Source organism: Shewanella xiamenensis (genome assembly GCF_014647135.1).
In the GTDB taxonomy this organism is placed as follows: Bacteria; Pseudomonadota; Gammaproteobacteria; order Enterobacterales; family Shewanellaceae; genus Shewanella; species Shewanella xiamenensis.
Map to the genome: position 1 here is coordinate 230686 of NZ_BMOP01000001.1, position 115343 is coordinate 346028.

Consider the following 115343-nt stretch of genomic DNA (forward strand, 5'->3'; position numbering starts at 1 on the left):
CTTCCGCATTGCCATACTGGTCAGCACTAGTTCCTTTATTTAACTCGACATTACCGAAAGTGAGAGGATTCACGTCCATATTTGTGCTGTAAGGGTAATTGCGGATGCCAGAATAGAAAGAGGCTACATAAGTAATTGCAGCATAAGGCTTTTGGAATAGCTCGTTACCTGGGATTAATGCATCGTCTGCTTCTGATATCACGAGCAATGCATGGAAGTCCCCCCAACCTTCGCCCATAGAACGGCCTTGTTGGTTGATTAAACCCGAAGAGTTACCCACTAAACGGTTACTGATGTAATGTCCCCATTCATGGGCAACAATAGCATTATCCCAAGAGCTGTCTTTAAACGGCTTTTTGTTGAACATGGTGACACTGACAGGTTTGGCTGCATCGAGCTGGGCATAAATCAACGCACCGTCATTTTTTGATAAGCCGATGCTTGGAATTTTTACCGTATCGTCGCTGCCGCCCATTGGCGCTGGCTCTGTGGTACCCGAGTTGTTAGCTATGAGTACGCCAATTGCTCCTGCAGTTTGGGCGAATTTAGCTTTCACGGTAAAGCCGCAAACACCACGGTCAATAATGGCTATTTTGCCTGCTAAATCTGCTGCATTTGTTGGTGTCGTACATCCATCATTCACAGGGGCTACACCATCAACAAGACGAACCACTTCACCACTGATTTCAAATTGACCTTGACCAAAGCTTGCGCGTTGTGTCGACGGGAGTAGACCAATCGCAGCATCAGAGGTTACGGTTACACCATAGTCTTCACCATTGACTGCATCTTTACTATCCCAAAGATACATTTGCATTCTCGGTGAGCGGCCATCAGCTGGAGTGCTCATGTTTGCATTGTTAAAGCCTGAGTTATCTTGAACTTCAGCTCTAATTGCATCTCCCTCTTCACCGCCACGCCCGTAGTTCTTCGCTTGAGCATTTCCTGAGGCTTCATCGAACCCATGATCATAAAATAAATCATGTAAATAGTTGTTCATATAGAACAGGTTAACAATAGATGCTTTGCGGTTGTTAACAGAGCTTTCGACTTGATTTGTATTATATTGATAGTCAAAAGTTTTATCGCTAGTGATTTCTGCTGTGAAGTCACCATTGGTAAAGCCATCTGGGGCTAGAGCGTCTACATAGGCAAAGACGTTATTACCCGATGTTGTGGTGGCATCTTCCGCTAACCATGGATCCATTGTACTGATGGGGCCAGTGGTGATAGTAACCATTGGAGCATCTAAATACTCAGTTGCGTCGACTTGGTCTTCACTCATAGCTGGAATAACATTGCCATGTGGACCATCCCAAGGCACACCTTGCTCATCAGCATATATACGATAATTAAACGCGGCTTCTTGTGCTGTCAGGTTATGTTTAAAAAGGACTTTATTATCTAAGTCGCTAATAACAAATGAATAAAATTCAGAGTCAACACTGTCGTTATCTGCGACCTCAATCTCCACGTAATGAGCAGGTACGAGCGAACCTTTCAATTCAAAAAATACGGGTTTAGAACGTGGTTCACCTTTAAGTATTTTCGAATTACCAGAAGCTGTTACGTTAAAAGATTGAAATTTACCTGACGTTGTCGATGCGCTGATATTGGCATCGGAAACACCCATTGCCTTTGAAGCCGCTTTCACCGCATTTAAAGGATCATTAAAAGTCGTTTTAATCCCTTTGAGCTCAGTTGTGTTAGCTGTACTTGAGGGTAATAAGCTTCCAGAAGTTGCCACGAGTTCAAAATTACTATCCATCAACACATTGAAATTACGGTTGAAAACCTCAACGCCTTGATATTCTTGCTGGTATTTAGCAATTTTTGCCCCACGGCCTGTATCGTGCAAGTTGGTTAGCACTGGTTTCAAACTAGCATTTTTGCTAGTTGATAGACCCGTTACTTGGTTCAGATAGTAATCGGCTGCAAAGGCAAGTTTATATTGTGAATCAAGGGCCCCCATATCGGGAGTTCTTTGATCTGATTTTGCCCATTGAAAAGTGGCTTCTCCAGTTTCTTGATCATATTGATCTTTCATACCACTGACTGAAGTTACGCTCTGGCTATGCTGATTTTTGGCTAAGTTATTACTGATTTGATGTATACGCAGAGTATTATTGTCTGCAACAGCAGCACTTGATAGTAGTGCCGCGGAGATAGCGATAGATAGTTTTGTCTTCACAACTTCATTCCTTGTCAATTAATGCTTGTAGTGCAAAATCAATCGCACTTGTAGCTAAATTGTTATAATTATGCTGCGCATTTTGTGGCTAGCAATGGAGTTGTAACACAAAAATATCGTACGGTTAACACTTTTGAAGTAAAAAAGACTTAAGTCATACTTTTGCAATATATCGTTCTGTTTGTTGAGCTTTATATTCGTGGGTTGATTAAGGCTTTACTGCCCGTGTAATCGGGTTTTGCAGGCTGATCAGGGTTTCAGTCGATTGAATTTCGTCGATTGATTGGATGCGGTTAATCAGCACATGTTGCAGGCCATCGATGGATTGGCACATGACTTTGACAAAAATGCTGTAGTTGCCAGTGGTATAGTAGGCTTCAACCACTTCTTCTAGGGCGTTTAGCTTGGCGATGGCGGCGGGGTAGTCGCCAGCACTTTTGAGATTAATTCCAATAAAACAGCAGACATCGTAACCCAGTGCCTTGGGATTGATGGTGATCTGGGCACCCGTGATAATCCCCGCTTGTTTCATTTTCTCGACACGCACATGAATGGTACCCGCACTCACGCCGAAACGTTTGGCAAGTTCGGCAAAAGGTGTGCGCGCGTCTTGCATTAAGGCTTCGAGGATATGGTTATCTAGCTGATCACGCTGAAATGCGGTTTCCATAAATAAACTCTCTATAACATAATGAATTGTCATAAAGTTACGTTTTTTTATAGGGAATGGCTACTGCTTTTGCGTTTTTTAATTGTTTTTAGTGATCATTGCTCACCTTCTGGTTCGCAAAAGGAGGCATTAGCGCTGAATGTCATAGGTTCACCCGTATATGGGTGTTTGATCGTAAGCTCTGCGGCGTGGAGTAATAATCGCGGTGCTAAGGATTTGGCCAGTGGATCGGCGTAAAAGCCATCGCCTAGGATAGGATGGCCGAGTGCCATCATATGTACTCTGAGTTGGTGTGAGCGCCCAGTAATCGGCTTGAGTTTAACCAGCGTCGAGCGCTTGGCGCGGCTTAACACTTCAAAATGGGTCAATGATGGCTTGCCAATGTCGTGGTCAACTTTCTGTTTTGGGCGATTGGGCCAGTCGCAGATCAGCGGATAATCTACGCTACCTGTATCGTTTTTGACATGGCCGGCGACTCTGGCGAGATAGGTTTTGCTGGTTTCTCTATCATGAAACTGGCGTTTTAATTCGCGTTCGGCGCTACGAATGAGCGCAACCACTATTACACCTGAGGTCGCCATATCAAGGCGATGGACGATTTGGCAATGCGGATGCTCAGCTTTTACTCGGGCGTACACACTGTCGTAATGGGCGGGATCGCGACCAGGCACTGATAACAACCCCGAAGGCTTGTTGACGACGATAATGTCTTTATCTTGGTAAAGCACATCGAGCCAGGGAGTTGTTGGTGGTTGGTAAATAAAATCAGTCATAATCGCGCCTATTCAATAATGCGCGGCAAAGATACTCCGCTCGGCTCTGGGGTGCAAGTTTGTTGTCTCTCCTCCTGAGTTCGCCTCGCTTTAATCCAGCGAAAAATGATTTGCAGATAGAGCTGGATTTGAGTTTTTGTTATACTCGTCACCTTTTTCGTTATTGTTCATTTTGAGCCTGTGAAGTATGAGCCAGCCAGAGATTTACACCCCTGAGACACTTTCTCACGTTAATAACCGTCTAGAGTTATTGGCGCCAGCAAAAAATGCCGATTATGGTATTGAAGCCATTCGCCATGGTGCCGATGCGGTTTATATCGGTGGTCCAGCATTTGGGGCGCGTGCGACGGCGGGTAACAGTGTGGAAGATATCGCTCGCCTATGTGCTTTTGCACACAAGTATCATGCTCAAGTGTTTGTCGCCCTCAATACGATTCTGATGGACGATGAGCTCGAAACCGCAGAAAAACTGATTTGGGATGTGTATAACGCGGGCGCCGATGCACTGATTGTGCAGGATATGGGGGTTTTACAGCTTAACCTGCCGCCGATTGCACTGCACGCCAGTACGCAAATGGACAACCGTAATCCCGAAAAAGTTGCCTTCTTAGAGCAAGTGGGATTCTCGCAGGTGGTACTGGCGCGCGAGCTGGGCTTAAGCCAAATCCGTGAGGTTGCGGCTCATACCAATATGCAGATTGAGTTCTTTATCCACGGCGCGCTGTGTGTGGCCTACAGTGGATTATGTAACTTAAGCCATGCCTTTAGTAATCGCAGTGCTAACCGCGGTGAATGTTCGCAAATGTGTCGTCTGCCGGGAAATCTAAAGACTCGCCAAGGGGATGTGTTAGCACAAAACGAACACTTACTCTCATTAAAAGATAATAACCAAACCGATAACCTCGAAGCCTTGATTGATGCCGGTGTTCGCTCCTTCAAAATTGAGGGGCGTTTAAAGGATTTAAGTTACGTTAAAAACGTGACCGCTCATTATCGCCAAAAACTCGATGCCATTATGGCGCGTCGCCCTGAGTTTGTGGCTTCATCCCATGGCCGTACTGAGCATACGTTTACCCCTGATCCCGAAAAAACCTTTAATCGTGGCAGCACCGACTATTTTGTCCATGAGCGTAGCCAAGGGATTAAAGATTTTCGCTCGCCCAAATATATTGGCCAAGATGTGGGTAAAGTGGTCGCTCTTGGTAAGGATTTTATTCAAGTCAGTTCAACCCACGAATTTAATAACGGTGATGGGTTAGCGTATTTTCCACCCAATTATGCGATGGCAAAGCAGTCCGACGACAAGTTGCAAGGTTTACGAGTAAACCGCGCCGAAGGCCATAAGCTGCATGTGTTACAAGTTCCACGGGATTTACGTGTTGGTATGACTTTATACCGTAACCATAATCAGGCATTTGAAGCCTTGTTAGCGAAAGAGTCGGCCAAGCGAATTATCGGTATAGATATGCGTTTAACCGATACAGCTAGGGGCGTAGCGCTGACTTTAACCGATATCTACGGCCTCAGTGCTACGGTTGAGTTGGAAGTTGAAAAGACTCCCGCCACCGACGCTGAAAAAACCTTGCAGACGATTCGTACACAATTATCGAAGCTTGGCAGTACCGATTTTACGGCGCGCCAGATTAGTATCGAAACTGCTCAGCCTTGGTTCCTGCCTGCTTCAACCCTTAACGGCCTGCGCCGTGATGCGGTAGCGGCATTAGAACTTGCCCGTGTAGAGGGCTACCAACGCCCAAAACCTTGGAAATATAACCAAGATGCTGTGTATCCATTCAAACACTTAAGTTACTTAGGTAACGTGGCAAACGAAAAGGCCAAAGATTTTTATCAGCGCCATGGCGTGATTGAAATTCAGGATACCTACGAGAAAAACGGCGTGACTGAAGACGTGCCTTTGATGGTGACTAAGCACTGCCTGAGATTTAACTTTAATCTTTGTCCTAAGGAAGTGCCGGGAATAAAGGCCGATCCTATGGTGCTCGAGATCGGTAACGATGTACTTAAGTTAGTATTTGATTGCCCTAAGTGCGAGATGCTTGTTGTCGGTGAAAACCGTCAGGTTCGCGGCCAAAAAGCGCTTTAATTAATGCCTTGATAGCAAGGGAGCATTGAGCATTCAATGCTCCCTTTTTTATTGTTTTTCAGCTGCTCAGCTTTCTCATTGTTGCCTATGGGTTACTGAAAGGATACTTTATTGAAAAATTTTAATAATAAAGGATGTCAGCATGGGACTATTAGATGGGTTGCTCGGAAATGCTTCTGAGGTGAATTTACAGGAGCTGGCCGAAGAGCTGCGCCCAATCATGGGGATTCAGGAAGAATTAAAGCTGGCCTATAAAGTGGTCCGTGATCTGTTTGTATTTACCAATAAGCGCTTGATCTTAATTGATAAGCAAGGGCTCACGGGCCAAAAGACCAGCTATCACTCCGTGCCCTATAAATCCATCACCCATTTTGAAGTGGAAACCACAGGCCATTTCGATATGGATGCCGAGCTAAGAATTTGGATTTCAGGTCGAAGTGAGCCACTGGTAAAAGAGCTTAAGCGCGGCACCGATGTGGTCGGGATCCAAAAGACTATCGCCACTTTCGCACTGTAGTCTTTTGATTTAATACTTTTATATCAAGATATTATAAGCAAGCAGATGTGCTTGCTTATATCCAATCAATTTAATACTCGGTAGTTTAGGTCGTTAGACTGTTCTATCGGTTTGCCGCTCATAGTGTAAGTTTCTGATAGTGTGATTCTACCTTGCTCATCATATTGATTATGGATGCCGACCCAAAATTGCTCTTCTCCTTGGAAGTGTAGGTTACCCTCCTCAGCGATTTGACTGTTGGGATGATAGCGCTTCATGGCGTAGAGTTGGCTATCTGGGTCAAATTTTAAATGATAAGAGAGGATAGGAGCGGGTTGTTTTGCTTGCTGCCAGGTTGCGGTGTCTGCTCCAGTTGAAGTCACTTCTGTAAGATTCAAGTGAGTTTCATCAGCACCTGCTTGAATTGTTGCAGTTTGTTCCTGTGTATCCTCTGCGTCATCAAAATAATGGCGGCTTTCATTGAGCTTACCATCGTCGCTGAGCCACGCTTCACGATACAGTTGCCCTTGAGGCGTAAATCGTTGCCAATGGCCGACATCAAGGTAATCACCATCGATATAGGTGATAAAACCCGTTTCGATGAGTTTGCCTTGTTCAGAAAAGGATTTTGAGCTGTATCGTTCTCCTTCTAGGCGAGTCAACAACCAACGAATTGTCCCATCTTGATAGTATTCTATCCGAGTATCAGGAGTGCCTTCTTGATAGTATTGCCTTTGATTATTCTCAAGATGATAGCCGCAGCGAGTATTTGAGTGGCTCTCAAAGGATTCAAGGATGCCCTGCTTGTTGTAGGCGCTACTTTGTTTGAGATAACCCTGTCCCTCTCGAACGACATATTCTGTAATAGTGCGGATGGTGCCATCTTCATAAAACCAGCGTGCTGTGCCATCACGATTGCCTTGGGTATGGGGCAAATACATTTGAATTTGTTGGTTTTCATAGTATTCAATAAAGGGCGCAATTGAGAGATTATGTCGATATTGACCTTCGGCAGATAGGACACCGCTTTCATAGTAACTGCGAAATAATCCTTCTCTTAAGCCCTTTTCAAGGTAGATTTCAAGGGCGAGTTGGCCATTTTCATGGTACCAAGTGGCAAGGCCCTGCTCATGGCCATTTTCAAAGGGAATGCACTGTTCTAACTGCCCATTGGGATACCATTGTTCACTGTTGCCATGGGCGATACCGTTACTAAAATTGAGCTGTTTTGCAAGCACGCCATTGGGGTGCCATTCTTGTCGCAGGCCTTCATTTACCCCCTGTGAATTGAGTTGTACTTGCCACGCGAGTTGGCCATCTTCATAGTAAGTCTCAATGCGTTTGCCTACCTGATTGAAGTGGACCTCTTGCTTAAGATTGCCATTGGGATGATACCAAAGCTCGTTAACAGGCTGACCCATATCATGGGTTAATTCGGCTTGCAGCTTGCCATCCTCATAGTACATATACTCAATTCCGTGGATGTGATTTGCCACCATTGGGCGCGTCAGCCATAGATTGCCAGATTCATAATAGCGTTTTAACTGATTGATATAATTGCCTTCGCTATCCTTTTCTGCGGTTTCCCTTATCTGGCCATTACTATGGTAGTAGGTGAGCAACATACCATCGAGCTGGCGTTCTTCGACTTGATTGATTTTTCCTTCATGGTCGTACCAAGTTTGGCGGCCAAGTTGTTGGTCATTAACGAAATGCCCCTCAAATTGCAGTACACCTAAGGCATTGAGCTGGCGCGTTATCCCGTTGCGCTCACCAAAGTAATTGCAATCTACCGCCTGAGTGATGTTAGGGGATAGGGTAATTATCCTCAGCAGCGAGCGCCCTTGCTCGGTATGAATTTGATGTAAAGTACGCTGCAATTTCCCTGTGAGGCTGGAGAAATCTTGCATATCGCCTTGAACGGTATGGGCTGAGTCGATAATAAAATGGCAAGTCACTAAATCTTGTTGGTTATAGAGTTCAACTTGCCATAGTGTTTGCTGGGCATTATTGGGATGAGGGAGCAGACTACAGGTTTTATCTTTGCCTAGATAAAAATATTGCCCAGGGCCATTGACCTCAATGCTGTCAAACTGAGTATCGTGAAAAGTACAGGACTCATGTTTATGTTCCCAGCCAAGGAGTTCAATGGTTTGCGGGTTATCAAAATAATATCGATTTATCGCTGCCTGAGTATCCACTCGATTGGCTTGCGCCGGAGTGGCCTGGATGGCAAGGCTAAAATAAGGCTTAAACGAGGAGGCTGCTTGAGTGGCTTGCGGCCGAGCTGCTTGAGATGGAATGTCTTGCTGGACGCCGCGTTTTTCTTTGGTATTAAACAACTTTGCTTTAAATGCGTTCAACAACGACATAGGTCAACATCTCCAAATCCATATGATACAACTGACTTATCTGGTAAATTTCTTAAGTCGAATAGGCCTATGATAACGGGTTATACTTTGGTTTCTCAATAGATTATCTTGCCCTTAAGTCGAGATCTGGATTCATGATGCTACAAAATTTTTATCAGTCACTCCCAAGTGATCTTTCACAAGAAGTGTTTGAAACCCTTGCCGGAAATGGCAATGTGATGATTGAGCGCATTATCTCCAAAGGCCATTCAACCCCTGAGGGTGATTGGTACGATCAAACACAATATGAATGGGTGATGTTGCTCAAAGGAGAGGCACAACTCGAATTTGAGCAAGGTAGATTGTTAACACTTAAACCAGGAGATTATCTCACCATCGCGCCCCATGAAAAACACCGCGTCGCTTCGACTGGTTTAGGGGGCGAAACCCTATGGCTAGCGGTATTTTATGATGCCTTGGTATGAGTCATGTTTTCTGTAGAGCGATAGCGCTGCTTAATTAATTGGGTTTAGATTAATACTTGATTCAACACTCGTTGCCAGTTGCCGCCCATAAAGCTGTCGCGGTCGGTCGATTTAAATCGGGCCTTGGCTAGGGCATCATCAATCCGACTCATGCGTTCGATATGGTTTAACTCAGGGATCACTACATGCCTTGGCTCGGCATCAAAGCCTAATACTTTTTTGGCCCTTAGGCTGTACCACCAATCCTGATATTCCTTAATGCCTTGGGCATTATCGTTATTCAGGGCTAACAGATTTTCTTGGCCTCTGAGCGGAAAATCGTTGGCGATGGCCACACAATCAACTCCACCGACCCGGGCCACATATTCTAATTGGCGGATATAGTCATTGATCGTTGGGACGGCCTTATTGGTGAGCCAAAAGCTCATCATAAAGACACCAAAAACACCGCCTGAATTAGCAATAGCACGGATCACTTCATCTGGGCTACAACGGGCATGTTTAACGAGCCCGCGCGCCGCGCCATGGCTTTGAACGATTGGCGCGCGGCTCAGTTTAGCCACATCTAACGCGGTCTGGGCGCTTGAGTGGCTGACATCGATTAATATATTGGCTTGGTTGAGTTTTGCGATAAGCGCTCGCCCATGATTCGTCAGCGGTTTATTGAGTCCGCCATTGGCATCGTTATCTAGCGCTCCGCCCGCAAAGGTATTGCCATAATGGTGAGTGAGTTGCAGTGCGCGTAGGCCTTGGCGATGAAACTCATCGACACGGGCCCATTGGTTGGCATCACTATCATCTTCAACACAGTCCGCACCTTGGATTTGAAAGAAAACTGCCGTGCGATTGCTCTCCCTCGCAAGCTGGATATCGCGTCCTGTTAAGCCTTGTAAGAGGATATCGGGATGCTCGCTCACCCGTTTTGCTGCTTGCTGGATGCTGTCCAGGCAGGCTTTATAGGTTCGCTTGTAGTTTAAGGTGCCGTCGGCTTGTTCAATGGTTTCAATGGCGGAGATATCACACAGAAAGGCATCGAGGCCTGAGGCGCGAACATCGGCTAAATCATCGGGCAAAAAGGATAAACCATCGATATATAAGCGCCGTGCACGTGGCGGGAGGGGCGCGGCAAGACTAGAGAAACTGGCAAAAGGGCTTAATGCACTGGCGGCGCTCAATCCAGTAACTGCACTGAGGCCTTTGAGCAGAGTTCGGCGACGGTGATTGATAGCCTTCATGGACGTGCACTCTCCTTTAGATTAAGCTCATTTGTACTTCTTTATACCCTGTTAAAGCATAGAAGTCTTTGATTAAATCCCTCTTTTGTCGATTTAACCCGCAGATTGATTTAGGGTTTTACCGCATCAATCATTGCCTTAGCTAAGGCATGTAAGCCGTTGGTTCGCGAGGGACTTAATTGGCCCTCTAGCCCTAATTGTTTGAAATAGGCGGAAGGGTCGAAGGCGAGTATCTCGTCGCTCTGTTTGCCGTGACAGGCACTCAACAGTAAACCGATTAACCCCTTCACTATGCGCGCATCACTATCGGCCAGAAAATAATGCTTACCGTCTTGCTCTAGATGGTACAGCCAGGCATCACTCTCGCAGCCCTTCACTTGAGCAGACTCAAGGCGAAATTCATCCGCTAAAGTGGGTAAGGTTTTACCTAGTAACATGATTTGGCGATATCTTTCCTGCCAGTTTGGTGCCTGCTCAAACCGTGCTAGTAATGTCGCTGCATCCTCAACCTGATAATCAAACTCGGTAGCAGTAGGCATGATTGGCAATGTCATGGGGAACTATCCTCTTTTTATCTGTTTTGCTGATGGCTTTAAGGATAAACCTTAGAGTAGCAATTCTTTAACTGAGGCCAAGGCGGCAATAAAGCGGTCGATATCGGTTTTATTGGTGTAGATACCAATTGAGGCGCGGCAACAGCCTTTAAGGTTAAGGGTTTGCATTAAGGGCATGGCGCAGTGATGGCCGCAGCGAACTGCAACGCCTTGTTGATCTAATAAAATGCCCACATCCTGATGATGTTCATCGGCAAGGTTAAAAGCGACGGTGCCAATATTATCGCGATGCGCGCCATACAGATGCACATCGCCAAGGGCGCGCAGTTGGTTTTGCAAATACTGAAGCAGTTCAGCTTCATGGGCTTTAACCTCTGACGTGAGGTGTTGTTGCAAAAAGCGGATAGCGGCGCCAAGGCCAATCACTGCACTGATCGGCGGTGTGCCAGCCTCTAAGCGATTAGGCAAGCTGCCAAATTCGGTGCCATCAAAACTAACGCGTTTGATCATTTCGCCGCCCGTAAGCAGCGGTGTAAGGGTATCGAGTATCTCGAAACGGCCATAAAGCACGCCAATGCCCGTCGGGCCGTACATCTTGTGGCCTGAAAACACATAAAAATCACAATCGATGGCGGCCATATCAACGCTTAAATGTGCCACGGCCTGCGCGCCATCGACTAAGGTGAGTGCCCCTTGGGCTTTTGCTTGGCGAACTAACTCCACCACCGGATTTACCGTACCTAAGGCGTTGGATACATGGCACAGGGCGACAACCTTGGGTTTCAGTTCCAGCAAGGCTTGGTAGGCATTTAGATCAAGTCGGCAATCTTGAGTCAGCGGAATAGGTTTAATGATAGCGCCAGTGCGTTTGGCCAATTCTTGCCACGGAACAATGTTGGCGTGGTGGGCGGCGCTGTCGATCAAAATCAGATCGCCTGATTTAAGTTGTGGCGTTAAGCCAAACGCGACTAAGTTGATGGACTCAGTAGTGCCGTGGGTGAAAATGATTTCTTCACGGCGCTTGGCATTGATAAATACCTGCAATTGATCGCGCACCTTCTCGTAACTTGAGGTGGCGCGCGACGATAACTGGTACGCTGCGCGGTGCACATTGGCATTGTCGTATTGGTAATACTGTGCCATTGCCTCTAACACACACTGCGGCTTTTGGCTGGTGGCCGCGGTATCGAGATAACACAGGGGATAATCGCCCAACATTTGCGAGAGGGTGGAAAATTGCGCGCGGATTTGGCTATTGAGATCAAACGCCTGCGTTAGTAATGTGCTTGTTTCAGGCACAACCTTCTCCGATACAAAATGGTCTGATGCAATGCTTTCTGGTGCAGTGCTCTGTGAGCCAATATCCTGCTGCGCAAGCTCTGCGTTGGGTAATGTGGTGTTGGTTGGGGCTGTGTGTGTCATCTACGGTCTTAACGCAATAAAAAAGGCTGTTGGATCTTCTGTTATCTCTCAGGTGAATGCAAGTTTTCGTCGGATCTGCATTCCCGTTATCGCAATATCCAGCAAGCGTTTACGCCATTTCATATAAACACCATTCCATATAAACACCATTCCATATAAACACCATCACCTGTTTTGCTTTATATGTCGGACAAGGGTTGGGGGTAGGGATTAAATTTTTTGTTTAACCCAAGCGTGCTCATTGCAACAAAGCTCAAAACTCCATCTATGCTATATAAAGACAAATAAGACATTGGCAGTTGGAGTGCATCCTTATGCTTGGCTTCTTAAGAGATTTACAGATCAGATATAAAATGGGCAGTTTAATCGGCATTATGCTGCTACTGATTCTGTTATTAGCAGGATTTAGCTTGCTTAAAATGAAGCGGGTTGCTGATGAAGTTCAAACAATTGCATTAGAAAACATACCATTAGTGAAATTATCGAATGAAGTTACTATCTTGCAGCTTGAGAGTTCGATTAGCCTTGAGAAGGCTTTCAGAGCCTCTGAGATACCCGTTTCAGCGCAGGAGCGATTAATTGACGGCTTTATTGGTGAAGTGATTCAACATAAAGAGCGGATTAATAATGAGTTGATGTCCACCCAAACCATGCTCAATGAGGCGCTAGCATATCCCCAATCTTCAGAGTTACGAGATAAAACACAACAGTTAACTCAAGAAATTACCAATATTATTCGAGTTTATCGAGATTACGATCTAAAGCTTGCCACCGTGGTCGCCGCAATCCAGCAACGCACTAATCCTGCGGCATTGGTGCAACAGGTGAATGAACTTGAACAAACCCAAGGTGAATTTAATACCCAGCTAAGCCAGTTTGCGTTGCGTTTAGAGCAAATGACACAAACAGCAGTCACTGTTACCGAGAACGAAGAGCAAGACGCCATTTACGGCTTGATAGTTATTTCTTCTATCGCTTTGATTTTAGGTTTAGTTATCGGAATCGCCTTTAGTCAGTACATAGTACGTTCGATTATGCGCCTGCGTAATGCAGCAGCCATGATGGAGTCGGGAAACTTTAGCCGAGAATTAACAGTAGAATCGAAAGATGAACTGGGCGAGCTGACTATTAGTATGAATCAAATGGCCCTAACCCTCAGTAAAACCGTTGGGCAAGTGATTGGTCGCAGTGAAGAAATCGCATCTATGGTTACAGAGCTTAATGCTGTAGCTGAAAATAACCGTAAAGCGATACTTAGTCAGCAGGAAGATACAGATCAAGTTGCCACCTCCATGACCCAAATGGCGGCGACAATTACTGAAGTTGCTAGCAGCGCCGAGAGTGCATCCTACTCCTCTGGACAAGCGGAAAGCCGAGTGAAAGAAAGCTGTGCCGTTGTTGACGCGAGTGAGAAAATTACTCAGCAATTAGTGGTTAGCGCCCAGCAGTCCAGTCAGCTTATTCAACAGTTACAGGCCAGTACAGGTAAAATTTTAAATTTTGTGTCTGTAGTTGATGCGATTGCAGGCCAGACCAATTTGTTAGCCTTAAATGCCTCGATTGAGGCGGCAAGAGCGGGTGAGCAAGGTCGAGGGTTTGCCGTGGTTGCCGATGAGGTTCGTGCATTGGCAACTCGTAGCCAAACGGCTACACAGGAAATCAGTGAACTTATTCAAACTTTAGTGCTTGATGCGAAATCAGCTGTGGATTCATTTGGTAAAAATGAATTACAAATCAAAGACTCATCTCTATTAGTCAATCAAATCAAACAAAACTTGTTTGAGATTTCGGATGCCTTAACCCAGTTATCGCAGGCTAATGCGCAAGTGGCTACCGCGAGTGAGGAGCAAGCTGTCACGGCTGAGGATATCAGTGAACGGATCAATACCATACGGGATTCAGGTGAGTCGGTGCTTAGCAGCGCTTTTGAAACGGCTAAAGCCAGTGAGTCACTCTCCCAACAGGCAAATTCATTACGTGAAGCGATGCTGCAATTTAAGGTGCGCACAGTCTAGGGATTTAGCACTATCGCTATCAATTTGTTTAGTAAAATAAAAATGCCCAACGCTTAGGCTCTGGGCATTTTTATTGTGCATTTTTGGATAACTGGCTGAAGCTTAACGGCGATTATTAGTTAACGCGACTATGACTTAACGCGATTAAGGCTTAACACGATTCGGGCGGTTATCTGCGCGATGTGAGTGCTGTTTCGGCTCATTCGAAGCCGGTTTTGTACTGTGTGGATGGCGGCCTTTGGGTTGCTCTTGGCGGCGTCCATCATTGTTTGATTTGTCGCTTCGTTCTGCATGGCTACGTTGCTGTGCACCTGAATGCGGTTTCGCTTTTGCATTGTTCCCCGCCGTTGCACTGTTAGTTGTGCCGCCATCGCGCTGAGGATGCTTACTCTTTGGTTTTGGCGAGCGTGCAACTGCTGCTTCGGTATTATGATGTTCATTGCTGTTGCGTGATGGCATGCTGTGCTTATCGTGGCTGCCATCTCGAACGCTTGATGTTTGAGACGCATCACGGCCAGAACCAGATCGTGGGGCAGGTTTTCCTGCACTGCGGTGTTTACGCTGGCTTGCCACGGCTTTTACTTTATGATTTTTACCTTGGGGAGTGAGCGTTGTTTCGGGCAGCGCATGCACTGGGCCAAAACCTGCAACTTCTTGGCGCTCGAGCACGCGGTTAATTAATCGCTCAATATCTTTAAGCAGTTTAATTTCTTCGCTGCTGACTAATGAAACGGCTTGGCCTGTGGCGCCAGCACGGCCGGTACGGCCAATGCGATGCACATAATCTTCAGGCACGTTAGGTAAATCAAAGTTAACAACTTGCGGTAACTGATCGATATCTAAACCGCGGGCGGCAATATCGGTCGCAACCAATACGCGAACTTCACCGCTCTTAAAGTCGGCGAGGGCCTTAGTGCGCGCACCTTGGCTTTTATTACCGTGGATCGCGGCAGCGCTAATGTCGGCTTGGATAAGGCTCTTCGCGAGTCGGTTTGCGCCATGTTTAGTACGCGAAAACACTAACACTTGCTGCCAGTTTTCCTGTTTGATGAGTTGGATCAGCAGGGCTGATTTTTGCGTTTTATCAACGGGGCAAATCCATTGCTTAACCGTCGTTGCGGCGGCATTGCGCGGCGTGACGGAAATCTCAACCGGATGATTGACTAACCCTTTTGCAAGCTCACGGATCTCATCGGAGAAGGTGGCTGAAAACATCAGGTTTTGTCGCTTATCGGGTAAGAGTGCAAGGATTTTTTTGATATCACGGATAAAGCCCATATCCAACATACGATCCGCTTCGTCGAGCACTAAGATCTCAAGTTGATTAAACTTCACTGCATTTTGTTGCACAAGATCTAATAGTCGCCCTGGTGTGGCAACTAACACATCAACACCATGACGTAATTTATTGATTTGCGGGTTGATAGGCACGCCACCAAAGACCACGGCTGAACGCAGTGGTAGATATTTACCATAGGTTTCAACACTTTCACCAACTTGTGCCGCCAGTTCCCTCGTAGGCGTTAAGACTAAGGCGCGAGTTTGTCCTGACTTGGCTTTTTGGCCTTTAGCGAGTAATTCCAGTAATGGCAGCGTAAAACCTGCGGTTTTTCCTGTTCCCGTTTGGGCCGCAGCCATGACGTCTTTGCCCGTTAGTACAGCTGGAATTGCTTGCACTTGGATGGGAGATGGCGTGTCATAGCCCTGTTCGGATACGGCTTTTTGGAGTGGTGCGGATAAACCTAAGGCGGAAAAACTCATTAATGGATCTCTTGTGGCAACATCGCATCGTTGCTTTGGTATAGCCTGAACGGCGGGCGTGCAGCTTACATTAACAGGGGCTTCAGTGCTACGACTGAAAGCATTTTGTTGTATAAAGGCATAAAAATCCTATTTCATTAGTGGCTAATTTATCGACCTATCAGTATCTTGTTCAGTATTTAGCGAAAGATCACGTTTATGTTAATTTGATTGCTTATAAGTAGTTCAACTTGAGGTAAAATTAACAAGATTCCTCAATAGGTTGCCAAAGTGTTGGCCAGACATATTCATAAACGGGATATGTAAAGATTCACGGGATGTTTTTCCGTTTGCAGGTTGAATTCTGCACCATTGCATTCTTAAGATAGTTCTGCTCAGGAATATTAACGCCTCATGGCGGGTGGATTATGACAGCAATACAGCATATTGAACGCCTTGCACGTGGGCGAAGTGAGCAGGCCGTGGCTGTGATTAAAAACGTGCAGCAGATGTCGAATATTCCCATGCAGGAGATGCAGTTAGCACTCAAGCAATTATTTCAGTGTGGCCGCGTTGCACTGCATTTCCATCCCGACAGAATCGACAGCCGAGGTCTAACAGTCGCCGAAGGGCTTCTACGTGATGGGCAATACCGTAGTCAGTTCGAGACCCATATTTCCAATGGGCAGTTATCGCCTGAGCTTGGAGGACCAAGGGATCATTGGGAAAATCAGCTGTTTGGCGATGTGTATAAAGGAACCAAATCCCGCCCTAAGTATGGCGCTTTAGATTTAGGCATGTGGCAGGATGGCCCCGCCCCGCGTTTTGGCAGTTGTTATCTGCTCACCCACTCACAATTGCTCACGCGTTCGACCTTTACTTACCTTGATTCTTACCGTAATCCTAAGGAGAAGGGGACATTATCTTGTTTTGATGATGTGTTAGCGGCACTGTTGACCGAGAGTTTTGAGCGCCACTATGCCTTGGGTAAAGCGGACTTTAAGCCTCTAAATGTGATCCATTATTTGGCGCATCAGCTTAATTCGTCATTGCTTGCCCGCTTTGAACGCCCGATGTCGACAAATCTTGATCATTATATCGAAGCGCAAATTCACGGTGACGTGTCACTCGATGAAGATATTGCCATGCTGGTGGCCGATCCGAGTTTTAAAGGGACTGAAATCGGGGCAACGTTAACTAAGTTGTGCGACCGTTACGATATTGAGCTGCAATACCATAATGGTTTTAGCCTGCATACGGCACAGATCCCTAGCGATTTCCGTGGACCCACTATGCCATCTCTGGCCGAACGTATTGCGATTGACGATAGCGTCGATGCCTATGCCATTGGGGTTGCTGCGCGGGATTTATACCATTCACCACAACACTGGCGAGATCGAGGTAATCGTGCTCAAGTAGCCCATGAACTCAAGCTACTTTGGCATGTGTTAGTCAAATACGGTGGTATTCAGCCTTAGCGCGGAAATAGGGTCACTAAATATGGTTACATGCGCACTATTGACGTTTTGATTGGGCCCAAAACGTCAACAAGCCTCAGTGATTAGCAACCTGTGTCAACCTTAGTATAGGTCGGAACACCTGTTGTCTCCCATTTATAGTCTATATAACAATTAGTTGCAGATACCTCTGCTTGAGTAGGGGTCGCCAGATTTAACTTTTGCTTTGGGGTTGCAATGACTTGATAGGTGCCGTTGGATGTATAAATACGGTAGGACCAATCATTCACGCTTAAGCCTGCGGCATTAAAAATTTCAGGTGGTGTTGTGTAGCCCGCACTAGGTGCTGTGCCAGTACTGCTTGCGGCCCAAGGTTGGTAATTCTCGCCCCGAATACCATCAAAAACCACACGATTAGTCGTACCTGTGTTGGCGATTTCTGATTTTGCCTTGAATAAGGTGACCGCAGACTTCATTGATGCCAATGCACCCGACAACTGACTTTTGTACGCATCAGACTGTAAATTAACAAATTTGGGGGCAGCCACTACAGCCAAAATGCCCAAAATAATAATCACAACAACAAGTTCTATTAACGTGAAACCGGAATGTTTGTTTGTCATTGCTATCTAACTCCTTGAAAATTATTCCTATCTTATCCAACAATTTCGCTAATGACCAGTTAGCTAATATTTTAGTCTTTATCCTCGTTAAATAGGGTTATCCGTAATCAACAAAGATTTTTAAGTTTGATGATATGTGAGAGTGCGAATACGTGGTTCTATATAAGTGTTTATAGGCGTGAAGTATTTATCTGTGTGAGCTAAATCTGAATTTATTGATCATCATCGCATTTTCGTGAATCTTTTAGCAAAAGATACGTCCAAGGTTTCATCTGTTGGGGATGCCTGCGATACTGCGTCCCTATCGAAGCTTTTCGCTTATTGCAAGTCCTTGGCATTGATTGGTAAGCGTTAGATCGATTTCTAGAATTTACTGCAGTGTTGGTTTTGTTGGAGCACCATGGATAAGTCGTTAGAAAAGTCCCTTCTTGTTTGGCTCAAGTCGCAAAAAAAGGCCTGTGGCTGGTTTCTTAAACTTTCGGTCTGGTGTGGAATATTAAGTGCTATTGCATTGATCGTGCAGGCTTATTTAATTGCTACTCTCCTCGATGGTGTGATTATTGGTAATGGATTGCTCGGATTAGGCGCCGATAGCGCTCAGACTGTTATCAGAGCGAGTGATTATCTGCCGCATTTTATGGCCTTGATTGGCTTAATGTTATTGCGAGCAATACTTGCCTATGGCCGCGAGCGTGCCAGTTTTGAAGCGGGTAAACGTTTACGCCAACAAATCCGCAGTGCGGTAATGGATAAATTAACTCGGCTCGGCCCTGCGTTTATTAAAGGTAAACCCGCAGGCAGTTGGGCGAGCATAGTGTTAGAGCAAGTTGAAGATTTACAAGACTTTTATGCCCGTTATTTACCGCAAATGACGCTTGCTGGCGTGATCCCCTTATTGATCCTCATCGCCGTGTTTCCCATCAACTGGGCGGCGGGGCTGATTTTGCTGTTAACCGCGCCCCTTATCCCGCTGTTTATGATCCTTGTCGGTATGGGGGCCGCTGATGCCAATCGTAAAAACTTCAATGCGTTAGCCAGATTAAGTGGCCACTTTATGGATAGATTAAAAGGGCTCGCGACCTTAAAGCTATTCAATCGAGGCGATGCTGAGCTGAAGGTGATTGAAAAGGCATCGGAGGAGTTTCGCAGCCGAACCATGTCGGTGTTGCGTATGGCCTTTTTAAGCTCGGCGGTACTGGAGTTTTTTGCCGCGGTGTCGATTGCTGTATTAGCGGTTTACTTTGGTTTTAGTTACTTAGGTCACCTCGATTTTGGCTACTATGGCGCGCACGCTCAAATTGGGCCTAATACCAATGAAGGTTTACCTTTTAGCCTGTTTGTCGGTTTGTTTATCCTTATTTTAGCGCCGGAGTTTTATCAGCCGTTAAGGGATATGGGCACTCACTACCATGCCAAAGCGCAGGCGATTGGTGCCGCGCAGGCTTTAATGACTCTGCTTGAGCATCCCGAGCCTCAGCCAACAGACTCAGTCGTTTGTGATACCAGACTTGAGAAGATTGAAAGCCTGATAGCTGAAGAACTTGAGGTCTTTAGCGTTGATGGCAGCCGCTTATTAGGGCCCATTAGTTTTGAATTGAAACAGGGGGAACATATAGCCTTAGTTGGCCCAAGTGGTGCAGGCAAAACCAGTTTACTCAACGCGCTATTAGGATTTTTACCCTATCAAGGCAAGTTACTGATTAATGGTGTTGAGCTCTCCAGCATTGATCTTGCCTATTGGCGGCGCCAATTAGCGTGGCTTGGACAAGAGCCACAGTTATTCCATGGCACAGTGCGGGAAAACGTAGCCCTAGCCAATCCTAATATTACAGACGAGCAGGTGTGGCACTTGCTAGAGCAAGCCAATATCCATGAATTTGTGCGCATGCAACCCCTTGGTTTAGCGACAGCTATCGGTGAACAATCATCAACCCTATCGGTCGGGCAGGCACAACGTATAGCTCTGGCGCGGGCGCTAGCACAGGCGTCGCAGGTGTTTATCCTTGATGAACCCTCCGCGAGTTTAGACAGTGTTAGCGAGCAACTATTAACGCTCACCTTGAACCGTGCGATGGCGGGCAAGATGTGCATTATGGTGACCCATCGATTAGATCAGCTCGATCGGATGCAGTCGATCTTAGTCTTAGATAAGGGATTGATTGTCCAGCGAGGCGACTTTGCGACTCTTTCTATGCAGGCGGGTTTATTCCAAACCATGTTGCATGAAAATACCGAGTCGGTAGCCGATATTGAGCTTGAATCGCCAATGCCTGATACTCGCGTCGATATTGCGTTAGGGACAACAGAGGGAGGTGCACAATGAGAATACTCCTTCCCTTCATTCGGTTGTTCTCCCATCAATGGTTAATGATGGTTATTGGGTTGGTGCTTACCCTTACCACTTTGATGGCGGGGATTGGCTTATTGTCGTTGTCGGGTTGGTTTTTATCGGCGACGGCGGTGGCGGGATTAACTATTATCGGCTCCCAATCCTTTAACTTTTTTACTCCCGCGGGGGGCGTGCGTTTCCTTTCTATCGCGCGAACGGCCAGTCGTTACGGTGAGCGCTTAGCAACCCATGAGGCGACCTTTAAATTATTAACCGAACTACGGGTGTGGGCGTGGCGAAAACTCTTCCCGCTTAGCGCTAAAAATCTACAAGGATTGCGCCGCGCCGATATGCTCAATCGTCTCGTGGCGGATATCGATACGCTCGACCATCTGTATTTACGATTGTTGACGCCGATGGCGGCTTCCTTGCTGATGACGGCGTTTTTATATCTATTCCTTGCATGGTTTGATGCCAAGCTAGCCTTAAGTTTATGCCTGTTTTTAGTGGTGATTTGGCTGCTGCTACCACTGTTGTTTTATCGTCTCGGGCATGCGCCTAGCCGCAATATGCTGGAGACTAAACGCCAATATCGGGTGCAGTTACTCGATATATTACAAGGCCAAGCGGAGTTGAGTTTATTTGGAGCAAACGCCAGATACAGACACAAGCTCGACGAGGCCGAGCAGGCGTTATTTGCTAGCCAAGGGGCGATGGCGAATATCACCGCCTTAAGCCAAGCCATGCTGATCCTGGCGACGGGCTCGGCACTCATCATGATGCTATTTTTAGCCGCCAATGGCGTGGGCGATGCCGTGCCTCCCGGCCCGATGTTTGCCTTGATGGTGTTTGCCACTATGGCCTGTGTGGAAATGATGATGCCGATTGCGGGCGCCTTCCAACATTTGTCCGGTTGTGTGCTGGCGGCGACACGTATTAACGAAATCACCGAGCAAGAAAGCGATATTCGTTTTAGTACAGATACAGATCTTAAGGCGACCTCTGGTGGATTGCTGATCCGCGATATCCAATTTAGTTATAGCGAAAGCCAGCACGTGCTTCAGGGCTTATCCCTCGAGATAAAGCCGGGCCAAAAGGTGGCGCTATTGGGCTCCACTGGCTGCGGTAAATCCAGTTTATTGTCCTTAATTACCCGAGAGTGGCAGGCGCAAAGCGGTCAGATTTACCTTGATGGTCATCAATTGAGTGACTATAGCGAGGGCGCATTAAGATCGGCGATGACAGTCGTGAGCCAGCGGATCTATCTGTATGCGGGCACGCTGCGGGAGAATCTTGCCATTGCCTTGCCTGTGCCAGAAGGGCAAAAGCGTACCGCCAATGACGAGCGTTTTATCCAAGTATTACAGCAGGTTGGTTTAGGTGAGTTACTCAAAGGCGACAAGCCATTAGATATGTGGATTGGTGAGGGCGGCCGGCAGTTATCGGGCGGCGAGCAGCGCCGCATCGGCGTGGCAAGGGCATTGCTGCGTGATGCGCCTTTGTTACTGTTAGATGAGCCAACCGAGGGTCTAGATAAGCGCACCGAGCGGGAAATCCTAAGCTTATTATTTGAATTTGCGAAAGATAAAACCTTGCTAATGATTAGCCACAGATTAACGGCGATGGCCAAGATGGACCAAATACACCTCCTCGCCGAGGGGCAAATTGTGGCATCGGGTAACCATGAGCAGTTACTGCAAACTTGTCCCGCCTATCAGGCGCTTTATCGTCGTTTAGCTTAAGCCCGATCGAAGCACGAGTAGACAAGAGCGGATAAAGAGTTAAGCATGCAGCAGGAGTAATGCCGTTAGATGAATAACCCAATGCAAGCAGACTTTGCACTAAAAGAATTGGCACCAAAAGAATTAGTACCAAAAGAATTAGCCCCGCAAATTAACGCCCATTTTAACGGTAAGTTTGAGGTGGAGCTTAAGTATCGGCTCGCAGACCGAGAGGCTTTTTGGGAACGTCTAAGTGCCAAATCCCCCGAGGTGATGCTCGAGGATAATCTTGAGCATGACTGCTATTTTGATTCGCCTATAGCCTCCTTAGCGGCTGAGCATAAAAGTCTGTGTATTCGCGAGATGCAGCCCTCCGGCATCATGCTGTGGATTGTGAAAGGGCCCGAGAAAGACCGCTGTGAGGCGGTCAATATTACGGATGCCAACAAGGCCAAAAGTATGCTGCGGACTTTAGGCTATCAATGTGTGCTTGAGATTAAAAAACGCCGCAGCGTGTATTTTCTCGGGGAATTTCATTTAACGCTTGATTGGCTCGAAGGTTTAGGAGACTTTGCCGAGCTTGCTATTATGACTAATGATGAAGCTAAGCTGCCAATCTATGAGGCGCAGCTCGTCGCTTTAGCAGCGGAACTTGGCCTGAATGAGTCGCAGCGGGAGTTTTTATCCTACAAGCAATTACAGCAGGCTTTACAACAATAATCGCTTTGCGTGGATACATCCCAAGTCCATTTGGGGATGAATCGATACAAGGCGCGGCGGCTTATCTTCCTAAGCGCTGCGAAAAGGCTAAGTAACGTTTGACCTCTTCTTCGGGGAATCGCAATTCTTCACCGTCTTTCACGCTGCTGAGCAAGTTTTCCCGCGCATAGCGTTTAATCGTCGCTGGGCTCTTATCCAGCAACTTGCACACTTCATCCACTGTTAACAGATTATCACTCATGGTTCACTCCCATTATTGATTGGTGATTAACCCAATGAGTATAGAACAAGAATTAGACTGCGCTTTACTGGCGCAGTCTCAGGCTAAATGACGACTACTTGGATTGACGCTGAGTTTCTCGCGCTTGGTATTCTGTTCCTAAATGTGCCTTCGCAGCGGTAATGGCCATAACTGCGCGGGATTTAAATTCGCGGCGATACAGGGTGACCACCACAAACAGGCTAGCCAAAATAAATAGGATAGGGTGCACGAACCAGCAGAGCACGGCCATCGAAAAGTAGTAAGCCCGCAGGCCATAGTTATAGGAATGGGCGGCTTGGTCTTGCACCGTTGCCATTTGTCTTGCGTACGCTTTAAGGTTGTCATTGGCGCCTTCGCTATCCATGGGGCCAGCGCCTATCATCACGTTCACAAAGCCATATTGACGCATCGACCAGGTAAATTGGAAAAACGCCATCACAAAAATGACTACTAATAACGCTAATTTAACTTGTACCAATGAATGATTTGGTGGCGTCGCATAGGGAATAGTGGCAATCACGGCCTCGAGGCGTTCAACCTGGGCAAATAAGGTTAATACCCCCGCGAGCACGAATAGCGTAGTCGAGGCAAAAAAGGCAATATTGCGTTCAAGGTTAGCTAATAACGCCGCATCGCCAACCCGCACGCCTCGAGTCATCAGCTCGAGCATCCAGTAAATTCGGTGCTTATGCAGGCCACGGGCAATACAGTCGGTATCCTTCGCTTTGCGTCGGGCAAAAGCGGTATAGCCAGCCCAAGAAACGATAAACCACGTTAATGCAGAAATATCTAATAGCGAGAATGTCATAGTTGCCTTGAGAAAGTGACTTTGAGAAAGTAAAAAATCGGTTGATTGAATGGCGATTATGAAGGTTTTTATCTCTTAGGTGCAATCCCCTCATATCGCTTTCAAATCTCGCCTATTCACAATTTGAAGCCGCTCACATTGGCTTTAAAACCGCTTGCTTAGTAAGACTCAGTTTTGAGGAAATTCTAGTGAGGTAAGTGAGTGAGAAAATGCGTTGGGGTCATACCTCGGAGCGGGGCGCTTGGGCATTAAGTGCCCTTAATGCTATTGCGTTAAATGGCAGCCTAACGGCCGAGGTGAATCAAAGTCGTGGGGCTTCACCCAACACCCGATAATCGTGCTGGTTTGCTTAGTATTTGAATTAGCAAGGTTATCGCTATGAGTATATGAGTAATTGCGGCCTTTCGGCCGAGGTAAATCAACGTCGTGGGGCTTCACCCACACCAGATAATAGTGTTGGTTTGCTTAGTGTTTGAATTAGTAAGGTTATCGCGGTTAGTGAGTAATAGCGGCCTTGCGGCCGAGGTGAATCAACGTCGTGGGGCTTCACCCCACACCCGACCAAGGAGGACTGCTCGTCCTATCCTCCTTGGATTCTCCAAGACGCCCCTAGCGAAGTTACATGCATTAGGTACTAGCCTTGGTCTTATGGATAAATTGCTATCGCTTCCGAAGGCAACGTCCCTGTACCTACGAAAGCTAGCCGGTCATCCATGACCGGACTCACGCAATTTATTCCAACGCCCTGCGGCAACTTCGCAGGGGAAGCTGAACTCCTGTCGCAACTGTGCGAGCTTTTATCCCCAAAGATCAGCGCCTGTCTTTGTTTAGAAATTTAACAATGGATAGCTTGCTAAAACCCCATTAAATCATCCCGATAAACCTTTTATTTTATGTCATCTATCGCACCAAAATAAAAGCGAGCCTCAGTCCTTTTACTTTTATATTCAGAGGCTGTTATCGTATCATCTGGAATAAAATTAACATCAAAATCCAATAGGACATCGAAAACTCTGATATTACCATAGGGGTTAATTATAGCCCCATCTCTAAAGAGTTGGTAAAGCAATAACCAGTAATTATCAATCAAGTAGTTATCTCGGGATTTAATAATTTCATTTGCAAAATCAATTATCAACTCCCTATTGCTAATCATTGTGTAAAGGATAGTCAAACCAACACAGTCCTTACTTTTAATAATTGCAGCAGTAGTATTTTCATTAGGTTTAATCCCTATTTTTTTCATTATATGTAGAGGCCAGCAGATCCCATCCGAACGGCGATGCTTACAGTTCTCGATTATTAAAGAATTTAAGTGACTTTCAATATCTCGTCTGTCCATACTTGATTTGGTGATTAAAACATCAAGATAAGGAATAAGTATGGGGTAATGCCACGACAGATTTAGAACAGATTTATATACTGTAGGAGGCGCCTGTTCATTCAAAAAATTAACTATTAACTGAATTGCGTACTTGAGCACACTACCATCTGGCGTTTGTTTGTTGATAATCATCGCATAATTTATGAAAGTAATCGCTTCGGATGCCGAAAGTGTAGGCTCGTCATTATGAGATTTATTCAATCGGCTAGGTAAATGTCCTAGCAATTCTATTATCCAAGAATCTTGATCTGGGACAGGTTGTTCTACAATTCTAGTTTTTTGAATGTTTAGTGAAAATTTATACTTAGCTAGTTCCCTACCCAGCAATAATAAAAATTCATGAGCTTGTTCATTCGTCTCACAGTAGCAACTATAATCATCAACATACCGATGCACGTTGTAACCTGCACGTCTTAGTTCTTCATCAACTTTACCGAGAATAATTTCTAGACTAATATTCGAGGTTGCAGAACCAATAGGTATACCTTGCGTTTCATTTCTTTTGCATTTCCTTTGATATGAATCTAAAAGATTGAACCATTTCCCTTTTTGGCGATTATTTTTGGCAAAATCAATTCCAACAAGTCCCCATGCAATGGCATGTGAGTAGACACTATTAAAGCAATTAGAAATATCGGCAGTTACATGAAATCGTTTACCAAAGCTTTCAGTCAACGCTCGGGTAGTCTTTTCGATGGGATCTTCATAGTTCATTACCATGATTCTACCATCTTCATGTAGTTCCGGTTTGATAATACTTGTTTCGCTAACAGTAAATGGCTCGATTTTATCCCAGTTATCATGCATATGCTTAGCTAACAGTGAATACGCTTTCGGGTGAATGAGTGACAGTTCACGAAATGCGTTGTTATACCTAGTCGCATTATATATAACCACATCATAACCACTACCCTCACGAGTGTCTGACTCACCCAAAGCTGCCAGAGCCTCACATACCTCTGGCGTAAACTGTCTAGTACTAAGGAGTGGTGGAAGTTCTCCTATAGTCGATTTCTGATCTGGAAAGTAGTTATGACAAGTAAGTGCTCGATAAAGATAGTACTTTTTAGATTCTTCATTTAATTGTGACAAACCAGTGCTTATTAACATAAAAGACCACAGTTTATAAAAATTCTACTTTCTCATATTATTACTCTAATTATCTATTTCTTAATGATAAAAATAGAACAGGCACATATCTTTGAGGATTAAAGGTCAACATAGAGATCACTGAAGTTCACCTTCCCCTGCGAAGTTGCTGAAGGGTGTTGAAGAAAATCGCGTGAGTGAGGCATGGATGCCTCGCTAGCTTTCGGGGTACAGGATGTACCATCGGAAGCGTTAGCGATTTTCGAATAAGCACGAAGCCACTCATCAATGCATGTAACTTCGCTAGGGACGCCGGGGGATTTCCAAAAGGGGAACAGGCGTTTTTCCCCTTTGGGTCGGGTGTGGGGTGAAGCCCCACGACTTTGATTTTGATTAACGTAAATAAAAAAAGCCAGACTCCGTCTGGCTTTTGTTCAACTCTCACAGGTGAGGGCTTATTCTTCGCTATCACCCAGTGACAACAGGGTCGCATTACCACCGATGGCGGTGATGTTGTTAGTGCGAGTTTTTTCAGTCACGAAACGAGTTAAGTAGTGTGGACCACCGGCTTTTGGACCTGTGCCCGACAGACCTTGACCGCCGAAAGGCTGTACGCCAACGACTGCGCCGATTTGGTTACGGTTGATGTACACGTTACCTACGTTAACCTTGTCAGCGACTTCGAGGGCATGGCCTTCGTTACGGCTGTGGATACCTAAGGTTAATCCAAAACCTGTGCTGTTGATTTCATCGATCACTTTGCCAAGATCCGCTGCTTTATAACGGATCACATGCAGGATTGGACCAAAGTGTTCTTTTTCAAGCACTTTGATTGAGTCGATTTCAACGGCAGTTGGCGCTACAAAGTGACCATTCTCAGTACCCGCTGGCAGTGGCATTTGCTTGATAAGCTTACCGACTTGCTTGATGTGGTCGATATGGGCGTCAAGGTTAGCCTTCGCGGTCGCATCGATAACTGGGCCTACGTCGGTTTTCACTGAACTTGGGTTGCCAATTACTAACTCATCCATCGCACCTTGCAGAACATCGATAACGCGGTCTGCAATATCTTCTTGTAGGAAGAGTACACGCAGTGCCGAGCAGCGTTGACCTGCGCTGGTGAAGGATGAAGACACCACATCGTTAACCACTTGTTCTGGCTGAGAAGTAGAGTCAACTACCATAGCGTTTTGACCACCGGTTTCGGCGATTAATGGAATGATTGCGCCTTCACGGTTTGCCAGTGTGCGGTTAATGAGTTTGGCTGTGCCCGTTGAACCGGTAAAGCATACGCCACCGATGCGCTCATCAGCCGTCAGTGCGTTACCAACGCTAGCGCCTGTACCTGGCAGATATTGCAGCACGTCCGTTGGAATACCCGCTTGATGTGCTAACTGCACTGCGCGGTAACCAATGATTGAAGTCTGCTCCGCAGGTTTAGCAACTACAGTGTTACCCGCTGCTAGGGCTGCTGATACTTGGCCCAAGAAGATCGCCAATGGGAAGTTCCATGGGCTGATACACACAAACACACCGCGACCTTGGAGGAAGAGTTCGTTTAACTCACCTGTTGGGCCTGGGAGCAGTTCAGGTTTTGACATCAGCTTCTTGGCTTGTACTGCGTAGTAACGGCAGAAGTCTACGGCTTCACGCACTTCGTCGATACCGTCTTGAATGCTCTTGCCCGCTTCACGGGTACAGAGGGCAATCAGTTCTTCGCGGTTTTCTTCTAACAGATCCGCCAGCTTTTGCAGGGCAGAGGCGCGCACTTCAACAGGCGTACGGGTCCAAGAGGCGAAAGCTGCATGAGCAGAAGACACGGCTTGTTCGATAGCCGCTTTGTCGGCAAAGGCCACTTGGCCCACGGTTTGAGTGGTATCGAATGGGCTAACCACGGTTTTGTGCTCACCAGTTAAGGTTTGACCATTAACCAGAGGGCCAGCTTGCCACTGCGTCGATTTGAATTTGTCTAAGGCCGCGAAGAATGGCTCTGCTTCTGAAATGATGTTCATATTGAGTCCCTTGGAATTTTTGCGATCGCTACCGAAGATGTCGGTAGGTAAAACGATTTTGTTGTTAGCCAGGGTTTTGTAGCCTGTCAGGGTTTTCAGTGGGTGAACCACTAAAGACTCGATAGGGGTTTTCGGATCGACCAGCTTGTGTACGAACGAGGTGTTCGCACCGTTTTCCAGCAGGCGACGCACTAGGTAGGGCAGCAGATCCTTATGGGCACCGATTGGGGCATAGATACGTACCGCTTTCGCGCCCGCTTCCGACAGAATAGTGTCGTACAGCTCTTGTCCCATACCGTGTAGACGTTGGAATTCGTGGTTACGATCGCCCGCCATATCGGAAATGGCCGCCACTGTTTGCGCGTTGTGGCTGGCAAATTGTGGGTAAATCGCGCCGCGGGTGGCGTCGGATAACAGGTAACGCGCACAGGCTAAGTAAGATACGTCGGTACCGGCTTTGCGGGTGTAGAGTGGGTAAGCAGCTTCGCCAGCTTGTTGTGCCCATTTCAGCTCGCTATCCCAGTAGGCGCCTTTCACTAAGCGAACGGGAATTTCGTCGCCTTGCTCTTTCGCTAGGCGGGTTAACCATACCAGCACTGGCAGGGCGCGCTTAGAGTAAGCTTGCACCACGATACCGAGTAATCCCCAGCCTTTAGTGGCGTCAGAATTAAACAGTTTTTGGAACAGTTTTAATGACAGTTCGAGACGGTCAACTTCTTCGGCGTCGATAGAAATACCGATATTTAACCCGCGCGCGAGTTTAATCAGGCGAATAACCGTGTCGTACAGCTCGGTCAATACACGGTCTTCGTTAGCGACTTCGTAACGTGGGTGCAATGCCGACAGCTTGATAGAAATCGTTGGGCGTGGTGATTCACTTTCGTTATAGCTTTGCGCGCCTAACTCGGTAATCGCATTGGCATAATCTGTAAAGTATTTTTCGGCATCTTTACGCGTCAGCGCGGCTTCACCCAGCATATCGTAGGAGTGGGTGTAACCTAATTTACGCTTGTCTTCGCTGTTCTTGAGCGCTTCTTTCATGGTGCGGCCGAGAACGAACTGCTTACCCATAATCTTCATCGCCGCCATCATGGCTTGACGGATCACGGGTTCACCTAAACGATTGACTAAACGGCCTAATAGGCTACTTGGGCTACCATCGATTTTTTTATCTAAGCTAACAATTTTACCCGTGAGCATTAGGCCCCAAGTGGAGGCATTAACGAGCACCGAATCGCTCTTGCTTAAGTGTTCATCCCATTTTGCGCCTGAGAGTTTATCTTCAATCAAGGCGTCGGCGGTGGCCGCATCGGGAATACGCAGCAGGGCTTCGGCTAAACACATCAGGATAATCCCTTCCTGTGTTTCTAAGCTGTATTGCTGCAGGAAGGCATCGATGCCAACCATTAAGCCTTTTTTCTCAAATTGACGAACTTTGTTTACCAGTTCGTGGGCACGACGAGTGACGCGCTCGATGGCTTCATCACTGGAGGGTACTAGTTTGATTAGCTCTGACAAGTATTGTTCTTCATCGACAATGTAGTTGTCGGTGACGGCTTTGAACAGTTCGTCGAGATTGGCAGAATCGTAGCGGCCTGCCAGCACTTCACTCGCTTTGAACATAGTAATCGCTTCCATCTTGGCCAGTTGTTTTCGGCTCTATTGTTGAAACAAAAATGGGGGGCGCGAAACGCATTTGATATTTTGTATACAATATGAAGCTTTGCGCGCGCAGATTATACAACCAAAATGTGACGGACAACACTATAGCGTGAAAGAATGTGAGGATTGTTTGATTGGCTTGTTAAGCGTTAGTTGTAACGCTTGATTGACAAAAAGCCAGTGTTTGAAAACACTGGCTTTAGCTTTGACTTTCAGATTATTTGCGTAAAAATTTACATCCAACGCTTCTTGTTGCGGCGTTGTGGTCTTGGTAGATATACCAAAATTACCCCAACCACTAAACCTGCGGCGGCAATCAGTCCGCCCTCACGCCATAGCGCAAATTGTGCCTCTTGGGCACTATGATCAACCGCTACTTTGAGGTTATCACGCTCTTGAGTGGTTTTGTTCAGCATAGCTTCGGCTTCGCTTAGCTTGGCTTTGAGTTCATCCACTTCATCGGAATGGTTATTCGTCGAACTTAAGACTTCTGCAAGCTTGGCTTTGGTTTCGTTTAACTCATTAGTGAGTGTTGAAACTTGCTCACGAAAACTAGGCGTTGAACTGATTAAGTTGGTTGGCACCCAACCTTCACGACCTTTATGGTCGATTATTTTTGAATAATCACCCTGAGTTTCGCCAAGTAACGTGACGGGTTGTCCCGCTTCAATCGAACCCAAAATACGATAATCAGTACCTGGGCCGTTGAGAATATAAAGAAACACGTTATCCGAGATATAGCGGGGTTGGCCTTCGGCCAGCAGGTTAGGGGAGAGTAACATCATTCCCACCAGAGTCAGCATTCTTAACACTTTTGTATTCTCATCAACGAAATAGTGACCACATGCTAGGGATTTGAGGCCTGCAATGCAAGAGGGAAGTCATAGACTTCCCTCAACTTTGCCGCATCCATGCTAGCAATTCCTCTGTGTTTAGTACATTTCTACGGCGAGCTTGCCATAGTCGTTATGTGCTTCTTAGTTAAAGATGCCTTTAATCATATAGAAGAAGATGATCGATAGACCTGCACCCGCAGGTAAAGTAACCACCCAAGACACAACAATGTTACGCACCACACCAATATTGATTGCCGCAATACCACGGGCCATACCCACACCTAATACCGCACCGACTAACGTTTGTGTGGTAGAGATAGGTAAACCAGTACCAGAAGCAATCACTACGGTAGAGGCTGCGGCTAATTCGGCAGCAAAACCGCGACTTGGGGTTAAGTGAGTAATATTTTTACCAATGGTTTGCATCACGCGCTGACCGAAAATCGCCAGACCCATAACGATACCCACAGCACCTAAAGGTAGGATCCACCATACTAACGGTGATTTAGATGCAATTTGGCCACCACTATTAACTACAGATACCACCGCAGCTAAAGGACCAATCGCATTTGCAACATCGTTTGAACCGTGGGCGAATGCCATACAACAAGCGGTTAAAACCATCAGGATCGCAAACACTTTTTCGACGTTAGCGTACATGGTTTTGTGGCTTGCTTTCTCATCCATTTTTAGACGAGAAATAAACACTTTACCTATGATACCAACGACCAATGCTATTACGCCCGCCAGGATATAAGCTTCGGCACCTTTTAAATGAATGCCAACGTGTGACAACCCTTTGAGGATCGTGACTAATGACATCATAAAGCCTGCGAACGCCATGTAGAAAGGTACATAACGTTTAGCATTAGCAAGTGGGTTATCGGTGTTGAAAATCAGTTTTTGAGTGCTTTGGAACAGAATGAACGCCATAAAGCCAGAGATTGCTGGTGTAATAACCCAAGAACCAACAATACCGCCTACTTTTTCCCAAGCGACAGACTCAGTGCCAACGCCTACAGCCGCAAAGCCGATAATCGCGCCTACAATTGAGTGAGTCGTTGATACTGGCCAGCCTAATGCCGATGCCACGACTAACCAAATCCCCGCAGCTAACAATGAGCCAATCATGCCGTATACCAGCAATTCAGGGGTTTGGGTAAAATAACTTGAATCAATAATACCGTTACGGATTGTACTGGTCACTTCGCCGCCGGCCAAAAAAGCACCTGCAAATTCGAAGATCATAGCGATAATAATCGCTTGTTTAATCGTAATGGCGTTAGAACCAACAGAGGTTCCCATCGCATTGGCCACATCGTTTGCACCAATGCCCCACGCCATTAGAAAACCAAACGCAGCCGCAATGGCAATAAGCCACGGCCCATTAGTGGCTAATACGTTAGCCACCTCCATACCTGCATCAACCATATTGATACCTTGATAACCTTATTTATTAAACGCGAGCAAGCATAAGCTCAAGACGCGAACCGACGCGTTCGGCCAGATCTGCAAGACCGCCGACCCATTCAATCGTTTTATAGAGGAACATCACATCGACAGGATTCAATTCTGATTCCAATGCGAATAATTGACGACGAAGTTGAATTTGTAAATCGTCAGTATCTTCTTCGATGATATCGAGTTCGTTGATCATTTTGGCCACTAAGTCAACTTCACGACCACGGAAACCTGCTTCGAGCAAATCTTCGAGTTCGTTAATGACTTCTTTTGCAAGACCAACTGCGTCGATACAACGTTGTAAGTATGCGATAAAGGGGACTTGCATGACCTGAGGGATAAGCAATTGACGGCCGATTACACGACCAGAGATATCTTTTGCTTTGTTAGCGATTTTGTCTTGTTGTGTCAGTAGTTCCAGTAGATCTGTACGCTCAACAGGCATAAACAAACCGCTTGGCAGAGTGAGGCGAATTTCACGTTTGAGTGAGTCCCCTTGCTTTTCCGCTAAACTAATTTGTTTACGTAGTTGAACTGCAGCATCCCAGTTACCTGTGATGGTGGCTTCGAAAAAGGGGACCAGTAACGATGCGCAATCGTAGACTTTGTCCATGTGCTCTTGAAGAGGCTTAATTGGCGATTTTGCAAACACGCCCAAAATAGAGTTTACTGGCATTGCCGTTTACCTATTTAGATTGTTCCATGATTGGAAAAAGCGGGCGCATGTTACCCTATGCGTCCGCGTATTGAAACTGTGTTTTTTGAGAAAAAATCACAGCTTTATTCTAACGGGTTATATACCAACTTCAAAACCAAATCCTACGGGATTTTTATGACACATTTGTGACATTATGAACTAAAAATGACGCGTGAATGAATATTTGATGACAAAATGAGCGGTGCAGTAATGAATGCTGAGATTGAATTAAAACTGTTTTTCCTACCTAAATTTCTAGAAACCCTGATAAATAAGCTAGATAGCTTAGAAAATGCTGCTCCGCAAGGCACACGTCGTTTAACCAACGGTTACTTTGACACACCCACATTGCAATTGCGTCAATGGGACATGGGATTGCGGGTTCGTGGCTATGATGGACACAAAGAACAAACCATCAAAACAGCAGGGCAAGTGATTGGAGGAATCCATTCACGCCCCGAATATAACGTCACCATTGAAGCCGACAGCCCAAATTTAAGCCTCTTTCCCGCTAATATCTGGCCCGCCAATGCCAATCTAACCGCTGTACAAACTGAGCTTGGTTGCGTGTTCCATACCGATTTTTATCGCCGAGCTTGGCATGTAACGGTGGGAAATAGCCTAGTGGAGGTCGCCTTAGACACTGGCGAAATTACCGCCAATAGCAAGCACGAGGCGCTCTGTGAACTGGAATTTGAGCTGTTAAGTGGAGATGCTAATGCACTATTAGTATTAGCAACAGAAGTGGCTGATACTGTTCCAGTGCGTTTAGGTAAAGCCAGTAAGGCGCAGCGGGGCTATCGACTCGCGGGGCAATCTAAGCCGTTAGCCTTAAGTGCGTTGGAGTTTTTGCCTCTGCCTGTGCCTGAAGATTTGAATCTACATCAACCCCATCAACAGGATTTAACGGCGACCTGCCAAGTGTTACTTGAAACGGCACTTGAACGTTGGCAGTTGCTTGAGGCGATGATAGCTGATGAACAAGATAACGAAGCTCAGATAGCTCTTTGGTGGCGGATGCGTGCTTGTATTCGTTTATTGCGGATGACTCTGAGCCAGTTTGGTCTCGCTAATGCTACTTTGATGCAGCAATTTAATCTTATTGAATCACAACTAATGTTTATTGAAGAGGCACAGGCCTTAGCAGCCTTGCTCGGTAGTCAAAAAGGCTTATTAACTCGGCACGACGCCCGTCAAGCTTTGATGCAACAACTACAGCTGCAATTTGAAGCCATGGATATCTCAGAGCGGTTAAATTTACTCTGGCAAAGAGTTGAATACGGTCAATTGCAGTTAGCGATTGTCGAGATCCTATTGGCTCTCAGCGCGGGGAATATCGAACTGCCCGCAGAGCTTGGATTATCCCACCATGCTGATCATGCTCAGGAAGCTTCATGGCAGGCGATTTTAGCTGCCATGCCTAGCGATAAGACAATGACCGCCGAGGATTATTTGCAGTGTGCCGCGTTACTGGATGAGAGTATTCAAATAGGGCAAGCGTATGGGCTTTTATATGAGGCAAAATCCCGTGATGCCTTTAGGGCGCCATGGCAGGATTTAGTGTTAGGGATTAGAACCTTAGCCTGTTATCGACAATTAACACTTGCGGCCAAATCACTTAGTGTCGATTTAACCGATTGGCTTGAGGACAAGCAGCAAAGCTTACTTTTTGCGATGGAGGCATCGAGACAAAACGCGATTGAGCAAACGACCTATTGGTAAACGGCCTGTTGGAATAGCCATATTAAACTAAGCTTAGGAAGGCAGTGCCTTCCTAATTTTTTTGGGCTTCTAATGCTTGTTTTAACTCAGCAATTTTGGCCAGCATCTGTGCCTGATTTTGCTCCATTTGCCGCTGGGTTTCTTCCATTCTAGCAAGCGCTAGTTCAAGTTCTGACTTGATTTCTGCCTTATGGGCATCTTGGCGCTCCTGTCGTTCGCTTTCATCTGGTGCAACAAACACAGAAGCCATATACCCCGAAATTACCCCGAAAAAACTCACACCACTAACGATCACTATGCCACCCACAATATGCCCCGCGGTGCTGACGGGATAAAAGTCGCCGTAACCTACGGTCGAAATGGTCACTAATGCCCACCAAATAGCCTGCTCGGCGGTTTGGATATTCGCGCCTTCAGTGCCGCTTTCGACAATCAAAATGATAATTGAAGCGAAGGTTAAAATGGTCACCATCGCCACCAGTAAACTGGCAAGGGTGGCTTGTTTACGTTGTTTTATCAATGGGATAAGGAAGGAGCGGCTCATACGGATTAAACGGATCACCCGCAGGATTTGGAAGACCCGTGCAATGCGTAGCGCCTCAATAGCAGGAATACTGGCGATGAAATCGATCCAATGATGGCGTAGGTAAAAGAGTTTATTCCGCGAGCGTAATAGGCCAGCAAAAAAGTTGACCATAAAAATCATGCAAATCGTGGTATCGATGAAAAAGAGTAATCGATAGGTTTCTGTATCGAGACGGCCAAAGGTCATCACTAGCACTATGATCACCGATAGCAGCGATAGCAGCATCATTGCAACTTCGATGGGTGAGGGATTACCAACGGCGCGGAGTGACCAAGAGGTTTTATCTGTCATGCCTAACATGATCCCTGTGTTTTAAGGCGAATGTTTAAGGTAAAAGAGTTTACGCTATGAGTAAATTAACTTTGTGATAAATCGCCCGAGTTAGTCCAGTCAGGCCATTTGACGCCGATTTTTGTGCAGGATTAACGCTGAAATTATTAGTCCTTTGCGACAAAGCGTACGAGATCTTCGAGTACTCTACGTTTAATTTCAAGCTGGGCATCAGCACTTAGGCCGTATTTTTCAGCAAGTTGCACATAATCGTCAGCGTTAAGTGACACGGTTAAACGGGGGCGAGTCGGCCGTTTTGAAACACTTAAGCCCAAAATCGTTCTGATCTGATCGGAAGGGCTAACGCCCGCATCGAGCGCCGCTTTACGAATAGAATATTGAAACTTTTCATCGAGGTCGAAAGCCACTTGAGTCGCCTTTGCAGCATCTTGGTTCTTCTGCCATTGCTCTGGAAGAGGGTGTTTCATTTTACTCATTGGGTTTTACCTGTTGCTATCAACCGTATATTGCGAGCCAATTCAATGGGGATTGTAATGGCTTAAGCGATAAAGTGCGAGTCACGCACTTTATCTTTTGCCAAATTTTACTGACCTGGCCAGTAGTCGCGAATGTCCGACAAGGGGCGGTATAAGGTCAGTACCACATCGGTATCGCCACCCTCATAGACTTCAACTTCGACTGCGCGGCTTTCGTCATCATCGAGCAGCAAATAATATTCGAAGGGTTCACCGCTGGCGCCATTGGCATCCTGCGGCGGTTTAAGTCCTCGATAATCTTCACGGTGAAAGTAGCCAAAGAGTGCAAAACTCACTTGGTGGTATTGCTTGCCCAACCATTGTTCGAGTTGTTCTGCTACATCTGGCGATAACTCTTGGGTGGTGAGCTCGGCGTGTCCAGGCTCATCGAACAGGGTGCTAAATTGCTCTAGGTCGAATATTTGCTCAACCTGGGAGCGGGTAATTTTAAGGGAAAAAGCAAGGTAAGTTTCATCGTCTTCTTCGATGCTTAAAAACAAGGTGTCACTTCCATGCCCTTTGAGTACCCATTCGGTTTGTTGTTTACGTTCAAATTCGTAGGTATTAACGGCTTCGACTTTGAGTTGTTGGCCGCGCAATTGTGGTGGCAGTGCAAAACTATTGTCGATGGAGATCATGTCACCGATCTTGAGCGCGGAGGGATGATTGAGTTCACGCGCTGGTGGCGCCTTTTTACCAAAAATACTGTTAAAAAATCCCATATTCGCTCCTAAGCTGTGCGCCAATGTTCTGAACTAACCCATGAGTTAGCTTAGACTTGGGTGAATGTTGGTATACCTAAAACAAAAAAGCCGAGCACAATAGGGGGTGATGGTCCCATCAGTGCTCGGCGTTTGGTCAATCTTAATTAGCTTTTACGTGCCTTGATACGTTCGAGCACAGCGTTAGCATTGGATTTTTGCTCACCAATGCCCGCTTCAGCTAACTTAGCCTGCAATGATTTATCACTGCCTTCTTCGGCTAAGGCTTCAGCGGCTTTTAATCTGTCATCAAACTGCTGCTGACGCGCTTTGATACGTTCTAAAGAGTCTTTTGCATTCAGTAGCTTAGAGTTGCTTGATGCAAAAGAGTCGGTAATGGTCGCCGTGGCTTTTTGCACGCTTTCGGTGGTTTTTACCATGCTTAACTGACGTTGATAATCAGACAGTTGACGCTCGGTTTTCTTCACCAAATCTTTTAAGCGTACCGCATGGGCGCTGAAGCTATCATTGGCGGTCTGCTGCTCAGATAGTTCTTGCTCCAATTGGGCAATTTTTTCCGCCACTTCAATCGCTAAGGCTTCATTGCCTTTGTCTAACGCTTGGGCGACATAGCCTTCGTGCTCAGCAATCGAACGCTTTAAGCGGTCAACTTCGCGGCTGGCTTGCATTTCTTTGGCCATGACATCGGTCAGTTCGCGCTTGGCGTTGGTTAAATGTTTCTCAGCGTCACGGATTTCCTGTTCGAAAATTCGGGTCGAGTTTGCGTCTACGATGCTTTGGCCAACTTCGGTGGCACCACCGCGAAACGCTGTTAAAATTTTATTCAGAATGCCCATGTTGTGGCTCCTTATTTCAGATAGTCGACCATTTCATCGATAACTTCTAAACAGTTATCGGATAATACTGCTAGCTCTTGCTCGATTTCGAGCATGCTAGATTGCAGAGACAGTGCACCGTAAACCACGTATTTGTCATCAATCTTGGCAAAGGCTGACAATGGCATTGGAATGTTCAATTCGAGCATGGTTTCAAACATTTCACTGCGACGTTCTTGGTTTACTTCATTTTCGCCCCACAGGTAACTGATGCAGAGAATTTGGTTATCCGTAACCGATACGAATACCGGGATTTCTTCACGGCCGACCACATTCACTTGCAACACTTCGACTTCACCATCAATTGGATAGCAATCGAATTGGAAGCCGGTTTGGCTGTTATTGCCAAGGCTGTTGAGGTGATTAGCAAGAGTATGGATATTCATATTTGTCCTTATTGACATATTATGTCTGTGTTCAAAGATAGCACTGAGACATAATATGTCAAGCACTATCTTCATCCGTTAAAAAAGATCCAGTCCTTGGGTTTCGGACCAAGCCTGTTGATGATAATGGTACAACTGTAATGACCCCAGTTCATTGGGCTTAATATTGGTCGCATCCTGATAAAAATTGGCAGGAAATTCAAATGCGCCTTTAACTAAACCTAAGGTTAGCCAGTCATCCACAATTGGCAGCTCTGTCAGCTGCGCTAAACGATGTTGAGCATCTTTGCCATTTAAGGTGGCAATACTCCAACCCCATTCGCCAAAACTAGGGACATTGTGGTGATATTGTTTTACATCAAATCCCGCTAATGCCAAGGTTTTTGCTACTGAAATAAAGGCTTTTTGCGCATGATAGGGTGACGTTGACTGTACTGTCAGAGCGCCATCACTGCTCATTAGTTCCTTAAGTTTTCGATAGAAATAATCCGAGTAAAGCTTATTCAGATCTGGATGGCTGGGATCGGGTAAATCCACAATAATCGCATCATATTTATCCCCTTTCGCAATCAGTTTATCTACTCCATTAAAAGCATCATCGTGGATGACCGTTACTCGAGGATCGTTAAACGCATTGCCATTGAGTGATAGCAGGGCTTGGCTTAAACGCGCAGGCATATCAGAATCGGGGGATTTAAACAGTTGCACCAATGCCGCATCAAGGTCGAGTAGGGTTACTTGTTCAGGTTCCCAGCGCAATACTTGTTTTAGGCCCAGCCCATCACCGCCGCCAATGATTAATACCTTGTTATGACGAGCGCTAGCAGCAAGGGTTGGATGAACTAAAAACGCATGGTAAATGTGTTCATCGCTACTCGAAAACTGTAAACGACCATTGATATACAAGGCATATACGGGGGGAAGACCATTGCCGCGTAGGCGCTCTGTAAAGGTCAGCTGTTGAAAACGTGTTGCCTTGGAATAGACCACCTTATCTTTATAAAGCAGATTGTTGAACTGTTGCTCCCAGCTTGGCCCTCGAATGGCGAGCAGCAACAATACGCCAGTGACGACTAAGTGGCCCACTAACAGTAATTTCGGTCTTTGGATCTTTGGCCAAAAGCGCCAGATAAATACAAACCCAGCTAACAAGTTAAAGCTGGCGGTGAGTGCTGCGGCGAGTTGTATATCGATGGCCAGCATAAAGCCGACCCAAATGGCTGCGCCAACTCCTGCGCCAATATAATCTGCGCCGTAAATTGTGCCCGCATTGTGGAGTAAGTGTTCATCTGAAAGGGATTGTCTTACCCTTGCGATCAGTGGGATTTCCATCCCGATCATCAAGCCGAGCAGCACGCCCCAGACATAAGGTAGATATTCGCTAAGCTTTTGTAGCGTGCCAATCATCCCACCTTCGGGCAGTTGATCCGGCGGCAAGCCCAAGGTGCTGGCGATGATCATCGGTAGCTGTTGGCCAAAACCTATCACGGCAGCGGTAATTAGAATTGCCAGCGAACCACAGAGCGCGACGGTGAGTTCGAGCACCACAAAGCCAGTGAATGCATCCTTAATTTTACGCGCGGCAAAGGCTCCAAGGCCCATGGAGACGATCATCAGACCGATCATGGTATAGATGGCGGCCTCAAGTGCGCCTAAAATCCGCCCTGCGTAGTGGGATAGCAGATATTCGTAGATAAGACCGCACCCAGCGAGCACGGCCATTATGCCCAGTAATAGGACATCGTCGAACCAGCCTAGGCGGCTAGGTTTAGCCGCCGAAGTGGTTAATTGTGACTCGTGCATTGGATTACGCCATTAGGGCCGTGAGGATAAGTGCGATTGCAATACTGATGGCCATTTCCACGGCTGCGATACCAATATTATGTTGTCTTTCGACTTCATCCGCTAAATTGATACGTGCTAAAACCAGCTTTTTAATGATAAACAGCAGCAGTGTCAGTACGACTAACATTATGATTGAAAACACCAACCAACCAATGATGTTAGTGACATAGGCCGTTGGATTGAAAAGAATAAAGTGACTCGCAGCATTAAAGCTGAGCGCCATAGCGATCATAAATCCGGCGTGGCGGATGGCTAAAGCGGTATGGCCTTGAGCGAGTGCCTGTTGCATTGATGAATCTTGGTTACGGCTTGCGAAACGTTTTTCACGTAAGCGGGTGAGAAGCACCAGCATGAGTTGTGAAATCGCAAAGGCGCTAAAGATGGCAATAAAAGTGTCGATTGTTAAATCTTCAGCCCATAACAGTACTGCGCGAATAATGATTGCGGTGGCGATAGCAACACTGGCATCCACAATGGCGACAGACACGTTACCTTTAACAATTTGCTGATTTTTATCGAGTTCATTTAACGCGATTTTATCGTGTAGAAAGCGCCCAAATTTAATCAGTATTAAACCAAATAAACCATAGGCACTCATGCCTATCGCTTCAGTTAAATAGGAGGGCGCTGCGGCACCAGTGATGGCGCCTGTGAGCACAATGCCTAACGCAGCAACTGCGCCAGCAGTGCTGATCCCAAAGGCAAAGTTATCGCGTTCAGCCAGTTCTTTACTGCTGTTGACGCTAACGCTCCATCCTTGTAAATAACGCATTAATGTCAATAGGATAACCGCAATCGTGAGGTCGATTGCGAGTATAGTGATTAGCTCTGGTGTGATACCGAAATCCTGAAATAGTGTCATGGGAGATCCTTTACGTTACTTGCCTCGGCGCACACTGCGGGTCGTGCGGTTGCTGGAATTACGGAAACTGCTGTCTTTAGAATAGTTTGAGCGGAATTTACTGCCAGATTGCGCGCCTGACTTATCTGCTGAGCTTGAACCCGCAGTATTTGCTTTGGGGGCGCTAGTGCTCTCGCGGGAGAGAGCGGTTGAGCCTGTACGTGATTTTGCATAGGGGCTATCGAAGCGCTTTCCTTGAGAATCGAAACGTTTTTTCGTTTCTGCAAAGACTCTAGCTTGAGCTTCTACCTGTTTTGGCGAGGTGTAGCGATATCGGCCAACGTCGTTGTAATAACTATATCCACGGTTACCTGACCAGCGGTCGTAATAGATTGGACGCTGAAAAATGTTGGAGAACATGGAATACATGCCGTACCAAGCCCAGAAAGACATACCACTAGAGTCAGTCTGCCAACTTCCATAAGCGGGGTTACCCACTAGTTGACTACCAGGGCCATAGTCCTCGGCATTATTGGCAAGGGCCGCCGCTTCACGGCTGATGGCATTGACACGGGCAAGCTTACCCTCTGACATATCTGCGATCACGTTCACCGGATCGGATAGCATGTCGTTATACAGGCTAGGATCGGCTGCTTGATAGAGATTCTCAACCTCGGCTAATTGTTGGTCGAGATCGGTAAAGTTGGCCGAATTTTTGGCATCAGCTAAGCGGCGTTTTAGCGAGGCATACATGGGCCCTTCGGCGGTTGCATCCTTGGCTAATTCATCTACTAATGGCGCCAAATCGGGCTTTTGCTGTTTTAGCAAGCTGCTATATTGCTTGAGCAGATTAGCATTACGCACCTGACCGTCATCAAGCATGGTATTGAGGGTTGTGAGACGCTGCTCTGTGAGTTGTTGATACTTCTCTATTTTCTCCGGCCGATCATCGCCACAACCCGTTAGCGATAAGGTCGCGGCCAAAATGAGCATCGACGTGAGAACACGCATTAGCATTCCTGCCATGTTTTCTCCAAAAGTGCTGAAATAAAACTCAAATATGGGCGGACAATAATAATCAACTTGCCCAATATGTTTGCCTCACAGGTTATAGTACCCTAAACAGCCAAGAAAGAGGGGTTGCTCTCTTGAGGGAACTTAAGTTTTGCCATTTATAGAAACACGCGTTAAGGCATAGCAACTTTGTTAAACCTGATGCGATTTCATTCTATATCATTTGTGACATAATATGTCGATGTTTAAATTTGTTAGGGATTATTATGGCCGTACAAAAAGACAGTAATAAGTCATTGTCTCCCCTCATCACTCAAGCCGCAGAGCGCCATTGGGCACGTCTCGCTGAAGTATGGTCAGAAGGACTGGCAAATTTAACGCCTGCGCAGCAGCAGGAACTAAAAAACGTTTTAGGATTAAGCGATTATATCGCGGCGCAGTTAACTCGTTCTCCTGAATGGATCAACACCCTGTTTGCCGATGATTTGCAGCAAGTCGAACGAAAATTGTTTGATGCTCAGTTACGCGAGTTATTAACCAGCGCCACTACCGAAGACATGGCAAAACGCCTATTGCGTCGATTCCGTAATTATCAAATGGTGCGGTTAGCATGGCGAGACTTTTTAGATTACGCCAGCTTAGAGGAGTCTTTGCTCGATCTTTCTGCGCTCGCAGAGGCGTTAGTTATTGGCGCAAGGGATTGGCTTTATAAAGAGATGTGCGCGCAATACGGGACACCAATGGATAAGGCGGGTAATTCCCAACCGCTGTTAATTTTGGGTATGGGAAAACTCGGTGGCCGAGAGCTGAACTTCTCTTCTGATATCGATCTGATTTTTACTTTCCCAGAACATGGTGAAACAGTTGGTGGTCGTCGTAGTCTTGATAATCAACAGTTTTTCATCCGAATGGGACAGAGGCTCGTTAATTTACTCGACCAAATTACTGTTGATGGTTTTGTATTCCGCGTCGATATGCGCCTGCGCCCTTATGGCGAGAGCGGGCCTTTAGTCGTGAGCTTTAGTGGTCTTGAGGATTATTACCAAGAGCAAGGGCGTGATTGGGAGCGCTATGCCATGGTTAAAGCCCGCTCGCTCGGGCCTTGGAATCATTTTTCCGACGAGCTACACAGTTTGTTGCGCCCCTTTGTTTATCGCCGTTATATCGATTTTTCGGCGATTGAATCCCTGCGCAAAATGAAACAACTTATCGCTCAAGAAGTCCGCCGTCGTCAGTTAACCGACAATATTAAGCTCGGTGCAGGAGGGATTCGTGAGGTGGAGTTCGTTGTACAAAGCTTCCAGTTGATCCGTGGTGGTCGTGAACCCTCGCTGCGCCAGCAAAGTCTGTTTGGCGCTATGGGCACCCTTTATAGCCTTGGGCAGTTTGAATATCTGGCGGTCGATGAGCTAAAACACAGTTATTTATTGCTGCGCCGTGTCGAGAATCTTTTGCAAGCGATTGATGATAAACAAACGCAAACCTTGCCGAATAATCCTCTCGATTGGGAGAGGCTTTGTTATGTGCTCGAGATAGCTAATGAAACGGATCTTCGTACCCATATCGAGGCGGCGATGGCGAAAATTCATCGTCACTTTAAGGCTACCGTTGGCGGCGAAGAAGGCGAAGAAAAAGCCGAGCATTGGACGGCGCAGTTGTGGAACGTGCAGCAGGATGATCACGCAATCAACTTGTTAGCCGAGCAGCAGATTGATGATGAAAAACTCTGGCCTTTACTGAGTCGTTGGCGTGAAACCGTGACGAAACGCTCGATTGGCCCGCGTGGACGTGAAACTCTTGATAAATTAATGCCAAGGTTGCTCGACGAGCTGCTTAATCAACCTAGCCCTTCAGCGGCTTTTGAGCCTGTGTCTAAAGTGCTTGAGCAAATTTTAACGCGTACTACCTACCTTGAGTTACTGTGCGAAAACCCCGGCGCCCGTCAGCAACTGGTGAGTCTGTGCTGCGCAAGTCCTTGGATTGCGGTGCAACTTGCAAAGTTTCCTATGCTGCTTGATGAGCTTATCGACCCAGCGCATCTATACGATACAACTTCGTTGGATGATTATCCGAGTGAGCTGCGCCAGTATTTGCTGCGGGTACCAGAGGATGATATGGAGCAGCAAATGGAGGCGCTGCGCCAGTTTAAGCTGTCGCAACAACTTAAAATTGCCGCTGCGGATGTCACCGGTGTATTGCCTGTGATGCAGGTGAGTGACCATTTGACTTTTTTGGCTGAAGCTATTATCGAACAAGTGGTGATGCAGGCATGGCAGCAGATAGCGGTGCGCCATGGCGTGCCGAGTTATCTAACGGAAAGCAGCGACACGGGCTTTGCGGTGATTGGTTACGGCAAGTTAGGGGGTATTGAGCTGGGTTATGGCTCAGATTTGGATTTGGTTTTTCTGTATGAAGCGCCGGAAAATATGAGCAATAGCCTAACCAATGGTAATAGACCGATTGAAGTCGGTCATTTTTACCTTAAACTTGCTCAACGTATTCTGCACTTATTTTCGACTCGAACCACCTCGGGTGAGCTGTATGAAGTTGATATGCGCCTGCGTCCTTCGGGGGCATCGGGTCTTATGGTGAGTGAGATCGCCCGCTTTAGTGAATATCAAACCCAAGAGGCGTGGACATGGGAACATCAAGCGTTAGTGCGTTCACGTTTTGTGTTTGGTGATAATAGCTTGGCTGTCAAGTTTAGCCAAATCCGCGCTTCAGTCTTAGAGCAGCCAAGGGACAAAGACGAGCTTAAAAAAGCGGTTCGTGAGATGCGGCAGAAGATGCGCGACCATTTGCTTAAGGTTGCCGAAGGTGAGTTTGATTTAAAACAGAGTCCTGGCGGGATTGCGGATATTGAGTTTATTGCACAATACTTAGTGCTCGCCAATGCCCATGAGTACCCTGAGTTGTCAATTTGGTCAGATAATGTGCGTATCTTCGGCGTGTTGGCTGAGCTTGAGCTCTTGCCACTGATGAGCGCTCAACATTTAACCCAAAGTTATTGCTGGTTAAGGGATGAAAATCATCGCCTAACCCTACAGCAAAAATCTGGGAAGTTGGCTTACGCCGATGTAGCTGCTCATGCGGAGCGAATACTTGCTATTTATCAGGCGATACTTGAGTAAGTTATACGTGAATTCAGTCGTTAGTCTACGCTTGATAGAGAGCCATTAGCGGAGCGAAGTATGCTATTACCTCCCATTCCCGAGAATGAGTTAGCGCGTTTAGCAACCTTGCGAGCGCTGAATATTTTAAATACTGATGCTGAAGAGCGTTTCGACCGTATCACACGGCTGGCAAAAAGAATTTTTTCTGTGCCTATTTGTCTGGTCAGTTTAGTTGACGAAGATCGTCAATGGTTTAAATCTTGCCAAGGATTAGACGTCACCGAAACCTCCAGAAATATTTCCTTTTGTGGCCATGCAATAAATCATCCCGGAGTGTTTTTTATAGAAGATGCCTCAAAAGATTCCCGCTTTGCCGATAATCCCTTAGTGGTTGATGCGCCTCATATTCGTTTCTATGCAGGCTATTCTTTAACGATTAATCATTATCGAGTTGGGACTCTGTGTTTGATTGGTAGCTGTGCACGGATCTTTAGCGATGAAGATATTGAAACATTAACCGATCTCGGCAAAATGGTAGAGGCGGAATTGCTCTCTCTGTCGCAAAATATTTCTGACAAGTTAACCACAATTTCAAATCGTCGTGGTTTTGAATTATTGGCGAATAAAGCATTGGCAAGTTGTCGTCGTCAACGTGAGCAAGCAGTGTTATTTTTCTTTGATTTAGATAGTTTTAAGGAAATCAACGATAACTTTGGGCATTTAATGGGCGATCGGTTGCTGTACGATTTTGCCCATATTTTGATTGCCGCATTTAGGGAATCTGATGTTGTTGCTCGGCTTGGCGGTGATGAGTTTGTGGTGCTGTTAAGTTTTGTGAAACCCGATGCCGTTGACGTTGCCATCAAACGCTTTCAATCATTACTTGACCAATATAATCAACAGCATCCACAACAGCCCACCTTAGCGAGTAGCATAGGTATCGCCCATTGGTCACCAGAATCTGATATCAATCTTGAGGTGTTGCTCGATGCAGCAGACAAGGCAATGTATCAAGATAAAGCTGATCATTACGCAAATAAACCTTAATCGTTGGATATAAAAAGGAGACTAGAGTCTCCCTTATGACAAATTGTTATCCGGTAATTTGCATTATCCAGTGTTGGTACAAGGGTAAACCGATTAACACGTTCACCGGAAACGTAATCCCGAGGGATGCTAACATAGCGAGTCCGATATTCGCTTCGGGAATGGCGGCTCGTATGGCGGCGGGAGCGGCAATATAAGAGGCACTGGCACTTAAACCTGCAAGCACTAAGATGCTTCCGGCCGGTAACTCGAGCCATAACCCCACTCCAATCCCGCACCATGCCAAGACAAAAGGTGTGACGGCGGCAAACACTAATAAGCGCCACTGCTGTAATGGGAGTGGTAAACAGACTTTCGCTGTGACTAATCCCATCTCCAGTAAAAACAAGGCCAGTAGCGTTTTAAAACCACCGAGTAATACAGGACTAATGGGTGCAAGCCCTGTCGGACCATAAAGCCAACCGATGACGACTCCACCCACTAGGAGTATTACGCCGCGGCTGGTCAAGGCCTCATGCAGTATGCTCGATTGCTGAGTATTAGGCGCTGTAGCTTCTCGCGGCTGTTTAGCGCTTAAATATCGGTGTAACCAGAGCATAACCACAATCGCTGGGAGTTCGAGTAACACCAAATATAAGGTGGTTTCCGGTCTTAATATCATCCCTGATTTTTCCACCATGGCGATAACAACGGCAAATGTGCCTGCGCTGACCGATCCATAATGGGCTGCGATACTAATGGCATCCGTGCGTCCGAGCCGAACTAAGCGCGTGAGCACAGGGTAAAGTACTAATGGGATGATCAAACCCAGTGCAACAACAGCAACGAGTTCAGTGATCACTAAGTGTTGAGTATGACCATGCAGTGCCATTCCGCCCTTTAACCCTAAGGTCAGCATTAACAAAATGGATAGGGTTTCGTAAATGGCGGGTGGCACTTTAAGGTCGGATTTGACTAAGCCTGCGAGCAAACCTAAGGCGAAAAATGCAATGACAATATCTGGCATAAGTATCTCATTAATAAAGGCATTAATATTTTAAGGCTATCATTTTATTTGAAAACCATTGAACGCTGGAGATTCTGAACCTAATTCGATATATTGAAAAATAAATTATTTGCTAATTAGGTATAGATAATTATCTATGGATAAATCTTCTCAAGGTCAATTAAAACTTCGGCATTTGAGTTTTCGGTTACTTGAGGTTTATGTGCAGGTGGTTCGATTGGGCAATATTTCGGCGGCGGCTCGCACCCTGCACCTTACTCAGCCCACAGTGTCACTGCAACTTAAAAAGTTAGCGGATATTTTGGGCGAACCTTTGCTGAACAGTATTGATGGCCGTATGTCGCCAACCTTAATAGGGCAAGAGCTTTACCGAGCCGCCTGCGACACATTGAGCCGCTTTGAAGATTTCGATGCCTTTATCCAGCAAGCCAGAGGTGGCAGCATTGGCCATATCAATATCGGTTTAGTGACTACGGCAAAATATGTGGTACCACGGATTTTAGGGGCGTTTTATCGGCAATTTCCGCAGGTCAAAGTGACCTTAAATATCGGTAACCGCGCGCATATTTTGGGACGATTTGAGCGCCAAGAAGATGATTTATATCTCTTCAGTCATCCACCCAGTGGTGAGCAAGTGTTATCGGCGAGGATCATTAAAAATCCGCTGCAGCTTATCGCGCCTAAGGATCATTGGGCGGTTGGCCGTCAACAAGTTCGCTTTAGTGAATTGAAGCAAGAGCGTTTTATTATCCGCGAGCCCGGCTCGGCAACTCGCCTGATGTTTGAATCTTGGTGTAGCGCTCAAGGGATCGCCTTGAGTGAAACGATGCAAATTGAGAGTAATGAAGCGATCCGCTTGAGCGTGGCATCAGGCTTAGGCTTATCGGTTATTTCAGCGCACACTTTGCAGGAAGGGCGTGAAAAACCCGCAATCTTGTCAGTGAACGGATTTCCGCTGGAGAGTAATTGGTATCTTGTTGGCCGTCGGGACAAGCGTTTGCCCTATGCCGCAATGCAGCTTGTGGCGTTTATGGCGACCCATCTTGCCGAGTGTATCGAACCAGAGTGGGTTGCGGCGGATATTCAACAGTTAAGTGCTATCTTTGCGCCTGAAAGTTTGTCTCGGTAAAGGTTTACGGCAGAGGTTGACCGCTGCCGCTTCTTTGGGCGTGTTGAGGGTTCAGGATTGTTTTGTGCTGTGGCTCATTTCTATTAGCCGACTATAGGTGCGTCGAAACTCAAAACTGAGGGCGCCGCCTTGATAGAGATCCATCAGTGGGACGTCGCAGCTTAAATATAAACTGACATCTTGATCGTATAACTCATCGATAAGGCTGATAAAACGCCGAGCAGGATCATCGTTGGCGGCGTAAGAGAGTTGCCGCTCTCCCGTAGTTGCCGCTTGGTTTGCACCAGTGCCATCCTCAGTGCCGCGGGCGCGGATCCAGCTTTTTACTTCGCCGCCCAGTTTGGGAACACCGCTCAGCATTACGATCTTAAATCGACTGGCAATTTCGATGTAATCGAGTTGTGAGCGCGGGCCATCACACAGGGCATAAAAGTCGAACCAAGCAGCGGAGGGGAGATGGCCTTCAGCTGTGGCGCGCACGACGGGGATATCACGCTGGCAGACTCGCAGAGTTCTTGTTTGAACAGTGTTTGCGCCTTGAGTGAGCGTGGTAAAAATACCATCAAAATCCAGTGTGCCAGTCAGCCCAATATTCTTTGAGATGGCGGCAATGGCCTCTGCCGACGGTTCGTGATTCAAGGCGTGCAACCTGTGGTCTTGCTCGCCATTCAGATGCAGCATTTGGGTATGGGCCAGGAGCTGGGCAATGTAGGGTAAAAATCTGTGCCTTGCGAGGCCATTTTCATATAAGCGTTCGATGGGAATGTTGGATGTGGCAACCAGCACGACTCCTTGGGCAAACAAGGTTTCAAACAAACCAGCGAGGATCATGGCATCGCCAATATCTGAGACAAAAAACTCATCGAAGCAGAGTACCTTACACTCCTTTGCTAAATTTTTTGCGATCAGTTTTAGGGGATCGCGCTGCCCTGCATGTTCCTTTAAGGCCTGGTGCACTCGCGCCATAAAGCGGTGAAAGTGCAATCTCAGTTTTCCTTGCTGTGGCAGGGCATCAAAGAACAAATCCATCAGAAAGGTTTTACCGCGCCCGACATCGCCCCATAGATATAATCCTTTGAGTGGCTGAGCGTCTGTTCTACCAATAATCTGCTGATACAACTTATCTAAGGCGAGTACTGCCTGCGCCTGCGCGGGATCTTCAATCAACTCGAACCCGATTTTAGCTTGATAAATGGCTAATGGTGTTTGGTTTTGGGTTGACGGTGACAACGGGTTGAAGGTCATGGAATTTGTCATAAATTGAGTCAATTTTAGGCGGTGCTAGGACCAATATGGGGTGGGATATCAGCCCAATCGTCTTCAGCCTAACATAGATTGTTGCAGGGCTAAAATCTTGTCTAAAACACAGCCTAGTTAAATATCAAAGGAATCCAATGCTTTATTATTGAGAACTTTTAACTTAACATCTTTTTCACAAAAATAATGATCTGGAACTAAACCTATGGGTAGCAAAGGCCATAGTGCCACATTTATCAGTGCCTCAACCGCAATTGAAGGTGAGATGCAACTGGCGGGCACGGCATTCGTTTCGGGGGCATTAACAGGTAAGATCCGCGGTGCTGGACTGATTAAAATCGAGTTTGGCGGTGAGATCACGGGTGAAGTGAGTTGTGATGAACTGAGAGTTTGCGGGGTTTTTCGTGGCAAAGTGCGTTGTAATAAGTTAGTGATTATGAGTTCTGGTGTCGTTGAAGGCGAAGTGTTGAGCCATCAATTAGAGATTTATGAGGGCGGACAATTTATCGGTCAGCGCCTAAAAAATACTGAATTGGATCATTTGCCCGATTTACTTCAGACCTTAGCGCCAGACGTTATTGTTTCCAATGCGAAAACCGCTCACGTTAACGCCTTATATGCCAGCGAGCCTAAAGATCATCGGCAGGGAGTACACAAATGGTTGTCCTATGGCGCTGCCGCAGTTGCGCTCATCGCGGTTGCTGGAATGATGGCACCAACACCGTTGACTTCATGGTTCACAACCCTTGGTCAAGCGGCTTCAACGTCAGTGAGTACTGAGCCGAGTCCGTCAGTGACAACTGAGTCTATGTTGTTATCGCCAGTAAAAGATGACTCTTTAGCGCCGAATGGCGTTATGGCCGCTACCGATAACGAGTCGCAAAATGCTGCATTGATAACCTCGGATAAGGTCGAGACCAGCAGTGCTGAACATCATCAAGCCCATACGAATATCGACTCAGGCGCTGCTATGTAAGATTGAGCACAAATGGCACAAAGCCATGCCCCTATGCTTAAACTCAGCACGGCGAGAGATGTTCCTACGGGCAAACTATAATCATATTATTCATTTACCTTCACCACCTCGAGTTTCCAGTCAGGCAGCTTAGCTGAGAGATCCGCCGAGATTTTAGCGACATCTCCCCGTAAAATGATTAGAGGTTCACCATAAAACGCTTGTTGTGCTAATTGCATCAACTGACTGGGCGATAGTGCCTGCAGTTTAAGGTTTATGGCTTGTATCGATTGTGGATCTAATCTAAGCACCTGTTGATGAATAAATTGGGTTTCGCTCAGGTTAGGATTATCTTGCGTTAACAAGGCTTCGCCAATCAGATAGGTTTTGAGGGCGGCTAATTCCCCTTCGCTTGCAGGCGTTGAAGCCAGCAGTTTCAAATGATCTAAGATCCCCACCACAAAGGCGCCCGTATGTTCTATTGCCGTGCTGCCATAAAACTTGATGCTAGTGGAGAGTGGTGCATTGGCGCACTGACCATAGATCCCGTAGGTCAAACCGCGCTTTTCTCGCAAATCGTAATAGAGTCGCCCGGAAAAACTGCGTCCTAAAAGTGCGGCTAAGCTGCGGCAAGCTAATGGCATATCCTGCGCTGACAAATGCTTATCGTCGAGGGCATACCCTATTCGCACTTGTGTTTGCACACTACCCGGTGCATCAATCAAATACAGCGTGCGGGATTGTGGTGGCTGTTGAGTGTTGATGAGGTGTGATGATGAGTGCGTATTTATGCGAGTTGGCCACTGGCTGAGGCTCTGCTTAATATCAAACTCGGTTTGCGCATGATTAGGTAAAAATAACTGCCAGTTTGCCTGAGCAAAGGTGTTCTGCTGTAGCCGCGACAGTTCGCTTAGGCTAAGTGAGTCAAACAAGGCCTGATTGTTGATGTTCTTGTTGTAGGGATGTGCAGTCCCTAGGAGTTTGTCCCGCCAGACTTTATCGATTTCGGCGCCACTAAAGGCATTTAAATGCTTATTAAGCTTCAATTGACGACGAATATTATCGATATCGATTGCCGCCGTTTCACTAAATGCATCGGGCTGCCAAAACTGTATCAGTAACTGGTAGAGATGATTAGCTGATGCGGGGCACGTTAAGCTGATATTAATGCTATGCAGCGTGACTCGAGTTTCGAAGGTTTCAAGGCAAGCATCGGCTTGGGTCAGCGCTAGGCTACGAGCTTTTTCCTGAAAGGCGACTTGTAAAATATCAGGATTATCAAAGGGTATAGTGGGGCTAATTGCTACTAGGCTCATTCTGTTACTAAGGTTTTGAGTCGCGCTAGTCGTACGCTGTAACTGGTAAGGTAGGGTGACGCCATTGGGGGTGACATCAATAAAAGGTTGCTCATTGGGAAGATAAATATTCCCGACTTGAGGTAGGTTGGGTTGGGTATCAAAGTTTGCCAAACTGGGCGCTTGAGTTGGGGTAAAGCTAAGCGGCGTCTGCTGACAGGCGCCAAGTATGACTGCAATAAGCCCAATACTCATGGTTTGCAGTGCGTTAGATAATCTTGATGTTGGCATTAAGCAGTTGTATCTGAATGTTTTCATCATAGCACTGCATCCTCTAAATCGTCGCTAATACCTGCGGGTAACCATTCGAGTAAGGTTTTTCCAAAGCGGATATACCAAGGCGGTAACAGATCAACCCTGACCATATTGGGAGTAAAGTATTGCAGGGCAACGCGCTGGATATCCGCTGTGGTTACTGCGTTAATCCTTTCCCATTGCGCCGTTAAGGGATGGGCTTGATCCTGTTTGTCGGTGGCTGATAGTAAGGTGGCTAGGGATTGAGTGTTGTCGAGCTGCCCCAAACGCTGATTTAACCAGGTTTGCTTGAGCTGACAAAGCGTTGCATCACTTATGCGAGTTTGTTGGGTTTGCTTAATTAACGCTAAGACCATGTCGGTTAGCGCATTAAGGGAGGTTTTTGCCCTTGGCACTAATACCAGATTGGTTATGCCATGATTTTCTAGCTCAAAGGGCAGTGAATAACTCAACATTTGTGCCGGATCGTGCAGGCTGATTTGTGCGAGGGCGCTGCGAGTATTTTGAAATAAATAGCCTTCTAGCAGGCGTATAGCGGCAGCATCGGGATGATTTTTACCTACCGTATGCCACGCAAGCAGTAAGCCGGGCCAAGGGCCACGTTCATCAATGAGCTCCGCATGCACGGGCTTAGGGTTAATTTTTAGCTCGTCAAATTTGGCAATCGGCTGATTAGGCGTGGGCCAAGCACTAAAGTGTTGTGCTATAAGCGACTTGACGTCGGAGGGAAGTGTGCCGACCAGAGATAGCTGCATCGCATCGGGACGATAATGGGCGCGATGAAAGGCGATTAACCGCTCGGGACTTGCCTGAGTAATATCCTCACGGCTACCGATAATACCGTGGTCATAGGGCGTATCTTTAACCTGTGCTAGCAGAAATTCCATCGCACTACGCACATAGGGTTGATTATCTATGGTCTGCGCCATCTCTTGGAGCACGGTTTCTTGCTGATTTTTCACTGTGGTTTCGGTCAAATTGGGGCGAATAAAACGATCGGCCTCGAGGAACAAGCCCAAGGCGAGGGCTTGGCTCGGCAGAGTGACATAGTAATTGGTGTAATCGAAGTGGGTGCTGGCATTAAAGCGGGCGCCTAAGGCGCTTAGCTGTTGTGCATAGGTGTCGCCGGGTGCCTGTTCACTGCCCTTGAATAACATATGCTCGAACAAATGCGCGTATCCCGTTTGCCCCTTAGTCTCGTTGCGCGCCCCCACAGTAAATTGGCTGGCAATGGTGAGGGTGTGTTTATCCTCAAGGGGCAATAAGTGTACGGTAAGGCCATTCGCGAGGGAGTAAGTTTCGATGCGTGATTCTAATTGATATAGCGTTGCAGCGCCTTCGATTTGACATTGTGCCTTGAGCGCTGGACTAAGCAGCATTACCAATATAGCAAGTCCAAGGCGGGTGTGTGTGTTCATTTGGCATCCCATCTCAATTTCCGATTGATGGCATAACGCAGTGGTGGTGTTGGCGCGTCAGACACTCGTCGGATTTCATCTAAATCAGTTGAATAGCATTCAGTTTTTGTAAAGAGCTGCTATGATGGCACAGTTCTTTTTCTGGCATAAGTACAAGATATGGTAAGCAGATCTCCGTTCGAATCCTTTCAGTGGAAAAGCGATATTTTTAACTGTGAAAGCACTGATATCGATAATTTTTATCTACAGCTTGAGCAGGAAATGTCCCGTTTGGGGATGGTTGAGAAAAAACTCGGTGACGTGGGTAAATACAGTGTCAGTCTGTATCAGTCACCTGCCGCGAAATCTGGCTTACCTTCGTTATTGATCAGCGCAGGATTTCACGGTGAAGAGTCAGCTGGTCCTTGGGGATTACTGCACTTTTTAAGTGAGGCATCAGTCGAATTATTCGAACGGGTAAACTTAAGTATTTTGCCCTTGGTGAATCCAACGGGGTTTAAACGCGGCCACCGATTTAACAAATTTGGTGAAAACCCTAACCGAGGCTTTGTATTTGAAAACGGTAAACCTAAGGCAAATGAGAGCACCTCAGTTGAAGGTAAATTACTGTTAGAACACGCACAATTACTGATTGCGGCGAGTCGTGATGGTATTTTAACCTGCCATGAAGACGTCTTAAGTCATGAAGCTTATGTTTATTCTTTTGAGCCAAGCCAAGTGCCAGGGCGTTTTAGTCTCGATTTACGCGATACGCTGGCAGGATATTTCCCCATCGCTGTTGATGGTGAGATTGATGGTTGCCCGGTTAAAGATGGCTTGATTTTCAATCATTTCGATACCTCGTTTGAGGCATGTTTAGTGCGTAGTGGCGCGCGTGTTGGCGCCTGTACCGAAACGCCTGCGTTACAAAACTTTGATCAACGGGTGTTAGCAAATAGCGCGGCAATGACCCACTTCTTAGCGCTATGCGCGCCTTTATGTGATTGATTACAAAGCTTGATTGCAACCAATATAAAAATACCCGCCGAGGCGGGTATTTTTATAGAGTAAGCAGCGTTAACTGCGTACTAGGGCGTGTTGACGTTTCAGGGTTATTTTTGCAGCAGTTTGGCTGGTTTTTATGCAAGGCAAAGTCCGTGCAGTGTAGTTATTCTACATAAACGGACGATAACGCGGCAGAAAAGCCAGCCAAATACTGCCCGAAGGGTTCGTTTGGCAAGCCCTTGCTCTTTGTCACTCGTCATTTGAGTAGAATAACTACACATCATTCCTCGTTTCGCGAGCACGAACTTGCCAGAACGAACAAAATTTAATCTCGAAACGTCAACACGCCCTAGCCATACAACTATTGATTAATAATTGTCGGTACGCCTGTGCGCTCGTCCAGTAGCTTTTTAATCACGCTGGAGTCGGTATCAGCTTTGGCAATAAACTTAGCGATGTCTTTTGGTAAAGCAATTGCCACAGGTTCGTTTGACTCAAACTCAGCAATAGTGCGTGATAGCGGCTGATGCACGGCTAAATAACGCTTTCCATCTGGCTCTTCGGTCGCTTTAATCGGTTGGTTAACAAATTGTACACGTGTTCCAACTGGCACGGTTTTGAACAGATGTTCAATGTCATCGTGACGTAAACGCACGCAGCCTTGGCTAACACGTAAACCAATACCGAAGCTTGCGTTGGTACCATGGATGGCATACAAGTTACCAATGTAGAGTGCATAGAGCCCCATTGGGTTATCTGGACCTGCTGGCCATACTGCTGGCAGAATTTCGCCCCTTGCCGCATATTCTTTACGAATGCGTGGCGTTGGTGTCCATGTCGGGTTAGCACGTTTACGTTGCACGCTGGTTACCCAGTTTTCTGGCGTGTCTTTACCAATTTGGCCAATACCGATAGGTAGAACTTCCACGGTATTTTTGCCTTTTGGATAGTAATACAGACGCATTTCAGCAACGTTGATTACTATGCCTTCACGTGGCGCATTGGGCAGAATTAATTGTTTAGGAATTAACAATTTACTGCCTGGCTTTGGAAGAAACGGATCAACACCAGGGTTTGCTTCCAGCAAGTTGCTTAGGCCGAGTTGGAACTGAGCGGCAATATCTTCGAGGGTATGTTTACCCTCTGGTACTGTGTAATACAGGTTCTCGCCAACTAACCGGCTCTTAGAAGACGGTAAAGGATATTCCGTTGCTAAAGCGGAGAGACTTGGAAAAACCAAAGTCAATAATAAAGCTGTGGTGCGAAGCATACTCATAAGCGGATACTACGATTCCTGTTAATAAAATAACCTGTTTTACGCGGCAGTTTCTTCCCAAAATCGGGCGGCAAATTGTAATACACAATGCACTGGCGCGCGAAGCTCGCATCCTTCCTTATTTTGGATATTATTTCAACTGAAATATGGTTCATAAAGCGTATTTATTGCTTATTTTAGCTTTAAACGTTTTGCGAGCCGATGCAGATTACCTGGGTCAACTCCTAATGTCCTTGCCGTGGCAGCCCAATTGCCAGTATGTGTGGTAAAGACTTGTTTGATGTAGTTGCGCTGAAATGTGTCGGTTGCTAGGGATAAGCTAACAAACTCTTGCTGGATTTGCGTTGCATTGCTCAACGGCGTAATTGCCAATGAACTCATTTTTGAGGTGTTAAGTGTAAAAGGCAAATCGAAATGTTGTGGCGCAATGGTGCAGCAGCCGTCCTGTGCGGTTACGCGTGCTAGAACCGTCGCCCTATGGATAGCGTGTTCTAGTTCGCGTACATTACCCGGCCAAGTATATTGATTGAGCAAGAGTAGGCTACTGTTGCTGAAGTTAAGTTGTTTCATCCCGAGTTTTTGCCTGTAGCGTTCAGCAAAGAATCCGCTCAGAAGTGTGATGTCCTGTTCGCGCTCCCGTAAGGGCGGAACCAGTATCGGAAATACACTTAACCTATGGTAAAGGTCTGCCCTAAAACGACCTGCAAGCACTTCTGTTTTAAGATCTTTATTGGTTGCGGCTATGATGCGGACATCGACTTTTAGGCTGCGATCATCACCTACCTTTTGTATGTCGCCATATTGTAATACTCGCAATAACTTAGCTTGGAGTGTGAGGGGCAGTTCGCCAATCTCGTCTAGAAAGAGTGTCCCTTTGTCGGCCATTTCAAATTTGCCACTGCGATGGCTAATTGCACCTGTAAACGCACCTTTGATATGACCAAAGAGTTCGCTTTCGGCAACCGATTCGGGGAGTGCTGCACAATTTAGATAGACCAATGGTTTACTGGATCTTGCAGATTTTTGATGTATCGCCTGGGCGACTAACTCCTTGCCTGTACCGGTCTCGCCCAAGATCAGCACATTCAGATCGCTATGGGCTACGACTTCAATCTCTCGGTTCAAACTTTGCATTAAGGGCGAATGGCCAATGATTTCGGCATTCTGGCTCAGGTTAGGGCTATTTTCTTGTGCATGGGTTGAATGGCTGTTTAGGGCCATACGTTCAAGTTTTTCAACCAGTAAAGCATTGCTTAAAGATGCTGCTGCAATGGCACTTAAACTGCGTAGCTCGGCATTGCTGAATTGATCAAATTGCAGAGGATTAAAAGCATCGATAGTTACGGCCCCGATAAGCTGTTCATCGGCAAATAACGGTAGTCCGATACAGGCATGCACTTTTAATGCGCCTGTTTGATTGGGGATTAAACCATCGTAAGGGTCTGCAAGTTCGCTGTCAGCTGGGAAGCGCACTATATCCCCCGCACGGGCAATAGCCTCAAGCCTTGGGTGCTCATTAAGGATAAAACGTCTGCCTAGTACGTCATCATTCAAACCATCGATGGCGAGTGGGGTAAAATACTGACCATGAAACGTGAGTAGCGCAGCGGCATCACAGTGTAAGTTTTCTCTAACGGTATTGAGCAGCCGTGAGAAGCGGTCTCTATGGGCTAAACCTGAGGTGATATCGAGGGCGATACGGGTAAGATCGGTTTGACTAAGGGCCATAAAAACTCCAGCAGCTAGATTACCCTGATTTATACCATTGATTGTTATATTGACACATGTAGTTTAAACACGACTAACAGCAAAATGCATACAGGAATGACTCACCGCAACGTAGCGCGTAATAGGTTAGGCAACCAAGGTGCCAGCAATGGCACCTTGGTATGGGACTAACCGTTATTTAGTCTCGTGTTAGTGGTCTGGTAGTAATTGCTCCCCTTGTAACTTTGCAGGTTTATTCAGGGCCTTTCTAATTAAGTCAAATAAGAAGGTGCCCATCAATAATCCGCCGATACTGAAGATGATATCCCCAAACATACGCATCCATACCAGTCTTTCAATCAGCGGACTATGAATGACCTCTGGCGAGCGGGCATACCAATAGCCGTGGTCGATGACTGCAAAAAACTGCGTAATCCCCACAGGTAATAGTGACATAAACACCATAGCCGCTAGGCCAATATTGAGGCTCCAGAAGGCGCCTTTGAGCATTTTGTCATTCCACTGCATATTGCCAGTTAGACCGCGCAGACAGAAAAGCATTAGCCCCATGCCGAGCATGCCATAAACCCCCATAAAGGCGGCGTGACCGTGGGTGGCAGTGGTATTTAAGCCTTGAATGTAATAGAGCGAGATTGGCGGGTTGATTAAGAAGCCCAGCATACCGGCACCGACCAAGTTCCAAAACGCGGTAGCCACAAAGAACATAATCGCCCAGTGATAACGCTGCATCCATGGACTGGCTTTACGCAAGCGGTAGGTTTCCATTGCTTCAAAACCTATGATGGCTAAAGGCACCACTTCTAAGGCCGAGAAAATTGCGCCCCAGGCGATAACCGAGGTTGGTGTGCCAGTAAAATAGAGGTGGTGTAAAGTGCCGATTAAACCACCGGTTAAGAAGATTACCGTTGTAAACAAGACCGCACCGTTGGCGCTACGGCCACGGATTAAGCCCAAACGTACCAGCATTAAGGCGATAACGGCAGTCGCAAAGGTTTCGAAGAAGCCCTCAACCCACAGATGTACTACCCACCAACGCCAGTATTCTGCAATCGCTAAGTTGGAGTGTTTGCCCATAAAGAGGCCGGCGCCATAGAACAAACCAATTGCGACGCAGGAGGCATAGAGTACCCAAATAACAGGGCGCATCTCGCCTTGAACTTTGAGGGCGGGTTTGATGGCGGCGGTGACGAGGGCGAGCCAAATCAGTAATCCAACGAGGAGTAAGATTTGCCATACTCGACCAAGATCTATGTATTCATATCCTTGATGACCAAAGAGAAAGTTCATATCGAGGTCAAAATACTGTTGCACCCCAATCCATTCGCCCGCCATTGAACCGAGCACAACCACCACTAAGGCTACCCAGAGTACGTTAACGCCTATTCGTTGATATTTGGGTTCATGGCCCGATAACGCAGGAGCAATATACAGCCCTGTACCTAACCAAGCCGTGGCGATCCAAAATACGGCTAATTGGGTGTGCCAAGTACGCGTTACTGAATAGGGGAGTATTTCCGCAATAGGTAAACCATAAAACTCTTGGCCTTCTACCGCATAGTGAGCGGTAATGCCTCCGAGTAAAATTTGCAGTAAAAAGAGGCCTATCGCCGTAATGAAGTATTTGCCGACGGCTTTTTGTGAAGCGGTTGGTTTAGTGAAAAACAGCGGGTCTTGTTCCGACGGCTTAGGCAGACTTTCGTGCTTACCGCTGGCATGGTGCCATAGCAATCCACCAATACCCGCTATCAGGGTCACGATACTGAGTATCGACCAGACAATATTATCCGAGGTGGGAGTATTGCCTAATTGAGGATCGAACGGCCAGTTATTGGTGTATGTATAGGGGGCATCGGGGCGTTCTGTGATGGCAGCCCAAGCACCCCAAAACAGGAACGCATTAAGTTGTTCTCGGCGTGTAACATCGGGCACTGTGCCCTCTTTCATGGCGTATTGTTCGCGTAGTGAACTGAGTTTAGGGTCATCACCAAACAATGATAAATAGTGTTGATTAACCGTGCGAATTGCTTCTACCCGTGTGGTCGATAGCCTAATAAGCTGAGTGCCATCGATCTGTTGTTCAACACTGTTATGGCGTAAATCATCCCTTAATGCTTGTTCAAGCCCCGCTTTTTCTTGGGAACCTAGTTGTTCGAAAGGCGTTTGATATTGTTGCTTGGCGCGCAGGTCGAGCCAAGCTTGGGCTTCTCTGTGTAACCAGTCTGCGGTCCAATCGGGGGCGACATAGGAGCCATGTCCCCAAATCGAACCGAGTTGATGGCCGCCCATTGAGCGCCATACTAATTGACCTTGTTCTATATCATGTTCACTAAAGATAACTTGGCCATTCACATCGACAAATGCACTGGGAATGGGTGGTTTTTCTCGAAAAATTTCACTGCCTACGCTCAGTAGTACAGTAAATGAGGCAATCAACACTAATAATAGTGCGATAGCGGTGAGTTTTTGTTTGCTCATAAATCCCCTTAATCCAACGTCATTTTGATACCTGTAATTTGCTATTGCGCAATATGTGCCAAGTATTTTTGTTATTGAAAATAAAGGAAAAAAATTAATTTAAATTCTTAGCAGTGTCTTTTTGATAGCAATAAAGGTTGTCACAATGACATTAGTTGTCTTTATGACAGTCATTGGTGGGCCAATGTTGATAACACAATGAACTATTCAATTTAATGTGCTCTTTCAAGGTATTGCGGCGATAAATATAGTTAGGTGTGTGTTTTTATCAATATGGTGTTTTTTTAGATGGTTACCGATATTTTTTTGATTAAAAATGGAAAGTTTGTGTCGGATTTATTTTTTAAAGAACTTGATAAATATAAGCTTTATTTTGTTTATGCTTATGGCTTGATGTTCAGGTTGTATTTGTCTTTTTATGTGTTTTTATCTGAAAATTAGCCTAAAGTTACTGTTGATGATTATTTTAGTGTAGATGATTGAAATTTAATATTTAAAACTCCAATAATCTGCATTTTTTATGCTAGTATAGAAACACTGAAATTTTTAATTGAGTCATTTTTAATCTAGGTGTTTTTGCTATCGTTTAGCTGAGCCAGCAGCATTTAAGGAGGCATGTGTGGATGCAGATTCCATCAATAGTTTTTTTCTGATCGGTGCCTTACTTACTGCCGTGAGTGTTTTGCTTAGTCCCATGTCATCCCGTCTTGGGATTCCTATCTTATTAATTTTCCTCGCCGTAGGTATTCTTGCTGGTGAAGATGGTCCCGGCGGTATTCTCTTCGATGATTATTCAACCGCTTATCTTGTCAGTAACTTAGCCTTAGCCATTATTTTGCTCGATGGCGGTATGCGCACTCGGGTCGCGAGCTTCAGGGTCGCACTGTGGCCTGCGTTATCCTTGGCAACCTTTGGGGTGGCGATCACCACCAGTATCACAGGCATTATGGCTGCGTGGCTATTTGACTTACATTGGCTACAAGGTTTGCTTGTGGGAGCGATTGTCGGCTCTACCGATGCGGCGGCGGTATTCTCACTGTTAAAGGGACGCAGCCTTAATGAGCGGGTTGGAGCAACGCTGGAAATCGAATCGGGTAGTAACGACCCTATGGCGGTATTTTTAACTGTCACCTTGATTGCCATTCTCGGCAATGTCGATGCCGAGCTCTCTGCAAGCTTTATGCTGATTAGCTTTATTAAACAATTTGGGCTGGGAATTTTATTAGGCTTGGGTGGTGGCTGGCTGCTATGGAAATTGGTGAACTTAAGTCAACTCGCTGAAGGTCTATATTCGATTCTCGTGCTCAGTGGCGGCCTTATTATTTACGCTGCATCGAACAAGCTAGGTGGCAGTGGCATTCTTTCGATTTACTTAGTTGGCCTATTCCTCGGTAATAAGCCAACTCGTGGACGTCATGCGATATTAAACGTATTGGATGGAATGACTTGGGTGAGTCAAATCGGCATGTTTCTCGTCTTGGGACTACTCCTAACCCCCTCGGATCTATTAGATATTTGGCTGCCGGGCTTAGCACTGGCCTTTGGGATGATCCTGTTTGCCAGACCTTTAGCGGTATGGCTAAGTTTGCTGCCCTTTAAGAGTTTTAGCAGCCGTGACCGCTGGTTTATCTCTTGGGTCGGGCTTCGTGGCGCCGTGCCGATTATTTTAGCGGTATTCCCAATGATGGCCGGGCTTCCTGGGGCTCAATTGTATTTTAACTTGGCCTTTTTTGTGGTGTTAGTCTCTCTGCTAGTCCAAGGGGCGTCACTCACTACGGCTGCACGCTTAGCAAAGGTAGAATTGCCCCCAAAGCCTTTGCCCGTTTCGCGTTCGGGGGTTGAAATTTACCCGAGCAGCGAATGGGAAGTGTTTGTCTATCGTTTGAGTGAAAGTAAGTGGTGTATTGGTGAACCGCTAAAACGCTTAGCAATGCCCGATGGTACTCGCATTGCGGCAGTATTTCGCAATAATAGGTTATTGCATCCTTCGGGCAGTACGTGCTTAGAGGCGGGTGATATTCTGTGCGTACTCGGGCAGGAAAAGAGCCTTGAAGCATTGAGTAACCTCTTTAGCCAAGCCCCTGAAACCAAGGAGGTTCCACGTTTCTTTGGTGACTTCTTTATCGATACCGAGGTTAAATTGGCGGATCTTGCACCTATCTATGGCTTAACATTAGACGATGAAACCGGCGGCATGACTGTAGCTGATTTAGTTGCTTTAGAGCTAGGTGCGCATCCAGTACTTGGGGACCAGTTTCAATGGCAATCACTCCATTGGGTCGTTGCGGGACTCTATGAAGGCAAAGTCACCAATGTGGGTATTCGCTTACCGGCGGAGGCTTAATCTGGTTTAAGTGTTGTGCTTAACTACCATGTTTAAGCGCTTAGAGCCCTACAAGATGCCTTAGGCAGAAAGATATAAACAAAATGCCAAGCGATTGCTTGGCATTTTGTATTCTCTTTTAAGCGATTATCTCGATGTGATTAAGCAAAAGCTTACTTATATAAGGACTTATCCGTTGGATCCGGGCGCGTCTTAAAGCGGCGATGGAGCCACATATATTGAGCACGATTTTTATCGATAATCTGTTCAATAATTTTGTTACCACGGATGGCATCGGCGACTTCGTCTTCACCTGGGAAATTATCTAATGGAGGCATGATTTCAATCCGGTAGCCTGTATCTCCTTCTGTGCGTTCAACAAAGAAGGGTAATACCTTGGCCTTACCTAACTTTGCCAGCGTGGTTGCGCCAGTAATAGTGGCGGCATCGGGCACGGCATAAAACGGAATAAACACAGCACTAGAGCGGCCAAAGTCTTGGTCAGCGGTATACCAAATCACATCGGGGTTACGTAAACAGCGTACCATTTGGCGTAGATCGCGTTTCGGCACTAAGGCTTTATTCGAACGTAATCGACCTTTCACTTGCAGGTATTCCATCACGGGATTGTTATGTGGGCGGTACACCCCAACACCGGGTTGGAATTGACCAAAAATACGTGCGCCCATTTCCAGTGGTAAGCAGTGCACTGCAAACAGAATCACCCCATGGCCAGCATTCAAGGTGTCTTGAACGTATTCTTTGCCGGTTATCTGCATATGTTGTTGGATTTTTTCATCGGACCACCACCAGGCATTGATGGTATCGAAAATCGCTTTACCCGTTTCTTCAAAGTTACGGGTGAGGAGCGCTTCTCGCTCGGCCTCTGGCATATCCGGGAAGCAGAGGGTTAAATTTCGGCGCGCGGTATGGGTTCTACTGGCCGCAAGTGCCTTGACTAATCGGCCCATGCCTTTGCCTAATTTCATCTGCCATGATAGAGGCAACACTTGGGTAATCCGCATCACTAACACCCCAAACCACATGGGCCAGTGTTTCGGATGATATAAAGATGATGAAAACTCAGCTTTCTCGACCACAAAAATACTCACTACTTTTGAAAATTACTGCTTATTCTAACTCATCTTTTGCTGAAAATTAGGTACAATCACGGTTTAATTTCTGCAACTGATAAGAGCGCTATGAAGGTTTCTCTGCCAGCATTTGAAAAAGCCAAAGTATTAGTCGTCGGTGATGTGATGTTAGATCGCTACTGGGTTGGGCCTACGGGACGTATTTCCCCCGAGGCGCCAGTGCCCGTGGTGAAAATTAATCAAGTCGAAGATAGACCGGGCGGCGCGGCAAACGTGGCGCTAAATATCGCGACCTTAGGTGGCCAAGTGCAATTGGCGGGCTTAGTCGGTGAGGATGATACGGCTAAGGCGTTAACGCTTGGCGTACAAGCACTTGGGGTTGAACCACAATGGTTGAAAATTACCGATAAACCGACCATTACCAAGCTTAGAGTTTTATCGCGCAATCAACAGCTTATTCGCCTCGACTTTGAAGAGTCCTTCGATAAGCAGGACAGTGCGCGCTTACTTAAGCAGTCTGAGGCTTTACTCGATTCGGTCGATGTGGTCGTGCTATCTGATTATGCGAAGGGTGCCATTGATAATCCTCGTGATTTTATCGCGCTCGCCCGTTCCAAAGGCGTAAAAGTACTGGTTGACCCTAAGGGTTCCGATTTTAGCCGTTATCATGGCGCCTCGCTCATCACACCGAATATGAGTGAATTTGAGACCGTGGTTGGCGCGGTAACCTCTGAAGCAGATCTACTCGAAAAGGCTCGCGGATTACTGAACAAGTACCAGTTCGACGCTATCTTAGTCACTCGCTCTGAAAAAGGTATGACCTTAGTGACGGCCAATGCCCCTGAATTACACATCCCAACAGTCGCCCGTGAGGTGTATGACGTAACGGGTGCTGGCGATACTGTGATTTCAGCTTTAGCGACGTCTCTAGCCGCGGGTGCTGAGTTACCGCAGGCCTGTGCGATTGCCAATACTGCCGCTGGCGTTGTGGTGGGTAAACTGGGTACTTCTACGGTTTCTCGTATTGAGTTGATTGAGGCCCTAGCACTGCATCACGGTGAGTCAGGTTTTGGGGTGGTGAGTGAAGATCAACTTGCTTACGCTCTAGAACAAGCTAAATTACGTGGTGAACGAGTGGTGATGACCAACGGTTGCTTCGATATTCTGCACGCGGGGCACGTCAGTTACCTCAAGCAAGCCAAAGCCTTAGGCGACAGATTGATCGTGGCAGTGAATGACGATGCCTCAGTCAAACGCTTAAAAGGCGAAGGTCGCCCAGTTAATCAAGTGGATAGACGTATGGCGGTGTTGGCAGGATTAGCCGCCGTCGATTGGGTGGTGCCTTTTAGTGAAGATACACCACAACGGATCATCGCCAGATTACTACCGGATCTTTTAGTGAAAGGTGGTGATTATAAGGTTGAAGATATTGCGGGTGGCGCCGAGGTCATTGCTGCGGGCGGCCAAGTGCAAGTGTTGGGATTTGAAGACGGTATCTCTACTACGGCAATTATCCAAAATATCATGGCAAAACAGTGAGTTTAATTGCACTGACTCTGATATCAAGCTTAACTTGGGTGCCTATTGCCGATAAGCAGGCGTTACTTTGTCCTTTAGCGCAATTGAGTCAGTGTCTGGCAACATTTCCACCTCAGGTTCGTGAACAGCTCCCACACAGCGAGGCTCAGTTTAAAACAGAGCTTGGGCTTCGCAGTGCCATGGTATTACCTGTTGAAGATAGTCATTTCTCCGGCCTAATACTCGTCAATGAGCAAGAAACACCAGAGATCCAACTGGCCAATATTGATGGTATTACCTACCAATTAGATCTAAAAGAACAAGCACAATTAACCCTTTGGCATGAACTAGGCCACCTTGAAAACTTGGCGTTGCAGGGGAGTTTATTACCTAAGGAATTAACACCTTATCAGCATGAATGGTTAGCGGATCTGTATCTCATCTGGTGTATTGCCAATGCTAAAGGCAATTTTGATTTAGCTTGGCAGCAGTATCATCGGCGCAACCTAGCGGCGCTTACAAGTTCGCAATATATGTCACACTGGACGACACCAATGATGATACAGGTGTTAAATAAATATCAGGTCACTCAAATCGTTCAATATACTCACTATCGTGATTTTGTAGCCGATTTTTATCCTCAAATGGTACAAATTGAACCGCAGGTTTTGCGTGAATATTCGAGTTTAATACAACGAACTTTTAGTGATACCGTGCTACAACCCCTGCCAGAATACCTGTTTTGGCGTAAATCCGATCTTGGGCGTTATTTAACGCCTACCCTAACATTGTTAATGGGGGAACAAAAAGCACACGACTGGTTAGTACAAAATTCAATGTTATAAATATGTAAATAAAAGCGATGAAATCCTCCGTTTAAAACTGAACCCTAGCTGAACAAAAGTGAAATACACTTGTTTCACGTTTTTAAACAGCAGTAATCCCTGAAAGGCTTTGGTAAGCTCTATCCCACAAAAAGAACAGTGGGAGACTTTATTATGGCTAAGCGCTCGCGAGTACAGACTGAGCAAACCATCAATCAGATTATGGATGAAGCGTTAAGACAAATTTTGACTATTGGCTTTGAGACTATGTCTTATACCACGTTATCTGAAGCAACGGGGATTAGCCGCACAGGTATTAGTCACCACTTTCCGCGGAAGAACGACTTTTTAATTCGCTTAGACAGCCGTATTGGCAATCTTTTTGTTGCTGCGCTCGACTTCTCTAGCCAAGAAGCGCTAGAAACCTCTTGGATGCAAGCGATGCAAGAAGAGCATTACCGCGCAGTGTTAAGATTATTCTTCAGCCTCTGCGGCGGCACCAATAATGAAATCACTCTGTTTAGAGCGGTAAGCACTGCACGTCAGCAAGCCATTGCAGAATTAGGATTGGTTGGCGATCGTACCATCAACCATTTACTCGGCCGTACAGCTGTGATGTTGTTATCTAATTTTGATATTGCTAAAGCAGCATAATCAAAAATGTATCGCCATCAAAAGGAGCCTTGTGGCTCCTTTTGGCTTTTAGGGGCGAGACTTTTAGCTTTTAAGGGATTAGTTGAGGAGCGAAGGGGAAGCCGTATCCGCTAGCTTTAGTTTTTGCTGGGTAAGGTAAACGCCAATCGCCATAAAGGTAAGGGCGGCAGCAATGAGTGCGCAGAGTGCATGATGGAATACCAAATGACTGATTAAAAAGGCCGGAATATCCTCTAGGCTATCGATCAGGAACAGTTTTACGATAAGGCCGAGATACAGCAGCAGATGTAATATCGCCCCACTGATAAAAAGCCGTCTAAACTTTTTGACCAGTAGGTCTGCAAGATTAATGTGGTAAAAACGGCAAAAAAGATAACCCCCAACGCCGATACCAATTGATATCCAACCCAGTCCTAATAACGACGTTTTGATTAATATTGCCGACAGCATAAATAATCCAAGCAGCATGATATCTCCTTTTACCTGAAGCGATAAACTGCGAAGAGACTAGCTGAGCAGGCTTAAAAGTATGTGAAGCCTAGCGCAATAAAACCCTCTAAAAAAGCAAAGGGAGCCAACGGCTCCCTTTGAGTTTTGTATCGAGTGATTCAGTGCTTAAACGGATTACAGCGCTTTTAAAATCGCTTCAACACTGGCCTTAGCATCGCCGAACAACATTTGGGTATTGTCTTTGAAGAACAGAGGGTTTTGTACACCCGCATAACCCGTATTCATTGAGCGCTTAAAACCAATCACGTTTTGCGCTTTCCACACTTCGAGCACTGGCATGCCCGCAATTGGGCTGCCCGGATCTTCCATCGCCGCAGGGTTGACTGTGTCGTTCGCGCCAATCACCAGCACGACATCGGTATCGCTAAAGTCTTCGTTGATTTCGTCCATTTCAAGCACGATATCGTAGGGAACTTTAGCTTCAGCCAACAGTACGTTCATATGGCCAGGTAAACGACCCGCTACCGGATGAATACCAAAGCGTACTTTTACGCCGCGGTCACGCAGTTTTTGGGTGATTTCAGCCACTGGATATTGCGCCTGTGCCACTGCCATACCATAGCCAGGGGTGATGATAACGGAAGAGGCATTTTTCAGCATATCCGCCACATCTTCGGCGTTGGTTTCGCGGTATTCGCCCATTTCTTCATCACCAGAGGAGGCCACACCATCGGTACCAAATCCACCTGCGATAACAGAGATAAACGAGCGGTTCATCGCCTTACACATGATGTAAGACAGAATCGCACCCGATGAACCCACGAGCGCACCTGTTACTATCAGCAGATCGTTTGACAGCATAAAGCCCGCCGCCGCTGCCGCCCAACCTGAGTAGGAGTTCAGCATTGAGACCACAACCGGCATATCTGCACCACCGATAGAAGCCACTAAGTGCCAGCCAAAGGCGAAGGCGATAAGTGTCATCAACAGTAGAGCTGGCATAGTGCCACCGGTTTGCACGAAGTACACTAACAGGCCAAGTGATACCAATACCGCAGCGAGGTTTAGCTTATGGCGATGTGGCAACATCAACGGTTTAGATGAAATTAATCCGCGTAATTTACCAAAAGCGACGATAGAACCGGTAAAGGTTACCGCGCCAATAAAGATCCCGAGGAAGACTTCCACTAAGTGAATGTTGAGCATAGCGCCAGTCATATGCGCGTTTTCAGCCGCTTTTGCCGCTTCGCTTAGCGCATTCTGCACGGCTGCGAGAGTGGAATTCATATCCCCGCCCACGGCCACAACCACTTGTGATACTTGTTCTGGATGTAAGTCGATAAAGCTGTTAAAGCCCACTAACACTGCGGCCATACCCACAAAACTGTGGAGCACCGCGACGAGTTCAGGCATTTCCGTCATTTCGACTTTAAGTGCTAAACGCACGCCGATAGCACCACCAATCACCATGGCGACAATAATCCACGCGACACCGCTGGTGTCTGGATTAAAAATGGTCGCCAGTAGGGCGATAGCCATACCTGTGATACCAAATAAATTGCCGTGTTTGGCCGTTTCTTGTTTCGACAATCCAGCGAGACTGAAGATAAAGAGCACGGCGGCAATGATGTAAGCTGCTGTTACCAGTCCTTGAGACACGTTATACCCCCTTAATCCTTACGGAACATCTTCAGCATGCGCTGAGTGACGGTAAAACCGCCGAAGATGTTAATACTGGCGATCAGCACGGCGATAAACGCCAACACAGTGACCAAGGTTGAACCTTGACCTATTTGCAGCAAGGCGCCGACCACGATAATGCCTGAAATTGCGTTAGTCACTGACATCAAAGGCGTATGCAGTGAGTGGGACACGTTCCACACCACGTAATAGCCCACCACGCAGGACAGAATAAATACCGTAAAGTGGGATAAAAACTCGGCTGGCGCGACGGAGGCCACTGCGGCAAACCCCGCAGCACCCAAGGCGGCGAGAATATACTTGAGTTTTGAAGGCGCTTTGGCTTGAGCAGATTTCACTTCCACCTTAGCGGTAGGTTTCGCAGGGGCAGCTGACACCGAAATAGGTGGTGGCGGGAAGGTGACTTCGCCTTCTTTCACGACTGTCATGTTGCGCATGACCACATCATCGAAGCTGATGCTGGCAATACCGTTTTTCTCTTTACACATTAACTTCATCAGGTTGACTAAGTTAGTGCCGTAAAGCTGAGACGATTGTGCAGGCAAGCGGCCTGGAAGATCGGTAAAGCCGATGACTTTTACACCATTCTCAGTGACAAAGAGTTCGCCAGGCTGGGTGTATTCACAGTTACCGCCCGCTTGTGCTGCCATATCGACAATCACAGAGCCGCTCTTCATGCTGTCGACCATGGCTTTGGTGATGAGCTTAGGTGCAGGACGGCCTGGGATCAGCGCAGTGGTAATGATGATATCGACTTCTTTGGCTTGCTCGGCAAATAGCGCCATTTCGGCAGCGATAAACTCGTCCGACATGGTTTTAGCGTAACCGTCCGATGAGCTGCCATCTTCATTGGTGAAGTCCAGCTTAAGGAACTGGCCACCCATGGATTCGATTTGTTCGGCCACTTCTAAACGCGTGTCGAAGGCGCGAACGATTGCCCCTAAAGAACCTGCGGTACCAATGGCTGCAAGGCCTGCCACACCGGCACCAATCACCAGCACTTTGGCCGGAGGGACTTTACCTGCGGCGGTAATTTGTCCGGTAAAGAAACGGCCAAAGTGGTGCGCGGCTTCAACTACGGCGCGATAACCGCCGATATTTGCCATAGAAGAGAGAGCATCGAGGGATTGGGCACGGGAAATACGTGGCACCATGTCCATCGCCATCACATTGATGTTGCGTTTAGACAGTTTCTCGACCAACTCAGCATTTTGAGCGGGCCAGATGAAGCTGATTAAGGTCGCGCCTTCTTTAATTTGCGCAATTTCAGCATCGGTCGGTGCATTGACTTTAAAAATCAGATCCGCTTGCCAAACCTCTGTCGTGATCTTCGCACCAGCTGCTTCAAAAGCGGCATCGTCAAAGCTAGACAGTAAGCCAGCATTGGCCTCAACAACAACTTCAAAGCCGAGCTTTTTAAGCTGTTCGACGGTGGCTGGAGTCGCGGCGACCCGAGTTTCACCGACGAGACTCTCTCTCGGTATTCCAATCTGCATGATTACTCCCTGATGGTTTATATAATCGTTCCGCCTGAGTGCTTCCCTTGAGCTAAACCTAGGTAGGGCTAGGCCGCGATAAGAATGAACTCGTCTATTCAATTGTGGCAGTTAGTTAGCGCATTCAAACTTGGTATAAAATTTGTTTTTTAAAACAAACTTCTTAGCGAGCAACAAAAGGTACTGTACTGCAGGCTCGTACCATTGTGGCAATACTTTGGTTTGACACAAGCGCATATTGCTCAAGCTAGTCGATTCTGCACTGGTCGTATCAAAAAGTTTTAACCAGTGCACACTTTTGTAGCTTAATTTTTGCACTTTGTATATTCCAAAATGGAATTAAAAATCAAATTTTATTCTTTTTTGCTTTTCCAAATCCACGTTAATCTGCTGGGTATTACACTGTCATAGGGCCGTCTCATGTTGTTAAAAGAACTTTCATCACTGGCTTCACCCCTGTCGCAACCGCAGGTCGACAAGCTGAAACAACTCACCGCGGAATTAAATGCCGTGCAACTTGCTTGGGTGAGTGGTTATTTAGCCGCAACGGCCAATGCGGGAGGGAATCAAGCCCAGCTAGTGCCAGTGTCTGATACACAGGCAGCGCAGACTGTAACCATTCTCTATGGCAGCCAAACCGGCAATGGTCGTGGCATTGCCAAAGCCTTGGCCGAAAAGGCTAAAGCACAGGGCTATAGCGTGAATTTAGCCTCCATGGGTGAATACAATGTGCGCCAGCTCAAGCAAGAAACTTTGTTATTGCTGGTGGTCAGTACTCATGGTGAAGGTGAAGCGCCGGATGATGCGATTGAATTACATAAGTTTTTAGCATCAAAACGCGCACCTCAATTAAACAACTTACATTACTCTGTGTTGGCGCTGGGTGATTCGAGCTATGAGTTCTTCTGCCAAACCGGTAAAGACTTTGATGCGCGGCTTTCGGCATTAGGCGCTAAAGCCTTATTGCCGTTGGTTGAGTGTGATGTGGACTATGAGGCTGCGGCCGGACAGTGGCACGCCGATGTGCTTACTGCGGTTAAGCCACTCATTCAAACCACGGCTAACGTGGTGGCACTGAATGAAATTAATTCAACTTCGGCTCAAGTTGCCAGCGAGGGCGAATTTACTAAGCAAAACCCTTACAGTGCCGAAGTGTTGGTGAGCCAAAAGATCACCGGACGCGATTCAGACAGAGATGTGCGCCACGTTGAAATTGATTTAGGTGAATCAGGCTTACGCTATGAAGTCGGTGATGCCCTTGGGGTGTGGTTTAGCAATAGCGAAACCTTAGTCGATGAGATTTTAGCGGGCTTAGGGTTAGCAGCCGATACCAAGGTGACTGTCACTAATGAGTCAATCAGCCTCAAGCAAGCCTTGATCGAGAAGAAAGAACTGACGCAGTTGTATCCTGGTTTAGTCAAAACTTGGGCCGAGTTGTCCGCAAGTCCTGAGCTGCTTGCTATTAGCGAAGATAAAGAGCAGGTTCGTCAGTTTATCTTACATCATCAGTTTGCTGACTTAGTGGCTAATTACAAGCTCAAGCCTGACGCTAATCTCGACGCTAACAAGTTAGTTGAGTTACTACGCCCATTAACGCCAAGACTCTACTCCATCGCCTCTAGCCAGAGTGAAGTCGATACCGAAGTGCATCTCACCGTGGCATTGGTGGAAGATGAACATCAGGGGCAAACGCGTTTTGGCGGTGCATCGCACTTCTTAGCCTCGGCGCAGGAAGGCGCCGAAGTAAAAGTGTATGTTGAACCGAATAAGCATTTCCGTTTACCTGAAGATCCACAAACGCCAGTCATCATGATTGGTCCTGGCACCGGGGTTGCACCGTTTCGCGCCTTTATGCAGGAGCGCGTGGCACAAGGCGCTGAGGGCGATAGCTGGTTATTCTTCGGCAACCCGCATTTCGAACAGGACTTCCTGTATCAAACCGAGTGGCAACAATATTTGAAAAACGGCGATTTAACCCGTATCGATGTGGCATTTTCGCGGGATCAAGCCCATAAGGTTTACGTACAGCACCGTATCAAAGAGCAGGGGCAAGCCCTGTGGCAATGGCTGCAAAACGGCGCGCATCTTTATATTTGTGGTGATGCCGAGCGAATGGCTAAAGACGTGCACCAAGCCTTGCTTGAGGTTGCGGTGGAGTTTGGCGGACTGTCGAGCGAGGCGGCGGAAGAATATTTCGAGACCCTGCGCAGTCATAAACGTTACCAAAAAGACGTGTACTAATTAATCGATCCCAAAGATAGAGAGCAGTATCCACTGAGATACTGCCGCCGACCGAATTTTAAGAGGCAGTTGCCATGAGTGAGCAAAAGTTAGCATTAAACGAATACCTAAAGACCGACAGTGATTATCTGCGTGGCACCATTAAAGAGGGGTTAGACTCCTCAGTGACAGGCAGTTTTAGCGATGGCGATCAGCAATTGATCAAATTCCACGGCTTCTATCAGCAGGATGACCGTGATTTGCGTAACGAGCGCAAAGAGCAAAAACTCGAACCTTTATATAGCTTTATGTTACGTGCCCGCGTGCCTGGCGGTGTGTGTACACCTAAGCAATGGTTAGGCGTAGATGAAATTGCTTCGACGCTCACCAGCTCTAACAGTATTCGTTTAACGACGCGTCAGACGTTCCAATACCACGGCATTCCAAAGCGTAACCTGAAGACCATTATCCAAGGCTTGGATCGTGAAGCTCTGGATTCTATCGCTGCCTGTGGTGACGTTAATCGTAACGTGATGTGTAACCCCAATCCGGTGGAATCTAAGCTGCATGCGCAGGCCTATGAAGTGGCGAAAAAGCTGTCTGATCACCTGCTGCCGCACACTCGTGCTTACGCCGAGATTTGGTTAGACGAAGAGAAATTACTGACTACAGAAGACGAAACCGTAGAACCTGTATACGGCAAAACCTACTTACCACGTAAGTTTAAAATGGCCGTGGCCGTACCGCCTGATAACGATGTTGATGTCTACACCAACGACTTAGGCTTTATTGCCGTGGCTGAAAATGGCGAATTAGTCGGTTTTAACCTGACCGCAGGTGGCGGAATGGGCTCGACCCACGGAGAGGTAGAAACCTTCCCACGCTTAGCCGATGACTTTGGTTTTATTAAAACCGAAGATGTGATGAAGTTTGCCGAAGCTGTGATGACAGTGCAGCGTGACTGGGGTAATCGTACCAACCGTAAGCGTTCACGCCTGAAATACACCATCGTCGACCATGGCTATGAGAAGTTTAAGGCTGAAGTGGAAGCCCGTGCCGGCGTTAAGTTTGAACCCAAGCGCGATGTGGTGATTGGCGATCGCGGCGATCGTTACGGATGGGTAGAAGGTGTCGATGGTAAGTGGCATTTAACCCTGTTTATCGAAAGCGGCCGTATCAAAGACTTGCCGGGTAAGAGCTTACAAACTGGTATGCGTGAAATCGCTAAGATCCACAAGGGTGATTTCCGTATGACCTCAAACCAGAATATGATTATCGCGGGTGTGGCGCCCGAGGATAAAGCGACTATCGAAGCGCTTGCCCGTAAACACGGTTTACTCGGCCAAGTGTTGACACAAACCCGTGGTCATTCGATTGCCTGTGTGGCCTTGCCAACTTGTCCATTGGCGATGGCGGAAGCTGAGCGTTATTTCCCTGAGTTTATTGATCATATTGATGCACTGCAGGCTAAAAATGGCATTAGCGATCAAGCCATTGTGGTGCGTATGACGGGCTGTCCAAACGGTTGTGCCCGCCCATTTGCCGCCGAAATCGGTCTTGTGGGTAAGGCGCCGGGGCGCTATAACCTGTATCTCGGGGCGAACTTCGAAGGCACTCGCCTGAATAAGATGTACAGAGAGAATATCCAAGAGGCTGAGATCCTTGCTGAATTGGATGCATTATTTGCCCGCTACGCGATTGAGCGAAATGCAGGCGAAACCTTTGGTAACTTCACCGTCCGCACGGGCGTAGTGAAGGCGGTTATCGATGCCGCTAAGGATTTCCATGGCTGATCTTGATTCTGGGGCAACGGGTTCCGGCTTGCCGAACGTGTTGCAGAGCGTGGTAAGTCACATTGAACTTAAAGCGTTGCTGACGGCGCCTAAAGATGTGCAGCAAGCGGAACTGGAACGCATTAATCGCTTCTTAGCTGGCTTGACGGCTCAAGAGCGAGTGCTCTGGGGCTTAGCCTATTTGCCGGGTAATCACGCGCTGTCATCCAGTTTTGGGATCCAAGCGGCGGTGATGTTGCATATGGTGAGTCAGGTGCAATCGGATATTCCGGTGATTTTAACGGATACTGGATACCTCTTTCCTGAGACATATCAGTTTATTGACCAGCTTACCGAGCGTTTATCCTTAAACCTTAAGGTTTACCAAGCGCCGATGACGGCGGCATGGCAGGAGGCGCGCTTTGGCCAATTGTGGGAGCAGGGCTTAGAGGGTCTTGAACGTTACAATCGACTGAATAAAGTGGAGCCGATGCAACGTGCTTTGGCGGAACTTGAAGTAGGCACTTGGTTTGCGGGACTTCGCCGGAGCCAGTCGAGCACTCGCGAAGAGTTACCGATATTGGCTATCCACGGTACTCGCTTTAAGCTGCTGCCGATTATCGAATGGTCGAACAAAGATGTGCATCTGTATTTGACTCAATTTGACTTGCCTTACCATCCTCTATGGGAGCAAGGTTATGTTTCTGTTGGGGATACCCATTCTACTAAACCCTTAGAATTAGGGATGTCTGAAGAAGAAACACGCTTTAATGGCTTGAAACGCGAATGCGGCTTACACTTCGAAATATAGCTATCTAATTGATTAAATAAGTAAATGCCATAACTTTGACTGTGGCATTTTTTATTTTACGCCCAGACCATTCATTTTGCTTAATTTTGAAGCGGTTTAACCGTTAATGTTTTTTGAGTGTCATTCTGGCGTCATTAAAATCAGATAAATTTGATTATCAGATGGTTAGCGATTGTGACTTTGTGATAGCTAAAAAATTGTACATTTTTACTCACAGGGTTATGCACATTAGAATGTTCTGAGCTATATTTCAAAGTTCCCGTAGATGGTTTTGAGGATGTTTACTGCGCAGATACAGATTAGTCGGTATTTTGCCAAGTTAAGTTGTTGAATATCGTTATTTATGGGCTTAGTTTGCTGTGTAACGATATAACGAGACGGAAAACAGTAGCACTTCCAAAGGACCTTGCTCGCCGCTGCGAGTATCCAGCAGTTTGATTGACTTGCTAGCGCTTGTTAATCAGTCATTTTCACCTCGGTCAGCTGTGGTCAAAGCTGCCGAGGTTGAGCCAAATTTGTGGCATCATTAATTTATCTTCCTCATTCAATTCAGCTCGGTTTTTTGCAGTTTATGACTTACTATCATCGGCTTACACTTTGCTATTCTACTGTAAGCAAAAAATCTCTTAGACTAACAGTTAGTTTGGATGGCGTGATTGATGAGGATAATTAAATGACCGCCCCTTTGTATGCCATGCGCGATCATGTCAATCGTCCCCAAGTTAATCATCCAACCCCTAAGCCTAAGATGCGCGGTGTTAAACGTGTATTCACTTGGTTAGCCAAATTGGTTTTGGGTTTATTTTTCACCTCTATTTTAAGTGTGGTACTACTCCGTTTTATCGATCCTCCGATGTGGAGTTGGCGAATAGAGCGGGCGTTGTTTCCGCCCGCACCGATTACTGAGGTTAGGCATCAATGGCGATCGCTTGAGCAAATCTCCCCTGAGCTGCAATTAGCCGTGATTGCCGCAGAAGATCAAAAGTTTGCTGGCCACAGTGGTTTTGATTTAGACGCGATTAGTTCGGCCATCGAATACAATCAAAAAGGTAAAAAGGTTCGTGGGGCCAGTACCTTAAGCCAGCAAGCGGCAAAAAACCTGTTTATGTGGTCGAGCCGTAGTTTTATCCGTAAGGGCATAGAGGCGTGGTTTACCCTGTTAATGGAACTGTTTTGGGATAAGGCGCGTATCCTTGAGGTATACCTGAATATTGTTGAATTTGGTCCGGGGATTTATGGTGCCGAAGCGGCAGCAAAGCATTATTTTGGCAAGAGTGCAGCTAAATTAACTCGTTATGAGGCGTCATTATTGGCTGCAGTTTTACCAAACCCTTGGCGTTATAAAGTCTCCCCCCCTTCTTCCTATGTTGAACAACGCTCCGCTTGGATCCGCAAGCAAATGCGTCAGTTAGGTGAGGTGACACTCAAAAAAGTCGGTGAGGCACAATAAATTTGCGATTGTGATTTTGTTATTAAATTGTAATTATGCATCTCTGATGAGTAGGATGAGTGTTAGACGTTCGAATGATCCAAGGAATAAACGATGTTTGAGTTTAATTTTGAGCGAGATATGGCTTCACTGCATCAAGAATATGCTAGAGATGCAAAAATCAATATTCAACAAGTCTGGCAGAATGAAACCGCAGCTGTCATTGCTAACACACTTGCTAGTGAAGTGAGTTTTGATAATGCAATGTTTGTCGACAATAAGCCAATGAGAGTGTCGGATCAACAAATACGCCAATTACCGATTGAAGCTCAAAAAGATTTACAGCAAAAAATATTACACAATGCTGCAAATGGGATTGGTTTTTTATATGGAAGTCATCTCGTAGGAGGCTTAGATGGAAAGCCTTCACCGGAATTACTTACATCGCTACATCGTTTTATTAACAGCCCTGACATGTTTAAATTTATTCAAACGATTACGGGTATTGAAGGTATTTGTTATGCCTCACTGCAGGCGAGTCGTTATATTCAAGGGAATTTCTTAACAAGACATAATGATGTTGTGGAAAGTGAGGGCCGTAAAGTTGCTTTTGTTTTTGGCTTTACTCCAGAATGGCATCCTGATTGGGGTGGGCTGCTGCAGTTTTATACTCCTAAAGGTGTGCTGACTGATACCTGGGTGCCAACCTTTAATAATTTGGCATTATTCGATGTCCACCATCCTCACTCTGTTTCATTTGTCGCGCCGTTTGCAAAACGACCACGCTTTTCTGTAACAGGATGGTTTCGAACGATTGCGCCCAGTAAATAGGAAGCTTCTGACACATGCCGCGATTAGCGTCAAAGACGTTTTAATGGTAGATTATCGCGGATTTTTGCATATTAATGAGTTCTTATTTGCTATTCGTTATTTCTTAGCTTATCCGTTCTCAAGATTAGTTATAATAAGCTTTTGATTTTGCAATGTTGATGTAATAAGGAATGACAATAGGTCAGTATTTAAATGCCGAAGGTAAGTGCTTTCGGTATTATTTTGTCACTTTGACGGTAATTAAATGGAGTTTTAGATGAAAAAGATTGTTATTGCTGCGGCAATTATTGCAGCGGGGGCGGGTGCTTATTGGTACACTCAACACGGAAGTAGCTCGAGTGCTTCAGCCAATCCTTTGCTAGATTATATTCCAGCCGATACCCCTGTGTTTACTGGCCAGTTAAAGCCGTTTCCACTGAAAAACTACCTGCAATCGATTTCTAGCAATTACCAGCAATATTCAACTGATTCCTTAGCTCAGTTAGGCGATTTGGATAGCCCAATGGCTAAGTTTTTTGTGAGTATTTACAAGCAATATATGGATGGAATGAAAGATCCTACCGCATTGCTTAAGACTTTCGGTTTACCGAATGAGATCAAGCCTTATTTTTATACCTTAGGCGTAGTGCCTGTTCTTAAAACAGATATTAATCAAATTGATGCATTCTGGGCTGTGCTGGATAAAGCCGAACAAGAAAGTGGTTATACCCACGAAAAGCGTACTTTAGCAGGGATTGACTACCGTGCTTATTCGTTTGCCGAAGAAGGCTCAACTGATAAAGCTGACCTATTATTTGCCCATAAAGATGGCATTTTAACGGTCACATTCTCGGCTTCCTCTATCGAGCCTGAAGTATTGGAAATGGCTTTAGGATTGAAGAAACCCGCCCAATCTTTAGCCGCATCTGGCATGTTGCAAGAGATCATTAAAACCCATGGTTTTATGGACGATAGCATCAGCTTTATCAACCATGTTGAGATTGTTAAAGCGATAACCTCTCAAGATGGCAATATGTTAGCTAAACAGCTCACCAAGTTCTTAGCAGAAGAAGGCCAAGGTGAAGATCCGTTAGCGCAAATCCGTACACCAGAATGTCGCACTGAGTTAACCGCGATTGCGGCTAACTGGCCGCGCACAGTGGGAGGTTTAACCGCATTCACGTCGACTGAAAAAGAAAGCCATATGGCGGCTTCTTTTGTGATTGAAAGCAAAAACCAAGCAATTTTAACGGCATTACAAAAAATGCGCGGCTTTATTCCAACCCATTTAGCGGATATTAACAGCACTATTTTCTCGATGGGCCTTGGGATTGATGTTAATGAAGTAGCGCCTTCGCTCACCGCGATTTGGGATGATCTGCAAAAGCCACAGTTGACCTGCGCGCCTCTAGCCGAGCTACAGGCTGAATTAAGCCAGCAAAGCCCTGCGATGTTGGGCATGTTTACCGGCATGGCTAATGGTGTTAAAGGCCTGAGTGTGTCATTACTCGACTATAAGATGAGTTCACAGGATCAAGAGCCTAAACTCGAAAGTTTAGATGCCTTAATCAGTTTAACCGCTGATAATCCTTCAATGTTATTCAACATGGTTAAGCCTTTTGCCCCTATGTTGGCTGAACTGCAAGTCGCGGATAATGGTGAACCCACTGATTTATCTCCACTATTAATGTTGCCGCCAGAACTTAATATCAAACCGATGTTGGCGATTAAGGGACAACACTTAGTGGTTTACTCTGGCGATAAAGGTTTAGCGTTAGCCAATAAACTGGCGAGCGAAAAACCATCAGCCAATGGCCTTTACAGCATGTCAGCCGACTACGGTAAGATGTTTACCCCAGTGCTGACGCTGTTAGAAATGACCGGTGAACCAGTGCCTGAAGAGCTGCAAGCATTGAAAGACTATAATATGCGCGTACAAATGAGCTTTGATGTGAATAAACAAGGTCTGGTTTTTGGCTCTGTGATGAACTCAAAGGCAAGCGATAAGAAATAAACTTATCACTCCACCGCATTTTAAAGCCAGCAAATTGCTGGCTTTTTACTAATGAGATTGGGCTAATTTGGTTTGTCGACCGTTAGTTGGATCTACGGCTTTGGGTTTGGCTGATTTAACTAAACTCACGAGTCCTTGCCATTCAATATCATTGTTTTGTGGTAACCAAATATCGGGCTCAGTGCCTTTTCCCGACAGCAACTCGCCTTTAGCATCATAGGTGAGAGAGCTACTAAATCGAATCTCTAAGTCACTATTTGGCAAGGTAAATTGATATTGTCTGGCAAAATCCCCAGAGGTTTTTTCGCCGATTAAATTCACTCTCGACCATGCTTTAGTCCGGTAGGCGATCCACTCGCATTCTTGCTTACACAAGGGACTGACAAGTAGTGCAAGACGATTATTGCCTTCGGTGAGGACTTCAGGTTTGGTGCGAACAAACCAAGGACTAAACCGGCTTTTATCGATAGTTGGTAGCCGCCGTGTCAACACGTTAAGTCGCGCAGGGCTGAGTTCAAGTTCATCAAGCGGTTTAAAATTCAACGGTTTTAAATAATCGTTTCTAAGTTCTGGCGAGCGTCGATAATGGGCAAATCCCATGATTTTTTCGACCGCTGAATGAGGTGATATGTCCATGGTGGGCATATCCTGATAACGCGAGAGCATGGTCAGTAACTTAGGACTAAATCCCTTCGCTTGCCTGAGATCGACAATCAGTAATGGTTGCTCCATACCTTTACGTAACTCTTCTTGTTGTATTTTATCGAGTTCAAAAGCATAGAGGTCATCTATTTTGAGTCGAGCCGTGGTTGGATTTATCTGTTCTAGTGAATAGTCAGGTTTTGAGACCGTAGTCGGCCCTAAGTCATCAAGTTGAGTGAGTAGGCGTTCAAAGCTTATCTCTGTGTCGTCTTCAATCGGTTTAACTATCGTTTTAGAAGGGGGAGGCAGAGCAATAGTGACCTGCGTTGTCTGCAAATCATCATTTATCAAACTAATAATCACATAAGGTTTGATGCTTAAGCCTAAGTCTTCCCGCAGTAGGTTGAGTCGTTTAAGCCAAATCAGCTGCATTTCTTGGCTATTTTTTGCAGGCTCTGACAGATAGGCTTGGCTGGCAGAAATCCACTTACTTAAGGGGATGCCATCAATATGGGTGATAAAAGGATACTCGGCACTAATAGGATTATTTTTATGGTCTAAGGCAAGCCATTGTTCGTTGACGGGTCTCAGTGTTAAGGGTAAGTCGGCGCTACTATTGTCAACTTTCGCAACTTGAGCACCAGGATCTTTTAAGGCGTTAAGCAGTTTTGTAAGCTCAGCTGCGAACCGTTCTGTAGGAACAAGATCTTGGTATTGCTCAGTCATCAGTCCAGCAAGTCGTTCGAGTTGGTTGTCATTGTGTTGTGGATCCAACGCATAAAATGCGGAGTGTTGTTCAATTTGATTGAGCAGAATATAGAGATCTTGGCGAATATCTTTTGTCGTTAACGTGGGTTGTTCTTTTTCAGGAATAGCAAAAAACGCGAGCCTGATAAGGCTCGCGCAAATAATCATGCTCAGCAAAGTTATTACCGTTCGATAGCTAAAACTCATATTCCTCCATGATGACCCTTACTGCTAAAAAGGTGTGCGACTATCGATGTAAATGCCGCTGTTGGCAATAAAAATCATCATTAAGCTCCCTTAGGTTGCTCGCACTTGAGCAATTTAGCAGCAGTTTGTTTGTGTCAGCATAGAATTATGGCTGTTTTTTGTGCTGTGTCACGTCCTAGAGAATATCGTTGAGTGATACACCGATCCCAATACGTTGATTATGATGGTTATAGTCGATCAGGCTTTCACCGTAGCCATTAAAGTATTGAGTATAAAGGCGTAAGTTACCTATGATGGGATAGCTCCAAGTGATCTCTGCTGAACCTCGGTCAATATCTTTAAAGTTAGTTTTAACGGTGAGAGTGAATCTATGCTCATCAATCCCATACACGCCAACAAATTCAGCATTGCCAATATACTCATCAATATTGGGATTATCATCGCCACGGGCTTGGTGGATGTCTGTTTTTTCATCCTCAGGAATGCGCCACCACACCTTAGTTGAAAACGCCAGTGGGCCAGCATCAAAGATCATCGTGCCATAGATGCGGTTCCAACTACGGGATAATAAACCTGCTTTACCATTAGATTGGTGGACAGCGCCCAATCCCCAAAACGAGTTTGTCACACCGCCAATTTTCCAATCATTATTGAATAGCATAAAGATTTCGGGTTCGTGGTTTGTTTCACGAAAGGGTGAAGATATTTCCTTATTGTATACCTGCCAATAGGATTGATTAGTATAGGCAAAAAATAGGTGACCATTATCACCAAAGACATTGTACCAAATTGGAAACTTAAAGCTTATCTGAAACTTAGCTTCCATCTCATCGAGTTCATAGTTTGTTCCGGCGGCCTCCCCTGCATAGGGTTTCATATTCGGATCAGGATTATAGGTCGCGGGTAAAATGTAATTGACTTTATGCGGCGTTATTACAAATGGACGCTCTGAAGTCGCTAGTTCATCCTTAACGCGATCTTTGATTAAAGATTCCTCTGCCTGTAACCCTGTACAAGTTAGCAGTCCGATTAATGCGATACCTTGATAAAATGGGGACATCGACTCTCCTTGATGTGTCTGTTTGCTTTATCTTTATTTACCGAGCTTAACATTAGTCTGTGGATCTTTTGTGAGAAATACTGTCACTTGTACTACTTAACTTGAGTGAAACTGCATCTCTTCTTATGCGTTAACGCGCTGACTGAGTAGATTTTTTAGCAATAACATAGTGCTGTTATGTGAGGTGATGCAAGTTTAGGTTGCATTCCTATTTGCCCTGTTATCATGTTTTATTTAGTTATTTCAAATAATTAACTTATTTTAGTCAGTATGGTGCTTTTGCCAACCTCGTTTATAGTTAACTGGCTTAATTCAAATTTGGTTGTTATTTCTTTTTGATATAACAATTAATGATTTTATATTTATTATGGAATATAACTGGCGCTATATTGCTACACATTGATCTCATATCGGGGAATGTGATGGAAATTTTATCTTTACCAGGCCAAAGCGCTAAGGGCAAAGTCTGGCTGGTTGGTGCGGGCCCCGGCGATGTAGAGTTATTAACCCTTAAAGCGTGGCGCATTCTAAAGTCTGCCGATGCGGTGTTATACGATGCGCTCGTTAGCCAAGATATCCTCGATTTGATCCCTAAAGATGCTGAAAAAATTGCCGTCGGTAAACGTGCAGGCAAGCATAGCGCGGCGCAAGATGAAATTAATCAGTTACTGGTGACGAAAGCCTATACCCGTAAAAACGTGGTACGCCTCAAGGGCGGCGATCCGTTTATTTTTGGTCGCGGTGGTGAAGAGTTACAAACCTTAGTCGAAGCGGGCGTCGAATTTGAAGTGGTTCCCGGGATTACCGCCGCCAGCGGCACTTCGGCCTATGCGGGCATTCCATTAACCCATAGGGATTACGCCCAAGGGGTAACGTTCATCACTGGCCATTGTCAGCTCGAAAGCCGTCCGATGGATTGGCAGGGTTATGCTAATCCCAACAATACCTTAGTTGTATATATGGGGATTTTAAACGCGGGCATTATCCGTCAAGGGTTAATCAACGCAGGTCGTAGCCCAGAGACACCAGTGGCCATCGTCTCGAAGGCGACCACTCAGTCGCAGCAACGTTTTATTGGGCAATTAGATTCACTCGAACAACTTGCTGCTGATCCGCAGTTGCAAATGCCCGCATTAATGATTATTGGCGAAGTGGTGGGGTTGTCCGAAACCTTAAATTGGTTTCAGCCCAAGGGCGAAGGCCAGCTGCCGCTTGACGCTTTAAATACGACCAAAGTTGCAGCAAAAATTTAGTTAAATCAGAACATTTTTTAGAAATAGTTAAGTTAAATCCAGCTGCCTGTCGCAGCCCATTTTAGGTAAACGGAGAAGAGTATGGCCGGGCGTGAATTAAGCCACTTACAACAACTGGAAGCCGAAAGCATTCAGATCATTCGGGAAGTCGCAGCCGAATTCGATAATCCAGTCATGTTGTATTCCATCGGAAAAGATTCTTCGGTGATGTTACACCTTGCGCGTAAAGCTTTTTATCCCGGCAAGATCCCATTCCCCTTGCTGCATGTGGATACGGGCTGGAAATTCAAAGAGATGATCGCCTTTCGTGATGCGCAGGCGAAAAAATTTGGCTTTGAATTATTAACTCATACTAACCCAGAAGGCGTTGCCCAAGGGATTAACCCCTTCGACCATGGTAGTGCAAAACACACTGACATCATGAAAACCCAAGGCTTAAAACAAGCCTTAAACCAATATGGTTTTGATGCCGCTTTTGGTGGTGCGCGTCGTGATGAGGAAAAATCCCGCGCGAAGGAGCGGGTGTATTCGTTCCGCGACCGTCACCATAGATGGGATCCTAAGAATCAGCGCCCTGAACTGTGGCGCACCTATAACGGCGCTGTGAACAAGGGCGAAAGTATTCGTGTCTTCCCATTATCGAATTGGACTGAACTCGATATTTGGCAATATATCTATCAAGAAAACATTGAGTTAGTGCCCCTGTATTTTGCGGCTGAGCGCCCTGTGGTTGAGCGTGGTGGTCAGTTGATTATGGCCGACGATGAGCGCATGAAGCTCGAAGAAGGTGAAACCATTAAGCATGAGGTGGTGCGTTTTAGAACCTTAGGTTGCTATCCATTGACGGCGGCAATGCATTCGCAGGCGGACAATCTCGAAAAAATCATCGAAGAAATGCTGCTAACTCGCTCGAGCGAACGCCAAGGGCGGTTAATTGACTCGGACCAGAGTGCATCGATGGAGCAGAAGAAACGCCAAGGTTATTTCTAAACTAAGGCATTTCGAGCGAAGGTTCAGAGACAGATTAAACCGATTTCGTGAATGTCCCGATGAAGGCTTTTAGAGCAATCAAGTACCAGCAGACTTCACGAACAGTTGAGCAAGATAAGAGTGAGATAAAGATGGATAAAGCGGTCAATAAAACTAATCGTATGGCGGCAGAAATCAGCCAGCATGGAGTAAAAGAATATCTAGCCCAGCAACAACATAAAGGTTTGTTGCGCTTTTTAACCTGCGGCAGCGTCGACGATGGCAAGAGCACCTTAATTGGTCGTTTATTGCATGACAGCGCGCAGATCTATGAAGATCAATTAGCCAGCTTAAAAAATGATAGCGCTAAGATGGGCACAACGGGCGAAGCCATAGACTTGGCTTTGCTGGTGGATGGTCTGCAAGCCGAGCGTGAGCAGGGCATTACTATCGATGTGGCTTATCGTTATTTTTCAAGCGATAAGCGTAAGTTCATTATCGCCGACACCCCAGGCCATGAGCAGTACACCCGTAATATGGCGACTGGCGCCTCAACCTGTGACTTAGCGGTGATCTTAGTGGATGCGCGTTACGGCGTGCAGACCCAAACCAAGCGCCATGCCTTTATTGCCTCTTTGCTGGGTATTCGCCACTTTGTGGTCGCGGTCAATAAGATGGATTTACTCGGGTTCGATGAGCAAGTATTCAATCGTATTCGTAATGATTTTAGTGAGTTCGTTAAAGGCTTTGGTGAGTTAGATATTCACTTTGTGCCCTTATCAGCACTCAATGGCGACAACGTGGTCGAGCCAAGTTTACATACCCCTTGGTATCAGGGCGGTACATTACTGGAATTGTTGGAAACCATTGATACCCAACGTGAACTGAGTGCCTTACCCGTGCGCTTCCCGGTGCAATATGTGTCGCGTCCAAATCTGGATTTTCGTGGTTTTGCCGGTACTTTAGCCTCTGGTGTCATCAAGGTGGGTGATGAAGTGGTAGCGCTGCCTTCGGGTAAACGCAGCAAGGTTGAGCGTATCGTGACCTTCGATGGTGATTTGGCCGAGGCAACGGCGGGGCAAGCCGTGACTATCACCTTAGAAGATGAAATCGATATTTCCCGTGGTGATTTACTGGCTCTGCCAGAAAGTGCGCCACAGGTTGCCAACCAAATCGTGGCTGACCTCGTGTGGATGGATGAAAAACCACTACAACTCGGCCAGTTATATGACATCAAGGTTGCGGGTAAAAAGACTCAAGCCTCAGTCTCGACCATAGAATATGTGGTTGATGTGAACACACTTGCGCGCAGCAGCGCCGACACACTAGGGCTCAATGCTATCGCTCGCGTGACCTTAGAGCTGACAGAAGATATCGTTTTCGATGCCTATTCTCTGGTACGTGATACTGGCGGCATGATCCTGATTGACCGTTTATCCAATGCAACAGTTGCAGCGGTAATGGTGGTGTCAGGCCAACATGTAAGCAAGCAAGTGTCTTCACAATTTAGTGCCTTTGAAATTGAGTTTAATGCGCTAGTACGTAAACACTTCCCGCACTGGCAAGCGATTGATATTTCAAAGCTTGGAGCCTAATACGTGAGTGACTTGTGGCTATTGGCGATAGTGTTGTTTGGGTTGTTGGCTGGCTTAATTGCTGGTCGCATAAACCCTGCGGTGTTGTTTTTATTTGCTTTTTTAATATGTTACCTCCTCGGTATGGTAACGCTCGACACCGCACTCACTAGCTTTACCAATACTGGGTTAGTCACATTAGTGTTATTGGTACTGGCGGCGACGGCGCTGGAAAAGACTTCATTGCTGGGGAAGTTAAGCCAAGTGATTGGCAATAACTCTCTACCCGTCACGATGGCAAAGCTGGGGCTTTCCACTGCACTGTTATCGTCCTTTACCAATAACACGGCGGTTGTAGCATCTTTGATTGGGGTGGTACGTCGTAATCAGGCTCATGCACCTGCTAAGTTATTACTGCCACTTAACTATGCGGCGATTCTTGGGGGGACGCTGACACTGATTGGTACTTCCACCAATCTTATCGTCAATTCGTTTGTGGAAAATGCGGGCTTACCTGCGCTGGGTTTCTTTGAGTTTACCCCTGTTGCAGCGTTGATTGTACTGTTAGGCATTGCGCTACTGATCATGTTGGCTAATACCTTGCCCGACAGACGGGAGGATACGACAGAAGAAGCACTGCCCTATTTACTTGAGGCCCATGTCGCTAAAGGCTCACCTTTAGTGGGGCGCAGTGTGGTTGACAACAAGCTCAGAGCCCTAAAAAAGCTTTATTTAGTGGAGCTTGAGCGAAGCGGTATTTGTATTTGCCCAGTTCCGCCGCAGTTAGTATTGCAAGCGGATGATGTGCTGCGGTTCAGTGGCGCGGTGGAGTCCGTGGAGCTTTTACATCAATTTGATGGGCTCGATTGGTTTGGTAAGCATCAGGCCAAGGGCCAAAATCTAGTCGAAGCGGTATTGGCACCTTCGTCGAGCTTAGTGGGCAGCACCTTAAAAGAGTCCCGCTTTCGCGAGCAGTTTGATGCGGCTGTGATGGCGATTCGTCGCGGCCATCATCCGTTAAAAGGCGGCTTGGGCGATATCGTATTGCAACCGGGCGATGTGTTACTGCTGACGCCGGGGGATGGTTTTAGCACCAATGCTAAGCTGAGTACCGAATTTGCCGCTGTCAGCGGACTCGATTTGAATGTGCGTTTAGACACTAAACGCAGTCGTATCGTGTTAGCCGGATTTGTGTTGACGATTGGCCTGAGTCTGGCGGGGATTTTACCCTTGGCAAAAGGATTGGTGCTATTGCTGCTCAGCTACTTTGCCATTGGCGCCGTAACCTTAACTGAACTTAAGCGCCGTTTCCCGCTCGAGTTAGTCGTGATTGTGGGCAGCGCTTTAGGGCTAGCCAATTTGATGATGAGTACAGGACTTGCCGATGGTTTAGCGCAAGGGCTTCTCAGCGCAATCAATGGTTACGGGGTGTTTGGGGCGTTTGTGGGGGTTTATTTAGTTACCTTATTGTTGACTGAACTCGTCACCAATAACGCCGCCGCGGCCTTGGCTTTTCCTATCGCCTATGCGGTGGCGCTGAATTATGGCGTTGATCCAAGGCCCTTTATTATGGCTGTGGTGTTTGGGGCTAGCGCTAGCTTTATTTCGCCCTATGGTTATCAAACCAACTTGATGGTGTTTAATGCGGGTAACTATCGTTTTAGTGATTTTGTACGGTTAGGGCTGCCCTTATCCCTACAGTATTCGCTGATTGTGATTTTTATGGTGCCGATCATCTTTCCGTTTTAACGATGCCTTTAGTCGTTGGTTTATTAAAGGTTTGAGGAGTTTTTATGAGCAATATAGTGTGGCATCAACATAGTGTCGACCAAGCAGCTAGAGCCAAACTTAAGGGGCAGAATCCGGTATTGCTTTGGTTTACCGGGCTTTCTGGCGCAGGTAAGTCGACCCTAGCAGGTGCGCTTGAGCGTGCATTATTTGACGCGGGCTTTCACACCTATCTGCTTGATGGCGATAATGTGCGCCACGGTCTATGTAAAGATTTGGGTTTTAGCGTGGCCGACAGGGATGAAAACCTACGCCGTGTTGGCGAGGTAGCAAAACTTATGGTGGATGCGGGCTTGGTGGTGTTATCAGCTTTTATCTCTCCCACCCGAGAAGAGCGCGATAGCATACGTGCAAGATTCCCCGCTGGACAATTTATCGAAGTGCATGTATCGACGCCACTTAGCGTGTGTGAAGCGCGCGATCCCAAGGGATTGTACGTGAAAGCACGCAAGGGCGAAATCGCACATTTTACTGGGATTTCATCGCCCTATGAGGCACCGCTCTCCGCTGAGTTGACGATTGATACCAGCAAAGGGGATTTAGCATCTCAAGTTCGGGCTTTGATTGATTATTTAACCGCAATCGACGTTATTAGCCCAAATCGCCTCACGGCACTGGCATAGAAGCAGTCTATTACTACAGCTTGTTATTCAATCTTAAAGTCCTTGGCAAACAGGGCTTGAAGGGCTTTAAGGTATTCTTGGTCCTGTTTAGGAAGTACAAGCTGCGCTAGTTCATCGCCAATAGGTGTTAATCGATAATAACTAAAGAGCAAATTACCGCTCTTAGGGGTTAGCTTCATTTGAATACCGGGCATAGTGAGTTGGATGGGGGTTTTACTATTGAGTAAACCCGTTTCAAACTCACTGCTATGGAGTATCCCCGCATCAACTAGGGTGAGAATACTGGAGTAGGGCAGACCAAATTGCGAGAGACCGAGGGTGATGTTGGTATGCTTGCGAAAATATTGGCCAATCCCGCCCGTGAGCCGATAGCCGCTAATGAGTTTTAAGCGCTGCTCATTATTCACTTTTGCTGCCATGCCTAGGGCTTTTTCGAGGATTTGCGCTTCTCTGTGCGTTAATTGCTTAAGTAGCGCTAAGGTGCGTAGGCTAAAGTTTCCTGGGTTGATGATTTCACTAGAGAGAATACGTGCCCATAGGTCCTGCATTTTTCGATTATGGATTTGCTCCGCCATCAGAAAAAATTGATGACTCCAGTCGGGATCGAGATCCACCCCCGTCATGTCGGAAGAGGTATAACTTAAGGCGAGGGCGAAAATGGTTTCAACATTTGCCTGATACTGGCTGGCGAGTTTACGCTGCCGATGCTGGGCGCGTTCGGCAATCGAGGCATTGGCTGGGCGATATTCTTCCTCACTGGCGAGACCGAGTTGACGGCCAAGTAAAAGAGCTTTTTTACGGGCAGAGACCTCCGCAGCGGGAGCGGCTTCATCCGCAAGCATTAAAATATCCGAATCCTTCATGCCTTAATCCTGTATCACTTGTCTGCTAATTTACATGGCAAATTAGGGAGAATACCCGCTCTGCCAAAAGTGTCCAGCTTAGCCGATTGTAAGCTTTAAGTCTCCGAGTTGGTTTGCTTTTATTCGCGCTTGCTAGACTAGGGCTAGAATTGCTGATTTTGTAACATTTTGATCCTCAGAGTGGTGATTTTTATTTTTGTGAGCAAGCTAGAATTACCGAATATCGAGGGATGGTTTGGCGCTAAGCCCGTGATCTATTTCATGTAAATAGATGACTAAATCACCTAGTATGCAATATCGTAATAGGCAGTTTGCTTTTTGCGTGGAAAACCTAAATATCGCTAGCGGACTCGCTATCCATAGAAGCGCATTGTTTATCTTGTGGTTACCTTCTGGATTGCGAGGCATTGAGTATCATATTGATTGGTATATTTAGGTCAACATAAGGCCGCCGTACTTGTTTTTCTTCTGGCCGCTTTTTCTTATTTTTGTTGAGATAATAGAGGCTTAAGTGAAAAAAATTCTGATCATCTTCTCCAGTGTTCATGGTCAAACTCGTAAGATCACGAATCAGTTAGCCCAGCAACTCAAAGAGTTAGGTAATTCGGTGGTGATTGCTGATATAAAAGCCGTCCCCGCGATGGAGTCCTTCGATAAGATCATCATTGGCGCTAGTATTCGTCACGGAAAACATAATCCTGCGCTGTATGAATTTATTCAGAAACATCAGCAAATCCTGACACAAAAAGTCGGTGGATTTTTCTCTGTGAGTTTAGTTGCCCGTAAACCTGAAAAAAATACCCCTGAGACCAATCCCTATATGCAGGCGTTTTTAACTAAAACGACTTGGCGTCCTCAGTTGTTGCAAGTGTTTGGCGGTAATTTGAATTATCAGGGTTATAATGCATTTGATAGGAATATCATACGTTTTATCATGTGGTTAACTAAGGGGCCCACGGATCCTGTTACTAATGTTGAATACACTGACTGGCAAAAAGTGCATGAGTTTGGATTACAAATCCACCAAGCCTAAGCGGGCGGTTGAGGCTAACGTTGATTATCGAGGATAAACCTATATGTCGAACAAATTAACCTTGATATTCGATTTTTTGTTGGCGCGTTTGCATGTTTGGCTGGTGTTGTCCGCAAGTCTACTTATCTGCACCAGTCCGTGGATTTTTATCGGTCGAAGCCTGCGTGCTAATGCTAGCATTTGGGATTATCTGCATGTATATCTGGGATTGGTGTGTGCTGCGTTAGGGATTTTATTTTTGTTGCGTAATAGCCTCCAAGGCAAATGGCACCAGTATTTTGCCTGGCTGGTGGGCGATTGGGAACAATTGGTGCAGGATATTAAAGGCCTTTTTAAAGGCAAGCTCCCCGTAGCCGGTGGCAAAGGCTTGTTTAGTTGTATCGAAGGGATTGGCATGGTACTGCTGGTCGCGACAGGATTAACTGGCGTTGTATGGTTTATTTACCAAGGAACACCACTGGCAATGACTTGGCGTGGTTATCATCAAATTTGTGCCGATGCTTTTATTGGCTTTTTAGTACTGCATATCATATTGGCCGCAACGCATATTATTGAATTTATTAGGCAATAACTTCTGCTACTGCTGAGCGTTAGGTCCAACCTGAGTGAGTTTATCTTGCTCTAACTTACTGAAGGGACTGACTAGTATCGATTCATTTTTGATTGAGACTTGTCAGTCCGCTAAAGCATCCATTCGCAAAAAACAGAAGCTTATATTGTTACCTTAAACGCTTTTGACGGCCAAGAGCGACGGCAGCGGCAAAGGCTAAGAATAACCAGTTTAGGCTACCACCAGAACTTTTAGGTGCCTGTGCATCTTTTTCGACGGCAAGATAGTTAATTAAGCCAATCAGTTCGTCTAAGGTTCTGATGCTGCTTAAGTTAACTGCATATTTGTCATTAACAATAAAGGCTGGCACGCTTTCAACGCGGAATTGGTTTTGCTGGGCACGCCAAAGGGCTAGCTTTTCATCTGTGCTTTTACTGTCGGCAAGTTTGTCGTACTTCGCCGCGTCTATACCGAACTTAGCAAAGACTTGTTTTATGTCGTCACGGCTATTGATTTGCGATTCGTGCTTATGTCCAGGGGCGCTGTGGTCGTGGCCATTAGCGCCTTCTTCTCCTTGGATCGCGGCGAACATGGCATGGGTTAGAGCGTCTTTATTATCCAGCTCTTGGATGACGGCCAGCGAACGCATGACTTCAGTCCCTAAAGCACTATTCATAAAGTCGACATGCTTAGTATCAAATGCAATGCCCTTGTTTAAGTTAGCTTTGATATCAGGCAGATAATTGGTTTCCATATTGAAGCAATTATGGCAATAGAAGGAGAAAAACTCGGTAAGTTTAGGCTCACTACTCGGCGCTTTATCAGAAATTTGAGTGTAGTGAGTGCCTTCCACAAAATTTGCTGCAAAGCTGCTGAATGGTGCAACGATTAAGGCGACAGCCAAGGCGATTGGTTTGATCATAGAACCCTCAAAGTCGGTTAGATTGAATCCAGTACATTAAGTGCTATGCGTTGTGCCTAATGGTAATGGATAAGCTGATTCAATCTTGAAATTACGCTTGTGTTATACCAGCGTGAAGATGGTTTTAGGTTAGTTTGAAATGCTTAATTATCGCTGAATTAGTGCGCCGATATTGAACTAAATCTGTGATCCCGTGGGAGTTTAGACCTAGAAGTTTGCAAGACTGCAAAGGGGATCACAGATATATCAACATTCGCTAAGCAATATCCCGCAGGGATTGCCAAGCCTCGCAGACTTCGCGAAAGCGGGCAGCATCACCTTCGGGTCTATCAGGATGCCATTTGAGGGCTAAACGACGCCATTGTTTGCGGATATCTTTTGGGGTTGCGCTTTCATCTAACTCAAAAACTCTTAGGGCATGTCCTTTGTGCATTAAATTTACATTGAGGCCAATGTAGCTCTTATAACTGCTCCAGAAAGCCTCTAATAATTCCCTCACCACGTTTTCGCTGGTGTCGTAGTTATTCCAGTCAAGATAATATTCTCGCAGGGAAGTCTCTTCCATTATCAATAAGTTAACATTTGATGGCACGAGGCGGAAAATCTGGATTTCCATTGCTTTAACTTGTAACCATTGCTTAGGAAGAAGCATTTCTTGCAGTTCGAACAGGGCATTCATCAGTAGAAAGTTACGCTTAAATAAATCATTACCCGGGTTTTCATCTAAAGGATGGATAAGCCCTCTGCTCTGTAATTCGGTGGCGAGGTGATGGATTTTCCAACTTTGATTGGAAGCTTGTAACACCGATAGCACTGGCCAGATTAACGGATTATCCCCCTTAGTGGTCGAAAGCCTTGCCGATTGAGCTTCTGCACTGAGTGAAGGTTTTGCGAGTAGCATACTGACAGTCCCATCCTAAGTTATTATCAAGCGAGTGTGGCGATTAAACTGAGTGTACATCTATCCATAAGATTTTTAAGGCTTTTACCTTAAATTTGCCGCTAATTACAGCGTGCTAGATGTACACTATGCCACAGTGCAAAGTGTAGGCAAAGATGGATTTTAGAGCAATTTGCCTCAAGGTCGCATAGGCTTTGCTGGCGGGAATGGTGTTAATTTTTTTACGATGAGTGATGGGGCAAGGTCGAAAATACCCTTGTTCACTTATGCAAAACAAGGGTACTTACGGTTAGCTTAGGCGTCAGGATTTAGATTTCAGTAAAGATAACTTCTTGTGCTAAACGTGACTTAGGTAATTTAGCATTAAAGTCTTCTTCAGAGCGATAACCAAGGGCTACAATCACAGAAGCGCATAGACCTTTTTCTCGTAAGCCTAAGACTTGATTAAGTTTAGTCGCATCGAAACCTTCGATCGGGCAAGCATCAATATCGAGCACGCTGGCACCTAACATTAGGGTGCCGAGTGCTAAATAGACTTGTTTTTCCATCCAATGCTGGGCGTCTTTTAGCTCAAATTTATGCATATTGGCAAAGAAAGAGCGACCATTATGTTGGCCTTGTTTGGCTTCTTCATTGGCAAAACGGCCATCTTTGGCCTCTTGCTCTAGCACTTGCAGTAAATGGGTTTCATCGAGTTGAGTACGGGTACACAGTACTACCACATGGGAAGCATTGAGAATTTTTTGGGTATTAAAGGCGTAGTTCTCAGTCGCTTGGGCGATCAACGCTTTGCCTTCTGCCGTACCGGCAAGCACAAAATGCCAAGGCTGTGAGTTAGTTGATGATGGGCTGAACTGTAATAAGGTCTTGATGTCGGCAATCTTGTCGGCAGGAATTGTCTTGGTTGGATCAAAGGCCTTAGTGGTGTAACGCTTTTTAGCGAGAAAACTTAAATCACTCATGTAACGGCTCCAAATCATCTAGGAATACAAAATCAACCTCAGCATTTTAAGCAGGTTTAGGCAAAAAACAATGTGATCAAAACGGCTATCAGTTTCAAAATATTTTTGAAACTGACGGTTGGTTCAGCCATTGCAAATGCTTAGGGCCGAAACACGCCCTAGGTATTAAGTGAGGATATTTAGCGGTCAAAATAAACAATCTATTCGCGATCGAATCTAATGTGATGTGTTTCTATTTTATTGTTTATATGTGCTTTTTATCTTTTGTTGGCCGTTAGCAGTGTACAATAGCATTGTGAATGCATGATGTAGATCAATGATACTTGATAACAACGTTATCTCTCATGTCGCTAACGCTATTCCTTTGCTACATTTTGTTATGAAGCTTTAGTGACGGTTTCATTTGTTGGGAGGACGTGTGACAAGATTACTTATGTTGTTTATTACCTTCAGTTTATTACCCGTATCCTCTGGCTATGGAAAAGATCTGAAATTTGCTGTTGTGCCGAAATTTTATAGTGTTTTTTTTGATCAAAGTAAAACGGGCTGTATAGATGCCGCGGCTGAAATAAAAGGTGTGGAATGTGTATATCGAGGGCCAGAATCAAGCAGTGTTAGATTGCAAGACGAGGTCATAAACCAACTGATTGATGAAGGTATCGATGGGATTGCTGTCGCGGTTACGCAATCTAAGTATCTTTTTGAAAATAGCTTAAAAAGAGCTAAAGAAGCCGGTATTCCAATTGTCACCTATGATTCAGATTTTGATGCTTCCATCAACCAAGACCCCAAGAATTTTCGCTCAGCCTATATCGGTACAGACAATTTCGAATTGGGTAAATCATTAGGTGAACAATTAAAAAAATTACGGCCTAATGGTGGGACGCTTATCATGCAATCTGGGCGCCCTGATTCTCCCAATTTGAATTTAAGACTGATGGGGGTTCGCTCTGCGTTGTCGGGAAAAAAATACGATATTCCTCCAGGGAAATTACTTAATAACGAGCAGGGCTGGACAGAAGTGAGAGAACCTTTGTTTAATTTTGACCAACTTAGTCAAGCGGTTAAGCAGATGGAGTCTGTTATGAAAGGCAAGCCAGTGAAAGCAGACTCATTTATTGCTGTTGGTGGTTGGGCTCAAAATGATGCAGCGCTTTACCGTGAGATGATTGCCCCATACCAAGGAAAAATTAGCAACAAGGAGGTCGTCGTTATTATTACTGACACCTCTCCAGAGCAATTAATGATGTTGAAGGATAATCTTGCGCATATCAATGTCGGTCAAAATCCCTATGAAATGGGCAGGCAGGCAATTTTGACGCTTTATAAAATTGTCACCAAACAAAAGTATCAAGAAATAATTTATACACCGGTGACATTTTGCTCTCCACAGAACTTCAATACCTGTGAAAAGCGTACAGGAATGTAATGTCAATGAGCCTCTATTACTTAGGGGAACTCTGCAAGAACTGAGCGATTACTGCGAACATCTCGAAAAGCCACATAAACTGGACACCCAACCTCAATAGCGCGGTAGCTAACTTCCGACTATGCTTTGGTTAAGCATTGAACAAGGAGGTTTGTATGCCGCGCCCTCGCCGAACTCAGATAAGTCTTGAAGACACATCTTATTACCATTGTTGTAGCCGCGTGGTGCGGCGGGCGTTTTTATGTGGCGATGATACCTATTCGGGTAAAAACTATGACCATCGCCGCGCTTGGGTGAAGTCATTATTGTTTGAACTTGAAGCGGTTTTTGCAATTGATGTAGCTGCTTATGCGGTGATGTCGAATCATCTGCATGTGGTGCTACGAGTCGATATCGAGACTGCCAATCGTTGGACTGACCGCGAAGTGCTTGAGCAGTGGCATAAGCTATTTAAAGGCGATGAGTTAACGCACAAATTCGCCAAAGGTGAGTTGGTCGAGGCGTATGAGGTGAACAATTAAAGCACTCAATTGCTCTTTATCGCAGTCGTTTGTGTGATATCTCATGGTTTATGCGCTGCCTCAACGAACCGATTGCAAGACAAGCAAATCAAGAGGATAACTGTACAGGTCGTTTCTGGGAGGGGCGATTCAAATCGCAAGCCCTACTCGATGAAGCTGCGGTATTAGCCTGTATGGCCTATGTCGATTTGAATCCGGTTCGAGCACAACTTGCTGATACGCCAGAACAATCCGACCATACCAGTATTCAACTACGTATTCGGGTCGCATTAAAAGGTGAGCAGCCAAGCAATCTCCTACCTTTTATCGGTAACGAGTGCGACAACCAACCCAATGGCATTGCGTTTTCATTAATGGATTACCTCGAATTAGTCGATGATATGGGCCGAATTATTCGCAATGATAAACGTGGACACATCAGTGAAAATAGCGCCAAGATACTGAATAGATTAAATATTCCCCGTGACAATTGGCTCAAGCTGACAACCGAATTTGGCAAGTTATTTCATGGCTCTGTTGGCACATTGCAAGAGCTGACTGATTACTGCGAACATCTCGAAAAGCGACGACGGCATTTTGCTAAATGCTGCCAGCACTTTAACAGTAACTGACAACGACTGACATCATTTCAAAAGCCCCATCCAGAACACTTCCCAAGCGCTATGGGCCAATTTACCTCGTCTGAAATGCTCCATTTTTTAAGGAATTAGCGTAATTTTTTGCCTTAGATGTTGTCCCCGCGATAGTTGATGGTCCCTATTTAAACCATTTTAACTCGGACAAGTTGTAGGCAAACATAAATATTGATTTATATTGGGTGGCTAAATTTATTTGAATGAGGGTAATTCAGTTACTGACGCCATCACAGATACTCACTTTGTTGATGTAAAAGATACTAAAAAGTGTCAGATACGAAACAGATGAGAATACAGCGTGATGCAGCTAATGCAGAAGGTAAAGAGCATATGGTCATAGTTGGTGATCATTCTCAGGTTTCAAAGAGCATGGCAAGAAAATCCACAATTGTGAGAAGGTCTGATTTAGGTCCTAAACAATCTCAATCTGTCCAAGGGGTTGTTAGGATATCTGGTAGATTAGATAGCCTTCGATTGAAAAAGCTTGATAAATAGTCTACTGCTGATGAAATAGTTTATGAGTAACGTTTATGATAATTGAAATCCATGGTAGCAAGAGTGCTATCCAGAAATGCTTAATGCACATAGAACAATTACCTAATGGGTTTAGACCGCTCTACTTTAGTGAAAATGAAACAGGGGTGGATAAGGTAAGCAATAGGTATTCAGATACTACTAGATTTGAAGACTTTAAATCCGAGAATCCATTGGGATACTTTCTTCATTCTGAAAGTTGTATGATCGATGTGTCTTTTGACGGAGATCGGTCTTCAGTTTTTTTTGATGTGAAAAAGAAAAAGGCTATTGTCGATATCCCGAAGTTAATGGAATGCTTTTCTATTGATGGTATTCATTATGCCATTGCTTGTGAATGGGAAGAATGGCGATATAGAAATGGATTGGTTAAGGCTTTTGGGAGTTCAACCGTTGAAAACTGGATCGGAAGGGATTACACGAAATATCTTCCTGGGGTATATTGGCTTAATTTAATTCCTAATTCTCTTTTTAGTAAGTTGGGTATAAACAAGGAAAAGATAGTAGGTTCTGCTTACTTTTCTCAGAGGTTTAACGACAGCTTTTATTTAATTAAGATGTTTGAGTTTCCACAGGATTGGCAGGATTACGCCCCTAACTTAGATGACTTGTGTGAACAAGATAATGGCATTTTCTCTAAGTGGGGTATCTGGGACGAATTACAATTGATTGATGATCAGAAATCGTACTTATTAGAGTGTCAAAAATACCCTTAGATTTTCTTGGGAATTTTTGTTGCCTAAAACTGGGAAGAGATAGGGCAAGTACAACCTTTCTCTAATTAGCCCCATTTAATGGGGCTTTTTCTTGCTTGAAACTGAGTAACTCGACCTGCGGCCTGGGCAGTTGTTACCGGTAGAAGTGATCAGTCTCTAACAGCCGTGTGCGCAACTTTGTGCAGTGCCGCCATTTGGCGGCACTGGCGTAATTGAGCGTTTCTACTGTTCATTAGTGATCAGTTCTACTGTTTTGGACTGCTCAGTCTGCTGCGAGTTTTGACCAAATGAGTTTTTGGAGATCATTCGCTTAAGTTCATGCAACGAAAATGGATGGCTTGTTTATCGGGTTTAATACTAACGCTCAATAATCGCCTTACAAATATTAATCCGAAACCAATGGAGTAAAAAATCTAGCAAGGTTTTGTCCCTTTGCTTTTTACGTACATATCGCAAATGGGTAGTTAAAATTGGCATTGGGGCACCAGTGACCGTTGGCGACATGGATGTCGCCGTCGAGCCTATAGGGATACTTCATGTTAAATAAAGAGGCGGCGAGTCACTGGGGAAACAATGACAATAAACTCCATAAATAGATAAAAAGATTAATCGCTTCTGTCTCAAAGCACGCTGAGTCTCATCAAGCAAATACCATTGTTCACCTTTCAATGTTGTATAAGTCTTTATTACCTCAGAACTTTACTTAAAAAGCTTTGGGTTCTGGCTTCTTTGGGGCGGGTGAATAATTCCTCGGGGATATTGGACTCCACCACATAGCCGCCATCCATAAAGATGACTCTGTCAGAAACATCGCGCGCAAAGCCCATTTCGTGGGTGACAATCACCATGGTCATGCCTTTTTGTGCTAAGTCCTTCATCACATCCAGTACATCGCCGACCATTTCGGGGTCGAGTGCCGAGGTGGGCTCATCGAATAGCATCAGATCAGGCTCCATCGCCAGCGCGCGGGCAATGGCAACCCTTTGTTTTTGTCCACCCGAGAGACTCGAAGGATAGGCATTAGCTTTATCCTGCAAACCCACTTGAGTGAGCAGCGCCAGCGCCTTGTTATCGGCTTCGGCTTGGGTCATTAACTTTAGGCTCACTGGCGCTAAGGTAATGTTTTGCAAAACGGTTTTATGGGGGAATAGGTTGAAGTTTTGGAACACCATGCCCACTTTTTGCCGCAATTTATCGACACAGGCATCCTTGGCGGTAATGGATTGCCCTTCGATTTCAATATCCCCTTGGGTGGGTTTTTCTAACAGATTGATGCAACGTAAAAAGGTGCTTTTACCGCTGCCGCTGGGGCCGATCACACTGACCACTTCGCCTTGGCGAATATGTTCGTTGATGCCCTTAAGGACCGCATTATCGCCGTAACTTTTGTGTAGGTTGGTTATGTTAATCACTTTGCTTCAACCTCTTTTCGAATTTCGACAGCATAAATGTGAAGCTGTAGGTCAGGAACAGGTAAATCAGCGCACAGGTAAAGAGTGGGATACTGTCCTCAAAGGTACGGCTACGGATAATCTCGCCCGCCCGCATTAAATCCACGCCGCCAATAAAGCCAATTACGGCGGTTTCTTTGAGTAGCACGATAAACTCATTGCCTAACGCGGGCAGAATATTCTTAATCGCCTGCGGCAGTATAATCAGCTTCATGGTCATGGCTTGCGATAGTCCAAGCGAGCGTGCTGCTTCGGTTTGACCTTTATCGACGGCTTGGATCCCTGCACGAATAATCTCAGAGATATAAGCGCCACTGTTTAAACCAAAGGCGATAATGGCGGCGGTAATTTTATCGACATCGAATGCGGCCAGCACGATGAAGTAAAGGATCACTAACTGCACCACCACAGGCGTGCCGCGGATCACGCCAACATACAGTTCGGCGGGGAAGCGGATATACCACTTAGATGACATCTTCATCAGTGTGGTGCCCACGCCTAATACTGCGCCTAATAACATGGCGAAGAAGGTCACAATCAAGGTGACTTTTAAGCCATTTAAAATCAGCAGTATGCCTATCATGCCGTCGTCACCAATGGGACTAAACAGCGAAGTATTGATTGCTTCTAACATAGGGATCACTTGATATGGGCTGAAACGAGCGTCTGATATTGGCCGCTTTCTTTCAAGTTTTTCAGCGTATGATTAATACTATTGAGGAGTTCGGGTTGCTGTTTGGAGACGGCAAAACCATAAAACTCGGGAGGAAAATCCAGCTTAATCAGTTTGAGATCGGGGTTTTTCGCCAGATAGTTCGCCGCGGGTTCGCTGTCGAATAGTACTAAGTCGACTTTGCCATTCTTCAGCTCCATAATGGCTTCAAAACCTGTGTTAAACGCCGTGACATTTTGGGTGTACTTTTTAGACATCATATCGGCGGTTGAGCCGAGCTGTACCGCAAAGTGTTTATCTTTAATGTCATCAAGGGTATGAATGGTGTCGTTATCTTTATTGACGAGCAGCACTTGAGTGGCTTCGTAATAGGGCTCAGAAAAGTTAACGCTGGCTTGGCGCTCTGGCGTGATGGTCATACCCGAGGCAATAAAATCAATCTTGCCTGAGTTTAGCGCGACGATCAGTGAATCGAATTTCATGTTTTCGATTTTAAGCGTCTTGCCGGCATCTTTAGCGATTTGCTTGGCGAGCTCAATGTCGAAGCCTTTGATTTCGTCGCCACTTTGTCCGCCAACGTATTCAAAGGGTGGAAAGGCCGCATTGGTGCCAACCACTAAAACATCATTACTTTTCCCACATCCAGCTAACAACAAGGTGGCAGTCAGCGCTAGGCCACCTAATAACATGGATTTTTTCATTTAAGACTCTCTTTTGAATAACTAGCAATGTGGCGACTATAGGAGGATTGCGTATTTGTGTCAATAATTATGCTTTATTTATGATTAAAAATTCACTGCCAGAGTGGCTATTTAAATAACGAACATCATGTTTATTATGATTGTGGTGTTTGATATCAATAGTTTTTTAAAAGGTTATGAAATTGTTTAGGGTGACCGTGAATAGCAATTTAGCGCTTTAAAGTGATGAGGTGAGCTAATTTTTATTCACTTTAGTGAATAGGCTGGATTTTTATGAACTATCTCAGATACAAATGATGCAAAATTGATTAAATTAAACTTAAATAATCTAATTGGCAGTTTTAAATCGCAATTGATGGAGCACTATGTGAAATACCAAATTTTGGCGCCTGTAGCGTTGCTTTTAAGTTTAGCAACCTCTGTTTATGCAGAGGAATCAACCCAATGGCATTACACTATGGGCATTCATGATTTTATTGTCGAACAAGAAAATTCGCATACCTTTGGGGCCAATGGCAATATCATTATTGAACATACCACCGCATCGGATATTTATCTGTCTGCGGTGCTGGATATGTTTATCGATATTGATAGAGATAAGCTGGATCCTGACCATATTCCGATGTGGTTTAAATCGGAATATGCCGCTCTTGGGGAACTTTATCGTTTTTCCCCGCAGTTATCCTTAGGTTGGCAAGTGGATTTGCAGGGCAAGCGTAATACTGTGAGTTCAGTGGAGAAGCAGGCGAAGTTTTTTCCAGGACTAACAGCCAATTATCAAGGCCAACAAACCCAAGCCCAGCTTAAGGCGGGTGCGGGCTATTACTTTTTGGAGATCGACGATGACGTGCCCCGCACCCGAGGTTACGATAGAGGCGATTTTGGTAATAGTGAGTTTGCTTACACTGTAATGGGTAGCGTTGGTGTTGATTTAACGCCCAAATTAAACGTGAACTTAGCCGCGCAAACTTGGAACGATGGCGATCAATGGCTTGAAAATCAATATCGCTTCAGCATGAGTTACGATACTGATTACTGGGAGAAGGGCAGCCAGTGGTTACTGTATGTGGAACACACTGAATACAATCTAGACCACTATGCTAAGGAGAGTGTGCATTCACCTAACTACTTGCCCATCCTGCCTTGGGATAACGATACCTTAGTGCGTTTTAGCTTAGTCGTGCCTTGGTAGGAGGTTATTTTTGCGTTAAGTGCTTTTTAACTAACGCGATCATCGCCTGTGCCGCAAAGGACAATACTTGTTCTTTGCGCCAAAATAGCGATAACTCCCAGCGCAATTCGTCACTCGCCAGTGGAATATTGACCACCCCCGCCACACTATAACGCCGCGCGATCGAGCGCGGCAGTATCATCACGCCAGTTCCCGCAGCCACCAGTGCGATACCAAAGTCCGCTTGGCTAACACGGGTGATATTTTGAGGGGAGAATCCGGCTTGCTGACAGGCGTTGAGCACCAATTGATGCAGGGTGTATTCAGTCTCAAACATCACTTGTGGCTCATTGATTAAGTCATGGACTGAGAGTATTTCCCTGGTAGTGAGGGGATTTTCCTTGGGCAGCACTACCACCATAGGATCGTTAAACACTCGAATGCCGTCATAGCCATCATCAAGGTCGATTATGCCAGTGGCCAGTTCTATTTCGCCCTTTTGAATTGCCAGCGTTTGCTCAACGCCACCACGGACTAACAAGTGCATTTCGATTTGTGGATACTGCTGGCGATACTTGGCAATAATAGGGGCAAAAATTTCAGCACTGCCGAGCGGCGCGAGACCGAGTTTTAATTCACCCGCAGTCAAACTGCGCTGGGCACTGAGTTCGGCCAGCATACGTTGGCGTCCGGCCAATAACTCCTTACCATGGCGATAAACCACTTCTCCTGCTTGGGTGAGTTTGACTTGAGTGCCACGTTTGCCGCGCTCGAGTAGTACCAAATCGAGTTCTTCCTCTAACTGGCGTAGCGCCTTGGAGAGGGCGGGTTGGGTGAGATGAACCTTTTCACTGGCTTTACCAAAACCGCCAGCATCGATGATCTCGATAAAATAGCGCAGCACTTTGAGATCCATTCTCGCCCCTATAATGCATTCTTAAAATTCATGGATTACATGCTTAATATTCATTTTTTTTATTTAATAGGCAAGCCTAAAATGATCCCATAGTAACTTTTGGTGTAAATCGAGAAACCGCATGTCTTTCCTACAAGCCGCAATACGTCGATGCCGTCATGGGGCTTTATTGTTAACTCAAATTGGCCTCTTTTGTTTATTGTCTTTTGCCTGCCATTGGTTTGCCTCTTGGGCGCATTCACCAGTGCCTGGTAGTGTATTAGGTTTAGGTCTGTTGCTGATTTTGTTAGCGACTAAGTTAATTCCTGAAAATGCCGTGCAGCTCGGCGCGGCTTGGCTTATCGGTGAGCTGCTGCTGTTTTTTATTCCGCCAGTGATCTCAGTTATCAAGTACGAAGGCCTGTTTGAGCAATATGGGCTGAATATTCTCTTCACCTTAGTGATGGGCAGTGTGTGCGTGATGGTGGGTACGGGATTTGTGGTTGATAGAGTGTTTCGCTTCGAGCGTCAGCTCAATATCAAAAAGCATGCGCGTCGCCATGCTAAGGCCGTGTAATGTCGAGCGTTAGCTTAAGTCCTGCGGTTGTCTCTGAGTTAGTGTTTTCGCAGACGGGATTGGCACTTATCAGCTTGTTATTAACACTATTTTGTTATTTTGCTGCGAAGCGTTTGTATAAGCGCCACCGGGTATGGTGGTTAGCGCCGATTGTACTTGCGCCTGTAGTGATCACGCTCTTGGTGTTTAATCTCGATATTCCACTGCCGACTTATTTTGAATACACCCATTGGTTAATGGCGATGTTAGCACCTGCGACAATCGCATTTGCCTTGCCGATTTATCGGGAGCGTAAACTCATTCGCCAATATCCGCTGACCATTGCCCTTGGCGTGGTGGCTGGACTGTTGCTGGGCATGGTGTCGAGCTGGCTATTAGTCAAATTTGTGCCTCTACCTGTGGAGCTTGCAAAGAGTTTGTTAGTGCGCTCCGTCTCGACGCCCTTTGCGATGGAGGCCACAAGCGCCTTTGGCGGTGTGCCAGAACTGACCGCCATGATGGTGCTCATCACCGGCATTATCGGCATGTTAGTGTGCGAGCCGCTGTTCAAGTTGATGCATATTCGCACCTCTTTAGGCAAAGGCGTGGCCTTGGGCGCTTCGGCCCACGGTGCGGGCGCCGCCAAAGCCAGTGAGTTAGGCCAGCAAGAGGGCGTCATTGCCAGTTTGACCATGATTTTTATCGGGATTGCGATGGTGCTGGGCGCGCCCGTATTTGCCGTGATCTTCAGTTAGTGTGAGTTAGTGATTTGCTGAGTTTGCGTTAATCCTCCCCACCTTAATTGTGATTTTGTTTGTTTAAATGATGTTGTTTTGCCTCTTAGGGCGCTAACCTCTGCTTGGGTTATGCGCCCATTTTTTTAGCTGACAGCGAATGTCGAGATGTCATGATGATGAAATTGAATAGAGATATAGGATGGATAAGCAAACACGCGTATCGAATGTGACGTTACGGCCGATCAAGCAGAGCGATCTGGAGCTGATCTTCGCCCATCAGCAGGATCCGATTGCTTGCCAATTGGCGCAGTTCCCCTCGCGGGACCGTGAGGCGTTTTATCTTCATTGGCAGCAAAATATCCTTGGGCAGGCGTCGGTACTGGCACGGGGGATAGAAGTCGATGGTTTGCTGGTTGGCAATATTGGCCATTGGCATATGGATGGTCAGGCGATGATTGGTTACTGGATTGACCGCGCATTTTGGGGGCGCGGGGTCGCAACCTTAACCTTGAGCACATTTTTACCGTTAGTGACCTCAAGGCCGCTCTTTGCCCATGTGGCACTGCATAATGTTGCATCCCAGCGGGTGTTGCTGCGCCATGGATTTGTAAAGACGGACAGACTCATTCAAGAGGAAGATGATACGGCGCCATTATTTGAATTTGTGCTGAGTTAAGGCTTAAACAAGCTATACAGCCAATCGCTGAAACACTTATAGAGAAGATTGGATTTATTTTTTACAGACAAATTATTTGAAAAATCTATTTAGATAAGCGAGTCTTATCGTAAATTTAGATTTATCAACCCGACTTTAGTCTAGTATGTGATGGCTTGATCTCATTGGCTAACTCAATGAAACTCTCTAGTTAATCACCTTCTACTAAAGTATGGATAGTTAAATAATGTTAATTTTCTTCTTATGTCTTGCGCTCTTAGTGCTGGCATACAAGTTTTATAGTCCGTTTGTTGAACGCCAAGCTGGGATTGATCCTGAAGCGCAAACACCCCAAGCAAGATTCGAAGATGGCGTGGACTATGTGCCCGTTCACCCCGCCAAAGCGTTTTTAATCCAATTTTTAAACGTTGCCGGTGTCGGGCCGATTTTTGGCCCTATTCTAGGGGCTTTATATGGCCCAGTAGCCTTACTCTGGATTGTGTTAGGCAACATTATCGGCGGCGCGGTGCACGATTATTTCTCTGGGGTGTTAAGCATAAAAGAAGATGGAAAGAGTCTGCCTGAAATCGCGGGCCACTATTTTAACATCTATTTTAAAGGCGTGATGCTGCTGTTTACTGCGATGTTACTCTTTTTCGTGGGCGTGGTGTTTATCATGAGCCCTGCAGGACTACTCAGTAATCTCGATTATTTTAAAGATACTATTTTTGGCAATAACACCTTCTGGGTATTAGTGATTTTGGCCTATTACTTCTTAGCCACTATGCTGCCAATAGATAAGATCATCACTAAGCTGTACCCCGCGTTTGGCCTATTAATGATCGTGATGACCACTTCGATTGCAGTGGCTCTCCTCATCAATGCACCGCAGTTACCCGAAATGGGCGATGTGTTCGCGTACTTCAACCACAGCCATTACAACAATGAGTTATTGGAACCTAACCCCGATGGTTTACCGATTTGGCCATTACTGTTTGTGACTATTACCTGTGGTGCTATCAGTGGTTTTCATTCAACTCAAGCACCTATCATGGCTCGCTGCCTGACAAACGAGAAATACGTTCGCCCAGTTTACTACGGCGCTATGGTGGCTGAAGGTGTGGTGGCTTGTGTATGGGCGACTGCGGGGATTGCGGCCTTCCCGGGCGGATATGTTGAGCTTAAGAGCTTACTAGACCAAGGCGGCCCTGGCTTAGTGGTTAACCAAGTGGCTACGAGCTATCTTGGGGTATTAGGCGGCGTGATGGCAATTATTGCGGTCGCTGTATTCCCGATTACCTCGGGGGATACTGCGTTCAGATCGCTGCGTCTAACCATTATCGACGCTTTTAATATCCCTCAGAGTATGCGTAACCGTTTGCTGGTAGCGGCGCCTATATTGACCATCGCTTACTTTATGACCAAGATCGACTTCTCCTTGATCTGGCGTTATTTTGCTTTCTCAAACATGCTGCTATCGACCAGTGTGCTATGGTTGGCGACAAAATACCTGTTCGATAGAGGCAGTTTTCACTGGATAGTAAGCTTGCCTGCGATTGCGGGCACCTGTGTGACAGTGTCTTACATTGTTACCGCAGGTATTGGTTTAGGTTTACCTCAATCCCTGAGTCAACCAGTGGGCATCGCCGTGGGGGTGGTGTGTTTAATCGCCTTGATTATTGCTCACAACAAACGCAAAACAGTAATAGATACAAAGTTATAACTTAATTGGCTTTATGACCATAAAGGGCTGCATTTTGCAGCCCTTTTTAATACTATTTTCATAAACTGGCGTCAGTATTGAATATTGTCACTGTGACATATTCCATTGCGTCGAAATTATGTTAGATTCTGGCGAACTGATGAAGATAGAGTTATTGTTATCACTGTCATCAACAGTTCTCCACAGGGCAGTCACTGCAATAATGCTTACTTTTGCAGAGAAGTGTCAGGAAGTTACACCAATTCAGAGTCTGCTTATGCAACCCAATTTATTTCCCGAACAAAGACATTTAAATCCTGAGCCGATGGTGATGCCATCGGTAGAAGCTCAGTCTACTCGTAGCCGCTTACAACGGATGGTTGGCAGCGTACTGCTCACCTGTAGTGTGTTGTTAAGCTTATCTGCTTGTGCAGCGGGTAAAGCCAGTGCGCCGCAGGAAGAAGAGTTTAGCTACGCTTGGTTAAAAGGCTATGCCCATACGCTGGCGACAGAGTCCTATGTAAGCCACAAGGGTGAGTTACCAAAAAGCTTACAGGGCATGAGCTGGGATGATTACCAGCAATTCCATTTCAAGAAAAAAGCCGCACTGTGGCATGAAGATGATTCGGAGTTTCGCGCCGAATTGTTCCACTTAGGTCTGTATTTCGATACACCAGTGCACATTTACCAATTGGAAAATGGCAAGGCTAAACTGATTGAATATTCTCCTTCTATGTTCGATTACGGTAAGTCGAAGGTAAAGGGTAGCCAGCTTCCTAAAGATTTAGGTTTTGCAGGCTTTAGAATGCAGTTCAACACTGACTGGCAACGTGACGTGGTCGCCTTCTTGGGCGCAAGCTATTTCCGCGCGGTCGGTCAGGAAATGCAATATGGTCTTTCTGCCCGTGGTTTGGCGGTTGATACTGCGTTGCCTAAGCCTGAAGAATTTCCGATGTTTACCCGTTTTTGGTTAGAGAAGCCGCAACCAGGTTCTAATATTGCGACTGTGTACGCTCTGTTAGATTCACCAAGTGTAACTGGTGCTTATCGTTTCGATATCGAGCCGGGTGAGCGTTTGAAGATGAAGGTTGATGCGGCGATTTATCCGCGTAAGGCTATCGAACGTTTAGGCGTTGCACCACTGACAAGTATGTTCATGGTCGGTGAGAACGATCGCCGTACAGGTTACGACTGGCGTCAAGAGATCCATGATTCAGATGGACTTGCCATGCATACGGGGAACGGTGAATGGATTTGGCGCCCTCTGGGCAATCCAAGTAACTTGAGATTCAACGCCTATAGCGATGAGAATCCAAAGGGCTTTGGGTTAATGCAGCGCGACCGTAATTTCGACCACTACCAAGATGACGGCGTATTCTATGAGAAGCGCCCAAGTCTGTGGATTGAGCCAACAGGTAATTGGGGTAAAGGTTCGGTGCAGTTAGTTGAAATTCCAACACTGGACGAAACCTTCGACAATATCGTGGCTTTCTGGAATCCTGCAGAGCCCATTCAACCAGGCCAAGAGTTACTCTATAGCTACAACATGTACTGGGGCGGTACTCCACCTGTGCAGTCACCCCGTGCCCGCGTAGTGGATACCTTTACTGGTATTGGTGGCGTAGTTGGTCAAAAGCGTAAGTACTATAGCAAGCGCTTCGTGATTGATTTTGCTGGTGGTTCTTTACCAATGCTGGGTAAAGATACTCAAGTGAAAGCGGTTATTTCAACTTCACAAGGCCGTGTGGAAATCGACTCTGCTCGCCCACAACATGCGATCAATGGTTACCGCGCTATGTTTGACCTCGTGCCGCCAGAGGATAGCGTTGAGCCGATTAACCTAAGAGTTTACTTAGAAGTAGATGGTCAACCTTTGTCTGAAACGTGGATGTACCAATGGACACCACCGCCGATGAACGAACGTGAACTGCATAACGCAGGTCATCTACAGTAAGCTATATGGGTGAATCAAAACGCCAGCCTCAGTGCTGGCGTTTTTGTATTAAGCGATTTGTTAATTGCAAGTTGGATTCAAAGTTATTGAGCACTAATTCACTTTTTGAAAATCTAAATAATTTTTCACTGTCAAATACCCAACCTTGGGCGTAATCTGTGGCGTCCTCGTCATAGGTTCGCGATTTATGTTTGAGATATTTACCTCTATCGGCTTTGGTTGGTCGGTGGCTTTAGTGCTGGCAGTGTTATTTGTGTTGGCCTACGAATTTATCAATGGCTTCCACGATACCGCCAATGCTGTTGCGACGGTGATCTACACCAAAGCTATGCCTGCAAATTTAGCGGTGGTTTCATCGGCCCTTTTTAACTTTGCGGGAGTGTTACTTGGCGGACTTGGCGTAGCCTATGCCATAGTACATCTTCTTCCCGTTGACTCCTTATTGGGGATGGACTCCACTCAAGGGCTGTTAATGGTGTTTTCACTGTTATTTTCCGCCATTATCTGGAACTTAGGTACTTGGTACTTTGGTATTCCAGCTTCTAGCTCCCACACCTTAATTGGTTCGATTATGGGGGTTGGTGGCGCATTTGCTTGGATACATCACCAGCCTATATTGCATGGCATTAATCTCACTAAAGCCACGCAAATCATGTTATCTCTGATTATTTCGCCCACCCTTGGTTTTGTGCTGGCTGGAGTACTGCTATTGCTGATGAAGTTCATGTGGCAAAAGCATAAGATCCACCGTACGCCCGATGAACAATTTCAGATTAATGGTAAACGCCATCCACCATTTTGGGCGCGCGTGAGCCTGATAGCTTCGGCCATGGGGGTGAGTTTTGCCCACGGCTCGAATGATGGGCAGAAAGGCATAGGTTTAGTGATGCTGGTGCTTATCTGTATGGCCCCAGCGTATTTTGCCCTCGATATGAGCAGCCAGTCCTATGATTTGGCAAGGACGCAGGATGCAAACCGGCGGATTATGGCTATTTATAGCCGCAATCAAGCGATAATTAGCGATTTAGTTGATGTAAAAGCACAGCTTGAGGCGAGTGATGAGCTGTTGAGTCATTGTTCGGCACAGACCGTGTTACCCGCGATGTCGTTGCTTGATCGCCGTTTGGATAAGGCGAATAGTTTTCAAGATATGACGGTAGAAGAGCGCCGTGAAGTGCGTAGGTTGTTGCTGTGTATCGATGATACCGCTCGTAAAGTGTCTAAATTAGACTTACCAGCCAAGGAGTTAAGCTCTTTAGCTAAATGGCGTAAGGATTTGACTAAATCGACCGAATACGCGCCGCTTTGGGTGATCGTGGCGATTGCGACTGCCTTGGGTTGTGGCACGCTTGTGGGCTGGCGGCGAATTGTTTATACCGTGGGAGAAAAAATAGGCTCGTCTGGAATGACCTATAGCCAAGGTATTGCTGCGCAGGTGACGGCTGCGGCTTCGATCGGGATTGCCAGCGTTACGGGTATGCCAGTTTCAACTACGCATATTCTATCTTCGGCGGTTGCGGGTACTATGGTTGCTAATCGCTCTGGGCTGCAAAGCCAAACCATTAAGCAAATTCTATTGGCATGGGTACTCACGCTGCCTATTACGATGTTCTTGTCGGCATTGGTCTTTATTCTCGCTAACTCAATTTGGGGCTAAGCTGAAGTTGATATGCAGCCTCTTACCAAGAGAGTTGCATTTGCGCAGTAGGATCTGCCAATGGTGGTGTGTGTAACTTGATTGTTGGTAAGCAAATCTCAGCGGCGATTTGCTGCTGTAACTGCTGATATAAACGAACTGCGAGCTCTGGAGCCGTTTGATTGTCGGGTGTATGGATAAAAAGATAGGGTTCTCGACCTTCTTTAATCCAGAGGGGAAGTTGCTGTAACCAATTGTTGAAAAAGCTATCGTTGTTTTTGATCTGTAACTTATCGTTATTGGCGGCTAAGGCTTCGATAGTACCATCGGTTTGTCCGATAAAGCGAACCACTGGCGCATTTGCAGTTGCGATAGCATGTACGGGCAATTGTGGTTTTTTCTTATGGGCATCAATAATTGCTTCGCTAGCGGGCGGTAGGGCAAACAAGGGCCGACTGTCCATAATGATGCGATTTACCTGTTTACCCATCAGCAAGCGGTTTAGTGCTCGCTCAGCCTCTCCCTTCGCAAAAAAGGCTAAATGCCGTACTTCAACGCCATAGGTCAAGCCTTGGGGAAGCATTTCTAAAAAATGCGCCAAGGTTGTTAGTTGCTCCGGGCCAAAGTAGGCGGGAAGTTGGATCTTCCATAGCCCAGTTTTTTCAGCCAAGGGCGACATCACCCGAAAGAATTCCATTAGTTCCTGCTGACAATGTTGCAGCTGTCTTTGATGGGTGATGAGCTGCGGTAGTTTAAAGGTAAAGCGAAAGTCATCTGGTGTTGCGCTGTGCCAGTTCATCACTGTTTGTGTATTTGGCGTGGCGTAAAAACTGGTATTTCCTTCTACAGTGTTAAAAATGGTTGCGTAGCGGGCTAGGCGATCGGCTTGCTTAGTTGTTGCACCATAAACACTGCTTTGCCAATGCTGATGAGACCACATTGCAAGCCCTAGGCGAAAATGATTCGCTTGGTGTGAAGGTGACTTAAGCGCCGTCAAAATAACTCCAGATATAATCAACTAAATTTGAATTGGCTATTGTGCTCAAAGAGTTTTATCTCAGTCAAATACTAAGCATCTTGCGGATGCTGTTATTGGGTTAAGCTAATGTCCAATCCGGCTTTATGTATGGAATGTTGTAATAGTGGAACTGCCATGCTAATTAACCTACTCTAATAGTATGATATTATGTACTATTAACCTTAATCATCGAGTATTCGCGCGTTGGTTCTATACAGGGATGCAAAGCTTAGCTGCAATAGTCAGTTAGCTATTCTCGTTTTGTCTGCTGGCGTGGTGGGAGAGTCGTGTGAAAAACGAAGGTTATACTTCACTTGGTCGCTTTATTGATTTGCTATTAGATGCCATCTGTGTGGTAGATAAATCGGGGCGATTTGAATTTGTGAGTGCGGGTGCTGAACGTATTTTTGGTTACACGCCAGATGAAATGATTGGTATGCAGATGTTGGATTTGGTTTTACCAGAAGACCGTGAACGTACGCTTGCTGCGGCCAATGAAATTATGACAGATCACTATAAAATCGATTTTGAAAATCGTTATATACGCAAAGATGGCAGCATAGTGGATATTCTGTGGTCAGCCCGCTGGTCTGATGAATATCAACAACGCGTTGCGGTGGCTCGCGATATTACCAAAAATAAAAATGCTGAGCGTCGGCAAGCCGCGTTATACGAGATTTCTGAGGCGGTTCATGTGGCCGAGGATTTGTTATCCCTCTATAGTCATATCCACCAGATCATTGCAAAACTTTTACCCGCAGAAAATTTTGCTATCGCGCTTTATGACCAAGATTCAAATCAATTAGATTTTCCTTACCAGTTATCGGTGTCCGATCAAAATATCGCATATATCAGTAATGCTAATTATTTTGCTGAGCAGATCATTCAAACGGGACAATCCTTACTCTTTTGTCCCATGTCGAACACGCTTTCATCGCCATTAGCAGTAACTTTTAAAGATTGCTGGCTCGGCGTGCCGTTGAGATTGCACAAAGGGGTGATTGGCGCGTTGATAATGCATAGCAACCCAGGTTCAAGAACCTATACTTCACAAGATTGTGAATTGGTGGAGTTTGTCTCGACTCAAATTGCGTTCGCCATCGAACGTCGTCAAATGTTGGCTCGCTTAGAGCAGATAGCACTCTACGACCAGTTGACTCATCTACCCAACAGAGAGTTATTTTACGATAGGTTTCAAAAGGCTTTATCTCGAGCGCATCGAGAGTCGAGTTATTTCTCTTTACTTTATTTAGACTTAGATAAATTTAAATGGGTTAACGATACCTACGGACATAGTGTGGGAGATTTGTTGTTACAAATTACTGCGCAGCGGCTTCTTAGCTGCGTGAGAGTTTCTGATACGGTCGCGCGTTTTGGTGGCGATGAATTTGTTATCTTACTGGAGCGAGTTGATTCTGCACACAATACCTTGCTCGTTGCTCAAAAAGTGCTGGATATATTGAATCAGCCTTTTGAGCTTGTAGAGCAGCAAATTCATATTTTTCCAAGTATTGGTGTCGCTTTGTATCCTGAGCATGGCAAAGATGAACAGCAACTTATTTCCTGCGCCGATGCTGCCATGTATAAGGCTAAAAAGAATGGTGGTAATCGTATTGAGTTGGGGTATCAAGGTTTGAAGGGAAAGCACTTATAGGCCAGTGTTAAGACTCTAACTAAAACCCGCTGTAACGAAAATCGCTACAGCGGGCGTTTATATCAATGCAACAAGTGTATTTATAGTTTAAAACGTGACACTTCCTGTTGCAGTGAGGCGGCTAAGTGAGCCAACTCCTGTGACTGCACCATCGCACTTTGGGCCTCAATAGAGAGGTTTTCTGAGACTTCACGAATTGATTCGGTATTGCGATTAATTTCGCTAGTAACAGAGGTTTGTTCCTCTGCGGCCGTTGCAATTTGGCTTGCCATATCAGATATCTCATTAATTGCTTTGCTTATCTGCAGCAGGCTCTCGCTGGCTGAGTTGGCATCAGCCACACTCGTTTCTGCCATATCATGGCTTTGAGTCATGGATTTTACGGCTTTGCCTGCTGTTTGTTGCAAGGTTTCAATCATTGCCTGAATTTCTTGGGTTGATGAGTGAGTGCGTTGCGATAATACGCGAACTTCATCGGCAACCACGGCGAAACCACGACCTTGCTCACCTGCGCGAGCGGCTTCAATGGCTGCGTTTAACGCAAGCAAGTTGGTTTGTTCTGCAATCCCACTGATCGTTAATAGAATGCTATTAATTTTTTGTGAGTGCTCATTCAGCTCGCTGATAATACGTCCTGCGGTATCAACCTCATTTGCTAAGTTACGAATAGATTGCTGACTTTGCATCACTTGTTTTTGACCATGATTCGAGAGGCTCACGGCATTTTGCGCTGTTTGCGCTGTATGTTCGGCGTTGCTGGCAATCTCTTCTGTGGCGCTGGCCATTTCGGTCACTGCGGTGGCGACCATGGTCACTTCATCCTGCTGAACCGCAATGCGTTGGCTGTTATCTGCCGCAGACGCACTGCTGCCCTTAGCTTGGTATTCAAGTTGGCCCGCAATATTGTGCATTCTCGAAATCATGCCGTGTAGACGTTCGACAAAGCGGTTAAAACCTGAGGCTAAGATCCCAATTTCATCATGGCTGTTTGCGGTGTGAATTCTCACCGTCAGATCGCCATCGCCCTCTGCGATATCATTTAGTGCCAAAGCAACTCGTTCTAAGTCTTTGAATTGCATTTTGAAGATTGCGACTAATACTAAACCAAACATTACCAGTAACCCAGCGCCTACGGCGGACATCCACCAAGCGAGCGTAGTCGCTTGCGACATGATTTCTTGTTTGTTCATCACAAATATTAACGCCCAGTCGGTCGACGGAACGTTCGCTACATAGACTAACTGAGTCTCACCATCTAATTCACGCTCTTCCATAGTATTGGCATTGGCGCGTTGTGATAGCCAGGTGGGGGTAAAATCAGAGTCAATAGTAGTAAGTTGTTGATTATTTAACTTACTATTTGGGTGACTAATAATTAGTCCTGTGTTGTCTACCATCAGGGTGTAGCCATTACCGGGGACTTCGAGCCGCTGTACCGCATCGGTGAGTTGGTCAATGGTAAGGTTTGCCGCGGCGACACCGAAGAGTTGGCCCGCAACCATCACTGGCTCAGCGATAGTCACAACTTGTTTTTTAAGGGTGGCGCTGACATAGGGAGCAGTCATAACCATGCTATTAGCGGCTTTTGCATCCATATACCAAGGGCGGACACGTGGGTCATAGTTTGCGGTATTGAGCGCTGGATCTTGGCGGTACATGTTGCCTTGCTCATCACCAAAATAGGTGAGCGCAAATCCCATTGCATTATGTGCTTGTAATAAATAAGGGGTAATTTGCACACTCGGGTCAGCCTCTATGGTCTTTTTAAGGCTTGTAATGGCTGTTTTTCTATCTTTCATCCACAGTCCAATACCTTCGGCAAAAGTATTCGCTAGTTGATCAATCTCGCCTTGGGTATTGCCTATAGCATGATTTCTAATGACGTAGCTTGAAATACTAACCAGTACTGCAACAGTGATGAATACGGCTAAGAGACTACTAAAAAGTAGGCGAGTTTTAAGTGTTGAACGCATATTCTATTCCTTTAAATTCCGCTAGCAACCTAACGTTAATAAAGTATAGCGGCTGAAATAGCTAAAGCATTAATGGTTGATCATTCAGATTTGATAAAGTTGTGGCTGCTAACAGTATTTTGTTTTGTATAAGTATTTTCAAAAGTTACTTATATCATGGTGAACTTGTTTTATTGCACAGTTTTGAAAGGCTTTTTAGCATAGTATTCCTAAAGTGTCATAAGCAAGTGCACTCAAACATAAGTAAGAGAGTAGTATAGATGAAATGGAGTTTTCCTCGCTGGTGCTTTAATCCTTGGTTACATTCATGCTTAATCTTTCTTTTACCAATACTTTTAGCGAGTACAATTTATCCTTGGTTGACGGCCTATAGCATAGAAAAAAGGTTTAATCGTGATTTTGATGAAATAACACTTACTTTTGCAAATGGTGTTGATGATTTTAAGCAAAAAAATATTGAACGGGCATTTGCTAAATTATCTTTTACCTGCAATGAAGATGATATTGCGTTACTCAATAGTCAATCCTTGAGTCCAGCAATTGTTCGTTTTATTCAGCTAGAACTTGCCGATGGTAAAAAATGCTCCAATATCGGTCCGCCAGTCAATTACCATCTTGATCGATCTCGAAGTTTATTTTTTGGCACACAACAGGTCGATATTGCGACAACGGTCGCGGCCACCGATCGTGCTCGTAGTCTTGCCTATGCTTTTCATTTAGGTGAGCAGAAGTTAGTCGTGCTGACTAATAGCTCTGTTTATAACGAAACCCTATCTAACCTTTGCCACGGTTGTTATCAATTACTCATCAGTTATCAAGGGCTTTCCCCCATGGTTAGGGGGACAGAAAATCTTGATGAAAACCACAGCATTATCAAGAAATCTCGTTATATTAAAACGTTAGATGTCACCTTAACCTTAAAGGCGGGTGATGATCTCTATTGGCAAGAAGCCTATCGCATTAGTGTCGTACTCTTTATTGCAGCGTTAATTGCAGCATTTTTAGCTGTGATTTTTTATTGGAACTGGCAATCTGCCCGGGTGTCGCTTGGTATGTTGCTGCAAAAAGGAATGAGTCGAAAAGAATTTATTCCCTATTATCAGCCCATTATCGATTGCCGTTCAGGCGACGTTGTTGGGCAGGAGATGCTGGTACGTTGGCGTCGATTCGATGGTGTATTAGTCCAGCCCAATCAATTTATTCCTTATGCTGAGGATTCGGGGCTCATATTACCGATCACCGATTTATTGCTAGATCAGGTGTATCGCGATTTAGCTCAACTAAAAGGCTGGGTAAGCATCAATATTGTTGCGCAGCACTTAGAGTCTGGCTTGTTGAGTCAATGGTTCTCTTTAAACCGAGATCCCATGGTTAAGCGGATTGCATTTGAGCTGACGGAGCGCAAACCTATCACTCAATTTGAGCTAGCCTTAGCTGAAATAAAAGCCGTTTTACCATTGTGCCATGACTTTAAACTGGATGACTTTGGTACGGGTTTTGGCGGTTTTAGCTATTTACAGCGACTTGGAATTAATAGTATCAAAATTGATAAGATGTTTATCGATACCATTGGTACAAAAGATCTTAAGGGAGCTGTACTTGATGCCATTATTGCCTTTGGACACGAGTC

91 protein-coding genes and 1 pseudogene (2 of these 92 only partly in view) are annotated in these 115343 nt (G+C 45.9%); 45 read left to right on the top strand and 47 right to left on the bottom strand.

Features of this window, described 5'->3' with window-relative positions; translation table 11 throughout:
* The 3 genes from IEY09_RS00980 to rluA form a co-directional block, all read right to left on the bottom strand.
* On the bottom strand, positions 1-2191 hold the 5' portion of the coding sequence (locus IEY09_RS00980) for a rhombosortase-dependent M36 family metallopeptidase (RefSeq protein ID WP_188869468.1). It extends 1991 nt beyond the left edge of the window; the window shows 2191 of its 4182 coding nt (coding positions 1-2191); its start codon is at positions 2189-2191; its stop codon lies off the left edge, out of view.
* A 208-nt stretch (positions 2192-2399) separates the two neighbouring features.
* Positions 2400-2861: a transcriptional regulator AsnC gene (gene asnC, locus IEY09_RS00985; RefSeq protein ID WP_011073571.1), complete on the bottom strand. Its 462-nt coding sequence runs from the start codon at positions 2859-2861 to the stop codon at positions 2400-2402.
* A 95-nt stretch (positions 2862-2956) separates the two neighbouring features.
* Entirely contained in the window at positions 2957-3634 is a 678-nt protein-coding gene (rluA, locus tag IEY09_RS00990; protein WP_037427817.1) for a bifunctional tRNA pseudouridine(32) synthase/23S rRNA pseudouridine(746) synthase RluA, read from the bottom strand.
* A 187-nt stretch (positions 3635-3821) separates the two neighbouring features.
* Between rluA and IEY09_RS00995 the strand changes: the two genes are divergently transcribed.
* Positions 3822-5738, top strand: coding sequence for a peptidase U32 family protein (locus IEY09_RS00995; protein ID WP_188869470.1), 1917 nt, complete (start codon positions 3822-3824; stop codon positions 5736-5738).
* Between the two features lie 142 nt (positions 5739-5880).
* Entirely contained in the window at positions 5881-6255 is a 375-nt protein-coding gene (locus tag IEY09_RS01000; protein ID WP_037421824.1) for a PH domain-containing protein, read from the top strand.
* A 65-nt stretch (positions 6256-6320) separates the two neighbouring features.
* Here IEY09_RS01000 and IEY09_RS01005 read toward each other — a convergent pair whose 3' ends face one another.
* Positions 6321-8606, bottom strand: a complete 2286-nt coding sequence (locus IEY09_RS01005; protein ID WP_188869472.1) for a toxin-antitoxin system YwqK family antitoxin — start codon at positions 8604-8606, stop codon at positions 6321-6323.
* A gap of 137 nt (positions 8607-8743) precedes the next feature.
* Between IEY09_RS01005 and IEY09_RS01010 the strand changes: the two genes are divergently transcribed.
* Positions 8744-9070, top strand: coding sequence for a cupin domain-containing protein (locus IEY09_RS01010; protein WP_188869580.1), 327 nt, complete (start codon positions 8744-8746; stop codon positions 9068-9070).
* 44 nt (positions 9071-9114) lie between these two features.
* Here IEY09_RS01010 and IEY09_RS01015 read toward each other — a convergent pair whose 3' ends face one another.
* From IEY09_RS01015 to IEY09_RS01025, 3 genes are all read right to left on the bottom strand, one after another.
* Positions 9115-10305 (bottom strand): membrane dipeptidase, encoded by a 1191-nt coding sequence (locus IEY09_RS01015; RefSeq protein ID WP_188869474.1) that lies wholly within the window; start codon positions 10303-10305, stop codon positions 9115-9117.
* Between the two features lie 110 nt (positions 10306-10415).
* On the bottom strand, positions 10416-10859 hold the full coding sequence (locus IEY09_RS01020) for a SufE family protein (protein WP_109277890.1): 444 nt from the start codon (positions 10857-10859) through the stop codon (positions 10416-10418).
* Positions 10860-10910: 51 nt separating this feature from the next.
* A complete protein-coding gene (locus IEY09_RS01025) occupies positions 10911-12281 on the bottom strand; it encodes an aminotransferase class V-fold PLP-dependent enzyme (protein WP_188869476.1) in 1371 nt (456 codons plus the stop codon).
* Positions 12282-12595: 314 nt separating this feature from the next.
* Between IEY09_RS01025 and IEY09_RS01030 the strand changes: the two genes are divergently transcribed.
* Entirely contained in the window at positions 12596-14296 is a 1701-nt protein-coding gene (locus IEY09_RS01030) for a methyl-accepting chemotaxis protein (RefSeq protein WP_188869478.1), read from the top strand.
* A 144-nt stretch (positions 14297-14440) separates the two neighbouring features.
* On the opposite strand, the gene IEY09_RS01035 is transcribed toward IEY09_RS01030, so the two are convergent.
* Positions 14441-16057, bottom strand: coding sequence for a DEAD/DEAH box helicase (locus tag IEY09_RS01035; protein WP_188869480.1), 1617 nt, complete (start codon positions 16055-16057; stop codon positions 14441-14443).
* 407 nt (positions 16058-16464) lie between these two features.
* Between IEY09_RS01035 and IEY09_RS01040 the strand changes: the two genes are divergently transcribed.
* Positions 16465-17514: a DUF3626 domain-containing protein gene (locus IEY09_RS01040; protein WP_037421804.1), complete on the top strand. Its 1050-nt coding sequence runs from the start codon at positions 16465-16467 to the stop codon at positions 17512-17514.
* A gap of 83 nt (positions 17515-17597) precedes the next feature.
* Here IEY09_RS01040 and IEY09_RS01045 read toward each other — a convergent pair whose 3' ends face one another.
* On the bottom strand, positions 17598-18116 hold the full coding sequence (locus IEY09_RS01045) for a type II secretion system protein (protein WP_037421801.1): 519 nt from the start codon (positions 18114-18116) through the stop codon (positions 17598-17600).
* Between the two features lie 400 nt (positions 18117-18516).
* On the opposite strand from IEY09_RS01045, the gene cydD reads away from it, so the two are divergent.
* The 3 genes from cydD to cyaB all read left to right on the top strand — a co-directional run bounded on the left by cydD (position 18517) and on the right by cyaB (position 22886).
* A complete protein-coding gene (cydD, locus tag IEY09_RS01050; protein ID WP_188869482.1) occupies positions 18517-20439 on the top strand; it encodes a heme ABC transporter permease/ATP-binding protein CydD in 1923 nt (640 codons plus the stop codon).
* On the top strand, positions 20436-22187 hold the full coding sequence (gene cydC, locus IEY09_RS01055) for a heme ABC transporter ATP-binding protein/permease CydC (RefSeq protein ID WP_188869484.1): 1752 nt from the start codon (positions 20436-20438) through the stop codon (positions 22185-22187). Before cydD ends, cydC begins: the two co-directional genes overlap by 4 nt.
* A 69-nt stretch (positions 22188-22256) precedes the next feature.
* A complete protein-coding gene (gene cyaB, locus IEY09_RS01060; protein WP_188869486.1) occupies positions 22257-22886 on the top strand; it encodes a class IV adenylate cyclase in 630 nt (209 codons plus the stop codon).
* 61 nt (positions 22887-22947) lie between these two features.
* Here the strand turns inward: cyaB and IEY09_RS01065 are convergent, their stop codons facing one another.
* Positions 22948-23127 carry a helix-turn-helix domain-containing protein gene (locus IEY09_RS01065; RefSeq protein ID WP_011623867.1) on the bottom strand — a complete coding sequence of 60 codons (180 nt, stop codon included), beginning with the start codon at positions 23125-23127 and terminating at the stop codon, positions 22948-22950.
* Positions 23128-23221: 94 nt separating this feature from the next.
* Complete coding sequence (locus tag IEY09_RS01070; RefSeq protein WP_037421785.1) at positions 23222-23956, bottom strand: DUF599 domain-containing protein; 735 nt, start codon at positions 23954-23956, stop codon at positions 23222-23224.
* 197 nt (positions 23957-24153) lie between these two features.
* Between IEY09_RS01070 and IEY09_RS01075 the strand changes: the two genes are divergently transcribed.
* Positions 24154-24291, top strand: a complete 138-nt coding sequence (locus tag IEY09_RS01075; protein ID WP_188869488.1) for a hypothetical protein — start codon at positions 24154-24156, stop codon at positions 24289-24291.
* Positions 24292-24842: 551 nt separating this feature from the next.
* On the opposite strand, the gene drt4 is transcribed toward IEY09_RS01075, so the two are convergent.
* The 5 genes from drt4 to IEY09_RS01100 form a co-directional block, all read right to left on the bottom strand.
* A complete protein-coding gene (gene drt4 / locus IEY09_RS01080; protein WP_188869490.1) occupies positions 24843-26450 on the bottom strand; it encodes an antiviral reverse transcriptase Drt4 in 1608 nt (535 codons plus the stop codon).
* A gap of 434 nt (positions 26451-26884) precedes the next feature.
* Positions 26885-30079 carry a bifunctional proline dehydrogenase/L-glutamate gamma-semialdehyde dehydrogenase PutA gene (gene putA / locus IEY09_RS01085; RefSeq protein ID WP_188869492.1) on the bottom strand — a complete coding sequence of 1065 codons (3195 nt, stop codon included), beginning with the start codon at positions 30077-30079 and terminating at the stop codon, positions 26885-26887.
* Positions 30080-30336: 257 nt separating this feature from the next.
* Positions 30337-30885, bottom strand: coding sequence for a TIGR04211 family SH3 domain-containing protein (locus IEY09_RS01090; RefSeq protein ID WP_037421868.1), 549 nt, complete (start codon positions 30883-30885; stop codon positions 30337-30339).
* Positions 30886-31080: 195 nt separating this feature from the next.
* The gene (locus tag IEY09_RS01095) at positions 31081-32370 is read right to left on the bottom strand and encodes an inorganic phosphate transporter (protein ID WP_080612413.1); all 1290 of its coding nucleotides are present in this window, start codon (positions 32368-32370) and stop codon (positions 31081-31083) included.
* Between the two features lie 25 nt (positions 32371-32395).
* Positions 32396-33076, bottom strand: coding sequence for a TIGR00153 family protein (locus IEY09_RS01100; protein ID WP_037421779.1), 681 nt, complete (start codon positions 33074-33076; stop codon positions 32396-32398).
* Positions 33077-33307: 231 nt separating this feature from the next.
* Here IEY09_RS01100 and IEY09_RS01105 point away from each other — a divergent pair, with 231 nt between their 5' ends.
* Positions 33308-34819, top strand: a complete 1512-nt coding sequence (locus IEY09_RS01105) for a CYTH domain-containing protein (RefSeq protein WP_188869582.1) — start codon at positions 33308-33310, stop codon at positions 34817-34819.
* 52 nt (positions 34820-34871) lie between these two features.
* On the opposite strand, the gene IEY09_RS01110 is transcribed toward IEY09_RS01105, so the two are convergent.
* The 8 genes from IEY09_RS01110 to IEY09_RS01145 all read right to left on the bottom strand — a co-directional run bounded on the left by IEY09_RS01110 (position 34872) and on the right by IEY09_RS01145 (position 41906).
* On the bottom strand, positions 34872-35696 hold the full coding sequence (locus tag IEY09_RS01110) for an ion transporter (protein ID WP_037421864.1): 825 nt from the start codon (positions 35694-35696) through the stop codon (positions 34872-34874).
* A 146-nt stretch (positions 35697-35842) separates the two neighbouring features.
* Positions 35843-36172 carry a hypothetical protein gene (locus tag IEY09_RS01115; RefSeq protein WP_037421772.1) on the bottom strand — a complete coding sequence of 110 codons (330 nt, stop codon included), beginning with the start codon at positions 36170-36172 and terminating at the stop codon, positions 35843-35845.
* Positions 36173-36279: 107 nt separating this feature from the next.
* Positions 36280-36933 carry a hypothetical protein gene (locus tag IEY09_RS01120; RefSeq protein WP_037421764.1) on the bottom strand — a complete coding sequence of 218 codons (654 nt, stop codon included), beginning with the start codon at positions 36931-36933 and terminating at the stop codon, positions 36280-36282.
* A 146-nt stretch (positions 36934-37079) separates the two neighbouring features.
* Complete coding sequence (locus tag IEY09_RS01125) at positions 37080-37769, bottom strand: PspA/IM30 family protein (protein WP_037421761.1); 690 nt, start codon at positions 37767-37769, stop codon at positions 37080-37082.
* 11 nt (positions 37770-37780) lie between these two features.
* Complete coding sequence (locus tag IEY09_RS01130) at positions 37781-38194, bottom strand: YjfI family protein (protein WP_007645549.1); 414 nt, start codon at positions 38192-38194, stop codon at positions 37781-37783.
* A 78-nt stretch (positions 38195-38272) separates the two neighbouring features.
* The gene (locus IEY09_RS01135) at positions 38273-39997 is read right to left on the bottom strand and encodes a polyamine aminopropyltransferase (RefSeq protein ID WP_188869494.1); all 1725 of its coding nucleotides are present in this window, start codon (positions 39995-39997) and stop codon (positions 38273-38275) included.
* Positions 39998-40001: 4 nt separating this feature from the next.
* A complete protein-coding gene (locus IEY09_RS01140; RefSeq protein WP_037421752.1) occupies positions 40002-40901 on the bottom strand; it encodes a DUF350 domain-containing protein in 900 nt (299 codons plus the stop codon).
* A 15-nt stretch (positions 40902-40916) separates the two neighbouring features.
* Positions 40917-41906 (bottom strand): hypothetical protein, encoded by a 990-nt coding sequence (locus IEY09_RS01145; protein ID WP_188869496.1) that lies wholly within the window; start codon positions 41904-41906, stop codon positions 40917-40919.
* Between the two features lie 254 nt (positions 41907-42160).
* On the opposite strand from IEY09_RS01145, the gene glnE reads away from it, so the two are divergent.
* Both glnE and IEY09_RS01155 read left to right on the top strand, forming a co-directional pair.
* Positions 42161-45025 carry a bifunctional [glutamate--ammonia ligase]-adenylyl-L-tyrosine phosphorylase/[glutamate--ammonia-ligase] adenylyltransferase gene (gene glnE, locus IEY09_RS01150; RefSeq protein ID WP_188869498.1) on the top strand — a complete coding sequence of 955 codons (2865 nt, stop codon included), beginning with the start codon at positions 42161-42163 and terminating at the stop codon, positions 45023-45025.
* 60 nt (positions 45026-45085) lie between these two features.
* Positions 45086-46054 (top strand): sensor domain-containing diguanylate cyclase, encoded by a 969-nt coding sequence (locus tag IEY09_RS01155; RefSeq protein WP_188869500.1) that lies wholly within the window; start codon positions 45086-45088, stop codon positions 46052-46054.
* 46 nt (positions 46055-46100) lie between these two features.
* Here IEY09_RS01155 and IEY09_RS01160 read toward each other — a convergent pair whose 3' ends face one another.
* Positions 46101-47060 (bottom strand): sodium-dependent bicarbonate transport family permease, encoded by a 960-nt coding sequence (locus tag IEY09_RS01160; RefSeq protein ID WP_169547178.1) that lies wholly within the window; start codon positions 47058-47060, stop codon positions 46101-46103.
* A gap of 136 nt (positions 47061-47196) precedes the next feature.
* On the opposite strand from IEY09_RS01160, the gene IEY09_RS01165 reads away from it, so the two are divergent.
* A complete protein-coding gene (locus IEY09_RS01165; protein ID WP_047539568.1) occupies positions 47197-48189 on the top strand; it encodes a LysR family transcriptional regulator in 993 nt (330 codons plus the stop codon).
* Positions 48190-48240: 51 nt separating this feature from the next.
* Here the strand turns inward: IEY09_RS01165 and zapE are convergent, their stop codons facing one another.
* Complete coding sequence (gene zapE / locus IEY09_RS01170; RefSeq protein ID WP_188869502.1) at positions 48241-49446, bottom strand: cell division protein ZapE; 1206 nt, start codon at positions 49444-49446, stop codon at positions 48241-48243.
* 205 nt (positions 49447-49651) lie between these two features.
* Here zapE and IEY09_RS01175 point away from each other — a divergent pair, with 205 nt between their 5' ends.
* Positions 49652-50422 carry a bactofilin family protein gene (locus tag IEY09_RS01175; protein WP_188869504.1) on the top strand — a complete coding sequence of 257 codons (771 nt, stop codon included), beginning with the start codon at positions 49652-49654 and terminating at the stop codon, positions 50420-50422.
* Positions 50423-50508: 86 nt separating this feature from the next.
* Here IEY09_RS01175 and IEY09_RS01180 read toward each other — a convergent pair whose 3' ends face one another.
* Both IEY09_RS01180 and IEY09_RS01185 read right to left on the bottom strand, forming a co-directional pair.
* Entirely contained in the window at positions 50509-52017 is a 1509-nt protein-coding gene (locus IEY09_RS01180; protein ID WP_372841853.1) for a M16 family metallopeptidase, read from the bottom strand.
* Positions 52014-53429 (bottom strand): M16 family metallopeptidase, encoded by a 1416-nt coding sequence (locus tag IEY09_RS01185; RefSeq protein WP_188869506.1) that lies wholly within the window; start codon positions 53427-53429, stop codon positions 52014-52016. The genes IEY09_RS01180 and IEY09_RS01185 overlap by 4 nt, the downstream gene beginning before the upstream one ends.
* 159 nt (positions 53430-53588) lie before the next feature.
* Between IEY09_RS01185 and IEY09_RS01190 the strand changes: the two genes are divergently transcribed.
* Positions 53589-54416 carry an N-acetyl-ornithine deacetylase gene (locus tag IEY09_RS01190; protein WP_037421721.1) on the top strand — a complete coding sequence of 276 codons (828 nt, stop codon included), beginning with the start codon at positions 53589-53591 and terminating at the stop codon, positions 54414-54416.
* A 358-nt stretch (positions 54417-54774) separates the two neighbouring features.
* Here IEY09_RS01190 and IEY09_RS01195 read toward each other — a convergent pair whose 3' ends face one another.
* The 3 genes from IEY09_RS01195 to IEY09_RS01205 form a co-directional block, all read right to left on the bottom strand.
* Positions 54775-55689: a L,D-transpeptidase family protein gene (locus IEY09_RS01195; RefSeq protein WP_037421718.1), complete on the bottom strand. Its 915-nt coding sequence runs from the start codon at positions 55687-55689 to the stop codon at positions 54775-54777.
* Positions 55690-55860: 171 nt separating this feature from the next.
* Positions 55861-57417, bottom strand: a complete 1557-nt coding sequence (norR, locus tag IEY09_RS01200) for a nitric oxide reductase transcriptional regulator NorR (protein ID WP_188869508.1) — start codon at positions 57415-57417, stop codon at positions 55861-55863.
* A 189-nt stretch (positions 57418-57606) separates the two neighbouring features.
* Positions 57607-59892, bottom strand: coding sequence for a nitric-oxide reductase large subunit (locus IEY09_RS01205; protein ID WP_188869510.1), 2286 nt, complete (start codon positions 59890-59892; stop codon positions 57607-57609).
* A 619-nt stretch (positions 59893-60511) separates the two neighbouring features.
* On the opposite strand from IEY09_RS01205, the gene IEY09_RS01210 reads away from it, so the two are divergent.
* A complete protein-coding gene (locus IEY09_RS01210; protein WP_037421709.1) occupies positions 60512-62236 on the top strand; it encodes a potassium/proton antiporter in 1725 nt (574 codons plus the stop codon).
* Positions 62237-62388: 152 nt separating this feature from the next.
* On the opposite strand, the gene IEY09_RS01215 is transcribed toward IEY09_RS01210, so the two are convergent.
* On the bottom strand, positions 62389-63315 hold the full coding sequence (locus IEY09_RS01215) for an LpxL/LpxP family Kdo(2)-lipid IV(A) lauroyl/palmitoleoyl acyltransferase (protein WP_037421862.1): 927 nt from the start codon (positions 63313-63315) through the stop codon (positions 62389-62391).
* Between the two features lie 102 nt (positions 63316-63417).
* Between IEY09_RS01215 and hldE the strand changes: the two genes are divergently transcribed.
* From hldE to IEY09_RS01230, 3 genes are all read left to right on the top strand, one after another.
* A complete protein-coding gene (gene hldE, locus IEY09_RS01220) occupies positions 63418-64848 on the top strand; it encodes a bifunctional D-glycero-beta-D-manno-heptose-7-phosphate kinase/D-glycero-beta-D-manno-heptose 1-phosphate adenylyltransferase HldE (RefSeq protein WP_188869512.1) in 1431 nt (476 codons plus the stop codon).
* Complete coding sequence (locus tag IEY09_RS01225) at positions 64845-65672, top strand: hypothetical protein (RefSeq protein WP_188869515.1); 828 nt, start codon at positions 64845-64847, stop codon at positions 65670-65672. The genes hldE and IEY09_RS01225 overlap by 4 nt, the downstream gene beginning before the upstream one ends.
* Positions 65673-65825: 153 nt before the next feature.
* Positions 65826-66305: a TetR family transcriptional regulator gene (locus tag IEY09_RS01230; protein ID WP_037421701.1), complete on the top strand. Its 480-nt coding sequence runs from the start codon at positions 65826-65828 to the stop codon at positions 66303-66305.
* A 78-nt stretch (positions 66306-66383) separates the two neighbouring features.
* Here the strand turns inward: IEY09_RS01230 and IEY09_RS01235 are convergent, their stop codons facing one another.
* The 3 genes from IEY09_RS01235 to IEY09_RS01245 all read right to left on the bottom strand — a co-directional run bounded on the left by IEY09_RS01235 (position 66384) and on the right by IEY09_RS01245 (position 69952).
* Entirely contained in the window at positions 66384-66773 is a 390-nt protein-coding gene (locus IEY09_RS01235) for a hypothetical protein (RefSeq protein ID WP_188869517.1), read from the bottom strand.
* A gap of 156 nt (positions 66774-66929) precedes the next feature.
* Entirely contained in the window at positions 66930-68414 is a 1485-nt protein-coding gene (pntB, locus tag IEY09_RS01240; protein WP_037421695.1) for a Re/Si-specific NAD(P)(+) transhydrogenase subunit beta, read from the bottom strand.
* 11 nt (positions 68415-68425) lie between these two features.
* Positions 68426-69952, bottom strand: coding sequence for a Re/Si-specific NAD(P)(+) transhydrogenase subunit alpha (locus IEY09_RS01245; RefSeq protein ID WP_037421693.1), 1527 nt, complete (start codon positions 69950-69952; stop codon positions 68426-68428).
* Between the two features lie 420 nt (positions 69953-70372).
* On the opposite strand from IEY09_RS01245, the gene IEY09_RS01250 reads away from it, so the two are divergent.
* From IEY09_RS01250 to IEY09_RS01275, 6 genes are all read left to right on the top strand, one after another.
* The gene (locus IEY09_RS01250) at positions 70373-72193 is read left to right on the top strand and encodes an assimilatory sulfite reductase (NADPH) flavoprotein subunit (RefSeq protein WP_188869519.1); all 1821 of its coding nucleotides are present in this window, start codon (positions 70373-70375) and stop codon (positions 72191-72193) included.
* 74 nt (positions 72194-72267) lie between these two features.
* Positions 72268-73965 (top strand): assimilatory sulfite reductase (NADPH) hemoprotein subunit, encoded by a 1698-nt coding sequence (gene cysI, locus IEY09_RS01255; protein ID WP_188869521.1) that lies wholly within the window; start codon positions 72268-72270, stop codon positions 73963-73965.
* The gene (locus tag IEY09_RS01260; RefSeq protein ID WP_188869523.1) at positions 73958-74755 is read left to right on the top strand and encodes a phosphoadenylyl-sulfate reductase; all 798 of its coding nucleotides are present in this window, start codon (positions 73958-73960) and stop codon (positions 74753-74755) included. The genes cysI and IEY09_RS01260 overlap by 8 nt, the downstream gene beginning before the upstream one ends.
* A gap of 673 nt (positions 74756-75428) precedes the next feature.
* Positions 75429-76205 carry a monofunctional biosynthetic peptidoglycan transglycosylase gene (mtgA, locus tag IEY09_RS01265; RefSeq protein WP_188869525.1) on the top strand — a complete coding sequence of 259 codons (777 nt, stop codon included), beginning with the start codon at positions 75429-75431 and terminating at the stop codon, positions 76203-76205.
* 93 nt (positions 76206-76298) lie between these two features.
* Positions 76299-77015 carry a 2OG-Fe(II) oxygenase family protein gene (locus tag IEY09_RS01270; RefSeq protein ID WP_188869527.1) on the top strand — a complete coding sequence of 239 codons (717 nt, stop codon included), beginning with the start codon at positions 76299-76301 and terminating at the stop codon, positions 77013-77015.
* A 256-nt stretch (positions 77016-77271) separates the two neighbouring features.
* Complete coding sequence (locus IEY09_RS01275) at positions 77272-79008, top strand: hypothetical protein (RefSeq protein ID WP_188869529.1); 1737 nt, start codon at positions 77272-77274, stop codon at positions 79006-79008.
* Positions 79009-79056: 48 nt separating this feature from the next.
* Here the strand turns inward: IEY09_RS01275 and IEY09_RS01280 are convergent, their stop codons facing one another.
* Positions 79057-80604: a S41 family peptidase gene (locus IEY09_RS01280; RefSeq protein WP_188869531.1), complete on the bottom strand. Its 1548-nt coding sequence runs from the start codon at positions 80602-80604 to the stop codon at positions 79057-79059.
* 175 nt (positions 80605-80779) lie between these two features.
* Complete coding sequence (locus IEY09_RS01285) at positions 80780-81664, bottom strand: phospholipase A (protein WP_037421638.1); 885 nt, start codon at positions 81662-81664, stop codon at positions 80780-80782.
* 422 nt (positions 81665-82086) lie between these two features.
* Here IEY09_RS01285 and cobA point away from each other — a divergent pair, with 422 nt between their 5' ends.
* The 5 genes from cobA to cysC all read left to right on the top strand — a co-directional run bounded on the left by cobA (position 82087) and on the right by cysC (position 87871).
* Positions 82087-82917, top strand: a complete 831-nt coding sequence (gene cobA, locus IEY09_RS01290; protein WP_188869533.1) for a uroporphyrinogen-III C-methyltransferase — start codon at positions 82087-82089, stop codon at positions 82915-82917.
* Positions 82918-82998: 81 nt separating this feature from the next.
* On the top strand, positions 82999-83907 hold the full coding sequence (cysD, locus tag IEY09_RS01295; RefSeq protein ID WP_011623816.1) for a sulfate adenylyltransferase subunit CysD: 909 nt from the start codon (positions 82999-83001) through the stop codon (positions 83905-83907).
* Between the two features lie 131 nt (positions 83908-84038).
* Positions 84039-85481: a sulfate adenylyltransferase subunit CysN gene (gene cysN / locus IEY09_RS01300; protein ID WP_109277709.1), complete on the top strand. Its 1443-nt coding sequence runs from the start codon at positions 84039-84041 to the stop codon at positions 85479-85481.
* 3 nt (positions 85482-85484) lie between these two features.
* Positions 85485-87209 (top strand): SLC13 family permease, encoded by a 1725-nt coding sequence (locus IEY09_RS01305; RefSeq protein WP_188869535.1) that lies wholly within the window; start codon positions 85485-85487, stop codon positions 87207-87209.
* Positions 87210-87253: 44 nt separating this feature from the next.
* Positions 87254-87871 carry an adenylyl-sulfate kinase gene (cysC, locus tag IEY09_RS01310; protein ID WP_188869537.1) on the top strand — a complete coding sequence of 206 codons (618 nt, stop codon included), beginning with the start codon at positions 87254-87256 and terminating at the stop codon, positions 87869-87871.
* Between the two features lie 23 nt (positions 87872-87894).
* Here cysC and IEY09_RS01315 read toward each other — a convergent pair whose 3' ends face one another.
* Complete coding sequence (locus tag IEY09_RS01315; protein WP_037426109.1) at positions 87895-88734, bottom strand: TIGR03899 family protein; 840 nt, start codon at positions 88732-88734, stop codon at positions 87895-87897.
* A gap of 511 nt (positions 88735-89245) precedes the next feature.
* On the opposite strand from IEY09_RS01315, the gene hemG reads away from it, so the two are divergent.
* Together hemG and IEY09_RS01325 are read left to right on the top strand one after the other, a co-directional pair.
* On the top strand, positions 89246-89767 hold the full coding sequence (gene hemG, locus IEY09_RS01320) for a menaquinone-dependent protoporphyrinogen IX dehydrogenase (protein ID WP_037421655.1): 522 nt from the start codon (positions 89246-89248) through the stop codon (positions 89765-89767).
* Between the two features lie 43 nt (positions 89768-89810).
* Positions 89811-90338, top strand: coding sequence for a cytochrome b/b6 domain-containing protein (locus IEY09_RS01325; protein ID WP_055647523.1), 528 nt, complete (start codon positions 89811-89813; stop codon positions 90336-90338).
* A 148-nt stretch (positions 90339-90486) separates the two neighbouring features.
* Here the strand turns inward: IEY09_RS01325 and IEY09_RS01330 are convergent, their stop codons facing one another.
* From IEY09_RS01330 to nfsB, 3 genes are all read right to left on the bottom strand, one after another.
* Positions 90487-91239, bottom strand: coding sequence for a thiol:disulfide interchange protein DsbA/DsbL (locus IEY09_RS01330; RefSeq protein ID WP_055647524.1), 753 nt, complete (start codon positions 91237-91239; stop codon positions 90487-90489).
* Positions 91240-91495: 256 nt separating this feature from the next.
* Positions 91496-92140, bottom strand: a complete 645-nt coding sequence (locus tag IEY09_RS01335; protein WP_088586776.1) for a DNA-J related domain-containing protein — start codon at positions 92138-92140, stop codon at positions 91496-91498.
* 308 nt (positions 92141-92448) lie between these two features.
* Positions 92449-93102 carry an oxygen-insensitive NAD(P)H nitroreductase gene (gene nfsB / locus IEY09_RS01340; protein WP_055647526.1) on the bottom strand — a complete coding sequence of 218 codons (654 nt, stop codon included), beginning with the start codon at positions 93100-93102 and terminating at the stop codon, positions 92449-92451.
* Positions 93103-93520: 418 nt separating this feature from the next.
* Here nfsB and IEY09_RS01345 point away from each other — a divergent pair, with 418 nt between their 5' ends.
* From IEY09_RS01345 to IEY09_RS01360, 4 genes and pseudogenes are all read left to right on the top strand, one after another.
* Complete coding sequence (locus tag IEY09_RS01345; RefSeq protein WP_088586777.1) at positions 93521-94531, top strand: sugar-binding protein; 1011 nt, start codon at positions 93521-93523, stop codon at positions 94529-94531.
* Between the two features lie 155 nt (positions 94532-94686).
* Positions 94687-95663, top strand: a pseudogene (locus IEY09_RS01350) (transposase).
* Between the two features lie 291 nt (positions 95664-95954).
* A complete protein-coding gene (locus tag IEY09_RS01355) occupies positions 95955-96182 on the top strand; it encodes a hypothetical protein (RefSeq protein ID WP_188869539.1) in 228 nt (75 codons plus the stop codon).
* Positions 96183-96217: 35 nt separating this feature from the next.
* The gene (locus tag IEY09_RS01360; protein WP_188869541.1) at positions 96218-96937 is read left to right on the top strand and encodes a hypothetical protein; all 720 of its coding nucleotides are present in this window, start codon (positions 96218-96220) and stop codon (positions 96935-96937) included.
* Between the two features lie 686 nt (positions 96938-97623).
* On the opposite strand, the gene IEY09_RS01365 is transcribed toward IEY09_RS01360, so the two are convergent.
* From IEY09_RS01365 to IEY09_RS01375, 3 genes are read right to left on the bottom strand one after another with little or no spacing between them, the layout of a single operon-like run.
* Positions 97624-98349 carry an amino acid ABC transporter ATP-binding protein gene (locus tag IEY09_RS01365; protein ID WP_011625361.1) on the bottom strand — a complete coding sequence of 242 codons (726 nt, stop codon included), beginning with the start codon at positions 98347-98349 and terminating at the stop codon, positions 97624-97626.
* On the bottom strand, positions 98342-99022 hold the full coding sequence (locus IEY09_RS01370; protein WP_037414942.1) for an amino acid ABC transporter permease: 681 nt from the start codon (positions 99020-99022) through the stop codon (positions 98342-98344). Before IEY09_RS01370 ends, IEY09_RS01365 begins: the two co-directional genes overlap by 8 nt.
* A 5-nt stretch (positions 99023-99027) precedes the next feature.
* Positions 99028-99762, bottom strand: coding sequence for a basic amino acid ABC transporter substrate-binding protein (locus tag IEY09_RS01375; protein ID WP_188869543.1), 735 nt, complete (start codon positions 99760-99762; stop codon positions 99028-99030).
* Between the two features lie 367 nt (positions 99763-100129).
* On the opposite strand from IEY09_RS01375, the gene IEY09_RS01380 reads away from it, so the two are divergent.
* Positions 100130-100954, top strand: a complete 825-nt coding sequence (locus IEY09_RS01380) for a hypothetical protein (RefSeq protein WP_140906488.1) — start codon at positions 100130-100132, stop codon at positions 100952-100954.
* A 4-nt stretch (positions 100955-100958) separates the two neighbouring features.
* Here the strand turns inward: IEY09_RS01380 and IEY09_RS01385 are convergent, their stop codons facing one another.
* A complete protein-coding gene (locus tag IEY09_RS01385) occupies positions 100959-101849 on the bottom strand; it encodes a LysR family transcriptional regulator (protein ID WP_047535402.1) in 891 nt (296 codons plus the stop codon).
* Positions 101850-101970: 121 nt separating this feature from the next.
* On the opposite strand from IEY09_RS01385, the gene IEY09_RS01390 reads away from it, so the two are divergent.
* The 6 genes from IEY09_RS01390 (at position 101971) to IEY09_RS01415 (ending at position 109089) form a co-directional block, all read left to right on the top strand.
* On the top strand, positions 101971-102405 hold the full coding sequence (locus tag IEY09_RS01390) for a CidA/LrgA family protein (RefSeq protein WP_037414933.1): 435 nt from the start codon (positions 101971-101973) through the stop codon (positions 102403-102405).
* Positions 102405-103139 carry an LrgB family protein gene (locus IEY09_RS01395; RefSeq protein WP_037426123.1) on the top strand — a complete coding sequence of 245 codons (735 nt, stop codon included), beginning with the start codon at positions 102405-102407 and terminating at the stop codon, positions 103137-103139. Before IEY09_RS01390 ends, IEY09_RS01395 begins: the two co-directional genes overlap by 1 nt.
* 181 nt (positions 103140-103320) lie before the next feature.
* Complete coding sequence (locus IEY09_RS01400; RefSeq protein WP_188869545.1) at positions 103321-103797, top strand: GNAT family N-acetyltransferase; 477 nt, start codon at positions 103321-103323, stop codon at positions 103795-103797.
* Positions 103798-104023: 226 nt separating this feature from the next.
* Entirely contained in the window at positions 104024-105499 is a 1476-nt protein-coding gene (locus tag IEY09_RS01405; protein WP_188869547.1) for a carbon starvation CstA family protein, read from the top strand.
* A 256-nt stretch (positions 105500-105755) separates the two neighbouring features.
* Positions 105756-107432 carry an OpgD/OpgG family glucan biosynthesis protein gene (locus tag IEY09_RS01410; RefSeq protein ID WP_037414921.1) on the top strand — a complete coding sequence of 559 codons (1677 nt, stop codon included), beginning with the start codon at positions 105756-105758 and terminating at the stop codon, positions 107430-107432.
* 187 nt (positions 107433-107619) lie between these two features.
* Positions 107620-109089, top strand: coding sequence for an inorganic phosphate transporter (locus IEY09_RS01415; RefSeq protein ID WP_037414918.1), 1470 nt, complete (start codon positions 107620-107622; stop codon positions 109087-109089).
* Between the two features lie 22 nt (positions 109090-109111).
* Here IEY09_RS01415 and IEY09_RS01420 read toward each other — a convergent pair whose 3' ends face one another.
* Positions 109112-110065: a DUF72 domain-containing protein gene (locus IEY09_RS01420; RefSeq protein ID WP_372841885.1), complete on the bottom strand. Its 954-nt coding sequence runs from the start codon at positions 110063-110065 to the stop codon at positions 109112-109114.
* 310 nt (positions 110066-110375) lie between these two features.
* Between IEY09_RS01420 and IEY09_RS01425 the strand changes: the two genes are divergently transcribed.
* A complete protein-coding gene (locus IEY09_RS01425) occupies positions 110376-111740 on the top strand; it encodes a diguanylate cyclase domain-containing protein (RefSeq protein ID WP_188869557.1) in 1365 nt (454 codons plus the stop codon).
* A gap of 80 nt (positions 111741-111820) precedes the next feature.
* Here IEY09_RS01425 and IEY09_RS01430 read toward each other — a convergent pair whose 3' ends face one another.
* Positions 111821-113713: a methyl-accepting chemotaxis protein gene (locus IEY09_RS01430; RefSeq protein ID WP_047535423.1), complete on the bottom strand. Its 1893-nt coding sequence runs from the start codon at positions 113711-113713 to the stop codon at positions 111821-111823.
* Between the two features lie 260 nt (positions 113714-113973).
* Here IEY09_RS01430 and IEY09_RS01435 point away from each other — a divergent pair, with 260 nt between their 5' ends.
* A protein-coding gene (locus tag IEY09_RS01435; protein ID WP_052183972.1) for an EAL domain-containing protein crosses the window boundary here: on the top strand, positions 113974-115343 show its 5' portion. It continues 157 nt past the right edge of the window; the window shows 1370 of its 1527 coding nt (coding positions 1-1370); the start codon lies at positions 113974-113976; its stop codon lies beyond the right edge, outside the window.

Excerpts from the sequence above, each read along its gene's own strand:
- asnC (WP_011073571.1), bottom strand. The coding sequence starts at position 2,861 with ATGGAAACCGCATTTCAGCGTGATCAGCTAGATAACCATATCCTCGAA.
- rluA (WP_037427817.1), bottom strand. The coding sequence starts at position 3,634 with ATGACTGATTTTATTTACCAACCACCAACAACTCCCTGGCTCGATGTG.
- IEY09_RS00995 (WP_188869470.1), top strand. The coding sequence starts at position 3,822 with ATGAGCCAGCCAGAGATTTACACCCCTGAGACACTTTCTCACGTTAAT.
- IEY09_RS01000 (WP_037421824.1), top strand. The coding sequence starts at position 5,881 with ATGGGACTATTAGATGGGTTGCTCGGAAATGCTTCTGAGGTGAATTTA.
- IEY09_RS01005 (WP_188869472.1), bottom strand. The coding sequence starts at position 8,606 with ATGTCGTTGTTGAACGCATTTAAAGCAAAGTTGTTTAATACCAAAGAA.
- IEY09_RS01010 (WP_188869580.1), top strand. The coding sequence starts at position 8,744 with ATGCTACAAAATTTTTATCAGTCACTCCCAAGTGATCTTTCACAAGAA.
- IEY09_RS01015 (WP_188869474.1), bottom strand. The coding sequence starts at position 10,305 with ATGAAGGCTATCAATCACCGTCGCCGAACTCTGCTCAAAGGCCTCAGT.
- IEY09_RS01020 (WP_109277890.1), bottom strand. The coding sequence starts at position 10,859 with ATGACATTGCCAATCATGCCTACTGCTACCGAGTTTGATTATCAGGTT.
- IEY09_RS01025 (WP_188869476.1), bottom strand. The coding sequence starts at position 12,281 with ATGACACACACAGCCCCAACCAACACCACATTACCCAACGCAGAGCTT.
- IEY09_RS01030 (WP_188869478.1), top strand. The coding sequence starts at position 12,596 with ATGCTTGGCTTCTTAAGAGATTTACAGATCAGATATAAAATGGGCAGT.
- IEY09_RS01035 (WP_188869480.1), bottom strand. The coding sequence starts at position 16,057 with ATGAGTTTTTCCGCCTTAGGTTTATCCGCACCACTCCAAAAAGCCGTA.
- IEY09_RS01040 (WP_037421804.1), top strand. The coding sequence starts at position 16,465 with ATGACAGCAATACAGCATATTGAACGCCTTGCACGTGGGCGAAGTGAG.
- IEY09_RS01045 (WP_037421801.1), bottom strand. The coding sequence starts at position 18,116 with ATGACAAACAAACATTCCGGTTTCACGTTAATAGAACTTGTTGTTGTG.
- cydD (WP_188869482.1), top strand. The coding sequence starts at position 18,517 with ATGGATAAGTCGTTAGAAAAGTCCCTTCTTGTTTGGCTCAAGTCGCAA.
- cydC (WP_188869484.1), top strand. The coding sequence starts at position 20,436 with ATGAGAATACTCCTTCCCTTCATTCGGTTGTTCTCCCATCAATGGTTA.
- cyaB (WP_188869486.1), top strand. The coding sequence starts at position 22,257 with ATGAATAACCCAATGCAAGCAGACTTTGCACTAAAAGAATTGGCACCA.
- IEY09_RS01065 (WP_011623867.1), bottom strand. The coding sequence starts at position 23,127 with ATGAGTGATAATCTGTTAACAGTGGATGAAGTGTGCAAGTTGCTGGAT.
- IEY09_RS01070 (WP_037421785.1), bottom strand. The coding sequence starts at position 23,956 with ATGACATTCTCGCTATTAGATATTTCTGCATTAACGTGGTTTATCGTT.
- drt4 (WP_188869490.1), bottom strand. The coding sequence starts at position 26,450 with ATGTTAATAAGCACTGGTTTGTCACAATTAAATGAAGAATCTAAAAAG.
- putA (WP_188869492.1), bottom strand. The coding sequence starts at position 30,079 with ATGGAAGCGATTACTATGTTCAAAGCGAGTGAAGTGCTGGCAGGCCGC.
- IEY09_RS01090 (WP_037421868.1), bottom strand. The coding sequence starts at position 30,885 with ATGTTACTCTCCCCTAACCTGCTGGCCGAAGGCCAACCCCGCTATATC.
- IEY09_RS01095 (WP_080612413.1), bottom strand. The coding sequence starts at position 32,370 with ATGGTTGATGCAGGTATGGAGGTGGCTAACGTATTAGCCACTAATGGG.
- IEY09_RS01100 (WP_037421779.1), bottom strand. The coding sequence starts at position 33,076 with ATGCCAGTAAACTCTATTTTGGGCGTGTTTGCAAAATCGCCAATTAAG.
- IEY09_RS01105 (WP_188869582.1), top strand. The coding sequence starts at position 33,308 with ATGAATGCTGAGATTGAATTAAAACTGTTTTTCCTACCTAAATTTCTA.
- IEY09_RS01110 (WP_037421864.1), bottom strand. The coding sequence starts at position 35,696 with ATGACAGATAAAACCTCTTGGTCACTCCGCGCCGTTGGTAATCCCTCA.
- IEY09_RS01115 (WP_037421772.1), bottom strand. The coding sequence starts at position 36,172 with ATGAGTAAAATGAAACACCCTCTTCCAGAGCAATGGCAGAAGAACCAA.
- IEY09_RS01120 (WP_037421764.1), bottom strand. The coding sequence starts at position 36,933 with ATGGGATTTTTTAACAGTATTTTTGGTAAAAAGGCGCCACCAGCGCGT.
- IEY09_RS01125 (WP_037421761.1), bottom strand. The coding sequence starts at position 37,769 with ATGGGCATTCTGAATAAAATTTTAACAGCGTTTCGCGGTGGTGCCACC.
- IEY09_RS01130 (WP_007645549.1), bottom strand. The coding sequence starts at position 38,194 with ATGAATATCCATACTCTTGCTAATCACCTCAACAGCCTTGGCAATAAC.
- IEY09_RS01135 (WP_188869494.1), bottom strand. The coding sequence starts at position 39,997 with ATGCACGAGTCACAATTAACCACTTCGGCGGCTAAACCTAGCCGCCTA.
- IEY09_RS01140 (WP_037421752.1), bottom strand. The coding sequence starts at position 40,901 with ATGACACTATTTCAGGATTTCGGTATCACACCAGAGCTAATCACTATA.
- IEY09_RS01145 (WP_188869496.1), bottom strand. The coding sequence starts at position 41,906 with ATGGCAGGAATGCTAATGCGTGTTCTCACGTCGATGCTCATTTTGGCC.
- glnE (WP_188869498.1), top strand. The coding sequence starts at position 42,161 with ATGGCCGTACAAAAAGACAGTAATAAGTCATTGTCTCCCCTCATCACT.
- IEY09_RS01155 (WP_188869500.1), top strand. The coding sequence starts at position 45,086 with ATGCTATTACCTCCCATTCCCGAGAATGAGTTAGCGCGTTTAGCAACC.
- IEY09_RS01160 (WP_169547178.1), bottom strand. The coding sequence starts at position 47,060 with ATGCCAGATATTGTCATTGCATTTTTCGCCTTAGGTTTGCTCGCAGGC.
- IEY09_RS01165 (WP_047539568.1), top strand. The coding sequence starts at position 47,197 with ATGGATAAATCTTCTCAAGGTCAATTAAAACTTCGGCATTTGAGTTTT.
- zapE (WP_188869502.1), bottom strand. The coding sequence starts at position 49,446 with ATGACAAATTCCATGACCTTCAACCCGTTGTCACCGTCAACCCAAAAC.
- IEY09_RS01175 (WP_188869504.1), top strand. The coding sequence starts at position 49,652 with ATGGGTAGCAAAGGCCATAGTGCCACATTTATCAGTGCCTCAACCGCA.
- IEY09_RS01180 (WP_372841853.1), bottom strand. The coding sequence starts at position 52,017 with ATGATGAAAACATTCAGATACAACTGCTTAATGCCAACATCAAGATTA.
- IEY09_RS01185 (WP_188869506.1), bottom strand. The coding sequence starts at position 53,429 with ATGAACACACACACCCGCCTTGGACTTGCTATATTGGTAATGCTGCTT.
- IEY09_RS01190 (WP_037421721.1), top strand. The coding sequence starts at position 53,589 with ATGGTAAGCAGATCTCCGTTCGAATCCTTTCAGTGGAAAAGCGATATT.
- IEY09_RS01195 (WP_037421718.1), bottom strand. The coding sequence starts at position 55,689 with ATGAGTATGCTTCGCACCACAGCTTTATTATTGACTTTGGTTTTTCCA.
- norR (WP_188869508.1), bottom strand. The coding sequence starts at position 57,417 with ATGGCCCTTAGTCAAACCGATCTTACCCGTATCGCCCTCGATATCACC.
- IEY09_RS01205 (WP_188869510.1), bottom strand. The coding sequence starts at position 59,892 with ATGAGCAAACAAAAACTCACCGCTATCGCACTATTATTAGTGTTGATT.
- hldE (WP_188869512.1), top strand. The coding sequence starts at position 63,418 with ATGAAGGTTTCTCTGCCAGCATTTGAAAAAGCCAAAGTATTAGTCGTC.
- IEY09_RS01230 (WP_037421701.1), top strand. The coding sequence starts at position 65,826 with ATGGCTAAGCGCTCGCGAGTACAGACTGAGCAAACCATCAATCAGATT.
- IEY09_RS01235 (WP_188869517.1), bottom strand. The coding sequence starts at position 66,773 with ATGCTGCTTGGATTATTTATGCTGTCGGCAATATTAATCAAAACGTCG.
- IEY09_RS01245 (WP_037421693.1), bottom strand. The coding sequence starts at position 69,952 with ATGCAGATTGGAATACCGAGAGAGAGTCTCGTCGGTGAAACTCGGGTC.
- IEY09_RS01250 (WP_188869519.1), top strand. The coding sequence starts at position 70,373 with ATGTTGTTAAAAGAACTTTCATCACTGGCTTCACCCCTGTCGCAACCG.
- cysI (WP_188869521.1), top strand. The coding sequence starts at position 72,268 with ATGAGTGAGCAAAAGTTAGCATTAAACGAATACCTAAAGACCGACAGT.
- IEY09_RS01260 (WP_188869523.1), top strand. The coding sequence starts at position 73,958 with ATGGCTGATCTTGATTCTGGGGCAACGGGTTCCGGCTTGCCGAACGTG.
- mtgA (WP_188869525.1), top strand. The coding sequence starts at position 75,429 with ATGACCGCCCCTTTGTATGCCATGCGCGATCATGTCAATCGTCCCCAA.
- IEY09_RS01270 (WP_188869527.1), top strand. The coding sequence starts at position 76,299 with ATGTTTGAGTTTAATTTTGAGCGAGATATGGCTTCACTGCATCAAGAA.
- IEY09_RS01275 (WP_188869529.1), top strand. The coding sequence starts at position 77,272 with ATGAAAAAGATTGTTATTGCTGCGGCAATTATTGCAGCGGGGGCGGGT.
- IEY09_RS01280 (WP_188869531.1), bottom strand. The coding sequence starts at position 80,604 with ATGAGTTTTAGCTATCGAACGGTAATAACTTTGCTGAGCATGATTATT.
- IEY09_RS01285 (WP_037421638.1), bottom strand. The coding sequence starts at position 81,664 with ATGTCCCCATTTTATCAAGGTATCGCATTAATCGGACTGCTAACTTGT.
- cobA (WP_188869533.1), top strand. The coding sequence starts at position 82,087 with ATGGAAATTTTATCTTTACCAGGCCAAAGCGCTAAGGGCAAAGTCTGG.
- cysD (WP_011623816.1), top strand. The coding sequence starts at position 82,999 with ATGGCCGGGCGTGAATTAAGCCACTTACAACAACTGGAAGCCGAAAGC.
- cysN (WP_109277709.1), top strand. The coding sequence starts at position 84,039 with ATGGATAAAGCGGTCAATAAAACTAATCGTATGGCGGCAGAAATCAGC.
- cysC (WP_188869537.1), top strand. The coding sequence starts at position 87,254 with ATGAGCAATATAGTGTGGCATCAACATAGTGTCGACCAAGCAGCTAGA.
- IEY09_RS01315 (WP_037426109.1), bottom strand. The coding sequence starts at position 88,734 with ATGAAGGATTCGGATATTTTAATGCTTGCGGATGAAGCCGCTCCCGCT.
- IEY09_RS01325 (WP_055647523.1), top strand. The coding sequence starts at position 89,811 with ATGTCGAACAAATTAACCTTGATATTCGATTTTTTGTTGGCGCGTTTG.
- IEY09_RS01330 (WP_055647524.1), bottom strand. The coding sequence starts at position 91,239 with ATGATCAAACCAATCGCCTTGGCTGTCGCCTTAATCGTTGCACCATTC.
- IEY09_RS01335 (WP_088586776.1), bottom strand. The coding sequence starts at position 92,140 with ATGCTACTCGCAAAACCTTCACTCAGTGCAGAAGCTCAATCGGCAAGG.
- nfsB (WP_055647526.1), bottom strand. The coding sequence starts at position 93,102 with ATGAGTGATTTAAGTTTTCTCGCTAAAAAGCGTTACACCACTAAGGCC.
- IEY09_RS01360 (WP_188869541.1), top strand. The coding sequence starts at position 96,218 with ATGATAATTGAAATCCATGGTAGCAAGAGTGCTATCCAGAAATGCTTA.
- IEY09_RS01370 (WP_037414942.1), bottom strand. The coding sequence starts at position 99,022 with ATGTTAGAAGCAATCAATACTTCGCTGTTTAGTCCCATTGGTGACGAC.
- IEY09_RS01375 (WP_188869543.1), bottom strand. The coding sequence starts at position 99,762 with ATGAAAAAATCCATGTTATTAGGTGGCCTAGCGCTGACTGCCACCTTG.
- IEY09_RS01385 (WP_047535402.1), bottom strand. The coding sequence starts at position 101,849 with ATGGATCTCAAAGTGCTGCGCTATTTTATCGAGATCATCGATGCTGGC.
- IEY09_RS01390 (WP_037414933.1), top strand. The coding sequence starts at position 101,971 with ATGTCTTTCCTACAAGCCGCAATACGTCGATGCCGTCATGGGGCTTTA.
- IEY09_RS01395 (WP_037426123.1), top strand. The coding sequence starts at position 102,405 with ATGTCGAGCGTTAGCTTAAGTCCTGCGGTTGTCTCTGAGTTAGTGTTT.
- IEY09_RS01400 (WP_188869545.1), top strand. The coding sequence starts at position 103,321 with ATGGATAAGCAAACACGCGTATCGAATGTGACGTTACGGCCGATCAAG.
- IEY09_RS01405 (WP_188869547.1), top strand. The coding sequence starts at position 104,024 with ATGTTAATTTTCTTCTTATGTCTTGCGCTCTTAGTGCTGGCATACAAG.
- IEY09_RS01410 (WP_037414921.1), top strand. The coding sequence starts at position 105,756 with ATGCAACCCAATTTATTTCCCGAACAAAGACATTTAAATCCTGAGCCG.
- IEY09_RS01415 (WP_037414918.1), top strand. The coding sequence starts at position 107,620 with ATGTTTGAGATATTTACCTCTATCGGCTTTGGTTGGTCGGTGGCTTTA.
- IEY09_RS01430 (WP_047535423.1), bottom strand. The coding sequence starts at position 113,713 with ATGCGTTCAACACTTAAAACTCGCCTACTTTTTAGTAGTCTCTTAGCC.